Origin of the sequence: uncultured Pseudokineococcus sp. (assembly GCF_947499845.1) — a bacterium.
GTDB lineage: Bacteria > Actinomycetota > Actinomycetes > Actinomycetales > Quadrisphaeraceae > Pseudokineococcus.
The window spans coordinates 1-115,343 of sequence record NZ_CANMPM010000007.1 but is presented as its reverse complement, the minus strand read 5'-3'; the positions used below and the strand labels follow the sequence as shown (position 1 = coordinate 115,343).

Annotated in this window: 97 protein-coding genes and 1 pseudogene (1 of these 98 running past the window's edge); 49 read left to right on the top strand and 49 right to left on the bottom strand. The window is 77.2% G+C overall.

Annotated elements, in window-relative coordinates; all coding sequences use genetic code 11:
* The 3 genes from Q0789_RS08860 to Q0789_RS08850 form a co-directional block, all read left to right on the top strand.
* Positions 1–195 carry the end of a lipopolysaccharide biosynthesis protein gene (locus tag Q0789_RS08860; RefSeq protein ID WP_298804301.1) on the top strand. It extends 1,281 nt beyond the left edge of the window, so the window shows 195 of its 1,476 coding nt (coding positions 1,282–1,476); its start codon lies off the left edge, out of view; the stop codon is at positions 193–195.
* A 70-nt stretch (positions 196–265) separates the two neighbouring features.
* Complete coding sequence (locus tag Q0789_RS08855) at positions 266–1,156, top strand: glycosyltransferase (RefSeq protein ID WP_298804299.1); 891 nt, start codon at positions 266–268, stop codon at positions 1,154–1,156.
* 382 nt (positions 1,157–1,538) lie between these two features.
* Positions 1,539–2,327 carry an ATP-grasp fold amidoligase family protein gene (locus Q0789_RS08850; RefSeq protein WP_298804297.1) on the top strand — a complete coding sequence of 263 codons (789 nt, stop codon included), beginning with the start codon at positions 1,539–1,541 and terminating at the stop codon, positions 2,325–2,327.
* An 18-nt stretch (positions 2,328–2,345) separates the two neighbouring features.
* Here the strand turns inward: Q0789_RS08850 and Q0789_RS08845 are convergent, their stop codons facing one another.
* Positions 2,346–3,662 (bottom strand): solute carrier family 23 protein, encoded by a 1,317-nt coding sequence (locus tag Q0789_RS08845; RefSeq protein WP_298804296.1) that lies wholly within the window; start codon positions 3,660–3,662, stop codon positions 2,346–2,348.
* Between the two features lie 86 nt (positions 3,663–3,748).
* On the bottom strand, positions 3,749–4,744 hold the full coding sequence (locus Q0789_RS08840) for a stage II sporulation protein M (RefSeq protein ID WP_298804294.1): 996 nt from the start codon (positions 4,742–4,744) through the stop codon (positions 3,749–3,751).
* A gap of 119 nt (positions 4,745–4,863) precedes the next feature.
* Here Q0789_RS08840 and Q0789_RS08835 point away from each other — a divergent pair, with 119 nt between their 5' ends.
* Positions 4,864–5,742: an RDD family protein gene (locus Q0789_RS08835; protein ID WP_298804292.1), complete on the top strand. Its 879-nt coding sequence runs from the start codon at positions 4,864–4,866 to the stop codon at positions 5,740–5,742.
* A gap of 232 nt (positions 5,743–5,974) precedes the next feature.
* Here the strand turns inward: Q0789_RS08835 and ahcY are convergent, their stop codons facing one another.
* From ahcY to Q0789_RS08800, 7 genes are all read right to left on the bottom strand, one after another.
* A complete protein-coding gene (gene ahcY / locus Q0789_RS08830; RefSeq protein ID WP_366917688.1) occupies positions 5,975–7,516 on the bottom strand; it encodes an adenosylhomocysteinase in 1,542 nt (513 codons plus the stop codon).
* Between the two features lie 163 nt (positions 7,517–7,679).
* Positions 7,680–8,096, bottom strand: a complete 417-nt coding sequence (locus Q0789_RS08825) for a hypothetical protein (RefSeq protein WP_298804290.1) — start codon at positions 8,094–8,096, stop codon at positions 7,680–7,682.
* A gap of 105 nt (positions 8,097–8,201) precedes the next feature.
* Positions 8,202–9,353, bottom strand: coding sequence for an SIS domain-containing protein (locus tag Q0789_RS08820; RefSeq protein ID WP_298804288.1), 1,152 nt, complete (start codon positions 9,351–9,353; stop codon positions 8,202–8,204).
* Entirely contained in the window at positions 9,346–9,678 is a 333-nt protein-coding gene (locus tag Q0789_RS08815) for a hypothetical protein (protein WP_298804287.1), read from the bottom strand. The genes Q0789_RS08820 and Q0789_RS08815 overlap by 8 nt, the downstream gene beginning before the upstream one ends.
* On the bottom strand, positions 9,675–11,192 hold the full coding sequence (locus tag Q0789_RS08810; RefSeq protein ID WP_298804285.1) for a phosphomannomutase/phosphoglucomutase: 1,518 nt from the start codon (positions 11,190–11,192) through the stop codon (positions 9,675–9,677). The genes Q0789_RS08815 and Q0789_RS08810 overlap by 4 nt, the downstream gene beginning before the upstream one ends.
* A gap of 138 nt (positions 11,193–11,330) precedes the next feature.
* Positions 11,331–11,600 carry a hypothetical protein gene (locus Q0789_RS08805; protein WP_298804283.1) on the bottom strand — a complete coding sequence of 90 codons (270 nt, stop codon included), beginning with the start codon at positions 11,598–11,600 and terminating at the stop codon, positions 11,331–11,333.
* A 175-nt stretch (positions 11,601–11,775) separates the two neighbouring features.
* Positions 11,776–12,216: a DUF3499 domain-containing protein gene (locus Q0789_RS08800; protein ID WP_298804281.1), complete on the bottom strand. Its 441-nt coding sequence runs from the start codon at positions 12,214–12,216 to the stop codon at positions 11,776–11,778.
* 216 nt (positions 12,217–12,432) lie between these two features.
* Between Q0789_RS08800 and Q0789_RS08795 the strand changes: the two genes are divergently transcribed.
* Entirely contained in the window at positions 12,433–12,963 is a 531-nt protein-coding gene (locus tag Q0789_RS08795) for a metallopeptidase family protein (RefSeq protein WP_298804279.1), read from the top strand.
* 82 nt (positions 12,964–13,045) lie between these two features.
* Here the strand turns inward: Q0789_RS08795 and Q0789_RS08790 are convergent, their stop codons facing one another.
* The 3 genes from Q0789_RS08790 to Q0789_RS08780 all read right to left on the bottom strand — a co-directional run bounded on the left by Q0789_RS08790 (position 13,046) and on the right by Q0789_RS08780 (position 18,923).
* Complete coding sequence (locus Q0789_RS08790) at positions 13,046–15,070, bottom strand: DUF5719 family protein (protein ID WP_298804277.1); 2,025 nt, start codon at positions 15,068–15,070, stop codon at positions 13,046–13,048.
* Positions 15,067–18,546: a glycosyltransferase gene (locus Q0789_RS08785; RefSeq protein WP_298804275.1), complete on the bottom strand. Its 3,480-nt coding sequence runs from the start codon at positions 18,544–18,546 to the stop codon at positions 15,067–15,069. Before Q0789_RS08785 ends, Q0789_RS08790 begins: the two co-directional genes overlap by 4 nt.
* Positions 18,547–18,662: 116 nt before the next feature.
* Positions 18,663–18,923: a WhiB family transcriptional regulator gene (locus Q0789_RS08780; RefSeq protein WP_171204245.1), complete on the bottom strand. Its 261-nt coding sequence runs from the start codon at positions 18,921–18,923 to the stop codon at positions 18,663–18,665.
* Between the two features lie 472 nt (positions 18,924–19,395).
* Here Q0789_RS08780 and cofD point away from each other — a divergent pair, with 472 nt between their 5' ends.
* A complete protein-coding gene (gene cofD / locus Q0789_RS08775) occupies positions 19,396–20,505 on the top strand; it encodes a 2-phospho-L-lactate transferase (RefSeq protein ID WP_298804273.1) in 1,110 nt (369 codons plus the stop codon).
* A gap of 125 nt (positions 20,506–20,630) precedes the next feature.
* Positions 20,631–21,785, top strand: coding sequence for a coenzyme F420-0:L-glutamate ligase (gene cofE / locus Q0789_RS08770; RefSeq protein ID WP_366917695.1), 1,155 nt, complete (start codon positions 20,631–20,633; stop codon positions 21,783–21,785).
* 122 nt (positions 21,786–21,907) lie between these two features.
* Here cofE and Q0789_RS08765 read toward each other — a convergent pair whose 3' ends face one another.
* A complete protein-coding gene (locus Q0789_RS08765) occupies positions 21,908–22,981 on the bottom strand; it encodes a DNA-3-methyladenine glycosylase 2 family protein (RefSeq protein WP_298804269.1) in 1,074 nt (357 codons plus the stop codon).
* Between the two features lie 454 nt (positions 22,982–23,435).
* Between Q0789_RS08765 and Q0789_RS08760 the strand changes: the two genes are divergently transcribed.
* Entirely contained in the window at positions 23,436–24,185 is a 750-nt protein-coding gene (locus Q0789_RS08760) for a TIGR03089 family protein (protein ID WP_298804267.1), read from the top strand.
* Positions 24,186–24,241: 56 nt separating this feature from the next.
* Here Q0789_RS08760 and manA read toward each other — a convergent pair whose 3' ends face one another.
* From manA to Q0789_RS08700, 12 genes are all read right to left on the bottom strand, one after another.
* The gene (gene manA, locus Q0789_RS08755; RefSeq protein ID WP_298804265.1) at positions 24,242–25,573 is read right to left on the bottom strand and encodes a mannose-6-phosphate isomerase, class I; all 1,332 of its coding nucleotides are present in this window, start codon (positions 25,571–25,573) and stop codon (positions 24,242–24,244) included.
* Between the two features lie 25 nt (positions 25,574–25,598).
* Positions 25,599–28,364 (bottom strand): YfhO family protein, encoded by a 2,766-nt coding sequence (locus Q0789_RS08750; protein ID WP_298804263.1) that lies wholly within the window; start codon positions 28,362–28,364, stop codon positions 25,599–25,601.
* A gap of 17 nt (positions 28,365–28,381) precedes the next feature.
* On the bottom strand, positions 28,382–28,759 hold the full coding sequence (locus tag Q0789_RS08745) for a GtrA family protein (RefSeq protein ID WP_298804259.1): 378 nt from the start codon (positions 28,757–28,759) through the stop codon (positions 28,382–28,384).
* Between the two features lie 14 nt (positions 28,760–28,773).
* Entirely contained in the window at positions 28,774–29,190 is a 417-nt protein-coding gene (locus tag Q0789_RS08740) for a DUF2304 domain-containing protein (RefSeq protein ID WP_298804257.1), read from the bottom strand.
* Complete coding sequence (locus Q0789_RS08735) at positions 29,187–29,930, bottom strand: glycosyltransferase family 2 protein (protein WP_298804256.1); 744 nt, start codon at positions 29,928–29,930, stop codon at positions 29,187–29,189. Before Q0789_RS08735 ends, Q0789_RS08740 begins: the two co-directional genes overlap by 4 nt.
* Positions 29,931–29,982: 52 nt before the next feature.
* Positions 29,983–30,987, bottom strand: a complete 1,005-nt coding sequence (rfbB, locus tag Q0789_RS08730; protein ID WP_298804254.1) for a dTDP-glucose 4,6-dehydratase — start codon at positions 30,985–30,987, stop codon at positions 29,983–29,985.
* A 119-nt stretch (positions 30,988–31,106) separates the two neighbouring features.
* Positions 31,107–32,168 (bottom strand): right-handed parallel beta-helix repeat-containing protein, encoded by a 1,062-nt coding sequence (locus Q0789_RS08725; protein WP_298804252.1) that lies wholly within the window; start codon positions 32,166–32,168, stop codon positions 31,107–31,109.
* Positions 32,169–32,235: 67 nt separating this feature from the next.
* Positions 32,236–35,373, bottom strand: a complete 3,138-nt coding sequence (locus Q0789_RS08720; protein ID WP_298804251.1) for a glycosyltransferase — start codon at positions 35,371–35,373, stop codon at positions 32,236–32,238.
* A gap of 29 nt (positions 35,374–35,402) precedes the next feature.
* On the bottom strand, positions 35,403–36,791 hold the full coding sequence (locus tag Q0789_RS08715; RefSeq protein ID WP_298804250.1) for a hypothetical protein: 1,389 nt from the start codon (positions 36,789–36,791) through the stop codon (positions 35,403–35,405).
* Positions 36,792–36,936: 145 nt separating this feature from the next.
* Complete coding sequence (locus Q0789_RS08710) at positions 36,937–38,397, bottom strand: hypothetical protein (RefSeq protein WP_298804249.1); 1,461 nt, start codon at positions 38,395–38,397, stop codon at positions 36,937–36,939.
* The gene (locus Q0789_RS08705) at positions 38,394–40,418 is read right to left on the bottom strand and encodes a peptidoglycan recognition protein (RefSeq protein WP_298804247.1); all 2,025 of its coding nucleotides are present in this window, start codon (positions 40,416–40,418) and stop codon (positions 38,394–38,396) included. The genes Q0789_RS08710 and Q0789_RS08705 overlap by 4 nt, the downstream gene beginning before the upstream one ends.
* 688 nt (positions 40,419–41,106) lie before the next feature.
* Positions 41,107–42,525: a SpoIID/LytB domain-containing protein gene (locus Q0789_RS08700; RefSeq protein WP_298804245.1), complete on the bottom strand. Its 1,419-nt coding sequence runs from the start codon at positions 42,523–42,525 to the stop codon at positions 41,107–41,109.
* 142 nt (positions 42,526–42,667) lie between these two features.
* Between Q0789_RS08700 and Q0789_RS08695 the strand changes: the two genes are divergently transcribed.
* Positions 42,668–43,789: a class I SAM-dependent methyltransferase gene (locus tag Q0789_RS08695; RefSeq protein ID WP_298804243.1), complete on the top strand. Its 1,122-nt coding sequence runs from the start codon at positions 42,668–42,670 to the stop codon at positions 43,787–43,789.
* On the opposite strand, the gene Q0789_RS08690 is transcribed toward Q0789_RS08695, so the two are convergent.
* Positions 43,786–46,842, bottom strand: coding sequence for a glycosyltransferase (locus Q0789_RS08690; protein WP_298804241.1), 3,057 nt, complete (start codon positions 46,840–46,842; stop codon positions 43,786–43,788). The genes Q0789_RS08695 and Q0789_RS08690 overlap by 4 nt on opposite strands.
* Positions 46,843–47,156: 314 nt before the next feature.
* On the opposite strand from Q0789_RS08690, the gene Q0789_RS08685 reads away from it, so the two are divergent.
* From Q0789_RS08685 to Q0789_RS08670, 4 genes are read left to right on the top strand one after another with little or no spacing between them, the layout of a single operon-like run.
* Positions 47,157–48,413: a nucleotide sugar dehydrogenase gene (locus Q0789_RS08685; RefSeq protein ID WP_298804239.1), complete on the top strand. Its 1,257-nt coding sequence runs from the start codon at positions 47,157–47,159 to the stop codon at positions 48,411–48,413.
* Complete coding sequence (locus tag Q0789_RS08680) at positions 48,410–49,279, top strand: ABC transporter permease (RefSeq protein WP_298804237.1); 870 nt, start codon at positions 48,410–48,412, stop codon at positions 49,277–49,279. The genes Q0789_RS08685 and Q0789_RS08680 overlap by 4 nt, the downstream gene beginning before the upstream one ends.
* On the top strand, positions 49,272–50,045 hold the full coding sequence (locus tag Q0789_RS08675; RefSeq protein WP_298804235.1) for an ABC transporter ATP-binding protein: 774 nt from the start codon (positions 49,272–49,274) through the stop codon (positions 50,043–50,045). Before Q0789_RS08680 ends, Q0789_RS08675 begins: the two co-directional genes overlap by 8 nt.
* Positions 50,042–51,226 (top strand): glycosyltransferase family 4 protein, encoded by a 1,185-nt coding sequence (locus tag Q0789_RS08670; RefSeq protein ID WP_298804233.1) that lies wholly within the window; start codon positions 50,042–50,044, stop codon positions 51,224–51,226. Before Q0789_RS08675 ends, Q0789_RS08670 begins: the two co-directional genes overlap by 4 nt.
* Here Q0789_RS08670 and Q0789_RS08665 read toward each other — a convergent pair.
* A complete protein-coding gene (locus Q0789_RS08665; RefSeq protein WP_298804231.1) occupies positions 51,180–52,205 on the bottom strand; it encodes a glycosyltransferase family 2 protein in 1,026 nt (341 codons plus the stop codon). The genes Q0789_RS08670 and Q0789_RS08665 overlap by 47 nt on opposite strands.
* Before the next feature lie 28 nt (positions 52,206–52,233).
* Here Q0789_RS08665 and rfbA point away from each other — a divergent pair, with 28 nt between their 5' ends.
* Complete coding sequence (rfbA, locus tag Q0789_RS08660; protein ID WP_298804229.1) at positions 52,234–53,103, top strand: glucose-1-phosphate thymidylyltransferase RfbA; 870 nt, start codon at positions 52,234–52,236, stop codon at positions 53,101–53,103.
* Between the two features lie 41 nt (positions 53,104–53,144).
* Here the strand turns inward: rfbA and Q0789_RS08655 are convergent, their stop codons facing one another.
* Together Q0789_RS08655 and Q0789_RS08650 are read right to left on the bottom strand one after the other, a co-directional pair.
* Complete coding sequence (locus Q0789_RS08655; RefSeq protein WP_298804227.1) at positions 53,145–53,645, bottom strand: hypothetical protein; 501 nt, start codon at positions 53,643–53,645, stop codon at positions 53,145–53,147.
* Positions 53,642–54,784, bottom strand: coding sequence for a hypothetical protein (locus Q0789_RS08650; RefSeq protein ID WP_298804226.1), 1,143 nt, complete (start codon positions 54,782–54,784; stop codon positions 53,642–53,644). The genes Q0789_RS08655 and Q0789_RS08650 overlap by 4 nt, the downstream gene beginning before the upstream one ends.
* Positions 54,785–54,899: 115 nt before the next feature.
* Between Q0789_RS08650 and Q0789_RS16725 the strand changes: the two are divergent.
* The 3 genes and pseudogenes from Q0789_RS16725 to Q0789_RS08640 form a co-directional block, all read left to right on the top strand.
* A pseudogene (locus tag Q0789_RS16725) lies at positions 54,900–55,709 on the top strand (glycoside hydrolase family 3 N-terminal domain-containing protein); the annotation flags it as partial.
* A gap of 37 nt (positions 55,710–55,746) precedes the next feature.
* The gene (locus Q0789_RS08645; protein WP_366917698.1) at positions 55,747–55,986 is read left to right on the top strand and encodes a hypothetical protein; all 240 of its coding nucleotides are present in this window, start codon (positions 55,747–55,749) and stop codon (positions 55,984–55,986) included.
* Positions 55,987–56,381: 395 nt separating this feature from the next.
* Positions 56,382–56,978: a hypothetical protein gene (locus Q0789_RS08640; RefSeq protein WP_298804223.1), complete on the top strand. Its 597-nt coding sequence runs from the start codon at positions 56,382–56,384 to the stop codon at positions 56,976–56,978.
* Positions 56,979–57,027: 49 nt separating this feature from the next.
* On the opposite strand, the gene rfbD is transcribed toward Q0789_RS08640, so the two are convergent.
* Entirely contained in the window at positions 57,028–57,888 is an 861-nt protein-coding gene (rfbD, locus tag Q0789_RS08635; protein ID WP_298804222.1) for a dTDP-4-dehydrorhamnose reductase, read from the bottom strand.
* Positions 57,889–58,425: 537 nt separating this feature from the next.
* Between rfbD and Q0789_RS08630 the strand changes: the two genes are divergently transcribed.
* The 3 genes from Q0789_RS08630 (at position 58,426) to Q0789_RS08620 (ending at position 60,850) form a co-directional block, all read left to right on the top strand.
* Positions 58,426–58,797: a hypothetical protein gene (locus Q0789_RS08630; protein ID WP_298804221.1), complete on the top strand. Its 372-nt coding sequence runs from the start codon at positions 58,426–58,428 to the stop codon at positions 58,795–58,797.
* A 62-nt stretch (positions 58,798–58,859) separates the two neighbouring features.
* On the top strand, positions 58,860–59,480 hold the full coding sequence (rfbC, locus tag Q0789_RS08625; protein WP_298804220.1) for a dTDP-4-dehydrorhamnose 3,5-epimerase family protein: 621 nt from the start codon (positions 58,860–58,862) through the stop codon (positions 59,478–59,480).
* A 113-nt stretch (positions 59,481–59,593) separates the two neighbouring features.
* Complete coding sequence (locus Q0789_RS08620; protein WP_298804219.1) at positions 59,594–60,850, top strand: LCP family protein; 1,257 nt, start codon at positions 59,594–59,596, stop codon at positions 60,848–60,850.
* A gap of 15 nt (positions 60,851–60,865) precedes the next feature.
* Here the strand turns inward: Q0789_RS08620 and Q0789_RS08615 are convergent, their stop codons facing one another.
* Positions 60,866–61,141, bottom strand: coding sequence for a hypothetical protein (locus Q0789_RS08615; RefSeq protein WP_298804218.1), 276 nt, complete (start codon positions 61,139–61,141; stop codon positions 60,866–60,868).
* A 94-nt stretch (positions 61,142–61,235) separates the two neighbouring features.
* On the opposite strand from Q0789_RS08615, the gene Q0789_RS08610 reads away from it, so the two are divergent.
* On the top strand, positions 61,236–61,670 hold the full coding sequence (locus Q0789_RS08610) for a CoA-binding protein (protein ID WP_298804217.1): 435 nt from the start codon (positions 61,236–61,238) through the stop codon (positions 61,668–61,670).
* 21 nt (positions 61,671–61,691) lie between these two features.
* On the opposite strand, the gene purE is transcribed toward Q0789_RS08610, so the two are convergent.
* Both purE and Q0789_RS08600 read right to left on the bottom strand, forming a co-directional pair.
* The gene (gene purE, locus Q0789_RS08605; RefSeq protein ID WP_298804216.1) at positions 61,692–62,240 is read right to left on the bottom strand and encodes a 5-(carboxyamino)imidazole ribonucleotide mutase; all 549 of its coding nucleotides are present in this window, start codon (positions 62,238–62,240) and stop codon (positions 61,692–61,694) included.
* Entirely contained in the window at positions 62,233–63,372 is a 1,140-nt protein-coding gene (locus Q0789_RS08600) for a 5-(carboxyamino)imidazole ribonucleotide synthase (RefSeq protein ID WP_366917694.1), read from the bottom strand. Before Q0789_RS08600 ends, purE begins: the two co-directional genes overlap by 8 nt.
* A 412-nt stretch (positions 63,373–63,784) precedes the next feature.
* Here Q0789_RS08600 and Q0789_RS08595 point away from each other — a divergent pair, with 412 nt between their 5' ends.
* Both Q0789_RS08595 and Q0789_RS08590 read left to right on the top strand, forming a co-directional pair.
* Positions 63,785–64,396, top strand: coding sequence for a GtrA family protein (locus Q0789_RS08595; RefSeq protein ID WP_298804214.1), 612 nt, complete (start codon positions 63,785–63,787; stop codon positions 64,394–64,396).
* Positions 64,397–64,406: 10 nt separating this feature from the next.
* Positions 64,407–65,141: a polyprenol monophosphomannose synthase gene (locus Q0789_RS08590; RefSeq protein WP_298804213.1), complete on the top strand. Its 735-nt coding sequence runs from the start codon at positions 64,407–64,409 to the stop codon at positions 65,139–65,141.
* 7 nt (positions 65,142–65,148) lie between these two features.
* On the opposite strand, the gene Q0789_RS08585 is transcribed toward Q0789_RS08590, so the two are convergent.
* The gene (locus tag Q0789_RS08585; RefSeq protein ID WP_298804212.1) at positions 65,149–66,279 is read right to left on the bottom strand and encodes an adenylate/guanylate cyclase domain-containing protein; all 1,131 of its coding nucleotides are present in this window, start codon (positions 66,277–66,279) and stop codon (positions 65,149–65,151) included.
* Entirely contained in the window at positions 66,276–67,226 is a 951-nt protein-coding gene (locus tag Q0789_RS08580) for a biotin--[acetyl-CoA-carboxylase] ligase (protein WP_298804211.1), read from the bottom strand. Before Q0789_RS08580 ends, Q0789_RS08585 begins: the two co-directional genes overlap by 4 nt.
* 146 nt (positions 67,227–67,372) lie before the next feature.
* Here Q0789_RS08580 and Q0789_RS08575 point away from each other — a divergent pair, with 146 nt between their 5' ends.
* The 9 genes from Q0789_RS08575 (at position 67,373) to Q0789_RS08535 (ending at position 79,690) form a co-directional block, all read left to right on the top strand.
* The gene (locus tag Q0789_RS08575; RefSeq protein ID WP_298804210.1) at positions 67,373–69,001 is read left to right on the top strand and encodes an acyl-CoA carboxylase subunit beta; all 1,629 of its coding nucleotides are present in this window, start codon (positions 67,373–67,375) and stop codon (positions 68,999–69,001) included.
* The gene (locus Q0789_RS08570) at positions 68,998–69,279 is read left to right on the top strand and encodes an acyl-CoA carboxylase epsilon subunit (protein ID WP_298804207.1); all 282 of its coding nucleotides are present in this window, start codon (positions 68,998–69,000) and stop codon (positions 69,277–69,279) included. The genes Q0789_RS08575 and Q0789_RS08570 overlap by 4 nt, the downstream gene beginning before the upstream one ends.
* The gene (locus Q0789_RS08565) at positions 69,276–71,387 is read left to right on the top strand and encodes a TPM domain-containing protein (protein ID WP_298804205.1); all 2,112 of its coding nucleotides are present in this window, start codon (positions 69,276–69,278) and stop codon (positions 71,385–71,387) included. The genes Q0789_RS08570 and Q0789_RS08565 overlap by 4 nt, the downstream gene beginning before the upstream one ends.
* Before the next feature lie 246 nt (positions 71,388–71,633).
* A complete protein-coding gene (locus Q0789_RS08560) occupies positions 71,634–72,350 on the top strand; it encodes a PspA/IM30 family protein (RefSeq protein ID WP_298804203.1) in 717 nt (238 codons plus the stop codon).
* Positions 72,351–72,463: 113 nt separating this feature from the next.
* Positions 72,464–74,164 (top strand): DUF885 domain-containing protein, encoded by a 1,701-nt coding sequence (locus Q0789_RS08555; protein WP_298804201.1) that lies wholly within the window; start codon positions 72,464–72,466, stop codon positions 74,162–74,164.
* A gap of 90 nt (positions 74,165–74,254) precedes the next feature.
* Positions 74,255–75,688 carry a dicarboxylate/amino acid:cation symporter gene (locus tag Q0789_RS08550; RefSeq protein WP_298804199.1) on the top strand — a complete coding sequence of 478 codons (1,434 nt, stop codon included), beginning with the start codon at positions 74,255–74,257 and terminating at the stop codon, positions 75,686–75,688.
* A gap of 156 nt (positions 75,689–75,844) precedes the next feature.
* A complete protein-coding gene (locus Q0789_RS08545; RefSeq protein WP_298804197.1) occupies positions 75,845–76,489 on the top strand; it encodes a nucleoside triphosphate pyrophosphatase in 645 nt (214 codons plus the stop codon).
* Positions 76,490–76,737: 248 nt separating this feature from the next.
* Positions 76,738–78,510 (top strand): biotin carboxylase N-terminal domain-containing protein, encoded by a 1,773-nt coding sequence (locus Q0789_RS08540; protein ID WP_366917693.1) that lies wholly within the window; start codon positions 76,738–76,740, stop codon positions 78,508–78,510.
* Between the two features lie 271 nt (positions 78,511–78,781).
* Positions 78,782–79,690: a hypothetical protein gene (locus Q0789_RS08535; protein ID WP_298804194.1), complete on the top strand. Its 909-nt coding sequence runs from the start codon at positions 78,782–78,784 to the stop codon at positions 79,688–79,690.
* Positions 79,691–79,810: 120 nt separating this feature from the next.
* On the opposite strand, the gene Q0789_RS08530 is transcribed toward Q0789_RS08535, so the two are convergent.
* Positions 79,811–81,502: an NAD(P)H-quinone dehydrogenase gene (locus tag Q0789_RS08530; protein ID WP_298804193.1), complete on the bottom strand. Its 1,692-nt coding sequence runs from the start codon at positions 81,500–81,502 to the stop codon at positions 79,811–79,813.
* Between the two features lie 128 nt (positions 81,503–81,630).
* Here Q0789_RS08530 and Q0789_RS08525 point away from each other — a divergent pair, with 128 nt between their 5' ends.
* The 5 genes from Q0789_RS08525 to Q0789_RS08505 all read left to right on the top strand — a co-directional run bounded on the left by Q0789_RS08525 (position 81,631) and on the right by Q0789_RS08505 (position 86,346).
* The gene (locus tag Q0789_RS08525) at positions 81,631–82,125 is read left to right on the top strand and encodes a gamma-glutamylcyclotransferase family protein (RefSeq protein WP_298804191.1); all 495 of its coding nucleotides are present in this window, start codon (positions 81,631–81,633) and stop codon (positions 82,123–82,125) included.
* Positions 82,126–82,278: 153 nt separating this feature from the next.
* Positions 82,279–83,184, top strand: a complete 906-nt coding sequence (locus tag Q0789_RS08520) for a purine-nucleoside phosphorylase (protein WP_298804187.1) — start codon at positions 82,279–82,281, stop codon at positions 83,182–83,184.
* Between the two features lie 59 nt (positions 83,185–83,243).
* Positions 83,244–84,989: a phospho-sugar mutase gene (locus tag Q0789_RS08515; protein WP_366917692.1), complete on the top strand. Its 1,746-nt coding sequence runs from the start codon at positions 83,244–83,246 to the stop codon at positions 84,987–84,989.
* Positions 84,986–85,675, top strand: a complete 690-nt coding sequence (locus Q0789_RS08510; protein ID WP_298804183.1) for a uridine kinase — start codon at positions 84,986–84,988, stop codon at positions 85,673–85,675. The genes Q0789_RS08515 and Q0789_RS08510 overlap by 4 nt, the downstream gene beginning before the upstream one ends.
* A 77-nt stretch (positions 85,676–85,752) precedes the next feature.
* On the top strand, positions 85,753–86,346 hold the full coding sequence (locus Q0789_RS08505) for a GNAT family protein (protein ID WP_298804180.1): 594 nt from the start codon (positions 85,753–85,755) through the stop codon (positions 86,344–86,346).
* Positions 86,347–86,366: 20 nt separating this feature from the next.
* Here the strand turns inward: Q0789_RS08505 and Q0789_RS08500 are convergent, their stop codons facing one another.
* From Q0789_RS08500 to deoC, 3 genes are read right to left on the bottom strand one after another with little or no spacing between them, the layout of a single operon-like run.
* Complete coding sequence (locus Q0789_RS08500) at positions 86,367–86,813, bottom strand: hypothetical protein (protein WP_298804178.1); 447 nt, start codon at positions 86,811–86,813, stop codon at positions 86,367–86,369.
* 25 nt (positions 86,814–86,838) lie between these two features.
* Positions 86,839–87,942, bottom strand: a complete 1,104-nt coding sequence (locus tag Q0789_RS08495; RefSeq protein ID WP_298804176.1) for an adenosine deaminase — start codon at positions 87,940–87,942, stop codon at positions 86,839–86,841.
* Positions 87,939–88,613 carry a deoxyribose-phosphate aldolase gene (gene deoC, locus Q0789_RS08490; protein ID WP_171204268.1) on the bottom strand — a complete coding sequence of 225 codons (675 nt, stop codon included), beginning with the start codon at positions 88,611–88,613 and terminating at the stop codon, positions 87,939–87,941. The genes Q0789_RS08495 and deoC overlap by 4 nt, the downstream gene beginning before the upstream one ends.
* A gap of 420 nt (positions 88,614–89,033) precedes the next feature.
* On the opposite strand from deoC, the gene Q0789_RS08485 reads away from it, so the two are divergent.
* The 6 genes from Q0789_RS08485 (at position 89,034) to crtI (Q0789_RS08460) (ending at position 94,773) form a co-directional block, all read left to right on the top strand.
* Positions 89,034–89,705, top strand: coding sequence for an SPFH domain-containing protein (locus Q0789_RS08485; RefSeq protein ID WP_298804173.1), 672 nt, complete (start codon positions 89,034–89,036; stop codon positions 89,703–89,705).
* A gap of 65 nt (positions 89,706–89,770) precedes the next feature.
* Entirely contained in the window at positions 89,771–90,493 is a 723-nt protein-coding gene (locus Q0789_RS08480; RefSeq protein ID WP_298804172.1) for a monooxygenase, read from the top strand.
* Between the two features lie 23 nt (positions 90,494–90,516).
* Positions 90,517–91,425 (top strand): carotenoid biosynthesis protein, encoded by a 909-nt coding sequence (locus Q0789_RS08475; RefSeq protein WP_298804169.1) that lies wholly within the window; start codon positions 90,517–90,519, stop codon positions 91,423–91,425.
* Positions 91,422–92,576: a glycosyltransferase family 2 protein gene (locus Q0789_RS08470; RefSeq protein ID WP_298804167.1), complete on the top strand. Its 1,155-nt coding sequence runs from the start codon at positions 91,422–91,424 to the stop codon at positions 92,574–92,576. The genes Q0789_RS08475 and Q0789_RS08470 overlap by 4 nt, the downstream gene beginning before the upstream one ends.
* 59 nt (positions 92,577–92,635) lie before the next feature.
* Positions 92,636–93,226: a hypothetical protein gene (locus Q0789_RS08465; RefSeq protein WP_298804165.1), complete on the top strand. Its 591-nt coding sequence runs from the start codon at positions 92,636–92,638 to the stop codon at positions 93,224–93,226.
* Positions 93,226–94,773 (top strand): NAD(P)/FAD-dependent oxidoreductase, encoded by a 1,548-nt coding sequence (gene crtI, locus Q0789_RS08460; protein ID WP_298804163.1) that lies wholly within the window; start codon positions 93,226–93,228, stop codon positions 94,771–94,773. Before Q0789_RS08465 ends, crtI (Q0789_RS08460) begins: the two co-directional genes overlap by 1 nt.
* 279 nt (positions 94,774–95,052) lie before the next feature.
* On the opposite strand, the gene Q0789_RS08455 is transcribed toward crtI (Q0789_RS08460), so the two are convergent.
* From Q0789_RS08455 to Q0789_RS08440, 4 genes are all read right to left on the bottom strand, one after another.
* Positions 95,053–96,549, bottom strand: a complete 1,497-nt coding sequence (locus Q0789_RS08455; protein WP_366917691.1) for a DEAD/DEAH box helicase — start codon at positions 96,547–96,549, stop codon at positions 95,053–95,055.
* Positions 96,550–97,060: 511 nt separating this feature from the next.
* Positions 97,061–98,191 carry an acyltransferase family protein gene (locus Q0789_RS08450; RefSeq protein WP_298804159.1) on the bottom strand — a complete coding sequence of 377 codons (1,131 nt, stop codon included), beginning with the start codon at positions 98,189–98,191 and terminating at the stop codon, positions 97,061–97,063.
* Positions 98,188–98,943: a CDP-alcohol phosphatidyltransferase family protein gene (locus tag Q0789_RS08445; RefSeq protein WP_298804156.1), complete on the bottom strand. Its 756-nt coding sequence runs from the start codon at positions 98,941–98,943 to the stop codon at positions 98,188–98,190. Before Q0789_RS08445 ends, Q0789_RS08450 begins: the two co-directional genes overlap by 4 nt.
* A 9-nt stretch (positions 98,944–98,952) precedes the next feature.
* The gene (locus Q0789_RS08440) at positions 98,953–99,894 is read right to left on the bottom strand and encodes a methylenetetrahydrofolate reductase (protein ID WP_298804154.1); all 942 of its coding nucleotides are present in this window, start codon (positions 99,892–99,894) and stop codon (positions 98,953–98,955) included.
* 133 nt (positions 99,895–100,027) lie between these two features.
* On the opposite strand from Q0789_RS08440, the gene Q0789_RS08435 reads away from it, so the two are divergent.
* The 3 genes from Q0789_RS08435 (at position 100,028) to Q0789_RS08425 (ending at position 103,837) form a co-directional block, all read left to right on the top strand.
* Complete coding sequence (locus tag Q0789_RS08435; RefSeq protein ID WP_298804153.1) at positions 100,028–101,104, top strand: polyprenyl synthetase family protein; 1,077 nt, start codon at positions 100,028–100,030, stop codon at positions 101,102–101,104.
* A 118-nt stretch (positions 101,105–101,222) separates the two neighbouring features.
* A complete protein-coding gene (crtI, locus tag Q0789_RS08430; RefSeq protein WP_298804152.1) occupies positions 101,223–102,836 on the top strand; it encodes a phytoene desaturase family protein in 1,614 nt (537 codons plus the stop codon).
* A complete protein-coding gene (locus Q0789_RS08425; RefSeq protein ID WP_298804151.1) occupies positions 102,833–103,837 on the top strand; it encodes a phytoene/squalene synthase family protein in 1,005 nt (334 codons plus the stop codon). Before crtI (Q0789_RS08430) ends, Q0789_RS08425 begins: the two co-directional genes overlap by 4 nt.
* Before the next feature lie 198 nt (positions 103,838–104,035).
* Here the strand turns inward: Q0789_RS08425 and Q0789_RS08420 are convergent, their stop codons facing one another.
* Positions 104,036–104,368: a helix-turn-helix domain-containing protein gene (locus Q0789_RS08420; protein WP_171203303.1), complete on the bottom strand. Its 333-nt coding sequence runs from the start codon at positions 104,366–104,368 to the stop codon at positions 104,036–104,038.
* A 458-nt stretch (positions 104,369–104,826) separates the two neighbouring features.
* Between Q0789_RS08420 and Q0789_RS08415 the strand changes: the two genes are divergently transcribed.
* Complete coding sequence (locus tag Q0789_RS08415) at positions 104,827–106,617, top strand: LysM peptidoglycan-binding domain-containing protein (RefSeq protein ID WP_298804146.1); 1,791 nt, start codon at positions 104,827–104,829, stop codon at positions 106,615–106,617.
* 181 nt (positions 106,618–106,798) lie between these two features.
* The gene (pknB, locus tag Q0789_RS08410; RefSeq protein ID WP_298804145.1) at positions 106,799–108,826 is read left to right on the top strand and encodes a Stk1 family PASTA domain-containing Ser/Thr kinase; all 2,028 of its coding nucleotides are present in this window, start codon (positions 106,799–106,801) and stop codon (positions 108,824–108,826) included.
* A 42-nt stretch (positions 108,827–108,868) separates the two neighbouring features.
* Here the strand turns inward: pknB and Q0789_RS08405 are convergent, their stop codons facing one another.
* The 5 genes from Q0789_RS08405 to Q0789_RS08385 all read right to left on the bottom strand — a co-directional run bounded on the left by Q0789_RS08405 (position 108,869) and on the right by Q0789_RS08385 (position 114,008).
* Positions 108,869–109,561, bottom strand: coding sequence for a molybdopterin-dependent oxidoreductase (locus Q0789_RS08405; RefSeq protein ID WP_298804142.1), 693 nt, complete (start codon positions 109,559–109,561; stop codon positions 108,869–108,871).
* Positions 109,558–110,619 (bottom strand): threonine aldolase family protein, encoded by a 1,062-nt coding sequence (locus Q0789_RS08400; RefSeq protein ID WP_366917690.1) that lies wholly within the window; start codon positions 110,617–110,619, stop codon positions 109,558–109,560. The genes Q0789_RS08405 and Q0789_RS08400 overlap by 4 nt, the downstream gene beginning before the upstream one ends.
* A 104-nt stretch (positions 110,620–110,723) precedes the next feature.
* Positions 110,724–112,127 carry a class II 3-deoxy-7-phosphoheptulonate synthase gene (locus Q0789_RS08395; protein ID WP_298804138.1) on the bottom strand — a complete coding sequence of 468 codons (1,404 nt, stop codon included), beginning with the start codon at positions 112,125–112,127 and terminating at the stop codon, positions 110,724–110,726.
* A gap of 277 nt (positions 112,128–112,404) precedes the next feature.
* A complete protein-coding gene (thyX, locus tag Q0789_RS08390; protein ID WP_366917689.1) occupies positions 112,405–113,130 on the bottom strand; it encodes an FAD-dependent thymidylate synthase in 726 nt (241 codons plus the stop codon).
* Positions 113,131–113,237: 107 nt separating this feature from the next.
* Positions 113,238–114,008, bottom strand: a complete 771-nt coding sequence (locus Q0789_RS08385) for an HAD-IA family hydrolase (RefSeq protein WP_298804135.1) — start codon at positions 114,006–114,008, stop codon at positions 113,238–113,240.
* A gap of 66 nt (positions 114,009–114,074) precedes the next feature.
* On the opposite strand from Q0789_RS08385, the gene Q0789_RS08380 reads away from it, so the two are divergent.
* A complete protein-coding gene (locus Q0789_RS08380; protein WP_298804133.1) occupies positions 114,075–115,301 on the top strand; it encodes a heparan-alpha-glucosaminide N-acetyltransferase domain-containing protein in 1,227 nt (408 codons plus the stop codon).
* Positions 115,302–115,343: the final 42 nt, after the last annotated feature.

Genomic DNA, 115,343 nt, shown 5'->3' with positions numbered 1-115,343 from the left:
GTGTCCGCCTTGGCGGGCGTCGTCGCAGCAGCAGTCGTCGTCGCTCTCGGCGACGCGAGCGCCGTCCTCCGGCTATCCGTCCCCGGGGCTGCCGCCGTCGTGGCGGCCACAGGACTCGTCCTCCTCTGGCCCACCTGCCGCCGCCAGGTGACCTTCCTCGCGCGGACTCTGCGCAAGCAACCCACCGACGCCTGACCCGAGCGCGGCGGCCCCCGCGGTCGCCCCGGCCAATGGACCACGCACTACGAAGGAGACGTGCAGGACCGTGAACCCGCCCGAAAGCCACCTCTCGCCCCCGTCGGTCTCCGTCGTGATCCCCTCCCTCAACGGGGCACGGACCCTGCCGGTGCAGCTCGAGGCCCTGGAGCGCCAGCGGACCAGCCGCTCCTTCGAGGTCCTCGTCGCGGACAACGGCTCGACGGACGACACGGCCGCCGTCGTGGCCGCGCACGCCGCGAGGTGGCCGGCCGTCCGCCTCGTCGACGCCAGCGTGAGGACCGGGTCCAACGTGGCGAGGAACGTCGGGTGCCGCGAGGCGCGCGGCCAGTTCATCCTCCTCTGCGACTCCGACGACGAGGTCCACGAGGAGTGGCTCGAGCGCATGGCGAAAGGGCTGGAGGACGCCGACGGGGTCGGAGGGCGGCTGGACCTGCTGGCGCTCAACCCCCGGTACGCGGCGGTCAACCCCGGCGAGCCGCCCATCGCCGGCGTGACGACGCCCCTCGGCTTCCTCCCCCGTCCCATCGGCGCCAACGCGGGCTTCCGGCGGTCGGTCTGGGAGGAGCTCGGTGGGTTCGACGAGGACTACGCGCGGGGAGGCGTCGAGACCGAGTTCTTCTGGCGCCTCCAGCTGGCCGGTCACACGCTCGTGGAGGTGCCGGAGGCGGTGGTCAGCTACCGCCTGCGCGACTCCTTCCGCAAGTCCGTCAAGCAGATGTACATCTGGGGCCGGCAGCACGTGATGCTCTACCGCGACTTCCGCGGGCGCGGGCTCACCTACTCCCCCCGAGAGACCCTCGTGGCGTGGGCGGCCCTCCTCCCGCTCGTCTACAAGGTGGCCCGCTACCGGACGCACCGGACGGCGCTCGGTCAGCAGCTCGGCTACCGCATCGGCCGATGCGTGGGGAGCTGGAAGTACCGGACCTTCTTCGTCTGAGCTGCCTGGCCCGATGGAGCACGGGCGGTCTCGCCAGACGCGGTAGCAGCACCCCTGCTGACGGTCCACCCATCCGGTGAGCGGACAGCCACGAACATCCGACGCCTCCTCCCCGGGCCCGGGTACCTCCCGGACAGGCTCGGGACCGATCGTCGACGACATCCACGCCTACCGCCTCGCCGAGACCTCCGACCACGGCGGTGCCGCGGCGCTGGACAGGGCACCACCGACCCGAGAGATTGCGAGCGAGTCCTTGCGCGGCAAGCACCACGTCGAAGAGCTGCATCGACGGACCTCCCGGAGGCTCTTCACCGGGGGACCGTCGTTCACGAGGCAGCGCGACGAGCTGAAGCAGGTGCGGACGACGAGCCGGGAGCTCGGCGTGCGCGATCCCGTCTTCGACGTCAACGACAAGAAGGACTCGCAGCGCTGGGCGCAGCAGCTCGGTCTGCGCACGGCGGAGGTCCTCGCGGCGGGGAGGACAGCCAGCACCGTCCCGTGGTGCGACCTCCCGGAGCGCTTCGTCGTGAAGCCCGACAAGGGCGTCGCCTCCAAGGGCGTGTTCCTCCTCGAGCGCACTGCGGAGGGCTTCAGAGACCTGCGTCGCGGCACCGCCACGACGGCCGAGGAGGTCACGGAGGAGCTGCTCGGGCTGGCGGCAGCGGGCACCGTCTCCGAGGAGGTGCTGGTCGAGAGCATGGTCCGCGATCCGCAGACCCCTGGTTGGGCGCCGATCGACTGGAAGGTCCTCGCCTTCTACGGTCGGGTCGGGCTCATCACCGCCATCCGGACGCCTCCCGGGGCCCCGCGCGCGTGCCGGTGGTTCGACGCCTCGTGGCAGGACCTCGGCCTCGCCGTCCACGGGCCGACGAAGCGGGACGCGTCCATCCCGACGCCTCGGCACGCGGAGGCGATGCTCCGGGCCGCCTCGCTGGTCTCGGCGTGCGTCCCGACGCCCTTCCTGCGCGTCGATCTCTACGAGGACGAGGCGGGTCCCGTCTTCGGGGAGATCACGCCCCAGCCCGGTGGACCGTTGGCCTTCCGCCGTGGCGTCGACCGGTGGCTGGGGGAGATGCACGTCGAGGCGCAGGGGCGTCTGATGGCCCGAGCTGCGAGCAGCGGGGCGCTGGCGCCGTCGCTCGCCCCGCTCCCCTGGTCCGTCGTCCTCTAGGACGACGGCGCTGTTCGCCTACGGCGCCTCTGCCGCCTCCACCACGTCGGCGCGCTGCTCCTGCGGCCGCGTCCCGCGCAGCCGCTGGACGGCCCGCATCCCGTGGAAGACGCCGATCGCCGCGGCCGTGCCGAGGGCGATGCCGCCGAAGGTGAGGTCGCCGACGACGAGCGTGTAGTCGGCGATGCCGATGACGAGCGCGGTCCCGGCCGTCATGAGGTTCACCGGGTCGCCGAAGTCGACGCGGTGCTGCACCCAGATCCGCGCCCCCAGCACCCCGATGAGGCCGTAGAGCACGGTGGCGGCGCCGCCGAGCACGCCCGGCGGCACGGTCGCGATGAGCGCGCCGACCTTCGGCGACAGGCTCAGGGCCAGCGCGGCGAGGCCGGCGACGAGGTACGCGGCGGTCGAGTAGACGCGCGTCGCGGCCATGACGCCGATGTTCTCGGCGTACGTCGTCGTGCCCGAGCCGCCGCCGAGGCCCGCCAACGCCGTCGCTGCGCCGTCCGCGACGAGGGCGCGGCCGGTGAGGCGCTCGACGTCGGTGCCCGTCATGGCGGCCACCGAGGTGACGTGGCCGACGTTCTCGGCGACGAGGACGAGCACCACCGGCAGGAAGAGCCCGAGCACCGCGACGTCGAAGGCCGGCGCGGTGAAGGGCGGGAGACCGCGCCAGTGGGCCTCCGCGACCGGCGCCAGGTCCACCTCCCCGCGGGCGACCGCGACGGCGTACCCGGCGACGACACCGACGAGCACCCCGAGGCGTCCCAGCAGACCGCGGAACAGCACGGTCGCCAGGAGGATCGCCCCGAGCGTGACGACGGCGGTCACCGGGCTCTGCTCGACGTTGGCGAGCGCGCTGGGAGCCAGGTTGAGGCCGATGAGCGCCACGATCGTCCCGGTGACCGGGGGCGGCATGACTGCGGAGATCCAGCGCGGCCCGGCGACGTGGACGACGACGCCGACGAGCGCGAGCGCGACACCGGTGACGAGGACGCCGCCGAGGGCCACCGCGACGCCGCCCTGCGCCGTCGCGGCCGCGAGCGGGGCGATGAAGGCGAAGCTCGACCCGAGGTAGCTCGGCAGCCGCCCGCCGGTCACGACGAGGAACAGGAGCGTGCCGACGGCGGAGAAGAAGAGCGTCGTCGCCGGCGGCAGGCCCGTGATGAGCGGCACGAGGAAGGTCGCGCCGAACATGGCGACGACGTGCTGGACGCCGATGACGCCGGTCCGCCACCACGCGAGCCGCTCCCCGGGGCCGACCACCTCGCCGGGGCCGACGGTGCGCCCGTCGCCGTGCAGGGTCCAGCCGAGGGTCCTCCGAGGTGCCGTCACGGACCGCCAGCGTAGGGGCGCCGAGACGGGCTGCGGCGCCGCTGAGGCGGTCCCGGGGTGACCGGTCCGGGGCCCCGCTCGGGGCGTCAGCCGCGGACGGGCGCGACGTCGCCGACGTCGCCGGCGCGCAGGTCGCCGGTCTCCCCCAGCGCCGCCGCGCGGCGGCCGAGGACGCCCACGTAGGCGCAGAAGCCCGCGAAGACGAGGAAGCCGACGCCGACGCGCACGGGCGTGGGCCACGGCGCCGGCGTGACGAAACCCTCGACCACCCCGCTGACCGCCAGGACGCCGACGAGGCCCAGGGCGATGGTGAACAGCGCCCGCCCCTCGGCGGCCAGGGCGTCCGCGCGCGTGCGGGCGCCCGGGGAGACCCAGGCCCAGAACAGCGCGAGCCCGGCCGCCGCCGCGACGAAGACGGCCGTGAGCTCGAGGAAGCCGTGCGGGAGGATGAAGGCGAAGAAGACGTCGCCGCGGTCGTAGGCGAAGAGCAGCCCGGCGGCCTGCCCCACGCCCACCGCGTTGGCGGCGACGATGTAGACGACGAAGACGCCCGTGATGCCGAAGGCGACGCACAGCGCGGCGATGCGCGCGTTGTTGGACCACACCTGGCCGGCGAAGGACGCCGCCGTGTTCTGGGAGTAGTAGTCGACGAAGTCGCGCTCGACGTACTGCCGCAGGTCCTGCTCGCCGCCCATGGACGCCAGCACCGCCGGGTCGGTCGCCGTCCAGACCGCCACCGCGGTGGCCATGACGAGGAAGGCGGCCGCGACGCCGACGACGACCCAGCGGATCCGGTAGACCGCCACGGGGAAGGACACGAGCAGGAAGCGGGCGACCTCGCGCCACGCCGGCTCGCGCACCCCGCCGATGCGGCTGCGGGCGCGCGCCACGAGCCGGGAGAGCCGCGAGACGAGCACCGGGTCGGGGCTCGAGGCCTGCAGGACCGACAGGTGCGTGGCGGTGCGCTGGTACAGCCGCAGCAGCTCGTCGGCGTCCTCCCCGCGAAGCCGCCCCTGGCGCAGCAGCCGCTCGAGGCGCTGCCAGGTGGGCTCGTGGACCTCCACGAACGCGTCGACGTCCACCGGGCTCCCTCCGACCGCGGCACCACCGCGGCCCGCTGCTGCCACGCTACCGAGGCCGCCCCCGGCCCCGGCGCCCGGACGGGCGCACACCGCCGGGTCGGCCCTGCCAGCATGGGGGCGTGACAACGACCGGGGACGCCGCACGGGTCCGAGGGGAGGCCGGCGCGAGCTGGGAGGACGAGGCCCTGGCCCACGCGCTCGGGACGGGCGTCGTCACCGGCGACGCCGTGGTGCTCGAGCTGCCGCGCGCCTCGGCGGTCCTGCGCATCGCCTCGGGCCTGCTCGACGCGCTCGTCGTGCTCGTCGTCGGCTTCGTCGTCCTCGTCGTCGCGCTCCCCCGCCTGGGCGGGGCCAACACCTCCTCGGTGGCGACGGTCGTCTCGGTGCTGCTCGTGCTGCTCGTCGTCGGCATCCCCACGGCCGTCGAGACGCTGACGCGCGGACGCTCGCTCGGGCGCCTCGTCATGGGCACCCGGGTCGTGCGCGACGACGGCGGCCCGGTGCGCTTCCGCCACGCGGTCGTCCGGGCGCTCACCGGCGTCGGCGAGCTGTGGCTGCTGACGGGCGCGCCCGCGCTCATCACGGCGCTGGCGAACCGGCGCGGCAAGCGCATCGGCGACCTGCTGGCGGGGACCGTCGTCGTCCGCGAGCGCGCCGCCCGCCAGGAGGTCCGCGAGGTCCTCATGCCGCCCGAGCTGGCGCGCTGGGCGTCCACCGCCGACGTCGGTGCGCTGCCCGCCGGGCTGGCCCTCGCGTGCCGGCAGCTGCTCGCGCGCTCGCACCGCCTCAACCCGACCTCGCGGGAGCAGCTCGGCGCGGAGCTGCGGGCCGACGTCGTCGCGCGGGTGTTCCCGCCCCCGCCGCCGTCGGCGTCCCCCGAGCGCGTGCTCGCCGCCGTGCTGGCCGAGCGCCGCCGCCGCGACCTCGAGCGGCTGCGCGCCCAGGAGGAGCGCCGCCGCCAGGACGCGGACGAGCTGCAGCGCCTGCCCTTCTCCTGACCTCTGAGGGTCCACTCGGCCGGCACGGCACTTCGTCGTCACTTCGCCGTGCCAACGCCCGTCTCGCGGCGAAGTGACGACGAAGTGCGCCTCAGGAGGCCCCGACGGGGCGATGTGACGACGAAGTGCGGGGTCGGGGACGCCCCAGGGCCGAGACGCCGCGGGTCGCGGACGGCGACGGGCGGCCGCCCCCGCGGGGACGACCGCCCGTCGGGCGCTCAGGTGCCGGTGCTCAGTAGCGGTAGGCCTCCGGCTTGAACGGCCCCTCGACGGGCACGCCGAGGTAGGAGGCTTGCGAGGGCGAGAGCTCGGTGAGCCGCACGCCGAGGGCGCCGAGGTGCAGGCGGGCGACCTTCTCGTCGAGGTGCTTCGGCAGCACGTGGACGGCCGTCGCGTACTCGTCGGTGCGCGTGAAGAGCTCGACCTGGGCGATCACCTGGTTGGAGAACGAGCAGCTCATGACGAACGACGGGTGGCCCGTCGCGTTGCCGAGGTTCATGAGCCGGCCCTCGGACAGCACGATGACACTGTGCTCCGGGCGCTCGCCCGAGCCGGGGAAGACCCACTCGTGGACCTGCGGCTTGATCTCCGTCCGCTGCACGCCCTCGACCCGGGCGAGGCCGGCCATGTCGATCTCGTTGTCGAAGTGGCCGATGTTGGCGACGATCGCCTTGTCCTTCATCGCGGCCATGTGGTCGGCGGTGACGACGTCCTTGCAGCCGGTCGTCGTCACGACGATGTCGGCCGTGGGCAGCACGTCCTCAAGCGTCGTGACCTGGTAGCCCTCCATCGCGGCCTGCAGCGCGCAGATGGGGTCGACCTCGGTGACGACGACGCGGGCGCCCTGGCCGCGCAGCGACTCGGCGCAGCCCTTGCCGACGTCGCCGTAGCCCGCCACGACCGCGACCTTGCCGCCGATGAGGACGTCGGTGGCGCGGTTGAGGCCGTCGACGAGGCTGTGGCGGCAGCCGTAGGTGTTGTCGAACTTCGACTTGGTGACCGAGTCGTTGACGTTGATCGCCGGGAAGAGCAGGCGGCCGTCGCGGGCCATCTCGACGAGGCGGTGCACGCCCGTCGTCGTCTCCTCGGTGACGCCCTTGAGGCCCGCGGCGAGCTTCGTGAAGCGCTGGCCGTCGGCGGCGAGGCTGCGGCGCAGCGTCTCGAGGACGACGGCGTGCTCGGCGTTCTCGGCGGCCTCCGGGCCGGCGACCTCGCCCGCGGCCTCGGCCGCGACGCCGTTGTGGACGAGCAGCGTGGCGTCGCCGCCGTCGTCGAGGAGCATGTTGGGGCCGTCGTGGCCCTCGCGGCTCCAGTCGAGCGCGGTGTCGGTGCACCACCAGTACTCGGCGAGGGTCTCGCCCTTCCACGCGAAGACCGGCACGCCGGCGGGCGCCTCGGGCGTCCCGGTGCCGACGACGACGGCGGCCGCCGCCTCGTCCTGCGTGGAGAAGATGTTGCAGCTGGCCCAGCGGACCTCGGCGCCGAGCGCCGTGAGGGTCTCGATGAGCACGGCCGTCTGCACCGTCATGTGCAGCGAGCCGGTGATGCGGGCGCCGCGCAGCGGCTGGGCGGGGCCCATCTCGGCGCGCAGGGCCATGAGGCCGGGCATCTCGTGCTCGGCGAGGCGGATCTGGTGGCGGCCCGCCTCGGCGAGGCCGAGGTCGGCGACGAGGTGCTGGACGCCGCCGACGACGGCCGCGGTGGGCAGGTCCTCGCGGGCCGTCGAGCCGGTGGGGGCGGTGGTGTCGGGTGCGGCGGGCGCGGTGAGCGTCACGGGAGTCCTCCGGGAGGGGCGGTCAGGTCACCGGCGCAGCCCCTCTGGGCCTGCGGTCTCCACCGACGCCGGGCACCGGCGAGCCTACTCCGCCGTTGCCGACGAGACCGGGTCGTCCCTCCCCCGTCGACCCGCCACCCCTCGGGGCGCGCTGGGGGGCCGGTCAGAGGACGCGGGTCAGCACGGTGAGCGCGCCCGCCCAGCACGCGGCGCCGAGGACCAGGGCGCCGCCCCAGCCCGCCATCGCCTGCAGGGCGGTGCCGCGCGTCGCCGCGCCGGCAGGCCCCGCCGACCGGACGTCGTCCGCCGAGGGCCGCACGTCGTCGCACAGGTCGACGACCCAGGCCGTCGGCGCGGGCGCCCCGGCCGTGGCCGGGCGCTCGAAGGCGTGCTCCACCGCGGCGCGCTCGGCGTCGGCGCGCTCGGCGGTGGCGCGCGACGGGGCGGCGGGGTCCACGACGACGGGGTCCACGGCGACATGCTGCCGCGGGACGGGCCGCTCGGCCGCCAGGGTGCTCCCGGCGGGCGCGTCCGCCGCCGCTGCCGTCGCCGCCTCGTGGGTGCTCTCGCTCGTCGCCATGGTCGAGGCCTCGGCAGGCCCTCCCCTCCCCTGGAGGGGTCCGGGTCGACGAGCCGCCACGCTCACCCGGACAGCGGAGGCCCCTGCTCCGGCCGGGTGAGCGGATCACCCGAGGGCGTCCCTCAGCTCCGCGACGTGCGGGGAGGTCGCCGGGTCCAGCCCGGTGGCCAGGGCGAGGTAGGCCGCGGCGAAGTCGGTGCGCGCGACGAGCTGGGCGAAGCGGGCGAGCGGGCCCCCGGCGTCGGCGACGACCTCGCTCGTGCGCACCCCCGAGCGCTCGGCGAGGCGCAGCACCGCCGCGGACGCCCCGGCCGTGCCCTCCCGCAGCAGCACCAGGCGCAGGCGGCTGCGCGAGGGCCCGTCGAGGAAGGGGTCGTCGAAGAGGTCGTCCTCCGCGGCCGCCGCGAAAGGGCCGCCGAAGGTGGCCACCACGTCCCCCGCGTCGTCGGGCAGGCGCCCGTGGACGGCGGGCACCCGCGCGGTGCGGGCGAGCACCGAGGCGGCCCGCCGCGCCGCGACGCCCGCGAGGTCGCCGTCGCCGAGCAGGACGGGCACGTCGGCGGCCAGGTCGAGGGCCAGGGCCTTGGCGGGGTTGACGAAGGTCTCCGAGCCCGGCCGGCAGGCCTCCGCCTCGGCGTCGAGGGCGGTGGCCACCTCGGCGAGGGCCTCCGTCGCCGACGCGTCCCCGAGCGGCGCCAGGACGCCGAGGGAGGACGTCACGCACAGGGCCGGCGTGAGCAGGGACCACAGCGCCGTGCGGGAGGTGGGTGCCGACGTGGCCTCCCGGCCCGGCTCGGGCAGCGGCACGTGGACGCCGCGGCCCATCGCGCAGGCGGCCTCGAGCGGAGAACCGGCCGCGCCGACCGTCAGCAGGCGCGCACCGCGGCGGCCCGCCTCCGCGGCGAGGGCGACGGTCGCCTCCGCGCGCCCGGACAGGGAGACGGCGACGACGAGGTCGAGCGCACCGACCCAGGCCGGCAGCGCGGCGCCCGTGCGGGCGACGACGGGCACGGCGGCCCGCTGGCCGGCCAGCGCCTCGAGGGCGCCGGCCACGACCGTCGCACCGCCGCGCGCCGCCACGACGACCGCACGCGGGCGGTCCTCCCGGCCCCAGCGGGCGGCGGGCGACTCCTCGACGAGCTCGAGCGCGCGGCGCACCTGGGCGCCGGCGCCGGCGAGCGCCCGGAGCACGGAGGCCGGGTCGGCCGCCGCGAGCCGGTCGGCGTCGTCGAGCAGCGCCTCGTCGAGGTCAGCCACCCGCGGACTCCCCCGGCACCCCGGACGGCGCGATCCCGGTCGGCGCGCCCCCGGACGATGCGCCCCCGGACGGCGCGCCCCCGGACGGCGCGCCCCCGGACGACGGCTGGGGGACGCCCTCGTCGACGAGCAGCACGGGCACGCCGTCGACGACGGGGTAGAGCAGCGGCGGCTCGGCGCTCGTGCTGAGCAGGCCCACGAGCCGGCCGTCGGCGTCGCGGCGGTCCTCCAGCGGCCCCCCGGTCGCCGGGCACCGCAGCACCTCGCGCAGCCAGGCCGGCGGCTCCGGAGGCGCGCCCCGCCGGGCCGCTCCCCCGCCGCTCACGCGTCCGCCCGCACGAGCGCGAGGACCTCGTCGCGCACGGCCGCCGTGGTCGCGGCGTCGACGCCCTCGACGTTGAGCCGCAGCAGGGGCTCGGTGTTGCTCGCGCGCAGGTTGAACCACCACGCGCGCCCGCCGGGCCCCCGCGCCGGGGCCTCCTGCTCCTCGTCGCCGGAGCCGACGGGCGCCGTCACCGTCATCCCGTCGAGGTCGTCGACGCCCGCGCCTCGCGCGGCGTAGGCCTGGCGGACGCGCTCGACCGCCGCCAGCACGTCGTCGACCACGCTGTTGATCTCCCCGCTCGCGGCGTAGGGGGCGTAGTCGGCGACGAGCGCGGACAGGGGCCGCTCGTCCTCCCCGCACGCGGCGAGGACGTGCAACGCCGCGAGCATCCCGGTGTCGGCGCCCCAGAACGCGCGGAAGTAGTAGTGCGCCGAGTGCTCGCCCCCGAAGACGGCGCCGGTGCGCGCCATCTCCTCCTTGATGTAGGAGTGCCCCACGCGCGTCCGCACGGGCGTGGCCCCGGCGCCCGCGACGAGCTCGGGCACGACGCGCGAGGTGATGAGGTTGTGGATGACGACGACCTCGGCCTCCGGGTCGTCCTCCCGCTCGCGGGCGATCTCGCGCAGCGCGACGAGGGCCGTGACGGCGCTGGGGCTGACCGCCTCGCCGCGCTCGTCGACGACGAAGCAGCGGTCGGCGTCGCCGTCGAAGGCGAGGCCGAGGTCGGCCCCCTGCTCGACGACCGCACGCTGCAGGTCGACGAGGTTGGCGGGCTCCAGCGGGTTCGCCTCGTGGTTCGGGAAGGTGCCGTCGAGCTCGAAGTAGAGCGGCCGCACGTCGACCGAGAGGGCCGGGAGGCCGGCGGCCTCCCCCAGCACCGCCGGCACCGTCAGCCCGGCCATCCCGTTGCCGGCGTCGACGACGACGGTCAGCGGCCGCGACCCGGACAGGTCGACGAGCGAGCGCAGGTGCTCGCCGTAGCCCCGCAGGACGTCCTGCTCCGTGCGGCTCCCCCGCTCGTCGACGACCTCCGGGCCGCCGGCGTCCAGCGACGCCGCGGCGTGGTCGCGCACCGCGGCCAGGCCCGTGTCGAGGCTGACGGGGCGCGCGCCGGCGCGGCAGAGCTTGACGCCGTTGTACTGCGCCGGGTTGTGGCTCGCCGTGAACATCGCGCCGGGCGCGTCCAGAGCACCGCTCGCGTAGTAGAGGCCGTCGGTCGAGCAGAGCCCGACGAGGACGACGTCGACGCCCCGGTCCTGCGCGCCCGCGGCGAAGGCGTCGACGAGGCCGGGCGAGCTCGGGCGCATGTCGTGACCGACGACGAGCCGGCGGCCGCGGGGCGCGGCCCGGTCGGCGCCGCCGGCGGGGTGCGCCGCCTCGAGCACGAGGACGTCGGCCACCGCGGCGCCCAGCGCGCGCGCCGTGCGCTCGTCCCACTGGTCGGGGACGACGCCGCGGACGTCGTACGCCTTGACGATGTGCGAGAGGTCGGTCGGCGGCGGGGGCGTGGTCACGTCGGCGGAGGCTACCCGTCGGCACCGTCCGGGGGCCGTGCCCGGAGGCGGCTGCCACCCCGACGGGCCTGCCCCGTCACTCGGCATCGCCGGAGGTGGCGCCCAGGGGGGCGAGGACGGTGGGCTCGGTGCAGCCGGTCAGGGACGGCGGGTGCGGTCCACGACGTCGTCGATGGACAGGACGGCGCCGTCGGCCTCCCAGCCGCGGTGCTCGCAGCGCGTGCAGGAGGTGAAGACGGCCGGCGTGCCGTCGGTGAGGGTCATGGCCAGGCGCGTGACCCGCCCCGCCCCGCAGCTGCTGCACGACGCCGTGACGGCGTCGGCCTGGGTGAGGGAGCCCAGCGGCGGCGGGGGCTCGGCGCGGCGCCGCTGGCGGGGGGCGGACGAGGTGGCGCGGCTGCTGGGCACGACTGCTCCTGGAGGACGACCGGGCCGCCGTCGGCGGCGTGACCCCCCTGCCATCGGCCGACCGGGTGAGGACCTTGAGCCCTTCGGGCAGATCCGTCCGGAACGGCTCAGGTGCGGCCGACGCCGGACAGGCGCGGCGCCCGTCCCGCCCCCTCGTCCGGCCCGTCGTCCGGGCTCAGCTCCGGGGGCCTCCGGCGTCGCGGAGCACCCGCAGGTGGCCGCGGCGCGCGGTCTCCTGGGCGGGAGGCTCGACCGGGCCCCGCGCCGCGCCCCCCGGGCCGGCGCCCGAGCCCTGCGCGTCGGAGGCGCGCGGGCGGGCGGCGTCGCGGACGGCGTCGGCGAGCGCGAGGAGGTCGTCGTCGCTGCGGCGCTCGTGCGAGACGTCCGGCGCCAGACGCACGACCTCCCAGCCGCGCGGCGCGGTGAGCCGCTCGGCGTGCGGGGCGCACAGGTCGTAGGTGTGCGGCTCGGGGCTGGCCGACAGCGAGCCGAGGACGGCCGTCGAGTCGGCGTACACGTAGGTGAGCGTCGCGACGGCGGGGCGCGGGCAGGCGCTGCGGCAGCACCGCCGGGCGCCGGGCGGGGGGCCGGGGCGCGCGCCGGCCGAGGAGCTCACGGCCGGGCCCCGCGCGCGGGGCCGCCGCCGGCGTGCGGGGAGGACGTCACGGTCGGCGACGCTACCTCCCCGCGCCGGGCGCCCCGCGCCCCCACGCCGCCCGCCCCTCCGCCCGCCCTCGCGGTCCTCCGTGCCGTCCACGGGGAGCGCGGGAGCCCGGCCCCGAGGGCGGCGGCGACGGGCTGCGAGCACCAGCGGTCGCCGTAGCCTGGGGGCGTGCCGGAGGACCAGGCGCCGCACGCGGCGCACGAGCGAGCCGACGCCGCCCCCACGGCGGGCGCCCCCGGGACCTCCGCCGGGCCGTCCCCCGCCACCGCCACCTCCCCGGGGCGCCGCCCGGCGCGGCGCCGCCGGGACCGGCGCGGGCGCGGGCTGCGCGGCCCCCTGCTGCCGGCGGCCCTGCCGGCGTCCCGCACCCGCAGCGAGCGCTTCGACGACCTCGTCCTCGACGCCGTGGAGGACGTCGAGCAGGTGCTCGACGCGCCGCTGCAGGAGATCGAGTTCGCCGTCGAGGACGTGCCGCCCGCCCCCACCGGCGCGGACGACGACGCCGTGCCGCTCGGCCGCTTCTCCGCCGCCGACCGCGGTCGTCCCGCGCGCGTCGTCGTCTACCGGCGCCCCGTGGAGACGCGCGCGAGCGAGGCCGGCGACCTCGAGGACCTCGTGCACCACGTCGTCGTCGAGCAGATCGCCCACGCCCTCGGCACCGAGCCCGAGCGCCTGGACCCGCACTACCGGGACGACTGAGGACGACGGCCCAGGACGACGGCGGGGCCGGCGGCGCACGCCCCGGCCGCCGCCCGCACCCCGGCCAGCCGGCCAGGAGCAGCTAGGGCCAGCGACCGGGCGCCGCGACGAGCACGGGCGTGCTCCCCGCGGCGGCCGGCACCGCCGACGGCACCGCCACGGCGACGGCCCCCGCGGGCTCGGCGGCGGACAGCACCAGCGCGGCGTGCACGCCGCCCGACGGCTCGCCCTCCGCGCCCTCGGCGGCCGCGGTCGCCCCGGAGGCGTCCACGGCGGTGACGAGCAGCCCGGCCGCCCCCTCGAGCAGGCCCGCGGGCGCCCGGGCCGTCGAGCGCGGCTCGAGGTCGACCTCCACGGCGTCGGCGCGGGCGCCGTCCGGCGCCACCGCCGCCAGGGACAGGGTCGCCGGCTCCTCGGAGGCGTTGGTGAGGAGGACCGCCGAGGTGAGCCCCGCGGCGGTGGTCGGCAGCGCCAGCGCCGCCCCCACGGACAGCGGGTCGGTGGCGGGCGCCACCGCGAGGTCGGCGGGCCCGGCCTCCTCGGCGCCCGACAGGCGCTCGAGGACGACGGACGCCACGACCGGCACGTCCGAGCGGACCGCGACGGCCGCCGAGCCGGCGGGCAGCCCGCCCAGCGGCACGTCGACGACGGTGCCCGCGGGCACGGCCGCCCCGGCCGAGAGGTCCGCGGCCGCCTCGGCGCCCGCGTCGTCCGCCAGGACGTCCCACTCGACGTCGGCGGGCTCGGAGCCCGGGACGGCGAGCCGCAGCACCGCCGTGCTGCGGCCCTCGGTCGCCACGCCCGGCACCACCTGGGCGAGCGCGGGGGCCGCCGCGGGGGCGACGACCTCGACGCCGCGCGGCACGAGCCCCGCGAGCCGGGTGACGACGAGCGAGGGCGCCACCGAGCCCCCCGTGCTCGTCACGTGCACGGCCAGGGCCTCCGCCCCGCCGACGAGGCCCTCCACGAGCAGCTCGGTCCGCTGGCCCGCCGGGACGACGACGCCCTGACCGGCGGCGGGCTGCTCGACGCCCTCCTCGGTGAGCACCTCGACGCCCACCTCGGCGGCCGTCGACCCGGGGTTCACGAGGACCAGCCGCGTGCTCGTGCCCGCGTCGGTGGCCCCGCCCACGAGCCAGGCGTCCGACGTCGGCGCCGGGCAGGTCGCCGCCGCGACGCCCTGCAGGTCGCCGTCGGGCGTCACCGTCGTCGCGAGGGCCGCGAGGGAGGGCGCGGCCTCGCCCGCGACGCCGGTCGCCGAGACGGCGGCCGCACCGCCCGAGCCGGCCGCGGAGACGGTCCCGTCCACCGAGGGCGTCCCGCCCCCCGGGGCCGGGTCGGCCCCCGTGGTCGTCGACGACGCGGCCGCCGTCACGGGCGCCACCGCCAGCGGCCCCTCCAGTCCCGCGGCCACGGCCGTCAGGCGCGCGTCCGGCGGCGTGACGACAGCGGCGAAGTCGCCGTCGGTGCCGGCCGGCGCGGCCGCCGGCACGGGACCCCCGGGGCAGCCGAGCGAGGACGTCGCCACGCCGCTGCCGACGCTGACGACGCCGCCGGCCGGGGCTGCGCGCCGCGCCTCGTCCCCGCGCAGGGCCGTGCCCGCCGCCGCGGCGCCGGCGGCGGCGAGCACCAGCGCGACGGCGACGGCGGCCGCCGCGACCCGGCGGCCGCTCGGACGCGTGCGGGAGCCCGTCCCGGCAGGACGCCCCTCGTCGTCGGTCGGCCCGTCATCCGCCGTCCCGTCGGCAGTGGTGCCGTCCCCGGCCGCCGCAGCACCAGCGGGCGCGGCGGCGGCACCGGCTCCCGGCGCGTCGGCGGCCGCCGGCTCCTCGGCGGTCGTCGCGGGCCCGTCGTCGGCGGCCGGGGGCGGCGGGGTCCACCCGCCGCGCGCCGCGCCGTCGCGCTCCTCGGCCACCGCGTCTCCCTCCCGCCGACCCACCGGCGCCCCGTGCTCCTGCTCCCCGTGCTCCTGCGTCCCGTGCTCCTGCTCGTGCTCGTCGTGCTCAAAGTGCCCTCGCGGCTGCTCCTGCTCCTGCTCCCCGAGGGCGGCGTCGGCCGGAGCCCCACCGCGCCCCGGGCGGCCGCGGAACGGCCAGCGCGGGCTCACGCGCGCCTCCGCCCGGGCAGCGGGACGGCCAGCAGCGCCGCGAGCAGCAGCCCGGCGCCCGCGACCCACGGCCACGGGCCGCTCGGCGACCACCACGGGCCCTCGTGCCGGACCGCGAGGGCCCCGCCCTCCGCGGGCAGGGCGAAGGCCTGCGCCCAGGGCGCGACGGGGTCCGGGCTCTCGACGGGCACGAGCCCGACGCCGTCCACCGCGGCCGTCCAGCCGTCGTCGGCCTGCTCGGCGAGCACGACGACGCGCCCCGCGTCGCCCGCGGGGACGGGCGCCGAGCCGCTGAGCGCCGCGACGTCGACGACCTCCTCGACCCGGCCGTCGCCGTCGAGCACCCGCAGGACGCCGAGGTCGGAGGCCGTGCCCGCTCCCTCGTCGTCGGAGGCGGCGTCCGAGCCGCCGCCGTCGGCGGGGGGTGCGAGGCGCCAGAGCACCGACCCCTCGACGTCGGCGGCGCGCTGGAGGCCGGCGACGGCGTCGACCGCGGAGGCGGTGTCGGTGCCGGCCGCCGTGCTCGCGCCCGAGGGCGGCAGCAGGACGACGAAGCCCGCGCCGAGCGACGCGAGGCGCTCGCGGGCGTCGGCGTCCCCGCCCACGAGGGCGGCGGCCGCCTCGGCGACCGGCAGGGCCGCCACGTCGGCGTCCTGGGCGCTGGGCGCCGCCGGGGCGGCCGCCACGAGCGAGGACAGGTCGGACAGGTCGACGCCGCCGCGGGCGAGGACGGCGGACACCGGGCGCGGCGCGCTGCCGGCGGCGTCCTCGACGTCGCCGGCCTCCTCCGCGACCGCGGCCTCGGGCGAGGCGCCGCCGGCCTCGTCGTCCCCGGCCGCCGCGGGCCGCAGCACGAGCGTGCGCAGCGCCTGCGGCGTCTCGGCGCTGCTCGAGCTGACCTCGGGGAGCACCGGACCGCCGCCCCGGGCCACGAGGCCGGCGGCGGTGGCCGCGTCGGCGCCGGTCGAGCCCTGCGCCAGCGCCCAGGCCCCCGTCGTCGCGGCGCCGAGGACGGCGACGAGGGCGGCGGCGGCGAGCCGGGCGCCCCGGCCGACCCCGCGGTCCGGCGCCACGGTCCGCAGGCCCGTGGCGCCGATCGGCCCGGCGAGCAGCGGCAGCGCCGCGACGAGCAGCCCGAGGAGGGCGAGGCTGGCGCCGGGGCCGGCCCACGCCGCCGCCACGACGGCCCGGCCGCCGGCGCGGACGACGCCCGTGCCGACGAGCGCGGCAGCAGCGGCGAGGACGACGCCGGCGAGCACGAGGGCCCAGCCGCCCGTGGCGCGGGGCCGCAGCACGGCCGCGGCCAGCGCCACGAGGGCCACCGCGGCCGGCACGAGCAGGGGCAGGACGAGGAGCAGCCACCCCGGCCACCCCTCGCGCAGCCCGAGCCCGCGCACCGCCCACGCCGAGGCCTCGAGGGGCTGGCCGAGCGCCAGCTGCCACGTCGGGGCGGGCACCGCGGCCACGGGGGGCAGCGGCCCGCCGAGGAGCGCGCCGAGCGCCTGGTCGGCGGAGCCGTCGACGGCGCGCCGCACGAGCCCCACGGCCCAGGGGCCGACGACCGCGGTGACGGGCACGAGCGCGGCGAGCAGCGGCAGGCGGCGGCGCCGGCTGACGCCCACGACGAGGACGGCGAGGAGGGAGGGCACGAGGAGGACGGGGGCGCCCGCGCCGACGACGACGAGCGCCAGCGCCAGCGCGCCGGTCACGGCCCAGGCGCGGCGCGCCGAGCGCACCCGCCAGCCGGAGGTGAGGCTGCGCGCCAGCCACGGCAGGGCGGCGTGGGCGAGCACGGGGCCGAGCCGGCCGGTGGCGACCCCCGCGAGCAGCGGGGCCCCGGCCGCCCAGGCGAGGGCGGCGGCCAGGCGCGCCAGGCGCCCGCGCACGACGACCCCGGCGCCCCACCAGGCGGAGACCGCCGAGACCGGCAGGGCGAGGACGAGCAGGAGGACGACGAGGACGCCCGGCGAGCCCGCGACGACGAGGCTCGCGGCGCCGAGGAGGCCGACCAGCGGGTCCGGCGGCGTGGCCGACCCCGTGGCCAGCGCGGCCCAGGACGACGTCGCGGCGTCCCACAGCTCGCGCCAGCCCGACGGGGCCGCCGGCAGGGCGGGCGCCTGCACCGACCCGCTGCCGAGGAGCCGGTGCAGGGCCAGGAGCGAGACGACGAGGAGGGCGGCGGCGAGCAGCAGCGCCGGCAGCGGGTCGCGCCGCGGGGGCAGGCCGCCCGGCCCCTGCGGCCCCCGCAGGCGGGCGGCCTCGGCGGCGTCCTCGGCGTCGGCGTCCTCCGCGGCCCGGCGCAGCGACCACCGGTCGCGGTGGTGGCGCAGCACCTCCGTCCGCGAGGCCATGAGGGGGACGAGGGAGGAGCGGCCCCGCACCTGCGCCCGCGAGGCGCGGCGGCGCGCGGCGTGGACCCGGTCGGGCCGCAGCACCACGCCGGCGACGCGCCCCAGCTCGGCGGGCGCGTGCGCCGGGTCCTTGACGAGGACCCGCCACAGGGCGCGGAGCACCCCGGCGACGAGGACCCCGACGAGGGCGAAGGGCAGGCCGAGCGGCGAGGCGGACACCAGGCGCGTGTACGCGGCGGCCCCCGGCGCGCCGCCCACCCGATCGGCGCGCCGCCCGGGACGCTCGACCACGGCGGCGGGGACGACGACGACGCTGTGCCCGGCCATCCGCACGCGGCGGCACAGGTCGAGGTCGGCGCCGTCGACGGGCAGGGCGGGGTCGAAGCCGCCGACCTCGTCGAGGACGTCGCGCCGCACGAGCATCCCGGGGACCCCGACGGCGAGGACGTCCTCGCGGTCGTCGGCCTGGCCCTGGTCGAGCTCGTCCGCGCCGACGCGCGTGAGGGCGGTGCCGCGGCGGCTCGTGGTGAAGCCGACCTGCAGGAGGCGGCCCGGTCGGTCGAGGTCGCGGACCTTGGGGCCGGCGACCGCGACGCCCGGCCGGAGCTCGACGGCCTCCAGGAGGCGCTGCAGCGCGTCCGGGGCCGGGACGACGTCGTCGGTGAGGAACCACAGCCACGGGACGGGCGCGTCCGCGGGGGCGGCCTCGGGCCCGGTGGTCGTGGCCCCCACGGCGGTGCCGGTGGGGCGGCGGCGCCCGTCGGCCCCGCGCGGGCGGCGGCGGCCGGAGGCGGGCGCACCCGGGAGGGCCCGCACGAGCTCGTAGGGCGTGGACCGGCGGCGCAGGTAGGGCTCGAGGCCGTGGTCGCGCAGCACCTGCAGCGAGGCGGAGCCGCACCCGGCCGCCACGGCGACGACGCTGGCCGGCGCCACCGACTGCGCCCGCAGGCGCTCCAGCACGCGCCGCAGCCGGTCCGGCGCCTCGGGCGAGGGGTCGGTGCACAGCAGCAGCGCGGTGACCTGCACCGCACCGGGGGCGACGACGTCGAGGGCGCCCGTCGCGTCGCCGGCGACGCCTCCGGCGGCCGCCCCGGCGGGGGGCTCGGGCTCGGGCTGGTCGTCCACGGCGCTCAACCGTACGGGAGCCGCGGGAGTGCCCCTGCCATCTCGGCGCTCCCCTCGCCGCGGTCCACGGAGCGGCGGTCCCGCCGCTGCGGGTCGCCGCAGGGGCGGGCCGCCGCTCAGACGGCGCGGCGCTTGAGCTTGCGGCGCTCGCGCTCGGAGAGGCCGCCCCAGATGCCGAAGCGCTCGTCGTGGAGGAGGGCGTACTCGAGGCACTCGGCGCGCACGTCGCAGGAGACGCACACGCGCTTGGCCTCGCGCGTCGAGCCGCCCTTCTCGGGGAAGAAGGCCTCGGGGTCGGTCTGGGCGCACAGGGCGCGCTCCTGCCAGCCCAGGACGCCCTCGTCGCCGTCGTCCTCGAGGCCCGCGAGGAGCTCCAGCCCGCGCCGGCCGCCCGGGTCGCCGTCCGTCGCGGGCCGGGAGCGCGGCGCTGCGGGCTCGAGGGCGCCCTCGTCGGGCGCGGCCGCCGGCCAGGGGCCGACGACGACGTCGAGCTCGGCGGCCCGGGCGTCGAGGACGCGGGCCTCGAGGACCTGGGCGTCGGAGACGGGCCGGTCGGAGCCGTCGAGATCGTGGTGGGCGTGCGGTGCGTGCGTCCGGTCGAGCACAGGGACCCCCTCTGGATCGCGTGCGGAGCGCGATGACTCCCTTGCCGCCCGGTTGGACCGTGGCGCGTGACCGAATTACACGCGTGTCGTGCGCGGGCCGTCAAGCCCGTCCGGTGTAGGCGGCGCGACACGCCGAGGGGCCAGCGGCGATGACGCGCCGTGACGCCCCCTCACGGGCCGTGGGCGGATGACGGGCGTGGCGACGCCGACGCGACCCGCCCGTCGGGGCGGCCAGGATGGGGGCATGCGCATCACAGCCCTGTCCGGCGGCGTGGGCGGGGCGCGGTTCCTGCGCGGGCTGCTCGACGCCCTCGCCGAGCGCCGCGCCGCGGGCGCCGGCGGCGACGCCGCGAGCCCCGCCGACGAGGTGGTCGTCATCGGCAACACCGCCGACGACGTCACCCTCCACGGCCTGCGGGTCTGCCCCGACCTCGACAGCGTCATGTACACCCTCGGAGGCGGCGCGGACGACGAGCGCGGCTGGGGCCGCGCCGGGGAGACCTTCGCCGTCGCCCGCGAGCTCGCCGCGCACGGCGACCCTCCCGACTGGTTCTCGCTCGGCGACCGCGACCTCGCGACGCACGTCCTGCGCAGCCGGCTGCTCGCCGAGGGCGCTCCCCTGTCGGCGGTCACGCGGCGGCTGTGCGAGCGGTGGCGGCCGGGCGTGGAGCTCCTGCCCATGACCGACGACCGGGTGGAGACCCACGTCGTCGTCGACGCCGCCGGCCTGCCCGAGGACGGCTCGGTCCGCTCCCCGCTGGCCGAGGGCCTCGCCAGGCCCGGCGAGCGGGCGCTGCACTTCCAGGAGTGGTGGGTGCGCCACCACGCGGCCCCGGCCGCCCGCCGCATCGCCGTCGCCGGGGCGCGGGCGGCGCGGCCGGGCCCCGGCGTGCTCGAGGCGCTGGCCGGCGCCGACGTCGTCCTCCTGCCGCCGAGCAACCCCGTCGTCTCCCTCGGCGCCGTCCTCGCCGTGCCGGGCCTGCGCGAGGCGCTGCGCGCGACCACCGCGCCCGTCGTCGGGGTCTCCCCCGTCGTCGGCGGCGCGCCCGTGCGCGGCATGGCCGACGCCTGCCTGCGCGCCGTCGGCGTCCCGACGACGGCCGCCGCCGTCGCCGGCCTCTACGCCGACGTCCTCGACGGGTGGCTCGTGCACCCCTCCGACGCGCCGGCCGACGGGTCGCAGGGGCAGGACGACCCGCTCGTGCGCGCCGAGCCGCTGCTCATGACGACGCCGGCGGACGCGGCGCGCATCGCCGCGGCCGCCCTCGACGTGGCCGAGACGGCGCGCGACCTCGACCTGAGGTCGAGGTCGAGGGTCGGTGCTCCGGCCGCGCACGCCGGGCTCGCCGCGTGAGCGCCGTCGCCGACGGACCGGGTGCCGAGGGCCCGGGCGCGCCCACCCCCGGCGGTGGGGGCGCGGACAGCGGGCGCGGACGCCCCCGGCGGCACCTCCCCCCGCCCCCGGCCGACGGCTTCGCCGTGCGGGCCGTGGCCCTGCCGGGGGTCCCCGAGGTGCGCCCGGGCCACGACCTCGGCGCCCTGCTCGTCGACGCCGTGGCGCGGGCGGCCCTCGCCCTGCGCGACGACGACGTCCTCGTCGTCGCGAGCAAGGTCGTCGCCAAGGCCGAGGGCCGGTCGGTGCGGGCGCGCGGGCGCGCCGCGGCGGTAGACGCGCAGACGGTGCGCGTCGTCGCCGAGCGCGGCCTGCCGGGCGGGGCGACGACCCGCGTCGTCCAGTCGCGCAGCGGCCCCGTCCTCGCCGCCGCCGGCGTCGACGCCTCCGACGTCGAGCCGGGCACGGTGCTGCTTCTGCCGGCCGACCCCGACGCCTCGGCCCGCACCCTGCGCGCGCGCGTCACCGAGCTGACGGGCGCCTCCCCCGCGGTCGTCGTCTCCGACACGACGGGGCGGCCGTGGCGCGTCGGCGTCACGGACCTCGCGCTCGGCGTCGCCGGCCTCACCGCCCTCGACGACGTGCGGGGGGAGGTCGACCGCTTCGGCCGGCCGATGGAGGTCACCGTGCGGGCGGTGGCCGACGAGGTCGCGGCCCTCGGCGACCTCGTCAAGGGCAAGGCGGCCGGGACGCCCGTGGCGCTCGTCCGCGGCCTCGGGACGCGCAGCGGGTCGGCGCCCTCGACCTCCACCTCAGGTCGAGCGGCGGCTCCGCTGGCCGAGGTCGGCGGTCCCGACGGCGACGGGGCCGCCGCCTGCACGCGGACGGGGCCGAGCGACTGGTTCGCCTACGGGCACGTCGAGGCGGTGCGCGCGGCGCTGGGCTCCCCGCCGGGCGCCGTGGAGCCGCCGCCCGTCGACCCGGCGGCCGACACGGGCCGGGCGCGGCTGCGGCGCGCCCTCGCCGTCGCCACGGGCCCGGGCGCCCCGGACGGCGCCCGCGCCGACCTCGACGGCCCGCCCGCCGGCCCGACCGTCGACATGGGGTCGGCGGCCGGCGTGGTCGTCGCCGTCAGCGGAGCCCCGCTCGCCGTCGGCGCCCTGGCCGAGAGGGTGCGGCTCGCCCTGTGGGCCGAGGGGCTGGACGCGGAGGTGAGGACGACGGACGCGCGCGCCGACGGCGCACCGGCCGCGGCCGCGGCCGTCGTCGTCACCGGGCCCGGCGGGGCGACGCCCGGCTGACGACCCCGGCCCAGCTCGTCCCAGGAGCTCCACCACCGCTGTCGCAGTGGAGCCCGTGGGGCGGGCGCCGGCGCGTCGCCCCACGAGGTCGACCACCGCCGGGTCGGGCCGGCGCCGACGCCTCAGCGGCCGCCGGCGGTGGCGGGCGTGTGCCTGGGCAGCGTCATCCGCGGCCCCCGCCGCGGACGGCGGGCGCCGGACATCTCGAGCAGGCGCTGCACGCGGTAGCGGTGGCCGCGGTAGGGCTCGATGACCTCGGCGCAGGCGTCGTCGTCGAGCACCTCGCCCGTGAGGGCCCAGGTGACGTCCTTGGCCACGTGGTAGTCGGCGAAGGAGAACGCGTCGGCGTCGCCGTGGGCGCGCTGGCGCACCTCGGCGGCCGTCCAGACCCCGACCCCGGGCAGGCTCCGCAGCGCCGCCTCGACCCGCTCCGGCGGCAGCAGCAGCGTCCGCTCGAGCCCCTCGGCCGAGCGCGCGGCCGTCTGCACGACGCGGCTGCGGCGCTGCTCGACACCGGCTCGGAGCCACTCCCAGCTCGGCACCGCGCGCCACGCCGCCGCGGACGGCGGGACGCGCATGCCGGCGGCCGGGCCGCCGGGGGCCGCGGCGGGGCCGGGCGCCGGGTCGCCGAAGCGCTCGAGGAGCCGCCGCCAGCCGCGGTGCGCCTCGACGCCGGTGACGACCTGCTCGATCGCCGCGCCGGCCGTCGCCTCGAGGACGGCGCCGGTCCGCGGCACCCGCCACCCGCGGTGGCGGCGGTGCGCCTCGACGAGGCGGGCGTGCTGCGGCAGCGGGACGAAGCCGGCGTCGTCGTCGCCGTCCCCGAGGAGCGCCGGGACGCCGTCGAGCACGTGCGCGGCGCCGTCGCCCCACGCGCGGGCCCGGACGACGCCCTCGGCGGGGACGGGCAGCAGGTGCAGCAGCGCCGTGCCGGCGGGCGTGCGGGTGGCCCACCAGTGCTCGCCCGCGGCGGCGCCCCGGCGGACGGCCGGGTCGCCGGCACCGCGCCGCAGCGGTGAGAGGACGGCCGTGACGTCGAGCGCCCGCCCCGGCCGCCACATGCGCTCTCGCGGGGTCGCGGCCGCGGTCGACCGCCCGGGAGGGCTGCCGGACGGCGCCCGTCGCGCCGGCGCGACGGCGCCCCGGCCCCCGAGGAGCCCGCGGGCGCCGGGCGGCAGGTGGTCGTGCTCGGTCACGCGGCCAGTGTGCCCCGCTCCCCCGACAGCTCCGCCTCCGCCGCGGCGAGGCCGACTCGAGCTCGCGCCACCACCCCCCACCGCGAAGGTGACGCCTGCTTCACCCCTGAGGGGGCCCAGGACGCGAAGGTGACGCCCCCTTCACCCCGGAGACGGCCCAGGACGCGAAGGTGACGTCCCCTTCACCCCCCAAGGGGCCCAGGCCGCGAAGGTGACGCCTCCTCCACCCCGAAGACGGCCCAGGACGCGAAGGTGACGCCCTCTTTCCCCCGAGAGACCCAGTACGCGAAGTTGACGCCCCCTTCGCGTGTCGGGAGGTCCGGGGACGCGGGGACCGACGCCCGTGCGCGGCCGCGGCTCTTCTGCGGGCGGGGCCGCGGCGACCGTAGGGTCGAGGACCGCGTGGTCCTCCAGGACCACCGCCCCCCGCCGCCCCGCCCGGAGGAGAGCCGCCGTGCCCCAGCCCCCGCAGGACGACCCGTCCCGCGCCGCCGTGCCGCCCGCCGTCGCCCGCGCGCGCGACGTGCCGACGCTCCTCGAGGCGCTCGTCGACGCCGACCCGGGGCGTCCCCGCCTCACCTGGTACGGCGCCGGCGGCGAGCGCGTCGAGCTGTCCGCGCGGGTGCTCGTCAACTGGGTCGCCAAGACCGCCGACCTCCTGGCGAACGAGTGCGACGTCGAGCCCGGCGACGTCGTCTCGCTGGCGCTGCCGCCGTCGTGGCGCACGACCGTCATCGCCCTGGCCGCCTGGTGCGTCGGCGCGGAGCCGTCGTGGGACGGCGACGAGGGCGAGGTGCTCGACGACCTCGAGCCGCAGCCGCCGGCCGTCCTCGTGACGACCGCCGACGGCCCCGTGGGCCCGGCCGGCCGCGTCGTCGTCGTCGACCTCCCCGCCCTCTCCCGCTCCGCGGCGGGCGGCCCTCCCGGGGCGCTGGACTACAACGCCGAGGTCACCGGCCGCGACGACGTCCTCGCCGTCGACGAGCAGGTGCAGGACCGCCGCGTGCTCGAGCTGGCCGACGACCTGGCCCGCATCAGCGAGTTCCGCCCCGGCGAGCGCGTCCTCGGCGCGGCCGAGGACCTCGACCCGGACCTCGTGCTCGGGGCGCTGCGGCGCGACGGGTCCGTCGTCGCCGTCGCGGCCGACGCCGGGCTCGACCTCGACGACCTCGCGGCGCAGGAGCAGGCGACCGCCCGCGCCTGAGCGTCGCGGCCCCTTCTGCGGCAGCCCCGTCCCCGGCGTCCGCCGGGGTCGGGGCGTCAGCGCGGGACGGCCGCCACCCAGGCGACGCCGTCGCCCGCGACCCGCAGCGGTCCGTCGTCGTCGCGCACGAGCGCGGCGCCGCCGCGGCCGAGGCGCAGCGCGCCGCCCGCGCCCACCGCCAGGTCGACCTCGCCCGCGGTGCACAGGACGACGCGCGGGCCGTCGACCGGGCCGGCGACCTCGCCGCCCGCGGGCTCCAGGCGCCACAGCTCCACCTCGTCGGGGCCGGGCCGCCACACGAGCGACCCGTCGCCGGCCACCGGCTCCACCCGCGGCACGGCCACGGGGCGCGCGTCGACGACCCGCTGCAGCTCGGCGACGTCGACGTGCTTGGTCGTGAGCCCGCCGCGCAGCACGTTGTCCGAGGCGGCCATGAGCTCCACGCCCGTGCCGGACAGGTAGGCGTGCACGTTGCCGGCCGGCAGCCAGACCGCCTCGCCCGGCTCGAGGCGCACGCGGTGCAGCAGCAGGGCCACCAGCACGCCCGGGTCGCCGGGGTGGTGGGCGGCCAGCTCGGCGACGGTGCGGCGGTCGGGGTCGACCGCGCCGTCGACGGGCTCGTCCGGCACCTCCTCCATGCGCCCGCGCTCCCCCGCGGCCCCGGCGAGGCCGCCGTCCGGACCGCCGAGCTCGTCGGGCAGGGGCGCCGGACCGCCGGGCACGGGCTCCCCGGCCGCCTCGACGGCGTCCGCCGGGTCGCCCTCAAGCGGCCCGTCCTCCGCGCAGGCCGCGGAGACGTCCTCGACGAGCTGGGCCACCTCCTCGGTGCCGGACAGCAGGTAGGACAGCGCCTCGCGGATCGCGGCGGGGGCGTCGTCGCCGGAGAGCACCTCGACGAGCCGGGCCGCCGCGGGCACGTCCATCCGCCGCAGCGCGGCCGCCGCGACCGCAGGGTCCCGGAACCCGCACAGCGCCTCGAAGGGGGTGAGCGCGACGACCATCTCGGGCTTGTGGTGCGGGTCCTTGTAGCTGCGGTGCGGAGCGTCGGCCGGGACGCCGGCCTCCTCCTCGCGCGCGAAGCCCTCGCGGGCCTGCTCCTCGCTCGGGTGCACCTGCACCGAGAGGGGCGCGCCGGCGGCGAGCACCTTGAGCAGGTACGGCAGCCGGTCGCCGAAGCGCCCGCGCACGCGCGGGCCGAGGACGCCCGCCGGGTCGCGGCCGACGACGGCGTCCATCGGCTCCCCCGCCACGGACGCCGGGGCGCCGGGGTGGGCCCCGAGCCACAGCTCGGCCTGGGGGCGGCCGTCGGCCGCCAGGCCCAGCAGCTCGGGCAGCGCGGTGCGCGACCCCCACTCGTAGTCCCGGACGACGCCCGTCAGCAGCTCCACGCGGGCGAGGCTACGCACGGCACCGTCACGCGCTCGAGCGCGCCCACCTCAGGTGCGCCTCGTCCGCCCTCTCCCTCGTAGTTCCGCCGTTCCGGCGCCGACGTCCCTCGCGCACGAGGAGGAGGAGACCCACCGCACCGGCCACCCCGGAGATGGCGAGCCCTGCCGCGAAGCTCGTCGGGCGGTACTCCAGGCGGACGTCGTGCGTGCCCGCCGGGATGCGCACGGCTAGCTGTGCGCCGTTCAGCGAGAGCACTTCGGCCTCCTCACCGTCCACCGTGGCGCGCCATCCCGGCCAGGCGTTGAGCCGGACCTCGAGGACGTGGGGGACCTCCGACTGCGTCTGGGCGTCGACCGTCCCAGCGTCGACCCTCGCGCTGAGGACATCCACCCCCACGTCGACCTCTCCGCCGGCCGGGCATCTGCCGACCAGCACAGCACCTCGCTCCTCACGTTCTCTCGTCTCGATCGTCGCGACAGCAGCGTCTTGGTCTGGCACGCAGGTCCAGCGGCTCGAGGCCCCGACCAGGGGCAACGCCGACTCACGGACGTACAGCCACGAGTCGTGCGCGTCCACGAGGGGTAGGCGTGAGTCCGAGGCGTAGGTGGCGATGGCGAGCTGCTGCTCGCCGGCAGCCTCCACGTGGACGACGCACTCCGTGTCGACCGCGGAGAGATCGAGACGGACTAGGCGGTCGGACAGGTCGAGGGTGTCGAGGTAGAGGGCGTACGGCTCTGCCGCCGAGCGGAGCCGGCGCACCTGCGACGTCTCACCGGTCGCCGATCGGAGTGAGAGCAGCGAGCTGCTGCACCCCGCACCCTGGCTGCTGACGACCAGCCTGGCGACATCCGCCCCCGTCGGGACGCGTGCGGTGAGCCCCTCGGCCTCACCCAGACCGTCGGCTGTGACGACGCTCAGCGGGGTGTCTTCCAGGTAGGGCCGAGCTCCCGCCTCGAGGGCGACGACGGACACGGCGAGCTCGTCGAGCACGGACGGCGAACGGAACGGCGCCTCGGCGTCGACCTGGATGAAGACCCTCTCGAGCCCTTCTGGCGGCACGACCTCCTCGAGCAGCCGACGGTAGGGACCGAAAGGGAAGGCGTGCCCCCGGACGTCCGGTATGCCGTAGAGGACGTTCGTGTTCGGCATGTAGGCGAGGTCGACTCCCAAGAGGCGTCCCTGGCTCCCGAGCAAGGTCCGAGCAGCTCGGTGGCCGTCAGTGACCGGGTAGTACGCGTCAGCCTCGTTCGCGGCGATGAAACCGTGCCAAGGCACGACGGCCTGCGCGACGATCACGACCAGGACGACACCGAGCGCGGCTCGCGAGGTCAGACGGCGCGCACGCCTGCACGCCCGCTCCCGAGCCAGTGAGCGCGCCACCACGGTCGAGAGGACGGACACGGCCACCAGCAGGAGGACGGCACCGTGGACCCACAGCGCCACCCCGAGCCCCTCGGTCAGGTCCGGGCGTCGATCGACAGCGGCCCGCAAGGAGACCGTCGCCGGCACCACGACGCTGAGCGGCAGGAACGCCGCCACGGCAGCTGCTACCCGCAGTGACCAGGACACCTCGTCCCTGCCACCACCTCGAGCACGCTCCAGGGCCGTGGCGGCAGCGACCGCCATACCGAGCACGACGACGTGGCGACTGGCTGGGATCGTGGAGTCGCCGAGGACCGGGACGGCGTAGTAGGCGGTGAGCAGCGGTCCACCGATCGTCGTCGCCGTGAGCAGGAGGCCGCCGGGCAGCACCGCCGCCCACCAGAGGGGGGCCATCCGGCTTGGTGCACGCCCCGCGACGACCAGGACGAGCCCGGCGGCGGCGAGACCGGTCACGACCGACCCCACGTGGAGGTTGGCCGCCACGGCGTCAGCGTCGCTCAGCCCGTAGTACTCGAAGACGTCGGTACCGGTCACCCTGGAGGCGAACGTGCTGAAGAGGAACTGCGGAGGGAGGTGCGCGTCGGGGCCGAAGGAGCGGAAGGAGAGGAAGTTCCCGTTACGGACGACCTCGAGCAGCGGGAGCATGTGCAGGGCCGCCATCCCCGCCCCGAGGGCACCGGCGAGGGCTGTCACCCCCACGGGGCGCCAGCCGCGCCGGTCTGCCCGTGCTCCTGCCACGGCGTAGAGCGCGACCACGGCGCAGTTCGCGGCCGCCGTCGAGGGGTACCCCTCGAGAAGACTCGTCGCTGTACCGATCGCCAGAAGGGCGCCTCCCGACCGTGCATGCCCTCCGAGGAGACGATCCGCACCGAGGAGGAGCATGGGCAGGAGGTAGACGGCCACGACGCGGTAGTCGTAGACCCAGAGGCTGCCGGCCAGGGCGAAGGCCACCGCCCCTACAGCGGCAGGCAGATGGCTGAGACCCCGACGACGCAGCAGGTAGAAGAGGCACACCTGCGCCACGACGAGCGGCACGAGGACCCTGAGGGAGTCCGCCGCTGCGTCCGGGAGGACGAGGCGAGACCACTGCGTCGGCGACAGCAGGCCGCTGTTGTTGTTCAGCGGGAAGACGCCCCACGGCATGCCACCCGCGGTCGTCGGGTCGTACAGGGGGAAGTCCCCTGCGCGCAGACGGTCGTAGAAGGCGATCGTCTGGGGAGCGATCTGAGCGATGTCCGTCTGCAGGCGGTTCTGCACCTCGGACGGGGAGGACGTGGCCCAAGGGCTGTACCTCCCGAGGACGTCGACGGCCGACAGCCCTCGCCCCAGCAGCACGCGCCAGTGAGCGATGACCGCCACGACCACGGCTACCGGGAAGATGAGCCAGTCCCGGCTGCGCCCCGTCACGCCCGGGTCCTTCCCGATCATCGGAAGACCCATGCGCGGTAGAGGAAGAAGTTCCACACCGCGATGACGGCCACTGCCGTTGTCTTGGCCAGCGCGTCCGCCGTGCCGAGGCTCACCAAGCCGGTCACGATGCCGAGAGTGGCCAGGTAGTTCGCCAGCAGCAGCAGCCCGTACCTGACGGCACCGCGTCGCAGGCGGTGCGTCGAGCTGAAGACGACGCTCCGGTTGAGGCAGAAGTTGACCATGACGCTGGTCCAGTAGCCCACGGTCGCGGCCGGCACGACACCCCAGCCCAGTCCCCGGCCCAGCAGGAGGAAGAGCCCTAGATCGATGATGTAGCTCAGCCCTCCGACGAAGAGGTAGGCGAGCAACGTCCGGACGGACGGGCGCTTCACCACCGGCGCCTCGCTCAAGCCTCGCTACCGGGCGTCAGCCCCTCGCCCCTCTGCACGACCGTCTGGTCCTCCGCACCAGCCTCGGAGCTCTCGTGCCGTCCCGTCTCCACCAGCAACCGGAGCTGCGCGCACTCCTCCGCCAGCGTCCGTGTCCGCTCCTCGAGCCGCCCCAGCTCGCTGCTCTGCTGCACCGAGACGAGGAGCAGAGTCACGCTGGCGACGAAGAAGAGCAGGTTGGCCGGGACCGCGACGCCCAGGGCGTCGCTCACCGCCTCGAGGACCTGCGGGGCCACCCCGACGACGAGGACCAGCAGGCCGATGAGCAGCCAGAGGAGCGCGTACTTCTCCCTCAGCGTTCGCCGGCGCACCATCTCGAAGATGAGCCCCAAGCACACCGCCGCGCCGACGATGTACAGGACGTTGACCGTCATGACGCAGTCTCGAGAGCCGGCTGACGACGGATCAGCGCCATGAAGAGGGCGACGACAGCTCGACCCAGGTACAGGCCTGCCTTCCACGAGCGCTGGCTCGGCGTGCCGGCCCGGCGCTGGCGCATCTCGACGGGCACCTGCCGGATGACCAGCCCAGCACGTGCGCCCATGACCAGAGCCTCGACGGTGTCTCCGAGGTACTCGGCGGGGAAGTTGGCGGCGTAGAAGGCCAACGCCTTCCGGTCGACGGCCTTGAAGCCCGAGGTGGTGTCGGTGAGCCGGTGCCGCGCGATCGTGGAGATGGTCCGGGCCAGGAGGGTCATCGCCAGGCGCCGCGCTCTCGACGTCTCGAAGGTCCCGCGATCCGCGAACCGGGCGCCGACCACGACGTTCGCTTCCGCGAGGCCCGCGACCAGTCGCTCGACGTCCGCAGGGTCGTGCTGCCCGTCGGCGTCGACCTGCACGACGGCTCCGTACCCGCACCGGAGGGCGTAGCGGTAGCCGGCGCGTACGGCGCCCCCGACCCCGAGGTTGAAGGGCAGCACGAGGACTGGCACGCCGCGTCCGCGGGCGACCAGGCGGGTGTCGTCGGTGGACCCGTCGTCGACGACCAGGACGTCGACCCCGGGCGCGCAGGAAGAGATCTCCGCCAGCGTGGCAGGAAGCGCTGCGGCCTCGTTGTACGCAGGGACGACGACGAGGACCCCGCCGTCTGGCCGGAACGGGGTGGGTCTGGGCACTGGTGCAGGGTACGTCTCCGGACAGGTGGGTCGAGCGCGACTCGCCCTCGGCTCAGAGACGCACCTCCCCTGCAGCTCGGTACCGCTCCTCCGTGGTCGCCTTGCGCGGGCGCCACCAGTCCTCGTTGTGGCGGTACCAGTCGACGGTGGCGGCGAGCCCCTCCTCGAAAGAGGTGTACCGCGGCGTCCAGCCCAGCTCGCCCCGCAGCTTGGACGAGTCGATGGCGTAGCGCAGGTCGTGCCCCGCGCGGTCGGTGACGTGGTCGTAGTCGTCCGCCGGGCGCCCGAACGCCTCGAGGACGAGCTCGACGACCCGCTTGTTGCTCAGCTCGCCGTCGGCGCCGATGAGGTAGGTCTCGCCCGACCGGCCGCGCTCGAGGATGTCCCAGACCGCGCGGTTGTGGTCGTCGACGTGGATCCAGTCGCGGACGTTCTCACCGGCCCCGTAGAGCTTGGGTCGCACGCCGTCGACGAGGTTCGTGATCTGCCGCGGGATGAACTTCTCGACGTGCTGGTACGGCCCGTAGTTGTTGGAGCAGTTGGAGATCGTGGCGCGGACGCCGAAGGAGCGCGCCCATGCGCGGACGAGGAGGTCGCTGCCGGCCTTCGTCGAGCTGTACGGGCTCGAGGGGTTGTAGGGCGTCTGCTCCGTGAAGCGCTGGGGGTCGTCGAGCTCCAGGTCGCCGTACACCTCGTCCGTCGAGATGTGGTGGTAGCGGACGTCGTGGGCCCGCACCGCCTCGAGCAGCGCGTAGGTGCCCAGGAGGTTCGTGCGCAGGAAGGGGCTCGGGTCGTGCAGCGAGTTGTCGTTGTGGCTCTCGGCGGCGAAGTGGACGACGGCGTCCGCGTCCGCCACGAGGCGCTGCACGAGCTCGGCGTCGGCGACGTCGCCCTCGACGAAGGACACCCGGTCGGCCACCTCGGCCAGCGAGGCCCGGTCGCCCGCGTAGGTGAGGGCGTCGAGGACCGTGACCTCGACGTCCGAGCGCTCCCGGACCGTCTGGTGGACGAAGTTCGCGCCGATGAAGCCGGCGCCTCCGGTGACGAGCAGTCTCATGGTGCCTCCGGTCGGGCTGGTCAGGGCGGGGTCCGAGAGACTACCCAGCGTCGCCCCGGTCCTCGCGCTGCCCGGTCCGCCGGGCGCTCGGGGACAAGGCGCGTGCTGCGTCCCTCACCTCACCAGTCCAAGTAGGTCCCCCTGCTGGTGGTCCCGTAGTAGCGCGCCTGCCAGGAGGTCGGTGTCACCGAGCAGGTGCTGCGCTTGGCGAGGGCGGGTGCTGGACGGACGGCGGTGTCCTGTCCCACCCGCACCTTGCCGAAGGGGTCTCGGACAGCCATGTCGGCCGAGAAGACGTAGTTGTTCTCGACGACGTTGCCCGTCCCACCGACCATGAGGGCGTAGATGCCGGTCGTGCGCCGGTCCTGGGGGGTGAAGGGCTCGACCGACAGTCCGAGGAGGTTGCCGCGCACGGCGTTGTCCCTGACGTCGTGGCTCATCAGCACCTGACGGCCGCCGTCGAGGATGGTGTTGTTGAGGACGACCACCCCCCACGGGCCAGGCGCCCCCGGCTGCCCGCCGTCGCCGAGCTTGATGCCGGCGCCGTTCGGGTGGCCGAAGATGACGTTGCGAGAGATGGTGCCGCTCGAGCGAGGTCCGCCATGGATCTTGACGTAGATGTTGTGGTCCGTCTTGACGCGCTGGGAGCGGGCCGCGTCGTGGACGCAGTTCTCCGTGAAGAGAAAGCCGCGGGGGTAGCCGTTGCCGCCGGCGATGGCGACGTTGGCGTAGGCGTCCGACCCTCGCGCTCCCCAGAACTCGCTCGCCGACACCCGCCAGCCGACGCCGCCGTCCACCATCAGTCCCGGGGCTCGGGCCGCCGTACCCTCGACGCGCAGCCGATGGAAGGTCCAGTGGTCCGGGCTCGTCAGGAGCAGACCACCCACGAGGGTGGGCGGAGCCGACCAGACCTGGGCCTTGACGGTGACGGGACGGGAAGCGGTCCCCGGCGCGAGACGGGGCCGGATGTAACCGATGCTGTGCCGCCCGGGCGCGACGAGCAGGGTGTCCCCTGCACGGAGCCCCTCCAACGCCGCCTTCATGTTCTCCCCTGGCCGGACGACGACGGTCTTCGACGTCGTCGTCGCCTCAGCCCGTGCTGCGTCCGGAGTCAGCACCGAGCACACCAGGGCCACCGCCAGAGCGACCACCACGGACGACAGGCGCCACGCCACGACCATCAGGACCTCCCAGGTGCACGACGACTCGGTCCTCGTTCTCGTCGGCAGCGCGGCCGGTGACCTGGAGTCACCCTGCGGAGGGCTCCTGCAGCGGCTGGTCACCCCTGAACTTCAGGACGTGCGTGAGCAGCGTCCGCGCGCGCGCCTCGAAGGAGTGCTGCACCCGTACCTGGTCGGCGATGACGGCCCGCTCGTCGGACTGCGGGAAGACCTGGTCGCGCGGCAGGTCGACGAGCGCGCGCAGGTGGTCGGCGTCCCGCACGGCCACGGCGCACCCTTGGAAGAGCTCCTCCAGGCCCGGTACCGGGTCGGTGAGGACGCGGGCGCCCGAGGCGACGGCGTCGAACAGCCGGTTGGAGACGAAGCCGTCCCGCTGCATGTCGTCCCAGTGGTCGTTGAGGACCACGCCCGCGGCGCGGTAGGCCGCCGACAGCCCCTCGTTGGGCAGGTAAGAGCCACGGACCCATGAGGCGGGGACGACCCCGTCCCAGCCCTGGCCGACGACGTCGGTCCGGACGTCGGCGTCCACGGCCCAGCCGACCACGCGGCGGCGGATGTTCCGGGAGTTGCCGACGAACAGCAACTTGTACCCGGTGTCCGCCACGGCCGCGTCCGGGTGGAAGCGCGCCGGGTCGGTGCACTGGAGGAGCGGGTGCACCGGCAGGCCCCAGGCACGCGTGGCCTGCTCCGCCCACGTCTCGCTCGCGGCGAAGACGCCGTCGTAGCCCAGCACCTCCTCGCGCCGGACGTCCTCGGGGTGGCTGATGACCCAGGCGAGGTTCACGGCCCCCGGCTGGGGCGGCAGGGGCATGAGGCCGCGGAGCTGGAGGACCACGTCGTCGAGGTGGGCGCTCGGGCGCACGCGCGTGTCGCGGGTGTCGACGACGACGTGCTGGCCGAGGCGCCTCAGCCCCTGCGCGAGGCTCTCGGCGAAGTGCTCGTCACCCCAGCGCTGGGCTCCGCGGAACGGCGCCGCGGTCTTGATCGCCCAGTGCATGCGGGGGACCTGGTGCCCCTCGACGCGGGCGCGGACCGGCCGGAGTCGGCGCACGAGCGGGACCGCAGGACGCGACGGCGCTCCCTGCTCCCCCACCGGCGGCGGCTGCCAGCCGACGACCTCGAGCCCGCGGCCGGCGTACGTCGGCGCGGGGTCGGGGCGGGACCCGCCGTAGCGGCTGACGAAGTGGCGGAAGTTGTGGTGCGCCTGGGGGTCGTCACGGCTCAGCGATCGGCCGACGTGCACCGCGTGCACCCGGGGGTCCACGAGGACCGTGCCACCCGCTTTCCGCAGGCGCAGCCCGAGGTCGGTGTCGTGCAGGCCGTTCCGGAAACGCGTGTCGAAGCCGCCGACCGCGGCGTGCTGCGCCGCATCGAGGACCAGCAACGAGGCCGCAGGGGCCGGGACTTCGAAGGGCTCCTCCCCGACGTCGTCCGGGTGGTGGCCGGCGAGGAAGGGCACGGGCAGCGAGGTCGAGGTCTCCAGCACGGTCCCCGCGTGCTGCACGAGGCCGTGGCGGGTCACGAGCACCGGCTGCACGGCGGCGGCGCCCCGCTCGCGCAGGGCCGCCGCCAGGCGCCCGACGTCCCCGGGCCTCACCGAGACGTCGTCGTCGGCGAGGACGACGACGTCACCGTGCGTGACCGCGAAGCCGGTGTCGGCGCCGAGGGCGAAGAACTCCTGCACGGGACGGCGCAGCACGCGCAGCGAGGGCAGAGCCAGCTCCGCGCACGCCGTGGCCAGCGAGGCGGACAGTCGCGAGCCGTCGTCGACGACGACGACCTCGTCCGGCGCCCCCTCCCCCGCGCACAGCCCCTGCAGCGCCGTGAGGAGGGCCCGCGGGCTGTCGCGCGTGACGACGACGAGCGACGTCGTCCCCGCCGTACGGGGCGCCGCCGCGACCGCGTCCCAGTCGAGGAGGCGGCGCTTCTTGACGACCTCGCCCCAGCTGTCGCCGTGCGTGACGGTGATCCGGCGGACGTCGGAGTCGTCCGCGTGGTAGTCCACGCCGACGACGGGCACGAACTCCAGCGGGCCGGCGGACGCCAGCTTCCACACGAGGTCGTAGTCGACGGCCCGCTTGAGGTCGGTGTCGAAGCCGCCGACGGCGCGGACGGCGTCGGCCCGGGCCACGAGGACGTTGAGGTCGACGTGGTTGATGACCTCGAGGTGGCTGCGTCCGGCGTCCAGCGCGCGATAGACCGTGCGCTCGCCCGTGTCCATGGCCACGACGCCGTAGCCGACGTCGCGTCCGCTGCGCCGCAGCTCGGCGACCATGCGCGCGAGGAAGCCGGGGCGCCAGGTGTTGTCGGAGTCGAGGAACGCGACGTACTCGCCGCGCGCGACGGCGAGGCCGGCGTTGCGGGCGGCCGAGACCCCCTCGTGCGGACGCTCGACGACGACGACGCGCGGGTCGCGGGCGGCCACGGCGCGCGCCGCGGCCACCGAGCCGTCCCGGGAGCCGTCGTCGACGACGACGACCTCGAGGTCGAGGCCCTCCTGGGCCAGGGCGGAGGTGAGCGCCGTCTCGACGAGGTCCTGGCGCTCCCAGACCGGCACGACGACGGAGACCGACGTGGCGGCCAGGCGCGCGGCCTCCTCGGCCGTCAGGGTGCGGGCGCCCGAGGGCTCCTCGAAGCGCTCGGTCTTGCGCGGCGCGGTGCGCAGCGCCTCCTGCCCGGCCCAGCGCGCGAGGTGCTCGTCGAGCAGCGCCTCGACCGCGCCGCGCGTCGTGACGACGGTCCCAGCGGGGCCGGCGACGTCGACCGGGGCCTCGGGGCCGCGGTCCAGCAGGTCCCCCAGCGGGCCCATCGGGTGGCGGGCGGCACCGGGGTGCCGTGCGACGTGCGCGGCCGGGTCGAAGCAGGGGTGCGGCGAGGACGTCCGGCGCACCGAGGGGCGCCGGACGTAGGTGACGAGCGGGTCCTCGTCGGCCGTCGCCCATCCGCGAGGGTCGATCCACTCGGGCAGGAACCAGCGGTGCGGCGTCCGCCCCGCCCGACGCCCCTTCGTGAGGTAGTGGCGCAGCGCGGCCAGCTCGTCGATGTCGTCGCCGAGGAAGGCCGCCTGGGCGAGGTACCACCGCGCGTCGAAGAGGCCCGACGCCAGGACGCGGGCCTCGTCCCGGGTGGCGGTGGGGTGCCGCGGCGCGAGGGCCGCGGTCGCGCGGACGCGCTGCGACGTGCGACGGGCGGCCCTCCCGGCCACTCGTCGCGCCCCGTCCAGGGCCCCGGCGCTCAGCGGGGCACCCGCTGCGCCACGGCGGCCACGGCCGCGTCGAGCTCGCCTCCGAGCCCGCGTGGGGGCGCGAAGGCGTGCTGCTCGGGCCGGGTCCGCCAGGCCTCCAGGAGGGCGGCGCCGAGCGCGTCGGGGTCGGCCTCGGCGCGCACGAGGCGGTCGTGCCAGTCGCCCCGGAAGCCGCCGAGGCTGTTGGTGACCGTCGGCACGCCGCTGCACGCCAGCTCGAGGGGCATGTGGCTCGGGTGCGGGCTCTGCATGAGGCACAGCGCCAGGTCGGTGCGGCCCACGAGCCCGTAGTAGTCGGCCATCGACAGCTTGCCCGCGCTGCGGGCCACCGTCGTCGGCGTCAGCGCGACGTCCCGGTGGAGGTCACCCGCCGTGACCACGTCCGGACGCAGGCCCTCAGCCTCGGCGAGGACGGCGAAGCGCTGCACGCCTTCGATGCCGATGCGGAAGAGGTTCCGGGGGTGCCGCGGGCGCGCGTAGAAGAAGACGCGCGGGCGCTCGGGGTCGCCCGGCTCCCAGGCCGCCGCCGCGCCCTGCAGGGCGGGGAGGTCGAGGTGCGGGGCGAAGACGACCTGCGGGTCGACCTCGAGACCGACCGCCCACGCGAGGTAGTCGGCGAGGGAGCGCGAGTTGACCATCGGCGTGAAGCCGGCGCGGTAGGTGCTCTCCGCGATGGCGTACTGGTCGCTCCAGCCGCTGAAGGACGGCTCGAAGTCCTGCACGAGGTAGACGACGCGGGAGCGGTCGACGGCGCCGCGGCGGCAGGCGAGGTCGAGGGCGTGGGCGGTCGTCCAGTAGGTCGCCACCCAGACGTCGCCCGTGCCGAACGTCGCCGAGGGCACCTGGGCCCGCTCGACGAGGTCGACGGTCGCCGCCCGAGCGGGGTCGAAGCCGTTGTCGACGAACCAGCGGCGGAGCGTGCGGGTGGAGGTCGCGCCGACGGCCTCGCTCGTCAGCACCACGCGCAGCGGCACCCCGCGCGCCTCGGCGAGGCGCCAGCCCACCGTCATCGCCGTCAGCAGGCCCGCGTAGATGCGGTCGACGTCGAGGCCCGGCAGGACGAGGTTGACGTGCGGCGGCGCGTCCATGAGGGACGTGCGCTCGAACGTCGAGCCGCCGCGGGCGATCTCCCCGAGACGCACCCGCGGGACCGGGACGGCCGGAGTGCCCTCGTCGGCACCGCCGGGCAGCGCCACCCCGGGGGCGCCCGTCGGCGCAGGAGCGGTCGGCGTGACCGACCGGGACCACGACGCCGCGGCGCCGGGCCACCGGCCCTCGCGGGCGTGGAAGGCGATGCCGCTGCGGACGTCCTTGTCGGTCAGGTAACTCCGGACAGCCTCGGAGAGGATCCGCACCTTGCGCGCCGCGGCGAATGCCATTCGTCTCCTCCACGGGACCACTGACGAGGGCCCGACTCGTCGGCCGGCACTGCGCCGACCGAGACGAGTCGGACCCTACAGACAGTCCCCGCCGGTCACGGGCTCGCCCTGCCGTCGCCATCCGACCACCCTGCTCACCCGCAGGTCATCCGCCGAACCTAACGTCGCCCTGGGCCACACCGGCGCGCACGTCGTTCCGCCACACGAAGTGGTCCCCGCTGCGCGCCCCCCAACCATCACGACGATCACCGTCGAAGTCACCCGCGAAGCCCTGCATCGACGCCCTCCCGAAGCCCACCGGCGCCACCGGCACCTGACGCAACCCGGGCAGCGCGAAGCGCAGATCACCCCGCTGGAGCCCAGGGGTGTCCCTGCCGTCACCGTCCCAGTCCCCCACCAGTGGCCGGTCACTGGCACGACCGAAGTCCACCACGACGTCCGCCGGCCCCTGGGACACCGACGACCTCAGCAGCCACCGACCCTTGCGGACGACCCCGAACCCCAGGCTCCTGCCGTCCCACGTCCCCACGACCGGCCGATCACCCGCGAGACCGAAACCGACCGCACGGTCCGCGGCCCCACCCGACGCACTGTTCCGCAAGTACCACATGCCGTTTCGGTAGACCCCGACGGAATCCTTGCCGTCCCGGTCCCAGTCCCCCACCACCGCCACGTCCCCCGCCCGGCCGTACCGGTAACGCACGGCAGCGCCGTCATCACGCCGCAGCGACACGACCCCGTCGACGAACAGACCGACCTCGTCCCGCCCATCACCGTCCCAGTCCCCCACCAGAGACTGAGCCGCCCCAGGCACCGCCACAGGCGTCGGCGTCGGCGTCGGCGTCGGCGTCGGGCACGGCTGCGTGTTCCTGCCGCGGTACGGGGGCGCTGGAACCCCTACCTGTCGGACGCAAGGCCCGTAGTCGGTGCCGGCGACCGTCGTCCCCGTCCAGAAGGACGTGCGCGCCATGGCGCCGTCCCAGCTGAGCGAGATGTGGATGTGGTCGGTGTGGGGACTCGCTCCCGTGTACGACTTCCAGACGCCGTTGTAGGAGCCCCAGATGCGCCTGTCCCAGATGACGTACATCACGCCCAGGCGACGCGCGTTCCCAGCTGCCACCCCCTTGGCGTCCGGGCCGATCAACCAGGTGAGGAAATCGCTCGCCTTCGCAGCGTCCTCCGGGTCGCTGGCGTCCAGCATCCAGTCGTAGGCGCGCCCCTCGTAGTGCTCGCTCCGAGCCCCGCCGCACGGCCGCGTGATGCCGCCGACAGGCCCGCCGTAGGTGGTCCTCAGCAGCTCTCTGAGCCTGACCGTCCCCGGTCGCTCGACCGGGTCGCAACTCACCTGCGGCACGTACGGCGCCAGCGCCTCCGGGGCGGACAGGTACCGGCTGACGGGCTCGGGCGCAGCGGCCGCCAGCGCGCTCGCCGTCCCAGGCCGGCTGGGCCTCACGAGGTCGTCGGCGGACACCACGGAGGCGCCCGTCCCGGGGACCTCGGGCCCAGCTGCCTGCGCCGGGGTGGGGATGGTCGCGACCACAGCGGCCGTCATCAGTCCGACCAGGAGCCTCGTCCGGCTGCCGCGATGACCGGTGGGGGAGATCATCCGCCGAACCTAACGTCGCCCTGGGCCACACCGGCGCGCACGTCGTTCCGCCACACGAAGTGGTCCCCGCTGCGCGCCCCCCAACCATCACGACGATCACCGTCGAAGTCACCCGCGAAGCCCTGCATCGACGCCCTCCCGAAGCCCACCGGCGCCACCGGCACCTGACGCAACCCGGGCAGCGCGAAGCGCAGATCACCCCGCTGGAGCCCAGGGGTGTCCCTGCCGTCACCGTCCCAGTCCCCCACCAGTGGCCGGTCACTGGCACGACCGAAGTCCACCACGACGTCCGCCGGCCCCTGGGACACCGACGACCTCAGCAGCCACCGACCCTTGCGGACGACCCCGAACCCCAGGCTCCTGCCGTCCCACGTCCCCACGACCGGCCGATCACCCGCGAGACCGAAACCGACCGCACGGTCCGCGGCCCCACCCGACGCACTGTTCCGCAAGTACCACATGCCGTTTCGGTAGACCCCGACGGAATCCTTGCCGTCCCGGTCCCAGTCCCCCACCACCGCCACGTCCCCCGCCCGGCCGTACCGGTAACGCACGGCAGCGCCGTCATCACGCCGCAGCGACACGACCCCGTCGACGAACAGACCGACCTCGTCCCGCCCATCACCGTCCCAGTCCCCCACCAGAGACTGAGCCGCCCCAGGCACCGCCACAGGCGTCGGCGTCGGCGTCGGCGTCGGCGTCGGCATCGGCGTCGGCGTCGGCGTCGGCGTCGGCGTCGGAGCTGCTGACGCCTGCAGCTGCGCCGCGCGAGCGCGGATCGTGCCCATCTGCCCGGAGAGCCCGACTCCCGGGCAGGCGGTCAGGCCGACGTCCATGTGCCGCAGGACGGTCGGCATGGTGACGACGCGCCCCCGGCCGTAGCGGGAGGTGCTGCCGCCGGCCGACGTCAAGGTCGTCGTCGCCGTCGGTGAGACGCCGTACTCGCCGAGCTTCCACGCGACGACCGCGGCGATGCTCCTGACGAGAGCGGAGCTAGGAGCGGCCTCCTCGTAGTTCCCCATGGCGGAGACACCCATGGTGTCGGTGTTGAAGCCCGACGCGTGCGCGCCCTGGACGGTCTGGGTGATGCTGCCGCGTCGGCCCTCGTAGACCGTGCCGAACTTGTCGACGACGAAGTTGTACCCGATGTCGGCCCACCCCAGAGACTTCGTGTGGTAGGCGTAGATCCCGCGCAGCTGGCTCATCGACTGACTCGCCGTCGAGTAGTTGTTCGACGAGGCGGTGTGGTGGACGACCATCGCCCGCACGGTCGAGTTCCGACCGGTGGCGCGGGCGAGCGACTCGTCCGCTCCCCACTGGGCGCGCGTGACGATGGCGGGCCGCGGCGCCCCAGCGGCCGCTGTGGTCACCAGGCCCCGCGAGGACGCGGTCGTCGCGGTGACGGCGTCTCCCCGCGCCGCGGCCGCGGTCGCGGCCGCCGTCGGGCCCACCGCTGCGTCGACTCGCGCGACGTCTCCCTCTCCGCCGTCGACGACCCGGACCCGCACGTCCCGCGGGGCCGTGCCGGTCGCCGTGTCGACGCGCACCTGATAGCCCCGCGCCCCGTCGGTGGCGAGCGGGGAGGTGCCGATGACCCCGCCCGCAGCCGCCGCCTCCTCGGAGCCGGCGTCGGGGCCGGCGTCCTCGACAGGCAGCGCCTCCCAGCTCGACCAGGCCCCCTCCTCGAGGACGCGCACCCTGACGGTGACCGCACCGACGGTGGTGTCGGCACTGGACCACGTGACTCCGAGGACGTCGAAGGCGTCGTCAGTGGTCACCTGCTCGGTGAGCACGGCCGGTCTGGCCTCGGAGTCGCCGGCCCGTCGCAGCTGCGCGAGGGCGGCGGCGTCGACGCCCACCTCGGACACGGTCTCGGTGCTGGTGGCGACGGGCGCGCTCTCCACGGCGGCTGCGGCCACTTCCGCCGGCACGGCGTGCGCGGGTGCCGTGACGAGGCCGAGTGGGGTGACGACGACGGCGCACGTGAGCGCCCCACCGAGGCGGATGAGGTGACGTGACACGGGACGGGCTCCTGACGGGCGACTGGAATGCTTCACCCTCGAGTAGTCGTCAGGCGGGTGACGACGCTGAAGCCCGAGTCCGCCACGAACTTCGAACTCCGGTCACGCCGTCTTGAAGGGGGTGGGGCCACCCGAGCCCGCACTCGACGGGTGGCTCGCCATGCTCGCCCGCGGGCTCGTGGTGACGCCGTTCACCTGCCCGTGCAGCAGTCCGGAGCGATGGGGCGCACGTCGGTCCAGGCGGTGACCGGAGGGTCGAGGCGCTCGTCCTACCGACGCCGCCGAGCCCCGTGACCGCCGGGAGCTGTCGCCTGCAGGGGGGGCGACGTCGTGCTCGAGGGGGGCGCCGCCCCCACTCGACCTCCCGAGCGCGTACCCGGCTGGGTTGCCCGTCTCGACCGCGTGATCGCACAGCGCCGCCGTCCACGGCGAGGGGGTCTGCCCAGCGAGCGCGGCAGCGGTCCCACCAGTCACCCACTCGGACGTCTCCGGGACGGCGACGACGGCCGGCTGTCCTGCTGTGCCCGGGGCCGACCAGCCAGCCCTCGCCGGTACCTCGCCCGCCGCCCCGGCCGAGCCGTGGTCGTGCCCCTCCGGTGCGCGCCGGACGTCCTAGCGTTCGGCGGGGGGCGACTCTCCTCGTGGCCAGTCGCCCCTGGACCCGTCGAGCATCGAGGGGCCTCACCGCTCAGCCGTTCGTCGCCCCTGGCAGGCACACCGGTCCCGCGCTCCGGCGGACGGTGAAGCCGCTGGAGCGCACCGACGGCGACACCGCCCGCAGGGCGTCGCGCGCGCGCTGGCCGGTCACGCGGAGCGTCACCGGCGCCCCCGCCCTGGTGCCCACGACGACGACCTCGGTGCGGTCCGCCGAGCCGCGCGGCGCCACCTGCAGGTCCGTCGCCGTCGAGAGCCCGAAAGCCCGGGCGACCTCGGCCCAGGTCAGCCCGACCGACCATGAGGCGTTGGGGTCGCCCGAGGCGAGCTCCCACCTGCTGTCGTCGACCTGGCGCAGGTGCGCGACGGGCGCAGAACCCCACACGTACGTGTTGGTCTCCGACCAGCCTCCGTGCGAGGACGCGTACAGGAGGTCACGCGCGAGCGCGCCGGACGGCGTCGTCATCACCGTGCCGCCCGACCTGGTGGACGTCGCGGCGACCGCGCGGGCGAGACCACCGCCGTAGCGGGCGTCCTCCGCCCGGCGCTCGGCTCCCGTCCACACCTGGTCGGCGGTCGTGGGACGGACGACGTAGGCGTCCTCGGACGCCACGTACTTCCCGAGCAGGAACGTGCGCGCGGCCACGACCTGGGCCTCCTGCGCGGCCTGGGGCCAGGAGACGGGCATCTCGGCGAGGCCGCGGAGGTAGGTGTCGACGGCGGAGCCCCGGTCGCCGTCGACGAGGACGGCGCGGACCTCCAGGCCGCTGCGACGAGGGGCGAAGCGGGTGGCGTCGGCGTCGGAGCGGCGCACGAGCGGCGTCGCCCCGGACGAGGCCCACGTCGAGACGCGGACCTCGCGGCCGCCGTTCTCGGCGCGGACGAGGGCGCCGGCGGTCGGCGCGAACCCGCGCGGCGCCACGGCGCCGGCATCCGTGCCGGCGAGGACCTCGAGCCGGTCCCCCGCGGCCCGGCGCACCGTCCACGTCGCCCCCTGCGGCTGCACGACCTCCTGGGTGCCGCTGCTCCAGCGCACGGGGCCGTCGTCGGCGCGGACCTCGGCGCGCGAGGTCGCCCCGCCACCCGTCAGGAGGTCGACGAGCACGGTCGGGCGCACCGACCGTCGAGCGGGCACGAGGCCCGGGTAGTAGGTGGTGAGGATGGTGGTCGAAGAGCAGCCGAGCAGCGCCGCGCCGCGCGCGCCGTACTGGCTCATGCCCATGCCGTGGCCCCACCCGTGCCCGTCGAGCACCACGTCGGGCGCACCGGCGGGGGCCGCGGCCGCCGGGACCACGGCGCCCCCGGCCGCCGGGCAGACGCCCGCGGCCGACGCCGCGGTGGCGGCGACCACGCCGGACGGCGGTCCGAGGAGACCGCCCAGCCCGGTCGCCGCGACGGCGACGAGGGCGGCGAGGGCGCGGCGGGTGGTGGAGGCGGTCGGTCGCGAGGTCATGGCTGCGGTTCGACGGGTGGGCGGGCGCGCTGGAGCGCGCAGGACGAGCACCACCCGGGCGGCGTCGGCTCGGCGAGCCGCAGGGCGGAGGTCGTTAGCCTCCCCGTCGGAGGCGCCCGCCCCCGCCCACAGGAGGAGCCCCATGCCGCGCAGGTCCGCGCCCCGCGCCCTCGCCGTCGTCCTCGCCCGCGCGTCGGGCGCAGGAGCCGAGTGGCGTCGGCTCCGCGCCGAGGTCGTCGAGGCCAGGCGCGAGGCCAGAGGGGCCCGGGCCGAGGCGCTGAGCGTCCGGCGCCAGCTCGAGGACCTGCTCGCCGAGCTCCGCGTCGCGAGGGCGGAGGACGCGCGGCGGGACGAGGCGCTGCGGGCGCAGCTCGACGCCGCGGCCGCAGCCCGCTCGTCCACCGAGGCGGCGCTCGACCACCTCGCCGGGCTGGTGCGGGACGTCGACGCGCGCGTCGCCTCCCGGGTGGCCACCCACCAGGTGGCGCCCGCCGTCTGGCGGGGGGTCCGGGCCTCCGAGGTGGGCACGTGGTCGCTCCTGGCGCTGCGCGACCTGCTCCCCGGCTCGACCCGCCTGCCCCCTCCCGGCGGAGCGGCGGGGTGGGCGGCCACGCCCGAGACCGTCCTGCTCCTCGTCCGCGAGGTGCTCGGCCGCGACCGCCACCCCGCCGTGGTCGAGCTGGGGAGCGGCACGTCGACGGCGTGGGTCGCCGCCGCGCTCCGCGAGCGCGGCGGCGGCCGCGTCGTCTCGGTCGAGCACGAGGAGCGCTTCGCCGAGGCCACGCGCCGGACGCTGCGGGCGGCGGAGCTCGACGACCTCGGCGAGGTGCTCGTGGGGCCGCTCGCCCCCCTGCCCGGGCCCACCTCCCCCGAGGGCCACACGACCGACTGGTACTCGGACGCGCTCCTCGAGCGCCTGCCGCCGGTCGTCGACCTGCTCTTCGTCGACGGCCCGCCCGGCGGCACGGGGCCCATGGCCCGTCGCCCGGCGCTCCCCCTCCTCGTCGACAGGCTCGCGCCCGGTGCGGCCGTCGTCCTCGACGACACCGACCGCCCCGAGGAGAAGGACGTCCTGGCGCGCTGGCTCGAGGACGTCCCCGGCCTCCGGGTCGAGGTGACGACCGACCGGGCGACCCTCCTCAGGGTCCCCGACGACGTCCCGCACCAATACGACCTCGACGCGCCGGCGGACGACCGCGCGTCCACGGCTGCCGACCGGGCGGCGGCCGAGGACGTCGACGACGCCCGGCGCGGTCCGTGCTAGCGACCCGGGCGCCCGGCCCGGACGGCGAGCGCCGCGTCCAGCAGGACCCGTGCCCGTGCGGCGAAGGAGTGCTCGGCGCCGACGAGGCGGCCGAGACGAGCCCTCTCGTCGTCCGGCGGGAAGCCGGCCGGCCCCTCGTCGACGAGGGCGAGAAGCTCCTGCTGGTCGCGGTAGGTGCGCACGAGCGGGCCGAAGACCTCCTCGAGGCCCTCGACATGGTCGCTGATGACGCGCGCCCCCGAGGCCGCCGCGTCGAAGAGCCGGTTGGACGCGAAGCCGGCCCGCCTCATGTCGTCCCAGTGGTCGTTGAGGACGACCCCGGCGCCCCGGTAGGCCGCTGAGAGTGCGGTGTTGTCGATCCCGGCGCCGCGGAGCACGCCCGGCGGCAGAAAGCGCTCCCAGCCGCCGCCGTAGACGGCGACGTCCCGGCCCGCCTCGACGAGCACCCGGACGACCGGGCGGTACACCGAGCGCGAGCTCCCGACGAAGAGGACCTCGTGCCGCTCGACGTCCTCGTGCTCGGCGGCGGGGTGGAACAGCGCCGGGTCGGTGGCCTGCAGGAGCGTGCCGACGTGGCGCCCGCGCGCCGGGTCGGAGGCCCAGACCGCCGACGCCGCCCAGACCCGGTCGTAGGCGGCCAGCTCGTCCGCGCCGACGAGGTCCGGGTGGCTGATGACCCAGGCCAGCCGAACGGCGCCGTCGGCCGGCGCGAGCGGCACCTTGCCCCGGACGGCGAGGACGACGTCGTCGAGCTGCGCCGTGCTGCGGCCCAGGGAGTGCCGCGTGTCGACCACGACCTCCTGACCGAGGGCGGCGAGGGCGTCGGCGACGGCGCGGCCGAAGTAGCGGTCGCCCCACACGTCTCCCCGCGGTCCGGCGAGCGCGGCGGTGCGCACGGCCCAGCGCAGCCGCGGCGGCGACTCGGCCACGACCGTGGCGGCCGGCCGGTACCGCGGGTCGGCCCTCCGGCGCAGCGCCGCGGTCACGTCCGCCCACCCCGCGGCCGCGGCCCCCCACCGACGAGCGTTCTCAGCGGCGTCGGCGGCGACCTCGGCGGGGTCGGCGACCGGCGCGGAGCCGGCTCGGCGCGACGTGCCGACGGCCGCGCCCACCCGCACGACCGCGCCGGTGAGCAGGACGGGGGGCGCCCCCCGGCGCCCCTCCAGGCGCCGGCAGAGGTCGAGGTCCCACCCGCCGCCGGCGAGGAGGGGGTCGGGGCCGCGCACGGCGACGAGGTCCTCGGTGCGCGCCGCGAGCGCCTCACCCCGGAGGGCGGGCACCGGCACGACGTCCCCGAGGCGACGGGCGTCGTCGGCGGGCAGACCGGCCAGGAGCGGCTCCGGCTCGCCGGGAGTCCCGCCGGTCCCCGCCGCCACCACGAGATCCCGGTGGTCCAGGAGCAGGGCACCGGCTGCGGGCGCGCCGCCGTCGACCGCCGTCCGCAGCGCGCGCAGCGCCCCGGGCGCCGGTTCGGCGTCCTCGGCGAGCAGGACGGTGACGTCGCCCTCGGCCGCGGCCAGGGCGAGGTCGAGCCCCAGCGGGACGCCGACGTCGTCCGGCGCGCGCAGGACGACGACCCTGGGGTCGACCAGGGCGAGCGCACCCAGCAGGCGGGCGACCGACAGCCGGAGCCCCGCGTCGACCAGGACCACCTGGTCGGCGCCCCCGCCCGCGACGTCGGAGAGGACCCCCGTCGCCGCGCGCCAGACCTCCTGCCACCCTCGGCGGGCGACGAGCAGCGCGCTCGTCACGCCCTCCGGCCGCGGCGCGGCGGCCACGGCGTCCCAGTCGACGAGGTGGCGGCGGCGGACGACCTCCTTCCACGAGCGGCGCTGGGTGGTCGTCAGGCGGTCTCCCGACCGGTCGTCGTCGTAGACGACCCCGACCAGCGGCACGTGGACGAGCCGGGAGCGGCGTGCGAGCCGCCACACGAGGTCGTAGTCGACCGTGCGGCGGAGCTCCTCGTCGAACCCGCCCACCTCGGCGAGCAGGTCGGAGCGGACGACGAGGACGTTGAGGTCGACGTGGTTGCGGACCGCGAGGTGCTCGACCTGCGCGTCAAGGTCGCGCACGAGGTCGCCGCCGGGGCGGACGACCCGGGCCGCCGCGTGGACCATGGGGGCCTCCCGGGCGTGCATGACGGCCACGGCCGTGCGCAGGAAGGCCGGCTCCCACGTGTTGTCGGAGTCGAGGAAGGCGGTGCACCACCCCCGCGCGCGGGGCAGGGCGGCGTTGCGGGCCGCCGCGACGCCCCGGGCGGGGCCGTCCAGCAGGTGCACGCGCGGGTCGCCGTCCGCGGCGGCGAGGACGGCGGCGCGCGTCCCGTCCCGCGAGCCGTCGTCGACGACGAGCAGCTCCCAGGAGGTCAGCGTCTGCGCCAGGACGGAGCGCACCGCACGGCCGACGACCGCCTCGCGGTCACGCACGGGCATGACGACCGTGACGAGGGGCCCCTCGTGCTGCGGCAGGGGGGCGTCGGCCCAGGCTCGCGCGGTGGTGGCGTCCTGCCGGGGGTCGCGGGCCGCTGCGGGGGTCAGCCGCGGGTCCCGCCGGAGCCGCTCCTGCTCGTGGTGGCGGCGTACCGCCTCGTCCTGGGCGGCCCGCAGACCACCCCACGTGACAGGCCGGGCACCGGGCGGCAGCCGGAGCCCCAGGGCGGGTGCCGTGGCGGCCGAGGGACCACCCGGACGCCCGTCCTCCGGGGGCAGCGGCAGCGGCGACGAGGGCGTGGCCGCCGCCAGGTAGTCCCGCACGACCTCGGGCACCGGCCGGCGCCCACCGCCGGCTCCGAAGGGGTCGAAGAAGGGGTGCGGCTGGGCGTCGGGCCGCCCTCTCAGGAGGAGGTGGGCGAAGGGGTCCAGGGGTGCGGTGCGCCAGCGCGCCGGCTGGTACCACTCCGCCTCGAAGAGGCGGCAGGGGCTGAGGCCCGCCCGGGAGCCGTGCCGCGCGTAGTGCAGGACCGCTGCCGTGCGCCCCGGCAGCCGCCGCCCCACCTGCGCCTCGTACCAGGACCGGTCGAAGAGCGGCGAGCGCCAGACGACGGGCACGGACACCGCACGCCCTGCTGCCAGCAGCAACCGGCTCGCCCGGGCCCTGCGCCGCAGCGCCGACCGGACGCGCGCCGGCGTCAGCACGGCCGGAGCCCGGCGCTGCCGCCTGGGCGGTGGGGACGGGGGCGCTGCAGGGCCACTGGGTGTGCTCCTCGGGCCGACGAGGGGGGCGGGGGTCGACGGGTCGGCATGCTAGGTGCCGCGACCGGGCGGCCCGGCGTGCACGGCCCCCAGGGCGTCGGGTGGCACACTTCCGGACTGCCCGGGAGGGCGAGCGCCACCACCGCCTGCCGGGCCCCGCCGCCGAGAGGACTGCCGTGACCTTCGACCTGGCCGTCATCGGCCTCGGCTACGTAGGGCTCCCCCTCGTGCGCGAGGCCGCGCGCAGCGGTCTGCGCGTGCTCGGCCTCGACGTCGACGAGGCGGTGGTCCGCGGCCTCGCCGCCGGGCGCTCCCACGTCGACGACGTCTCGGACGCGGACGTCGCCGCCGCACTGGCCGCCGGCCTCGAGCCCACGACGGACGCCGCCCGTCTCGGCGACGCGGACGCCGTCGTCGTCTGCGTCCCCACGCCGCTGTCGGACGAGGGCGGCCCCGACCTCCGGGCGGTGCGCGGCGCGGTCGACGCCGTGGCGGCCGCGCTGCGGCCCGGCCAGCTCGTCGTCCTCGAGTCCACCGTGTCCCCGGGGACGACGGAGGAGCTGGTCCGTCCGGCCCTCGAGGCGAGCGGCCTGGTGGTCGGCGAGGACGTCCACCTGGCCTTCTCCCCCGAGCGCATCGACCCGGGCAACGCCGTCCACGGCTTCCGCAACACGCCGAAGGTCGTCGGGGGCGCGACTCCCGCGTGCTCCCGCCGCGCCGAGGCGCTCTACGCCCGGCTCGTCGACGAGGTGGTGCCGGCGCGCTCCACGCGCGAGGCCGAGATGTCCAAGCTGCTCGAGAACACCTACCGGCACGTCAACATCGCGCTCGTCAACGAGACCGCCAAGTTCTGCCACGACCTCGGCATCGACATCTGGGACGTCGTGCGCTGCGCCTCCACCAAGCCCTTCGGCTTCCAGGCGTTCCGGCCCGGACCCGGCGTCGGCGGGCACTGCATCCCCATCGACCCCACCTACCTCAGCCACACGGTGCGAGCCCGGCTCGGGTACCCGTTCCGCTCCGTCGAGCTGGCCCAGGAGATCAACCAGTCGATGCCCGCCTACGTGGCCCGTCGGGTGCAGGACCTGCTCAACGACCGATCCCTCGCCGTCCGCGGCGCGCGCGTCCTCCTCGTCGGGACGACGTACAAGGCAGGAGTCAGCGACCAGCGCGAGTCCCCCGCCTTCGGCGTCGCGAGGGCTCTGCGCGAGCTGGGGGCGGACCTCGAGCAGCACGACGCCCTGGCACCGCGGTTCGTCGTCGACGGCGTCGAGGTCCGCCGCCGCGACACGCTCGGCGGGCCGGCGGCCGACGTCGCCGTGCTCCTGCAGGCCCACCGCGACCTCGACGTCGCCGCCCTGCGCTCGAGCGCTGCGGTCGTGCTCGACACCCGCGGGCTCCTCGAGCCGGCCGAGGGTGTGGTGCGGCTGTGAGCGCGGGCGAGACGTCGCCGAGCCCGGCGGCGCGGTTCGCGGCCGAGGCGGGCCTCGAGCGGCTGGGCCGCCGCCCCGCGCTCGTCGAGTACGGGCGGGAGCTCTGGCAGCGCAGGCACTTCCTCCTCGAGCTCAGCCGCTCCCGCTTCCGCGGGCAGAACGAGGAGAACCGCCTGGGCCTCGGCTGGGTCCTCGTGCGGCCTCTGCTCAACGCGGTCGTCTACGGCGTCGTCTTCGGGCTCCTGCTCGCCAGCAGCACCCGCCCGGACAACTTCGTGCCCTTCCTCGTCATCGGCATCTTCGTCTTCCAGTACTTCGCCGGGTGCCTCAACGACGGGTCCAAGGCCATCACCAGCAACCTCGGCCTCGTGCGGACGATGCACTTCCCGCGGGCCGTGCTGCCCGTCTCGGTCGTGCTCCAGCAGGTCTACGCGCTGGCGCCCATGATGGGCATGGCCGCCGTCGTGGCGCTGGTCTTCGGAGAGCCGCTGACGTGGCGCTGGCTGCTCGTCGTGCCCGCGCTCGTGCTCATGACGATGTTCTGCCAGGGCGTCGCCTTCGTCGCCGCCCGAGCGACGCTGCACGTGCGCGACGTCGCGCAGCTGCTGCCCTTCGTCACGCGGCTGCTCTTCTACATCAGCGGGCTCTTCTACTCCATCGAGCGCGTGGGGCTGCCCCCGGCCGCCGAGGCCGTCGCCAAGGTCAACCCCGTGCAGGTCTACATCACGCTCGTCCGCACCGGGCTGCTCACGGAGGTGGAGGCCGGGTGGCACCTGTGGGCGCTGGGGATCGGCTGGGCCGTCGTCGCTCTCGTGGGGGGCGCCGTCTTCTTCTGGCGCGCGGAGGAGGCCTACGGCCGTGAGTGAGCCGCAGACCTCCCCCGCCGCCCCGGCCGAGGCGCGGCCCACCGTCGTCGTCGACGACGTCCACGTCGACTACACCGTCTACGCCGCGGGCAAGCGCGCGACGTCCGAGCGCAAGCTGCTGCGGCGCGCCCCCTCGCTCCGCCAGGCGCGGACCGTCCACGCGCTCAAGGGGGTCTCCTTCACGGCCCACGAGGGCGAGAGCATCGGCGTCATCGGCCACAACGGGTCGGGCAAGAGCACGCTGCTGCGCGCCATCGCCGGGCTGACGACGCCCACCCGCGGCACCGTCTACGCGGACGGACGCCCCGCCCTCCTCGGCGTCAACGCAGCGCTCATCAACGAGCTCTCGGGCGAGCGCAACGTCATCCTCGGCGGCCTCGCGCTGGGGATGTCGCCGGAGGAGATCCGCGGCCGCTACCAGGAGATCGTCGAATTCGCCGGCATCGGCGAGGCCGTCGACCTGCCGATGAAGACGTACTCGGCCGGCATGGGCGCCCGGCTGCGCTTCGCCATCGCCGCCTCCGCCACCCACCGCGTGCTGCTCGTCGACGAGGCGCTGGCGGTCGGCGACGCGGCCTTCCGCCGCCGGAGCGAGGAGCGGATCCGCGAGCTCCGCGCCGAGGCCGGCACCGTCTTCCTCGTCAGCCACTCCATGGGGACCATCAAGGAGACGTGCACGCGCGGCATCTGGATCGACCACGGCGAGCTGCGCGCGGACGGCCCGGTGCTCGACGTGGTCGCGGCCTACGAGGCGTCCGTCAGGTGAGCGCCGTGCCTCCGGCGGACGGCTTGCGCGTCCTCGTCGTCACGGTCGTGCACGACCCGGAGGACGCCCGGATCCGGCACCGCCAGCTCCTCTCCCTGCTCGACGCGGGGTGCGCCGTCACCTACGCGGCGCCGTTCACCGCCTACGACCGCACGCCGCCGCCCGGGGTGCGCCCGCTCGACCTGCCGCGGGCGGTCGGCCGCCGCCGGCTGGCCGCCCTGCGCGCCGCGACGGCGCTCCTGCGCCGGGAGGCGCCGCGCCACGACGTCGTGCTCGTCCACGACCCCGAGCTGCTCGCCGCTGTCGCAGGCGCTCGGGCCACTCGCTCGGCCGCCGTGGTCTGGGACGTCCACGAGGACACCGCAGCCGCCCTGTCGATGAAGGCGTGGCTGCCCGGTCCGGCCCGGCGGGCGCTGCCCGCCGCCGTGCGGGCGGCCGAGCGCGCGGCCGAGCGGCACCTGCACCTCACGCTGGCGGAGACCGGGTACGCCGACCGCTTCCGCCGGCCGCACCCGGTCGTGCCCAACAGCGTCCTCGTGCCGCTGGACGACGTGCCCGCCCCCGGGGCGGACCGCGTCGTCTACCTCGGTCGGGTCACCCGCGCTCGCGGCGGCCTGGAGCTCGTGGCCCTCGGCCGCGAGCTCGCCGGCGAGTTGGAGGTGGAAGTCGTCGGGCCGGCCGACGGCGACGTCCGCGACGCACTGCGCGCGGCGCACGAGGCCGGTCACGTCCGCTGGCGGGGGTTCGTGCCGAACGACGAGGCCCTCGCCGGCCTGGCCGGTGCCCTCGCCGGCCTCTCGCTGCTGCACGACGAGCCGAACTACGCGCACTCGCGACCCACGAAGCTCATGGAGTACATGGCGCACGGGCTCCCCGTCGTCACGACGCCCAACCGAGCGGCGGTCGAGCTCGTCGAGGCGGCCGGCGCTGGCCTTGTCGTGCCCTTCGAGGACGTCCCCGCCGCCGCGGCCGCGGTGCGCGCGCTCCGGGACGACGCAGGTCGGCGGCGCGCTCTCGCGACCGCGGGACGTCGGTACGCGCTCGAGGAGCTCGACTGGCGACGCGACGGGCGCCGGCTCGCGGAGCAGCTCCGGGTCTGGGCGGACACCCGTCGCGGAGGGAGCCCGAGCGACGTCAGCCGGTCGGCGCGTCCGGACGGGCGAGCGCACGAGGGCTCGTGAGGAACCCGAGCCCCCACGCCCCGTGCATGAGCCCGTAGACGCCGGCCAGGGCGAGCCGGCCGCGCAGCCCGAGGCCGGCCCCGAAGGCGGCCCCGCCGGCCAGGAGCAGGGCGACGTACCCGCCCGGGAGGAGCAGCGCCGGACGCCACCGCAGCCCGACGAGCGCACCGGCCCCCGCTCCGAGGACGGCGGCGGGCGGGGCGAGGTAGCGCGGCGACACGGTGCTGGCGTCACGCCGCACGATGGCGCGGCGCCACCGGCCGTAGTGGAAGTACTGCCGCGCCAGGGCCTCGGGCGTCGACCGGGGGCGGTAGGCCACCTCGAGCCGCGGGTCGAACCACACGAGGCCGCCCGTGGCGCGCAGCCGGTGGTTGAGCTCCCAGTCCTGGGCGCGCAGGTAGTGCTCGTCGTAGCCGCCGACACGCTCGAGCGCGTCCCGGCGGAAGACGCCCAGGTAGACCGAGTCGGCCGGTCCCGCGGAGCCCCCCGTGTGGAAGGGGGCGCTGCCGACGCCGAGCTTCGTCGTCATGGCGCGGGCGACGACGCGCTCGAAGGGCGTGCTCCCCTCGGCGGCCATCAGGCCTCCGACGTTGTCGGCTCCCGTGGCCACCAGCGCCTCGACAGCCGTGGCCACGTACCCCGGCGGCAGCATCGAGTGGCCGTCGACGCGGACGAGGACGTCGTGCCGCGCGGCCGCCACGGCGGCGTTCAGGCCGGCGGGCGTGGCGCCGCGCGGGTCGGGGTTGTCGACGACGACGACACGGCCCCCGGAGGAGGCCGCGAGCCGGTCGGCGACCTCGCGCGTCCCGTCGGCGCTTCGACCGACGGCCACGACGACCTCCAGCTCGCCGTCGTACTCCTGGCCCAGCGAGCAGCGCACGCTCTCCTCGAGGTGGCGCGCCTCGTCGAGCACCGTCATGACGACGGAGACCGGGGGCGCCGGGGTGCCGGGCGCGGCGGCGGTGTCGTCCTGGCTCATGGCGGGCGCCACGGTAGCGTCCGCGACCATGCGAGGGATCATCCTGGCCGGCGGCACCGGCACGCGCCTGTGGCCCATCACCCGCGCCATCAGCAAGCAGCTGATGCCGGTGTTCGACAAGCCGATGATCTACTACCCGCTGTCCACGCTGATGATGGCGGGGATCCGCGAGGTGCTCGTCATCACGACGCCGGAGGACTCCGACTCCTTCCGCCGCCTCCTCGGAGACGGCTCGGAGCTCGGCATGGAGATCTCCTACGCGGTCCAGCCGAGGCCGGAGGGCCTCGCCCAGGCCTTCCTCATCGGCGCCGACTTCATCGGCGACCAGCCCGTGGCCCTCGTCCTGGGCGACAACATCTTCTACGGCACGGGCCTCGGCACGGCGCTCAAGCGCCTCACGGACGTCCGCGGCGGGCACGTCTTCGCCTACCACGTGAGCAACCCCCGGGCCTACGGCGTCGTCGAGTTCGCCGAGGACGGGCACGTGCTGTCCCTCGAGGAGAAGCCGCAGGAGCCCAAGAGCTCGTTCGCGGTCCCCGGCCTGTACTTCTACGACGCGGACGTCGTGGGCATCGCCGGCGCCATCCGGCCGAGCGCCCGCGGCGAGCTGGAGATCACCGCCGTCAACGACGCCTACCTGCGGCGCGGCGACCTCACCGTCTCCGTGCTGGAGCGGGGGACGGCGTGGCTCGACACCGGGACCGTCGACGACATGATGGCGGCCTCGGAGTTCGTCCAGGTCGTCGAGGCGCGCCAGGGCTACAAGATCGGGTGCATCGAGGAGATCGCCTGGCGCGAGGGCTGGATCGACGACGCGCGGCTGGCCGCGCTGGCGGAGCCCTTGCGCAAGAGCGGGTACGGGGAGTACCTCCTGGGACTGCTGGAGGGCCGCCGCTGAGGTCCGCCCGCCGTCCGGGTCGGCGCCGGCCGGCTGTGCCGTCAGGGCAGCAGCCGCTCCACCGCCCTGGCGGCGCGCCGCACGGCGGCCACCGGCCCCGTCGAGGGCGGGGGCACCGAGCCCAGCAGTCTGTCAACGAGGTCGCCGGGACTCTCGACGTCGCACGGTGACACCTCGACCACGGCCACGGCCGCGTAGGTCCTCACCGCCTCCTCGCGCGCGGCGGCCACCCCCTGGGGGCCGACGAGCTCGACGGCGTACCCCGCCCGCCGGTAGGGCGCCAGGGCCGGGCGCTCGAGCAGCAGCACGGGCGTGAAGGTCTCGCCCGCGCGCCGCGCCGCGGTGACGGCCGCGAGCACGCCGTCGGCGTCCTCCTCGGCGCCCGCGCGCAGGTGCACGACGACGACCGCCACGTCCGCCGGGGCCGCCCCGGCACCCCGGCGGAGGCCGGGCGGCGCCCCGCCGCCGAGCCGGGCGAGGGCGGCGACGACGGGGTCCAGGGCGCGACCGACGTGGGCCCGGACGACCGCGACCGCGCTCACGCCACCCCCTCCGCCGCTGCGGCGCGGACCGCGTCGCGAACGGCCCCCAGCTCCCCGACCGCCGCACCGGCGCCCAGGGCCTCCACGACGGCCATCGCCTCAGCGGCGCCGTTGCCGGGCCAGAGCATCCGGCACCGTCCCTCGGCGCTCGCGCGCGCTCCCGTGTCGGCGAGCAGCCTCGCGGCGCGCTCGAGGGACGCGGGCTCCTGCGGGTGGAGGTCCACGCCCACGCCCTCCTCCTCGGCCCACCGGGCCCGGCGGGGCTGGTCGTCGAGCTGGGCCCGCACCCCCACGAAGGCGCCGGCCCGGGCGAAGGCCACCGTCTCGTGGAAGGTGTTGTAGCCGGCGGCGGTCACGACGAGGTCGAAGGCCCGCAGGTACCGGCTCAGCGGGTAGGCGCTCACCGAGCGCACGCCCTCCCCCGGGTCGGCGTCCGACCGGGCGATGGAGGGCCGGACGAGGCACACCTGGACGTCGGGTACCTGTCGGCGCAGCCCGCTGACGACCCTCCCCAGGTCCGTGTCGACGTCCTGCCAGCCACCCGCACCCAGCGTGACGAGGGCCGTTGGGACGCCCTGCTCGAGGTCGAGCGCCCGCCTCGCCGCTCGGGCGTCGAGGAGGTCCGGCGGGTCCAGGAGGGTGATCGGGCGCACCGGCAGGGCGTCGCCGCGCGACGCGGTGAGCCCGCTGTCCAAGCGCGCGGCCAGCTCCCCCGGCTCGAGCACGAGGTCGAAGCGACGGGACAGGCGCAGCTGAGCCGCCCCGAGCCCCGGCCTCCACATGGGCCGGCGCGACCACACGCGGCGCACGCGCGGGTACCGCTCGCCCATCTCCGCGACGGCCCGGTACGGGTACGTGCCGTCGAAGACGAGCACCGACGGGCGCAGGCGCTCGACCGCCTCGCCGAGGCGGCGGCGCAGCACGGGGTTCCAGCGGCGCGGCCTGATGCCGAGGTCGTCGGCGCTCGGGACGTACTGGTACGGGAGGTCCCCGGCGGCGAGCGGGACCGCGGACGACATCGACAGCACGTGGACGTCCGTCCCGGGGGAGGCGCGCCGCCCCATGGCGACGAGCCGGGTCAGGTGCCCCATCCCCGAGCCGTTGGAGCTGACGAGCAGGACGCGGGACGGCGGTTGCACCGCCGGAGCCTAGGGGCTCCCTGCCGAGGCGCAGCCCACCGCCACCCGGCCCGTCCTGGCCGGGGCCCGCGACCGGCCGTAACGTCGTAGAGAGACCCTTACGCGCAGGCAGGTGATGGCCCTCCCGGTCCTGGCCGCCACGTCCGCGGCCCCCGTCGAGGCGGCGGCGAGCGTGGCCGACCGCCTGGATCTCCCCCACCTCGTCGGTCAGATGCTCGCCGTCGGCGTCCCCTTCCGCGACGTCGGGACCGCGTCCGACCTCATCGCCCGGTACGGCGTTGGCACGATCTTCTGGGCGGGCCGGTGCGACGACGGATCAGCCGCCCTGGCGTCCGACAACGCGAGGGTCCAGCAGCAGACCACGGCGGCCGCGACGGGCGGAGTCGGCTCGTTCATCGCCCTCGACCAGGAGGGGGGCGCGGTGCAGGGCCTGCGGGGGCCCGGCATCTCCGACATCCCCAGCGCGCTGCGGCAAGGGCGCGAGCCGCTCGGGGAGATCGAGCGGCGCGCTGCTGTCTGGAGCCGCCAGCTGCGCCGGAGCGGCTTCACCACCAACCTCGCCCCCGTGACGGACGTCGTACCGTACGACCGGCGGTCGTCCAACCCCCCGATCGGTCGGTACGACCGCCAGTTCGGCTCCACCGGGCAGAGCGTCGCAGCCGCCTCTGCGGCCTGGGTGCGAGGGGCCCGGAGCGCGGGCATGCAGTCGGTGCTCAAGCACTTCCCCGGGCTGGGGCGGACGTCGGCCAACACGGACACCACGTACCTCGCCACGGACGACGTGACCGAGAAGAGCTCGTCGACCCTCTCCCCGTGGTTCGCCCCCGTCCTGGCCGGTGCAGGCACGATCATGGTCTCCAGTGCCATCTACTCGCGCATCGACCCTGGCCGCCAGGCCTTCCGCTCGAGCGTCGTCGTCAGAGACCTCCTACGCCGGGGGGGTCGGCTTCCGCGGCGTCGTCATGTCGGACGATCTCGGCAACGCCGCCGCCGTCAGGTACCTCCCGCCCGCGGACCGCGCGGTGCAGTTCGTCGAAGCAGGAGGGGACCTGCTCCTCACCCTCTCGACGCGCGACCTCCCGGAGATGCGGGACGCCCTCCTGGCAGCCGCGCGACGGAGCAGCACCTTCCAGGGGCTCGTGCGGGCCTCGGCCGGCCGCGTGATGGCGCTGAAGGCGAAGATCGGCCTGGCGGGGGTCTGACCTGCGTCCTGCGCCAGCGCTGGACCGCGCCGGCACGGTAGGGGCCCCTCGCCGTGGGCGCATCCTCCGGATCGAAGGGCTGCCCGACGCCTCGGTCGGGTGTGCAGGGAGGGTGGCCGCCGGTGGGACCGGCGGATGCGGCCGTCGAGACCCGGGTGAGGACCGGACGACGTCACTGCCGCGGGGTTGCTCCGATCGAGTGGCGTCCCGTCGCAACGCTCCCGGACGCGGGCCCCCACGGCCCACGCTCGGCAGCGCGTCCGGGCACCCGGAGGCACCGCTGCGGCGGCCGCAGCGTGACGGCCGGCGCCCTGCCGAGGAGAACCACCGACATGGCCAGAACCCGAGCAGCGAAGACCGTCGTCGCTGCGTTGAGCGCCGCGAGCATCGTCCTGGTGCCTGTCCCCGCCAGCGCCGAGCCGCAGTCGTGCACGACGAAGGCGGACCTGCCGGCACGGGTGAGCATCGACCGCGAGTGGCAGGTCGTCGACGTCCCCCTCGTCGACACCTGCGCACCCGAGTACGCGGCTTTCGACATCTACGGCCCCGACGGCTTCGACGACTTCCTCGAGTACTTCCCCCAGGACGACGAGACGGTCTCGTCGTGGCTGGTCCTGGGCGAGATGCCCCCAGGCGTCTACCGGACCCGCGACGGCGAGACCAGCGAGTCGGTCTACGACAGCACGGTGCTCAAGTACGGCTCCCGAGCGAGACTGACGGCGAAGAGGTCAGGCACCACGGTGCAGCTCACCGCGTGCGCCACCCAGTACAACGGGATGCGGGACGCCTTCGTCGCCTGGGCCGGCCACCGCGTCACGGTGCAGAAGCTCGACGGCGATGGACGGTCCTGGCAGTACCTCGCGACCACGACGACCGGCCGCGGTGGATGCGTCGACGTCCCCACGCGGTCCCCGGGCCGCGCCAGCTTCCGGGTCACCACCTGGGAGACCCCGAAGGTCTTCAGTCGGACCTCGCCGGCGGTCACCGCCTGATCCACCGCGCCCGCCGTCCCGACGTCTGCCCGTCGTCGGGACGGCGGGGCTACGCCTCGCTCAGCGCCAGCACCTCGCCCGCCGCGAGCCGCCAGCGCTCACGCCAGTCGGGGATGGGCTCGATCCCGCTCGCGAGGAGCGCCCGGTGCCCCAGGACGCTCCACGCCGGCCGCTCGGCCGGCGTCGGGAAGTTGTCGGACGTCGTGGGGAGAACCCGCTCGGGGTCCGCGCCGATCGACCGGGCGACCTCCTGCGCGAGGTCCCGCCACGTGCCCCTCCCGGAGGCGGTGCCGTGGTAGACGCCGCTCGGAGCGCCAGCGACGACCAACCGGACCAGGAGATCTCCGACGTCTCGCGTCCAGGTCGGTTGGCCGTGCTGGTCCTCGACGACCGACACCGTCTCCCGCTGCCCGAGCAGTCGCGCGATCGTGCGGGGGAAGCACCTGCCGTCCCCGTACAGCCAGGCGGTGCGGACGATCAAGTGGTCGGGACATGTGGCGGCGACCGCCCACTCGCCGGCCAGTTTGGTGCGCCCGTAGGCGGAGCGCGGCGCGGTCGGTGCAGCCTCGGCGTACGGATCCCGTGCGCGCCCGTCGAAGACGTAGTCGGTGGAGACATGGACGAGGCGAGCGCCTGTCGACGACGCGGCAGCTGCGAGGTTCCGGGCTCCGATCGCGTTGACTGAGAAGGCCGCCGCCTCGGCGCGCTCGGCGTCATCGACGGCTGTCCACGCGCTCGCGTTGATGATGACGTCGTTCCCCTTGAGCAGTTGACGGCTGGCGTCTACGTCTGTGACGTCCAGGTCGGCCCTCGACAGGGCGACGACCTCCTCCCCCATGGTCCGCAAGGAGCGGACGACCTCCCTACCCAGCATCCCCGAGGCACCGACGACGGCCCAACGCGTGGTCATCCGGTCATCTTGTCAGTCCGTCGACGAGGGAGGCGGTGCATAAGCCCTCGATCGCTCCTCGGCCGGACGAGTGAGCCCACCGGACACCGTCAGCGAAGCACTCCGTCTCGGCACAGGTGGTCCGATGACACGGCTGAGATGAACCAGTCCAGCGTGGGGAGCACATCGATGAAGTCCCGTCTCGCAAGCGCAGTGGTGAGCACGACGCTCGCTGGCCTCGTCCTCACAGGTGGCGCGGCCGCAGCGCACGGCCAAGGCGCCCCCGCCGCGGCGAGTGACCGAGCTGCAGCCGCGGCTGCGGCTATGACGATCAACCGCACGGACGCCCCGGAGCGCGTGAGGGTCGGAGCACCCGTGAGCGTGTACGAGGTGGCGACGACGACGAGCGCGGCGGTGGACGGGACCCAAGTCTCCTTGATCGGTCGAGGTGGTCGTGCTGCCGCTCGAGGTTCCAGCACCGGCCCTATCGCTCGCCGGGTCGACATCCAGCGAGCGCGCGTCGTACTGGAGGCCCGAGCCCTCCCGCACTGGGGGCTCATGCAGTGGAAGACGTCCGCCTGGCGCAGCTCGGACGGCTCGTGCGCCTTCGCCGAAACCTCGACGCCAGTGGACGTCCGCGCCCACTCGCTCGCCGGGCTCCGCGGCACCCGGCGCGGTGACATCACACGACTGACTGCCTCCCTGCGCGTCTACCACAGCGTCCGAGGCAGCATGGTGCCGTGGTCGGGCCGACCCGTCGTCGTCCAGCGGTTCGACGGTCGGAGCTGGCAGTGGGTCGCCAGCACGACCAGCGACCGCTCCGGCGACGTCGCCGTTGACGTCCGCCTCCCGCGCGGCACCGCCATGCGGGTGGTGACTGCGGACATGCCCAGCGCCTGGGGGGCGACCAGCCCCACGTACCGCCTCTGACGACACGCGAGGCGTCGTCCCGGCCGCCGTCGGTGGTCGACCTCGCAACCTAGTCTCTCCCCATGCCCGTCGAACCCCTGGACATCGAGGGCGCCTTCGTCGTGCGCCCGACCCAGCACCGCGACGCCCGAGGCGTCTTCATGGAGTGGTTCACCGAGACCGCCTTCGCCGAGCAGAGGGGGCACCCGCTGCGGCTCGCGCAGGCGAACTGCAGCGTCTCGGCCGCCGGCGTCGTCCGGGGGATCCACTTCGCGGACGTCCCCCCGGGACAGGCCAAGTACGTCTTCTGCCCCGCGGGGGCGGTGCTCGACGTCGTCGTCGACATCCGCGTCGGGTCGCCCACCTTCGGGCAGTGGCGCTCGGTGCTCCTCGACGACGTCGACCGCTGCGCCGTCTACCTCGCGGAGGGGCTCGGCCACGCCTTCATGTCGCTGGCCGAGGGCAGCACGGTCGTCTACCTGTGCTCGGAGGGCTACTCCCCCGGTCGCGAGCACGGCGTCGACCCGCGCGACCCCGACCTGGCCGTCGCGTGGCCGACGCAGGACCGCGACGGCCGCCCGCTCGAGCCGCTGCTGTCGGAGAAGGACACCGCGGCGCCGACGCTCGCCGAGGCGCGCGAGCAGGGCCTGCTGCCCACCGTCGAGCAGGTCGCCGAGCACCTGGAGGCCCTGCGCTCCCGGTGACGACCGTAATCGCGTGACGCTCGGTCATCTCCCGCGTCGGGTGGTGGCCGAGCCCGCGACGCGCCGTGCGCGCGCTCAGGGAGCCCCCGGCCGGCGCCCGTATCCTCCCGCGCATGCCCAGCCAGCCCGACCGCCGGCGGGGCCCCGCCGCGGAGACCGAGGAGCCGCGCTGGGGCCCGTCGACGACCTACCGCGCCCGGCCCCGCCTGCGGCGGCCCGACGCCGGTGAGCGGCGCCAGCAGCTGCCCCCGCCCTCCTCGCCCCGCCCGGCCGGCGCCGTGCGTGACCGCGCGCCCGAGCCGCCGCTGCCGCCCGTCGCGGAGGCCGACCGCGCGGGGCGCCACCCCGTCGGCCGGGCCGCGGCTCCGACCGGGACGACGTACGGCCGCCGTCGGCCCTCCTCCCGCGTCCGTCGCCGCCGCGCCGGCGTCCTGCTCGCCGTCCTCGTGGCGGCCGCGCTCGTCGCCTACCCGGTGGCGCTGGGGCTGACGGCCCTGGGAGCCCTGCAGCGCGTCGACGCCCTCGGTGCGTCCGCCGTGGAGGACACGCCCGGGGACACGTACCTGCTCGTGGGGTCCGACAGCCGCGAGGGCACGACGATCGGCGGGGACGCACCGGGCGCCCGGACCGACTCCATCCTGCTGCTGCACGTCCCGGACGGGGGCGGCCCCAGCGTCCTCGTCAGCATCCCCCGCGACTCCTACGTCGAGGTCCCCGGCTACTACGAGACGAAGATCAACGCCGCCTTCTCGCTCGGCGGCGCTCCCCTGCTCGTCGACACCGTCGAGCTGGCCACCGGCCTGCACGTCGACGACTACGTCGAGACGGGCTTCACGGGCTTCGCCGACATCGTCGACGCCGTCGGCGGGGTCGAGATGTGCCCCGAGACCGCGATCGAGGACCCGAAGGCGCGCCTGGACATCGCGGCGGGGTGCCAGGTCATGGACGGCGACACGGCCCTGGGCTACGCCCGCACCCGGTACGAGGACCCCCGCGGCGACCTCGGGCGCGGTGACCGCCAGCGCCAGCTCATGGCGGCTATCGCCGCCGAGGGCACCTCGCCGGGGCTCCTGCTCAACCCCTTCCGCGCCTTCCCCACCGCAGCGGCCGGCGGCTCCGCCCTCACGGTCGACGAGTCCACGGGCCTGGGCGACCTCGTCACCTTCGCCCGCGGCATGCGGGCCGCCTCGTCGGCGGACGGCGTGTCGATGACCGTGCCCGTGGCGGCGACGGACCGGGTCACCAACTCCGGGCAGGTCGTGGACTGGGACGAGGAGCAGGCGGACGCCCTGTGGTCGGCGCTGCGCGCGGACGACACCGAGGCGGTCCGGGCCATCGCGGACGCCCAGGCGGCTGCGCTCGGCGGCTGAGCCGTGCCGGGGCCGTCAGCGCTCCAGCGTCGTCAGCCGCGCGTCGACGGCCCCGAGCGACGCGCGCACCGCCGTCATCTGCTCCTCGACGCCCCCCACGCGCTCCTCCAGCCGCTCGACGCGACGGTCGACGCCGTCGAAGCGGCGGTCCACGCCGTCGAAGCGCCCGGTCATGTCGGCACGCAGGTCCGTCAGCCGGCTCCCGAGCACCCCCACGACGGCGAGCACGGCGGTCAGCGCGACGGCGAAGCCGCCGATCATCGCGGTGACGAGGAGCGACGTGGGCACCATGCGCCGAGGGTAGGGCGCGCTCGGCACCCGAGGACCGTCCGTCCACAGCCCCTCCGGGACGCCGACGACGCCGTCGGCGACGCACCATGGCGGCATGACCTCCACGTCGCACACCAACGACCCCGACGTCGTCCGCCGCCTGCTCACCGAGCCCGGCCGGTGGGCGGTCGTCGGGCTGTCCGACAACACCGACCGGCCGGCGTACGGCGTCGCGCGCTTCCTCCAGGAGCGGCTCGGCGCCGAGGTCGTGCCGGTGCACCCGCGGGCGGTCGACGTCCACGGCGAGCACGGCTTCCCCGACCTCGCCACGGCCGACCGCCACGGCCCGCTCGACGTCGTCGACTGCTTCGTCAACAGCTCGCGCGTCGGCGCGGTCGTCGACGAGGCCATCCGCCTCGGAGCGCACGCGGTGTGGATGCAGCTCGGCGTCGTCGACGAGGACGCCGCGGCTCGCGCCCGCGCGGCCGGGCTCGACGTCGTCATGGACGCCTGCCCGGCGATCGAGGCGCCGCGGCTCGGCCTCGTCTGAGGCGGCCGCGGCCGGACGTCCTCAGGCGCCCGCGACCCGCTCCCGCAGCGCGGCGCCCTTCGCCTCGGCGGCGGCGCGCAGCTCGTCCTGGAAGCGCGCCATCCGCGCGCGCAGGTCGGCCCCGCGCTCGTCGCCGCCCGCCGCCAGGACGCGGACGGCGAGGAGCCCGGCGTTGCGCGCACCGCCGACGGAGACCGTGGCCACGGGCACGCCCGCCGGCATCTGCACGATGGACAGCAGCGAGTCCATGCCGTCGAGGTGGGCCAGCGGCACCGGCACCCCCACGACGGGCAGCGGCGTCAGCGCCGCCAGCATCCCCGGCAGGTGCGCCGCTCCCCCGGCGCCGGCCACGAGGACCCGCAGCCCCCGGTCGGCGGCGGAGCGGCCGTAGTCGACCATCCGCTCGGGCATCCGGTGGGCGGAGACGACGTCCACGGCGTGCGGGACGGCGAACTCGGACAGGGCGGTCGAGACGGCCTCCATGACGCGCCAGTCGGATTCCGAGCCCATGACGACGCCGACGAGCGGGTCTCCGTCGCCGACGACGGCGCCGAGCGGGCCCTCACTCATCGATGTCCCCCGCGACGAAGGCGGCGGCGTGCCGCGCCCGGGCGCGCACGTCCTCGAGGTCGTCGCCCCAGGCGGTGACGTGCCCGAGCTTGCGCCCGGGGCGCGGGCCCTTGCCGTACAGGTGCACCTTGACCTCCGGGTCGCGCGCCATGACGTGCAGGTAGGAGCGGTACATCGCCTCCGGGTCCTCCGCCGCGCGGTCCGCGCGGGAGGAGCCGAGGACGTTGGCCATCACCGTCCAGCGGGCCCGCGCGCGCGGCGAGCCCAGCGGCAGGTCGAGCACCGCCCGCAGGTGCTGCTCGAACTGCGACGTCGCGGCGCCGTCCTGCGTCCAGTGGCCCGAGTTGTGGGGCCGCATGGCGAGCTCGTTGACGAGGACCCGCCCGTCCGCGGTCTCGAAGCACTCGACGGCGAGCACGCCGGTGACGCCGAGCTCGCCGGCGACGCGCAGCGCCGTCCCGACGACCTCCGCGGCGAGGTCCTCGTCGAGACCCGGTGCCGGGGCGGTCACCTCGCTGCAGACGCCGCCGACCTGGACCGTCTCGACGACGGGCCACGCCGACGCCTGCCCGCTGGGGCTGCGGGCGACGAGGACGGCGAGCTCGCGGACGAAGGGGACGGCCTCCTCGACGAGCAGGGGGCCGTCGGCGGCGTCGAACCAGTCCTGCGCGGCCCGGGCGGCGGCCGCGTCGTCGAGGACGCGCACCCCCTTGCCGTCGTAGCCGCCGCGCGGGGTCTTGAGGACGACCGGCCAGCCCCCCTCGCCGTCGTCCCCGCCGTCGCCGAAGGCCACGAGCGCGTCGACGTCGTCGACGGGCGCCCACCGCGGGCACGGGACGCCCAGGTCGGTGAGGCGGCGGCGCATGACCAGCTTGTCCTGGGCGTGCACGAGCGCGGCCGGCCCCGGGCGCACGGCGACCCCGTCGGCCTCGAGGGCGCGCAGGTGCTCGGTCGGCACGTGCTCGTGGTCGAAGGTCAGCGCCGCCGCGCCGTCCGCGACGGCCCGCAGCGCGGCGAGGTCGGTGTGGGCGCCCAGGCGCACGTCGGGGACGGCGAGCGCGGCGCTCTCCGCCGCGGAGGTCGCGAGGACCCGCAGGCCGACGCCGAGCTCGACGGCGGCCGGCTGCATCATCCGCGCCAGCTGCCCGCCGCCGACGACCGCGACGACGGGGAAGCCCGGGCCCGCGCCCGTGCGGGCCCCGGCCGCCGCCGGGGCGGCGTCGGCGGAGGTCGCCGCGGCGCTCACGGGCGGGCCCCGGCGGACCGACGGCCCCGGCGGGCGGGCCCGCGCGGGGACCGGCGGTGCGGACGGCAGCAGGAGGGGCGCACGCGCGGAGGCTACCGACGGCGGACGCGTCCTCCTCACGCCGTCTCCTCACCCGTTCCCTCACCCGTCTCCTCACCCCTCCGGGCCGGCTCACCGCCGCACCGGGCGGTCCGGAGCCTCCGGGAGGCGCAGGTAGGTTCGGGCCACGGCCGCTGCCCGGCCGCGCGCACCGGGGCGTGCGGGGTGTCGAGGGTGCGGGCCGGAGGGGACGAGAGCGGTGGCGTCAGGAGACCGGGCCGCGGCGGGAGGCCGCCGGCGGAGCGCGCTGCGCCGCCGCCCGCGCCACGTGGGCGAGGAGGTGTGGCGCTTCCTCCTCGTCGGCGGCGCCGGCTTCGTCGTCGACGTCGGCGTCTTCACCCTCCTGCGGACCTCGGCCCTCGGGCTGCTCGAGGACCGGCCCCTCACCGCCAAGGTCGTCTCGACCGTCGTCGCGACGGCGGTCACGTGGCTCGGCAACCGGTGGTGGACCTGGGGCCACCGCACCACGGGCTCCACCCGGCGCGAGCTCCTCCTCTTCCTGGCCGTGAACGCCGGCGGCACCGGCATCGCGCTGGCGTGCCTCGCCGTCTCGCACTACGTCCTCGGGCTCACCAGCGTGCTGGCGGACAACGTGTCCGCCAACGGCGTGGGCCTCGTCCTCGGCACGGCCTTCCGCTTCGTCGCCTACCGGGCGCTCGTCTTCCGCGACGTCCCGGGGCACCGGCCGCCGCCCTTCCCGCCGTCGGAGGCCCTGCTCGTGCCGGGGCCGCACCGGCCGGAGCTCCACCGGCCGGGGCTCCACCGCCCGGGGCCCGGGCGCGGCGGGGCCGAGCCGGGCAGCGCCGCGTGAGGGCCGTCGCGTGAGGGCCGTCGTCGTGGTGCCCGTCTACGACGAGGCCGCCACGCTCGGAAGGCTCCTCGACGCCGTCCTCGCCTCCGCGCCGGGCGCGGACGTCCTCGTCGTCGACGACGCGAGCCCCGACGGCAGCGGCGACCTCGTCGCCGCCCGGCCCGAGCCGCGGGTGCACCTGCTGCGCCGCGCGGGCAAGGACGGGCTCGGCGCCGCGTACCGCGCCGGTTTCGCCTGGGCCCGGGAGCGCGGGTACGACGTCGTCGTCGAGATGGACGCGGACCTGTCCCACCCGGCCGACCGCCTGCCGGCCCTCCTCGACGCCGTCGGTCCGGGCGGCGCCGACCTCGCGATCGGCTCGCGGTACGTGCGCGGGGGCGGCACGCGGGGCTGGCCGCGCCGCCGTCAGCTGCTCTCCCGCGGGGGCAACGCCTACATCCGCGCGGCGCTGCGCCTCGGGGTGCGCGACGCCACGGCGGGCTTCCGCGCCTTCCGCGCGGAGCTGCTCGAGCGCGTGGGCGTCGCGGGCATGCGCTCCACGGGCTACTGCTTCCAGGTGGAGACGACGCTCCGCGCGGTGCGCCAGGGGGCACGGGTCGTCGAGGTGCCCATCACCTTCGTCGAGCGCGCCGCCGGCCGCTCCAAGATGGGCCCCGCCATCGTCGGCGAGGCCGTCGTCCGCGTGACCTGGTGGGCCGTCCTCGACCTCGTCCGCCGCCTGCCCCGGCGCGAGGGCCGCGGCTGAGGGCTCCTCAGGGCCCGCCGAGGCCCTCGAGGCGCCAGAGCGCCTCGTCGTCGGACGGCGACGCCGCCCCCTCCGGGTCCGCGCCCGAGCCGGTGCCCGCCCCCGCCGGTGAGCGGCGCAGGAGCCAGGGGCGCACGGGACCCAGCCCGCGCAGCTCGCGCTCCCTCAGCGGCCGCAGGTCCAGCCCCGGCGTGCCGACCAGGGGGTGGGCGGTGGGGCCGTCGAGGAGGACCGTGCCGGGCCGGGCGATCGCCGTGAGCCGGGAGGCGCGGTTGACGGGCGTGCCGAAGAGGTCGCCGAGCCGCGCGACGACCCGCCCGGTGGCGAGCCCGACCCGCACGCGCGGGAGGTCGGGGTCCTCGTCCATGGCCTCCGCGAGGTCGAGGGCGATGCCGGCCGGCGCCGCCCCCGGGGCGCAGGCGAAGAGCACCTCGTCGCCGACCATCGTGATGACCCGGCCGCCGTGGCGCGCCACGACGTCGGCCGCGGTCACCTCGAAGCGGTGGACGAGCCGGCCGAGCTCGGTCTCGGAGACCCGCCGGGCCACGCTCGTGAACGCGACGATGTCGGCGAAGCCGACCGTGCGCTGCACCGTCATGGCCGGGTCGCGGGCGAGCCGGTCGGCGGCCAGCTGGTCGAGCGCGTGCGCGAGGTGGCGGCGCCACGTGTAGTCCAGCAGCGGGCGCAGGTCCTCGACCACCTCCTGCAGCCGGGCGGGCACCTCGTCGGCGCTGCCGGTCTCCTCCAGCAGCAGCTGGACCTGCCAGGACGCCAGCCGGTCCATCGTCCGCCCGATGGCCCGCGCCAGCTCCAGCGCCCGCTCCTCGCCGAGCCGGACGTCCTCGACGAGGCGGGTCACCTGCGCCAGCGCGTCGACGTCGGTCTGCGTGAAGGCCGGCACGGAGGACTCGACGTTCGGCAGGCCCAGCGCCCGCCAGAGCGCCCGCGCGTCCCGCAGCCGCACCCCCGCGGCGGTCGCCACCTCGCGACGCGACAGCGAGGGCTCCCCGCCCAGCAGCGCCCGCTCCGCGGCCAGGGCCGCCCGGGCGAGCGCGTCGGACCCGACCGGCCCGGCCCCCGCGCCGTCGCCGGGACGGGCGTCCGGTCCGGGTCGGGGCGCGGGGGCGGCCCCGCTCACCTGCGCCCGCCGTCGGGCGCAGGGGCGCCGTCGCCCGGGCGCAGGTGCACGACGTCGCCGGCCGTGACGGCGCGCGGCCCGTCCGCCGTGCGGACGACGAGCGCCCCCGAGGCGTCCAGCGACTCGGCCACGCCCTCGAGCGCCGCACCGCCCGGCAGCTCGACCCTCACGCGCTCGCCCAGCGTGGAGCAGACCTCGCGGACGGGGTCGGTGAGGCCGGCGGGCAGCGGGCCGCCCCCGGCCGCCGCGGCGCCCCAGCGCTCCCAGTGGTGGGCGAGGCGGCGCAGGAGCGCCCGCAGCAGCACGTCCCGGTCGGTGGTCGCGGCGCCGGCGAGGCGCAGCGAGGTGGCGCCCGCGGCGGGCAGCTCGTCCGCCCGGGCGTCGACGTTGATCCCGACCCCCACGACGACGACGGGGCCCTCGTCCGGCGCCCCGGCACCGGGCGGCAGCACCTCGGCGAGCACGCCGCAGACCTTCGCGGGCCCCGCGGAGGCGGGTCCGGCGGTGGCTGCGGCCGGAGGGCGCGGCGGAGGGGGCACCAGCACGTCGTTGGGCCACTTGAGCACGGCCTGCAGCCCGGCGCGCCGACGCAGCACCTCGACGACGGCGAGGCCCGTGAGCAGCGGCAGCCACGGCAGGGAGGGGGCGGAGCCGGCGGGCGCGCGCAGGAGGACGGAGGCGGTGAGGGCCGCGCGCGGGGCGGTGGTGAAGGTGCGGCCGCGCCGCCCCCGTCCCTGCACCTGGTGCTCGGCCACGAGCACCGAGAGGTCGGGCCAGGCGCCGGGCTCAGCGCGGGCGCGCTCGGCGAGCGCGGTGCTCGTCGAGTCGAGGGCCGCCTCGACCTCGAGCCGGCCGAGCGGCCCGGCCGGGCGCACGAGGGCGGACCGCAGCGCCGCCCCCCGCAGCGGCGGGCGGGCGAGGTCCGCCCAGGGCCCGGCGCTGCTCACCCCGGCAGCGTAGGCGCACTAGAGTCGCCGACCGTCGCGCTCAGACCTCCCCGCAGGGGCGCCGCCGAGGACCGAGCGCCGAGACCACCGACCGAGCCGCCGGCCGAGGACGCCGCGGCGCCGCCCGTCCCCCGGAGGCCCTCCCCATGCCCGCAGCAGCCGACGAGAGCGGCGCCGCCCCCGGCCGCGACGACGCGCCGCACACCACCGCGGCGAAGATCGCCGACCTCGCCGCCCGCACCGACGAGGCCGTGCACGCGGGCTCGGCGCGGATGGTCGAGCGCCAGCACTCCCGCGGCAAGGGGACGGCGCGCGAGCGCCTCGAGGCGCTGCTCGACGAGGACTCCTTCACCGAGCTCGACGCCCTCGCCCGCCACCGCTCGACGCAGTTCGGGCAGGAGCGCCGCCGGCCGCCGGGCGACGGCGTCGTCACCGGCTACGGCACCGTCGACGGCCGCCCGGTCGCCGTCTTCAGCCAGGACGTCACCGTCTTCGGCGGGTCCCTCGGCGAGGTGTACGGCGAGAAGATCGTCAAGGTGCTCGACCTCGCGCTGAAGACGGGCTGCCCCGTCGTCGGCCTCGTCGAGGGCGGCGGCGCCCGGATCCAGGAGGGCGTCGTGTCCCTCGGGCTCTACGGCGAGATCTTCCGCCGCAACGCGCACCTGTCCGGCGTCGTCCCGCAGGTCTCGGTGATCCTCGGCGCGGCCGCCGGCGGGCACGTCTACTCCCCCGCCCTCACCGACTTCACCGTCATGGTCGACGGCACGTCGCAGATGTTCATCACGGGCCCGGAAGTCATCCGCACCGTCACGGGCGAGGACGTGACGATGGAGGAGCTGGGCGGCGCGCGCACGCACAACGCGCGCAGCGGCAGCGCGCACCACCTCGCCGAGGACGAGGACGCGGCCATCGCCTACGTCAAGGACCTCCTGGCGCACCTGCCGAGCAACAACCTCTCCGAGGCGCCGGTCGTCGCGCCCGAGGACCCCCGCGGCCTCGAGACGACGGACGAGGACCTCGAGCTCGACGAGCTGGTGCCCGACGCGGCGTCCGCGCCCTACGACATGCACCGCGTGGTCGAGCACCTGCTCGACGACGGCGACTTCCTCGAGGTCTCCGAGCTCTTCGCGCCCAACGTCATCTGCGGCTTCGGCCGGGTCGAGGGCCGGTCGGTCGGCGTCGTCGCGAACCAGCCGATGCAGCTGGCCGGGTGCCTCGACATCGACGCGAGCGAGAAGGCCGCCCGCTTCGTGCGCACGTGCGACGCGTTCAACGTGCCCGTGCTCACGCTCGTCGACGTCCCCGGCTTCCTCCCCGGCACCGACCAGGAGTGGAACGGCATCATCCGGCGCGGCGCCAAGCTCATCTACGCCTACGCCGAGGCGACGGTGCCGCTCGTCACCGTCATCACGCGCAAGGCCTACGGCGGCGCCTACGACGTCATGGCCTCCAAGCACCTCGGCGCCGACGTCAACCTGGCGTGGCCGACGGCGCAGATCGCCGTCATGGGCGCGCAGGGGGCGGCCAACATCCTCCACCGGGGTCGCCTGAAGGAGGCCGCGGAGGCCGGCGACGACGTCGAGGCGCTGCGCGCGGACCTCGTCGCCGAGTACGAGGACACGCTCGCCAACCCCTACATCGCGGCGGAGCGCGGCTACGTCGACGCCGTCATCCCACCGTCGCGCACGCGCGCCGAGGTGGTCAAGGCGCTGCGGGCGCTGCGGGGCAAGCGCGAGCAGCTCCCCGCCAAGAAGCACGGGAACATCCCGCTGTGAGCAGGACGCCCGAGGGAGCCGGCGGGGGCGACGGGGCCGTCGAGGGCCAGGGGCCCGGCGCCCCGGTGCTGCGGGTGGTCCGCGGCGCGCCGGACGACGTCGAGCTGGCCGCCCTCGTCGCCGTCGTCGCCGCCCGGCTCGCCGCCGCGCACGCCCCGCCCCCCGAGGGGCCGACCGGGTCGCGCTGGGACGACCCGGCGGACCGGCTCGGCGTCCTGGTGCCCTCCCCCGACGCCTGGCGGACGAGCGCCTGGGCGGGCGGGCGGGCCGGGCGGTGAGCGTCCGGGGGGTCGCGGCGCCCCGGTCCGCCCCGGCGGTCGTGCTGGGGGTGCTGCTGGCCGTGCTCGCGCCCCTCCTCCTCGTCGTCGGGGCACCGCCGGCGTCGGCCGTCGCGCCGCTGCGGCTCGACGAGCAGGTCACCGACCAGGTGGGCGCGCTGGCCGGCGACGAGCAGCAGGTGGAGCAGGCCCTGGCCGACCTGCGCGCCGAGACCGGCGTCCAGCTCTTCGTCGTCTTCGTCGACAGCTTCGACGGCCTGGGCGGCCAGGAGTGGGCCCAGCAGACCGGTGACCTCTCCCAGCTCGGCGACGGCGACGGCGTCCTCGCGGTGGCGAAGGGCGACCGCGCGTACGGCAGCGTCGTCGACGCGGACGTCGACGCCCCCGCCGCGAACGCCGCCGCCGAGAGCCGGCTGGCGCAGGACGACTGGGCGGGTGCCGTCGAGGCCTACGCCGACGCGCTCGCGTCCTCGGCGGGCGGCAGCGACGGTTCGGGGGCGGGGGGCGGCGCCGGGTCCGACGGCGGGTCGGGCGGCGTGCCCGGCCTCGCGGTCCTCGTGGTGCTCCTGCTCGTCGGCGTCGCCGTCGCCGTGGTCGTCGCCCTGGTGCGCGGGCGCCGCGAGCAGCGCTCGGACCGGGCGCGCCGCCGCGCCGCCGCGCCGGCCCCGGCGCCGGTCGAGCCCCTCCCCGACCTCGAGCGGCGGGCGGGCTCGGCGCTCGTCGCCGTCGACGACGCGGTCATGGCGTCGGCGGACGAGGTGGAGTTCGCGCGGGCGGAGTTCGGCGACGAGGCCGTCGTCCCCTTCGAGCGCGCCCTCGCCGGGGCCCGCGAGGACCTGGCCGCCGCCTTCGCCGCCCGGCGCCGCGCCGACGGCGAGGGGGAGGGCGGCGACCGCGTCGAGGTCGACGAGGCGGGCCGGCGCGCGGCGCTGGCCGAGGTGCTCGAGCGCTGCGGCCGGGCGGACGCCGCGCTGGACGAGCAGGCCGGGGCCTTCGACGCGCTGCGCGACCTCGGCCGCCGCGCCGGCGCCGTGCTCGACGCGCGCGCCGACGACGTCGCCGCCCTGCGGCCGCGGGTGGCGCAGGAGCACGAGCGCCTCGCCGCCCTCCACCGCGCGTACGCCGACGCCGCCGTCGCGGCGGTGCGCACCGCCCCGGAGGACGCGGGCGCCTCGATCGACCTCGCCGAGGACGAGGTCGAGGAGGGGCGGGCGGCCGTCGCCGCCGGCGACACGGGTCGCGCCGCCCTCGCCGCCCGCGCCGCCGACCAGGCCACGACGCGCGCCCGCCGGCTGCTCGACGCCGTCGGCGCCCGGGGGCGCGAGCTCGAGGAGGCCGAGCGGCACCTGGCCGACGCCCGCGCGGAGACCGAGCAGGACCTCGCCGAGGCGCAGGCGCTGCTCGACGCCGGGGGTGACGCCCGCGAGCTGTCCCCGCTGCTCGCGCGGGCCCGCGCCGCCGTCGCCGAGGCGGAGGCCGCCCAGCAGCCCGGGCGCCAGGACCCCCTGACGGCGCTGCGCCGCCTCGAGGAGGCGGACGAGGCCCTCGACGCCGCCCTCGCGTCGGTGCGCGAGCGCCGGGCCCGGGCGCAGCGCGCGCGCTCGGGACTCGACCACGCGCTCGTCGCCGCGCGCGCCGAGGTCGCCGCGGCCCGCGACGTCGTCGCGGTGCGCCGCGGCGGCGTCGGCCAGGAGGCCCGCGCCCTGCTGCGCGACGCCGAGCGCGCCCTCGACCGCGCCGAGCGGGCCGCGGACGACGACCCCGTGACCGCGCTCGCCGAGGCGCGCCGCGCCGACGCGCTGGCCGAGCGCGCCCAGCGCAGCGCGCACGACGACCTCGACCGCCGCGGCCCCTTCGACGGGGGCGGGTACGGCGGCCGGCGGGGCTCCTCGGTGGAGGCGGCCGTGCTCGGCGGCATCCTCGGCGCCGTCCTCACCGGCGGCGGGCACCGCGGCGGCGGCGGGCACCGCGGCGGTGGTGGCTTCGGCGGAGGGGGCTTCGGCGGCGGTGGCGGCTTCGGCGGGGGCGGGGGCTTCGGCGGCTCGGGCGGCGGCGGGGGCTTCGGCGGCGGCGGCTTCGGCGGCTCGGGCGGCGGCGGGCGCTTCTGAGGCGTCCGACCCGAGCCACCGTTGACGGACTTCGTCGCCCTTCTGCGCCCGAAGGGCCCTCAGGGGCGGACTACGTAGCCCCTCTCCGTCCGGGAGTGCCCCTGGTGCGGACTTCGTAGCCCCTCTCCGCCCCGGGTGACTGCCCTCGCTCGACGACCGACGCCGGGCGCGGCGTCGTGGCAGGCTCACACCGGCACGGCGCCGCGCGGCGCCGCAGCACCGGTGACGACGAGAGGACGATCGACGATGGCGCAGCAGTCCCTGCTCGGACGGGTCGGGCAGCTGGTCCGGGCCAACCTCAACGCGGCGCTGGACGCCGCGGAGGACCCCGAGGTCATGCTCGACCAGATGGTCCGCGACTACACGGCGAGCATCCGGGAGGCCGAGGACGCCGTCGCGCAGACCATCGGCAACCTCCGCCTGCTCGAGGCGGACGCGGCCGAGGCGCGGCAGACGGCGTCGGAGTGGGGCGGCAAGGCCCTCGCCGCGAGCCGGCGCGCCGACGACCTGCGCGCGTCCGGGTCCGCCGCGGAGGCCGACCGCTTCGACACCCTCGCGAAGGTGGCGCTCCAGCGGCAGATGGCCGCGGAGTCCGAGCTGCGCGGCTTCGAGCCGCAGATCGCGGCGCAGACCGAGGTCGTCGAGAAGCTCAAGAAGGGCCTCGACGGCATGCGCGGCAAGCTCGCCGACCTGCGCACCAAGCGCGACCAGCTGGCGTCCCGCGCCAAGGTCGCCGAGGCCCAGAACCGCATGCACGACGCGGTGAAGGGCATCGACCTCATGGACCCCACGAGCGAGGTCTCGCGCTTCGAGGAGAAGGTGCGCCGCGAGGAGGCCCGCGCTGCCGGGCGGGCCGAGCTGGCGGCGTCGTCGATCGACGCGCAGTTCGAGGAGCTCGACGCCGACTCCGACGCCCTCGAGGTCGAGGCGCGGCTGGCGGCCCTCAAGGCCGGGGGCGCCTGACCCGGTCCCTCCTCTCCCCGCACGTCGTGCTCCTGGTCGACCGCCTCGGCGGCCCGGGTGCCTCCATCAGGGGGTCGCCGTCCGAGGTCCGGGCACCCGCCTAGGGTGCGGCGGTGCCCGACGCCACCGCCCCCCGCCAGCCCTCCGCCGTCGACGAGCTCGCGGACGCCCACGTCGACGCCTACGCCGCGCTCGACCCGGTCGCGGCCACCGGCATGGGCGCGCCCGGGCACGACGACGAGATGACCGACTACTCACCCGCCGGCGACGTCGCGCGCGCCGACCTCGCCCGGCGCACGCTCGCGGCGCTCGAGGCCCTGCCCGCCGACGCGGTGCGCGACGACGTCGACGCCGTCACCGTCGCGGCGATGCGCGAGCGGCTCGGCCTCGAGGTCGAGATGGCGGGCGCGGGCGTCGGCTCGGGCGAGGTCACCGTGCTCGCGACGCCGCTGCAGGACGTCCGCGAGGTCTTCGACCTCATGCCGGTGGCGACGGCGGACGAATGGGCCGTCGTCGCCCGGCGGCTGGCGCTCGTGCCGGACGCGCTCGCCGGCTACGCGACGTCCCTGCGGGCCGCGTGCGACGGCGGCCGGGCGCCCGCGCGGCGCCAGGTGCGCGCCGGCGCCGAGCAGGCCGCCGAGTTCGCCGGGGCCGGCGGCTTCTTCGACGCCCTCGTCGCCGGGGCCCGCCCCGACGGCGCGGCCCCCGGGGACGCGCTGGCCGCCGACCTCGAGCGCGGTGCCGCCGCCGCCCGCGGCGCCTACGCCGACCTCGCGCGGGCGCTCGTCGAGGACGTCCTCCCCCGCGCCCGCGAGGAGGACGCCTGCGGCCGCGAGGAGTACGCGCTGCGCAGCCGCCTCTTCCTCGGCGCCGAGGTCGACCTCGAGGAGACCTACGCGTGGGGCCTCGAGGAGGTCGCGCTCATCGAGGCGGAGATGGCCCGGGTCGCGGAGCGGATCCGCCCCGGAGCCGGCGTCGAGGAGGCCATCGCCGTCCTCGACGCGGACCCCGCCCGCCGGCTGCCCGACGCCGCCGCCTTCACCGCCTGGATGCAGCGCCTCTCCGACTGGGCCGTCGAGGAGCTGGGGCGTGAGCACTTCGACGTCCCCGCGCCGCTGCGGCGCCTCGAGTGCCGCATCGCCCCGTCGGCGTCGGGCGCCATCTACTACACGGGGCCCAGCGAGGACCTCAGCCGGCCGGGGCGCATGTGGTTCTCCGTGCCGCCCGGGCAGACCTCGTTCTCCACCTGGCTGGACACGACGACCGTCTTCCACGAGGGCGTCCCCGGCCACCACCTGCAGGTCGGGCACGCCATGGTGCGCTCCGACGTCCTCAACCGCTGGCGCCGCACGATGGCCTGGAGCAGCGGGTACGGCGAGGGCTGGGCGCTCTACGCCGAGCGCCTCATGGCCGAGCTGGGACACCTCGACGACCCGGGCGACCGCATGGGGATGCTCGTCGGCTCGGTGCTGCGCGCCTCCCGCGTGGTCGTCGACATCGGCCTGCACTGCGGCCTCGCCGCGCCCGCCGAGGTCGGCGGCGGCACCTGGGACGCCGACAAGGTCTGGGCCTACCTCACGGCCCACGCGCGCCAGGACGAGCCGGTGCGCCGCTTCGAGCACCTGCGCTACCTGGGCTGGCCGGGGCAGGCGCCGTCGTACAAGGTCGGCGAGCGCCTGTGGCTGCAGCTGCGCGAGGAGGTGCGCGCCCGGGAGGGCGAGGCCTTCGACCTGCGCGCCTTCCACCGGCGCGCGCTCGACCTCGGCGCCGTGGGGCTGGACGTGCTGCGCGCGGCGATGTCGCCGGCCGCCTGAGCCGGTCGCGGGCCGCTCGCCGGCTATCCCGACCGCGGAGGTCGGGATAGCCGGGAATGACGCCGGACCCAGCGGTGGTTGCGAGCCGCCGTGACTCTCCTCCGCCGCGCCGCGCGCATCCCCTTCGGCGCCCAGATCCTGATCGGCCTCGTGGTCGGCGTCGGGCTCGGCGTCCTCGCCCGCTCGCTCGGGGGCACCTCCGAGGACCCCAACGCCCTGACGACCACCCTCGCCACCATCGGCAGCACCTTCGTCCAGCTCCTGCGGGTCGTCGTCCCGCCGCTCGTCGTGACGGCGATCATCGTCTCGATCGCCAACCTGCGGGAGGTGACGAACGCCGCCCGGCTGGCCGGGCAGACGCTGCTGTGGTTCGCCATCACCTCGCTGATCGCCGTGACCATCGGCATCGGCATCGGCCTGCTGACGAACCCCGGCGCCAACGCCGACATCAGCACGGAGGGCGCCACGGCCTCCAGCACGCAGGGCGGGTGGACCGACTTCCTCGACCAGCTCGTGCCGGCCAACATCTTCAGCCTCGGCGCGCGCACGGACGTCGCGGTCGACCCCTCGGGCACCTCGGCGACGGCGTCGACGAGCCTGTCCTTCGGCGTCCTGTCCCTCGTCGTGCTCGCGCTCGTCATCGGCGCGGCCATCCTCAAGACCGGCGAGAAGGCCGAGCCGTTCCTCGCCGTCGTCCGCTCCGCGCTCGCCGTGACCCAGACCGCGCTCTGGTGGGTCATCCGCCTCACCCCGATCGGCACCGCGGGCCTGCTCGGCAACGCCGTCGCCTCCTACGGCTGGGACCTCGTCGCGCCGCTCGCCGTCTTCACCGCCGACGTCTACGTCGGGTCGCTCATCGTGATGCTCGGCGTGTACCCGCTCCTCGCCCGCCTCCACGGGCTGTCCGCGCGCAAGTACCTCTCGGGCGCCTGGCCCGCCATCACGCTGGCCTTCGTCTCCCGCAGCTCGGTGGGCACGCTGCCGGTGACCCAGCGCGTCGCCGAGCGGAACCTCGGCGTCCCGCGGACCTACGCCTCCTTCGCCGTGCCGCTCGCCGCCACGACGAAGATGGACTCCTGCGCCGCGATCTACCCCGCGCTCGCGGCCATCACGGTCGCCCAGCTGTTCGGGATCGACCTCGGCATCACCGACTACCTGCTCATCGCCTTCGTGTCGGTCGTCGGCTCGGCCGCCACGGCGGGCCTCACCGGCGCCGTGGTCATGCTCACGCTGACCCTCTCGACGCTCGGCCTGCCGCTCGAGGGCGTCGGCCTGCTCCTGGCCATCGACCCGATCCTCGACATGATCCGCACGGCCACCAACGTCGCCGGGCAGGCGCTCGTCCCGGCGATCGTGGCCAAGCGCGAGGGCATCCTCGACGTCGAGGCCTACCACGCCCCCCGCGGCCGCGACCCGCTCGCGCCCCGCGACGACGAGCGCGAGGACGCCGGCGTGCGCACCGGCGAGGCCGACGACGCCCGTCGCGGCGCCGACGACGGCACCCGGGTCGGCGCCCCGGCCTGACCCGCTCCCGCCCCGCTCGCGGGGCACCGCCGCCGCAGGCCCGCTCCCCCGCCGGGAGCGGGCCTGCGGCGTCCCCGACGCGCCGAGCCCTCGCGCCGTCCCTCCGGCGCCGGGGCGGGTGGCGGCGTCCGCGGCCACCGCGTCTACGGTCCTCGCGTGCGCCTCGTCCTCGCCTCCGCCTCCCCCGCCCGGCTCGCGCTCCTGCGCTCGGCGGGCACCGACCCGCTCGTGCTCGTCAGCGGGGTCGACGAGCCCGCCGTCGTCGAGCGCTACGGCGTCACCGACGCCGAGGACGTCTGCCTCGTCCTCGCCCGCGCGAAGGCCGAGGACGTCGCCGGCCGGCTCGACGAGCTCGACGTGGCCGAGGACGAGCCGCTGCTCGTCGTCGGCTGCGACTCGGTGCTCGAGCTGGACGGCGAGGTGCACGGCAAGCCGGTCGACGCCGCCGAGGCCGCGGCGCGCTGGCGGCGCATGCGCGGCCGCTCGGGCGTCCTCCACACCGGCCACTGGCTCGTGGATGCGCGCGAGGACGGCGGCACGGGCGCCACGCTCGGCGCCGTCTCGTCGACGACCGTGCGCTTCGCCGACGTCGACGACGCCGAGGTCGAGGCCTACGTCGCCACCGGCGAGCCGCTGCGCGTGGCCGGCGCCTTCACCCTCGACGGCCTCGGCGGCCCGTACGTCGCCGGGGTCGAGGGCGAGCCGTCCGCCGTCGTCGGCCTCGGCCTCGCCACCCTGCGCGGGATGCTCGGCGAGGTCGGCGTGCGCTGGTCGGACCTGCGTCGCCCCACCGGTGCGTGACGGCCCTTCTCGTCGGACTTCGTAGCCTTCTTCCGCCCTGAAGGCCCTCCTCGGCGGACTTCGTAGCCTTCGTCCCTCGCTCCGGGACCGCAGGCGGGACGACGGCCCGGCGGGACGGCGGGGCCGCGGCACCGGACTAGGCTCCCCGGCGGCGCGGAGCCGGGTCGGTCCCGGCGGGCGCCACGGACGGCACCCGAGCACCAGGAGGCGGACGAGGCATGGCGACGGCGGACGACGGCGGGCGCACGATCACCAAGGTCCTCATCGCGAACCGCGGGGAGATCGCCGTCCGGGTGGCCCGGGCGTGCGCCGACGAGGGGCTGACCTCGGTCGCCGTCTACGCCGACCCCGACCGCGACGCCCTCCACGTCCGCACCGCCGACGAGGCCCACGCCCTGGGCGGCTCGACGCCGGGCGAGTCCTACCTGCGCCAGGACCTGCTCCTCGACGTCGCCCGCCGGTCGGGCGCGGACGCCGTCCACCCCGGCTACGGGTTCCTCTCGGAGAACGCCGACTTCGCCCAGGCCGTCATCGACGCCGGCCTCGTGTGGGTCGGCCCCCCGCCCGCGGCGATCCGCTCCCTCGGCGACAAGGTGGCGGCGCGCAAGATCGCCGAGCAGGTGGGCGCCCCGCTCGTGGCGGGCACGAAGGACCCCGTGTCCGGCGTCGAGGAGGTGCTCGCCTTCGTCGACGAGCACGGCCTGCCGGTCGCCATCAAGGCCGCCCACGGCGGCGGCGGTCGCGGCCTCAAGGTCGTGCGCGAGCGCGGCGAGGTCGAGGCGTCCTACGAGTCCGCCGTGCGCGAGGCCGTGACGGCGTTCGGCCGCGGCGAGTGCTTCGTCGAGCGCTTCCTCGACCGCCCCCGGCACGTGGAGACCCAGTGCCTGGCCGACGCCCACGGCGGCGTCGTCGTCGTCTCCACGCGCGACTGCTCCCTGCAGCGGCGCAACCAGAAGCTCGTCGAGGAGGCTCCGGCGCCCTACCTCACGGCCGAGCAGCAGGCCGAGCTGTACCGCGCGTCCAAGGCGATCCTGCGCACCGCCGGGTACGTCGGAGCGGGGACGTGCGAGTTCCTCGTCGCGCAGGACGGCACCATCTCCTTCCTCGAGGTCAACACGCGCCTGCAGGTCGAGCACCCGGTCTCCGAGGAGGTCACCGGCCTCGACCTCGTCCGCGAGCAGCTCCGCCTCGCCGCCGGTGAGCCGCTCGGATACGACGACCCGCCGGTGCGCGGCCACTCGCTGGAGTTCCGCATCAACGCGGAGGACGCCGGCCGCGGCTTCCTGCCCGCGCCGGGCACCGCGACGCGCTTCAATGCCCCGTCGGGCCCGGGCGTCCGGCTCGACTCCGGCGTCGTGGCGGGCGACGCCGTCGCGGGGGCCTTCGACTCCATGCTCGCCAAGCTCGTCGTCTCCGGCGCGACCCGGCGCCAGGCCCTCGAGCGCGCCCGCCGCGCGCTCGGCGAGTTCGTCGTCGACGGCATGCCGACCGTGCTGCCCTTCCACCGCGCCGTCGTCGTCGACCCGGCCTTCGCGCCGGAGGTCACCGGCGGCGAGGGTCCGTTCACGGTCCACACGCGGTGGATCGAGACGGAGTTCGACAACCGGGTCGAGCCCTACGCCGGCCCCGTCGCCGACGGCCCGGAGCCGGTCGAGCGCGAGGGCGTCGTCGTGGAGGTCGGCGGTCGCCGCCTCGAGGTGGTGCTCCCCGCCGGGCTCGGCGTCGCGTCGGGCGCCCCGGCCGCGGCTCCCGGCCGGGCCAAGGCCCGCCGCGGCCGCGCCCAGAAGGCGGCCGCGAGCGGTGAGTCCCTCACCTCCCCCATGCAGGCCACGGTCGTCAGCGTCGCGGTCGCCGAGGGCGACGCCGTCGAGGCCGGCGACACCGTCGTCGTGCTCGAGGCGATGAAGATGGAGCAGCCGCTGGTGGCCCACCGCGCCGGCGTCGTCAAGGGCCTGCAGGCCGAGGTGGGGCAGTCCATCGCCTCCGGCGCCGTGGTCTGCGAGGTCGTCGACCCCTCCTGAGGCCGCACCCAGGGGAGGGACTTCGTAGCCTTTCTCCCCTTCCGGGTGTTCGTGAGGCGGACTTCGTAGCCTTCTTCCGCCAGAGCCGTCTTCTTCGGCGGGCTTCGTGGCCTTCCTCCGTCCGGTCGCGAACCGGCTCGCGACGGCGTCGCCTCTCAGAACCCCGTCGGGAGGCACGTCGCCTGCGCGCTGCCTGTGGACGAGCTCCGTCGTCCACAGGCGGTCGGGCCACGACGGGACTCGACGTCCGTCCGCGCCAGCATCCGTGCTCGTGAGACTGCGACTCGCCCCGGCTCCTAAGGTCTTCCGCGGCTGCGACGCCCTGCGCTGGGGCGACCTCACGCGAGCCGAGCTCCTCGGCCCGCGGTTCCAGCGCGTGCTGCGGGGCACGTACGCGCCCGCAGCCGCGGACGCCGACCACGCCCTCTTCTGCGCGGCGGCGGGTCTCCTCGTCCCGGGCGGCGCCCTGCTCACCGGCGCCTCCGCGGCGAGCGTCCTGGGCCTTCGGTGGCTGGGGCCCCGTGACGACGTCGAGATGGTCATCCCGGAGGGCACGCAGGTCCCGCGGCGCGCCGGCGTCACGGTCCGCCGGTCGACCGAGCCCCTGCTGGGCGGATCCCCGTGGGCGACGACGACGCTGGCGGCTCCCACGCGCATCGCCTTCGACGCGGCGGCCAGGGCCCCGCTGCCCCTGGCCGTGGGTCGCCTGGACGCGCTCGTGCGTGCCGGCCTGTGCTCTGCCGAGGCCCTCCTCGAGACCGTCGAGCGCAGCAGCGCCGGGGACGTCGTCGGGGTGCGTCGAGCCGTCGGTCTCGTCGACCCGCGCTCCGAGTCCCTACCGGAGTCCGCGCTGCGCGTGCACCTGCAGCTCTCGGGCCTGCCGGTGGTCCCCCAGCACCGCGTCATGCTGGACGGTCGCGAGGTCGCCCGCGTCGACCTGGCGCTCGTCGAGGAGCAGGTCGCCGTGGAGTACGACGGGCAGTGGCACGCCCTCCGCGAGCAGCTCACGGCGGACCGCCAGCGCCTGAACCGCCTCGCCGCGGCCCGGTGGGCCGTCGTGCACGTCACGGCCGACGACCTCCGGCACCCCCGTCGCGTCGTCGCCCTGGTCCGGGCGGCCGCCGCCGAGCAGCGCGCGCGAGGTCGCTCGGTGAGCAGGCCGCGCACCTCCGCCGGTTGACGGAAGAAGGCTACGAAGTCCGCCCAGGAGGCTCCTCGGGACGGAAGAAGGCTACGAAGTCCGCCGAGGAGGGGCCCCGGGACGGGAGGAGGCGACGCCGCCCGCGACGGCGACGTTGGGTCAGTCGACCTCGGGCGCCGTGTGCAGGCGCCGGGCGGCCTCGGCGAGGGAGCCGGACAGCGAGGGGTAGACGCTGAAGGCGTGGGCCACCTGGTCGACCGTGAGGCGGTGCTCGACGGCGAGCGTCAGCGGGAAGACGAGCTCGCTGGCGCGGGGGCTGACGACGACGCCGCCGATCACGGTGCCCGACCCGGTGCGGCAGAACAGCTTCACGAAGCCGTCGTGGATGCCCTGCATCTTGGCGCGGGCGTTGCCGGCCAGCGGGAGCTTGACCACCTGCCCCTGCGCCTCGCCGGACTCGATCTGCGCCTGGGTCCAGCCGACGGTCGCGATCTCCGGGGCGGTGAAGACGTTGGCCGCCACCGTCCGCAGCTTGAGCGGTGACACGGCGTCGCCGAGGGCGTGCCACATGGCGATGCGCCCCTGCATCGCCGCCACGGACGCGAGCGGCAGGACGCCCGTGCAGTCGCCGGCGGCGTAGACCCCGCGGATCGACGTGCGCGAGACGCGGTCGACGACGACGTGGCCGGACGTCGACGTGCGGATGCCGGCCTCCTCCAGCCCCAGCCCGGCGGTGTTGGGGATCGACCCGACGGCCATGAGGCAGTGCGACCCGCGGACCTCGCGCCCGTCGGCGAGCGTCACCAGCACGCCGTCGCCGTCGCGGACCACCGACTGCGCCCGAGAGCGGGCCATGACGGTCATGCCGCGGCGGCGGAAGACGTCGTCGATGACCTGCGCGGCGTCGGCGTCCTCACCCGGGAGCACGCGGTCGCGGCTCGAGACCAGGACGACGTCGGAGCCCAGCGCCTCGTAGGCGTTGGCGAACTCGGCGCCGGTGACGCCGGACCCGACGACGACGAGGCGCTCGGGCAGCTCGGTGAGGTCGTAGAGCTGCTTCCACGTGAGGATCCGCTCGCCGTCCGGCATCGAGTCGGGCAGCTCGCGCGGGTGGGAGCCGGTCGCGAGCAGCAGGACGTCGGCCCGCAGGTCCCGCGTGCCGCCGTCGGCGAGCTCGACGCGCACCCGGTCGGGGGCGAGGACGGTGCCGCGCCCGACGAGGACGTCGACGCCCTCGCGCTCGAGGCGCTTGCGGATGTCCTCGGACTGCGCCTTCGCGAGCCCGCGCACGCGGGTGTTGACCTTGTCGAGGTCCACCGTGACGGCGCTCTCGGCGTCGGTGTCGCCACGACCGGCTCCCGGGAAGCGCAGGCCGAGCTCGACGGACTCCGTGACGGTGGCCATGACCTCCGCGGTGGCGATGAGCGTCTTCGAGGGCACGACGTCGGTGAGCACCGTCGAGCCGCCCAGGCCGTCGCGCTCGACGACCGTGACGGAGGCTCCCAGCTGCGCCGCGACGAGCGCCGCCTCGTAGCCGCCGGGGCCGCCACCGAGGACCACGACGCGCGTGCTGGCGACGTCGGTGACCGCGGAGCGCACGGGCAGGGGCGGCTCGGCGGCGCGGCGGTCGGCGTCCTGGTCGCCGAAGCGGGCGGCCGCCCGGGGGGCGCCCCCGTCGGCAGCGCTGCCCTCGGGCGCGCGCTCGGCCGGCGCACCCATGCCCTCGGCACCACCGGCGCCCTCCTCCGCGGCGGGGACGTCGGACGGCGCGGCGCCGTCGCTGACGGCGCTCGGGCCACCGGCGCTCGGGTCGGGGGCCGGGGTCTTCGCGTCGCGCTCGGAGGGAGACATCGGCGCCATTCTGCCTCTCGGCGCCGCCCCAGCGGCAGGGCCCGCCCCGGGCGTCCCCGCGCCCCGACGGCCGTGACGGGCCCAGCGACCGGGCCGGGGCCGACCGACGGCTGGATACAGTCCCCGGCATGCCCCAGTACGCGGCCTACGGCAGCAACCTGCACCCCGCGCGCATGGCCGAGCGCGCTCCCCACTCCCCCCTCGCGGGCACGGGCTGGCTCCACGGCTGGCGCCTGACCTTCGGCGGCGAGGACCGGGGCTTCGAGGGCGCGCTCGCGACCGTCGTCCAGGACAGCGCGGCCGACGCCGCCGTGTACGTGGGCCTCTACGACCTCACGGACGCCGACGCGAAGGCCCTCGACGAGCTCGAGGGCGCGGGCCTGGGCCTGTACCGCAAAGTCCGCGTGCGCGTGGACACGCTGTCGGGCCAGGTCCTCGCCTGGGTCTACGTGCTCGACGCCTACGAGGGCGGGCTGCCCGCGGCGCGCTACCTCGGCATGGTCGCCGACGCCGCCGAGGCCGCGGGCGCCCCCGCCGAGTACGTGACGGGGCTGCGCGCCCGGCCGTGCCGCGCGTCCGAGGCCGGCGGCCCCCCGCCGTCCGGGCTCGTCGGCGGCGCCTGACCTGCTGCCTGGAACGGCGGAAGGCTACGAAGACCGCACCAGAGGCGCCCAGGGACGACGAAAGGCTACGAAGTCCGCGCTAGAGGCGCCCGGAGACGAGAGGCCACGAGTCCGCCGGAGGGCGCGGGGCGACGGCGCCGGTAGCGTGCGGGCATGGCCAGCACCGCACCCGCCGGGGGCCCCGGCGAGCCGACCACGCCGGCGGTCGCCGGTCCGCACGCGCCCGCCGGGACGGCGCCGCCGGGGGGCGCGGACGACGTCCTCGCCGACCCCGTCCGCGCCGCCGAGTCCGCCGCCCGGGTGCTCGCCGAGCGCACCGGCGCCGAGCGCCACGACCTCGCGCTCGTCCTCGGGTCGGGCTGGGGCACCGCCGTCGAGGCGATGGAGGTCCTGGCGGAGGTGCCGGCCGACGAGGTCCCCGGCTTCACGGCGCCCGCGGTGGCGGGCCACGTGCCCGTCTTCCGCTCCGTCCGGATCGGCTCGAGCGACCGCCGGGCCCTCGTCCTCGGCAGCCGCACCCACCTCTACGAGGGCCGCGGCGTGCGCGCCGTCGCCCACGGCGTGCGGACGGCGGCCGCGGCGGGCTGCCGCGGCGTCGTCCTCACCAACGGCTGCGGCGGCCTCGACCCGGCCTACTCCCCCGGCCAGCCGGTCCTCATCAGCGACCACCTCAACCTCACCGGCCGCTCGCCCCTCGAGGGCGCGACCTTCGTCGACCTGACGGACCTCTACAGCCGCCGCTGGCGCGACGTCGCCCGCGAGGTCGACACCTCCCTGGCCGAGGGCGTCTACGCGCAGTTCCCCGGCCCGCACTACGAGACCCCTGCCGAGGTCCGCATGGCCGGCGTCCTCGGCGCGAGCCTCGTCGGCATGTCGACGGCCCTCGAGGCCATCGCCGCCCGCGCCGCCGGCCTCGAGGTCCTCGGCCTGTCGCTCGTGACGAACCTCGCGGCCGGCGTGGGCGACCAGCCGCTGAGCCACGAGGAGGTCGTCGAGGCCGGGCGCGAGGCGGGCCCGCGCATCGGCGCGCTGCTCGCGCAGGTGGTGGAGCGGCTGTGAGCGCCGGCTCGCCCCCCGCCGGGGACGGCGCCCCCACGGACGCCGACCGCGAGCGCGCCCTGGCCGACGCGCTCACGGCCCGCCGGGACGAGGCCCGGGCGTGGGCCGACGCCGACCCGGACCCGGCGACGACCGCGGCGCTGCGCGACCTGCTCGAGCGCGCGGACGCCGGCGAGGAGGGGGCGCTCGCCGAGCTGGACGACGCCTTCGCCGGGCCCCTGGCCTTCGGCACCGCGGGGCTGCGCGGCCGCCTCGGGCCCGGCCCGAACCGGATGAACCGCGTCGTCGTGCGCCGCGCCGCCGCCGGGCTGTCGCGCTACCTGCTCGACCGCGAGGGCGGCCCGGAGTCGCCGCCGCACGTCGTCGTGGGCTACGACGCCCGGCACGGCTCGCGGCAGTTCGCGCTCGACACCGTGGCCGTCGTCGTCGGGGCCGGTCTGCGCGCGTCGCTGCTGCCGCGCCCGCTGCCGACGCCCGTGCTGGCCTTCGCCGTCCGCCACCTCGGCGCGGACGCCGGCGTCATGGTCACGGCGAGCCACAACCCGCCGCAGGACAACGGGTACAAGGTCTACCTCGGCGGTCCCGGCGAGGAGGGCGCGCAGATCGTGCCGCCCGCCGACGCCGAGATCGCCGCGCGCATCGCGGCCGTCGGCGACGTCACCGACCCCGCCCAGGTGCCGATGGCCGACGCCGGCTGGGAGGCGCTGGGCGACGACCTCGTCGACGCCTACGTCGAGGGCGCCGCCGCGGTGGCCGGCCGCACCGGCCCTCGCGACCTGCGCGTCGTCCTGACCCCGCTCCACGGGGTCGGCGGTCCCCTCGTCGAGAGGGCCCTGCGGGCAGCGGGTCTCACCGACCTGCACACCGTGCCCGAGCAGGCCGAGCCCGACCCGGACTTCCCCACGACGGCCTTCCCGAACCCCGAGGAGGAGGGCGCGCTCGACCTCGCGCTGGCGCTGGCCCGCGAGGTGGGCGCCGACCTCGTCGTCGCCAACGACCCCGACGCCGACCGCTGCGCCGTCGCGGCGCCCCTGCGGCCCGGCGTCGACGACGACCCCGGCGACGCCGGCTGGCGCCAGCTGACGGGCGACGAGGTCGGCGCCCTCCTGGGCCACCACCTCGCCGAGCGGGGCCTTCCCCCGGGCTCGGTGCTCGCCCGGTCCGTCGTCTCCTCCGACCTGCTGGCCCGGGTGGCCGAGGCGCACGGGCTCGAGAGCGCCGTCGCGCTCACCGGCTTCAAGTGGATCAGCCGCGTGCCCGGGCTGGCCTACGGCTACGAGGAGGCGCTGGGCTACTGCGCCGACCCGGCGGCCGTGCGTGACAAGGACGGCATCAGCGCCGCCGTCCTCGTCACCGAGCTCGCCGCCGCCGAGAGGGCCCGCGGGCAGGGCCTGCTCGACGTCCTCGACGACCTCGCGCGGGCCCACGGGCTGCACGCGACGGCGCCGCTGACGCTGCGGGTCTCCGACCTCACCCTCATCTCCGACGCCATGGCGCGCCTGCGCGCCGAGCCGCCCGCCGCGCTGGCGAGCAGCGACGTCGTCGAGGTGGTTGACCTGTCCGCGGGCGACGGCGGGCTGCCCCCGACCGACGGCCTCGTCCTCCGCACGGCGGACGGAGCGCGCGTCGTCGTCCGGCCGTCCGGCACGGAGCCCAAGCTCAAGTGCTACTGCGAGGTCGTCGTGCCGGTCGAGGGCGGCGAGAAGGCCGACGGCGACGCCGTCGCGGCGGCCCGCCGCGAGGCCGGACGGCGCCTGGACGCCGTCCGGGCCGGCCTGCGCGACACCATCGCCCTCCCGGCGTGAGCAGCCCCGAGGAGGCGGAGGGTCGGCACGCGCGCTCGGACGGGCGGGAGGCGGCGGGGCTCGGCCAGGAGGCCCTCTTCGCGGAGCCCCGCGGGGCGCGGCGGGCGCCCGCGTGCCGTGTCGTGCTCCTCACGGGGCCGAGCGGCTCGGGCAAGACGTCGATGGTCCGCCGCCTCGGGCTGCCCGTGCTGGCCCTGGACGACTTCTACCGCGACGGCGACGAGCCGGGGCTGCCGCACCGCTTCGGCATCGTCGACTGGGACGACCCGGGCAGCTGGGACGCGGGCCGGGCGCTCGACGCCCTCGAGCGCCTGTGCCGCGAGGGCGAGGCCGACGTGCCGGTCTACGACATCCCGACGAGCCGGCGGACCGGCACCGTCCACCTGTCCGTCGGCACGGCGCCCGTGGTGCTGGCCGAGGGGATCTTCGCGGCCGACCTCGTCGCCGCCTGCCGCGAGTGCTCCCTGCTCGCGGACGCCATCTGCCTGCAGCGCCCGGCCGCGGTGACCTTCACCTTCCGGCTGCTGCGCGACCTCGCCGAGGCGCGCAAGCCCCCGCACGTCCTCGTGCGGCGCGGGCTCGGCCTGGCGCGGGCGGAGCCGGCGCTCCGGCAGCGGTGGACGTCGCTCGGCTGCCGGCCGCTCGCGCCCGCCGACGCCGAGGCGGCCGTGCGCGCGCTGCTGTGAGCGGCGGCCGGGGCGCCCCTGACGGCAGCGGGTCGAGGGCCGGCGGGTCGACGTCGGCCGGGTCGACGTCGGGCCGGGTGCTCACCGAGCGCCTCCTGCTGGCTCCCCCGACCGCGGCCGACGTCCCCGCGCTGGCGTCGGCGGTCTACGCCGACCCGCGCACGTGGGCTCTCGACCCGTCGCTGCGGCGGCCGCCGGAGGAGCTGCCCGGCTTCGTCGCCCGGCTCGCGGAGCGCTGGGCGCGCGACGGCGCGGGCTGCTGGGTCGTGCGCCTGCGTCCCCCACCCGAGGACCGGCGCGACGACGACCACGGCGGGACCGCCGGCGGAGGGCGCGACGGCGAGGTCATCGGCCTCGGCGGGTGCGACCTCCCCGGCGAGGGACGCGCCTGGAACCTCTTCTTCCGGCTGGCCCCGGCCCACCAGGGCCGGGGCTACGCCCAGGAGGTCGGTCGCGCCGGCCTGGCGGCCGCGCGGCGGGTCCGGCCGGACCTGCCCGTCACCGCCTTCGCCGCGGAGGCGAACACCCCGTCGCGCCGGACGATCGCGCGGCTGGGCCTCGCCGAGGCCTGGCGCGGGCCGGACCGGCGCAGCCCCGACCCCGGCGCCGTCGTCGTCCTGTCCGCGGACCGCCCGCTGCCGCCTGACCTGCTGCGCACGCTGACGTCCTGAGAGGAGGCCGGGCGAGGCGCTCAGGACACGAGGACGAGCGCCAGCACGAGCTGCGCCGTCGCCGCCGCGACCCGGACGTCGTCCCACCGCACGAGGCGCCGGTGGGCGGCCGGGTCCCACGCCCGCCCCAGCCGGCGGTGCTCCGGCGCGGCGCCGAGGGCCGTCACCGCGAGGACGACGGCCGTGCACGCGGCCGCGCCCAGCGCGGTGAGCGCCTGGGGGGAGCCCGCCGTCGCGACGACGAGCCACGCGGACGACGCGACGAGCGCGAGGAACAGCGGCCCGACGAGCCGGGACACCCGCCGGCTGTGCGAGGCCTCTAGCGCCGGGAAGGCCTCCGCACCCCCGTCCGCCGTCGCGGCCGTCGCGAGCTGGGGGTAGACGACGACGCGCACCGTCCACTGGAAGCCGGTGTACGCCGCGGCGGCGGCGAGGTGCACCGCCGTCGCGGCGAGGGTCCCGTCCACGGGTCGCGCCCCGGGCCGCGACCGGTCAGCCGCGCGCCGCGGCGAAGCCCGGGCGCACGACCTCCTCGACGAGGACCTCCCGCACGGGGTGCGGCAGGAAGGCCGCCCGCGCCGCGGCGACGGTGGCCGCCTCCAGGTCGTCGAGGGTCCAGCCCGCCTCGCGCACGAGGAGCTCCATCTCCCGCGACACCGACGTCGCCGACTGCAGCCGGTTGTCGGTGTTGACGGTGACGACGACACCGAGGTCGCGCAGCGCGGTGATGCCGTGCTCCGCGATGGACGCCCCCGCCCCCGTCTGGAGGTTCGAGCTCGGGCAGAGCTCGAGGGCGATGCGGCGGTCGCGGACCCATGCGGCCAGGGGGCCGAGGTGCGCGTCCGGCGTCCCGGCGCGCTCGACGTCCTCGAGCAGGCGCACGCCGTGGCCGATCCGCTGCGCCGAGCAGGCGTGCACCGCACCGTGGATCGAGGCCAGGCCCGCGGCCTCCCCGGCGTGGACCGTGACGGGGACGCCGGCGTCGTGCAGGAGCTGGAAGGCCTCGCGGTGGCGCTCCGGCGGGAAGCCGTCCTCGGCGCCCGCGATGTCGAAGCCGACGACCGACCCGCCGGCGGCGGACCCGAGGTGGCGCAGCGTGAGCTCGGCGATCTCGACGCCCCGGTCGGCGTGGCGCATGGCCGTCAGGAGCGTGCCGGTGCGGATGGGCGTGCCGCGCTCGGCCGCCTCGCGCTCGCCCTCGGCGAAGCCCTCCTGCACCGCGACGACGACCTCGTCGAGGGTCAGCCCGCCGGCGAGGTGCTGCTCGGGCGCGTACCGCTGCTCGGCGTAGACGACGCCGTCGGCGGCGAGGTCGAGCGCGCTCTCGCGGGCGACGCGGCGCAGCGCGTCCGCCGTCTGCATGACCGCCGTCGTGTGGTCGAAGGTCTCGAGGTAGCGCACCAGAGTCCCCGAGCTCGCCGCCTCCTCGAACCAGCGGCCGAGGGCGTCGGCCGTGCTCGCGGGCAGCTCGTGGCCCACCTCCTCCGCGAGGTCGAGGAGGGTCTGCGGGCGCAGGCCGCCGTCGAGGTGGTCGTGCAGCAGCACCTTCGGCAGCGACGGGATCGCCCGCAGCACCGCCTGGTCGACGCCGCTCACGCCTCGGTCCCCTCGAGCACCGCGGCGGAGGAGGAGAGCCCCAGACGCGTGGCGCCGGCGGCGACCATGGCCGCCGCCTGCTCCGCCGTGCGGATGCCGCCGCTCGCCTTGACGCCCAGGCGCCCGCCGACGGTCTCCGCCATGAGCCGGACGGCGTGCTCGGTGGCCCCGCCGCTGGGGTGGAAGCCGGTGGACGTCTTGACGAAGTCGGCGCCCGCCGCCTCGGCCGCGCGGCAGGCGGCCACGACGGCGTCGTCCTCGAGCGCCGCCGACTCGATGATGACCTTGAGGACGCCCGGCGCGGGCACCGCGGCGCGGACGGCCGCGACGTCGTCACGCACGGCGTCCCACAGCCCGGCCCGGGCGGCGCCGACGTCGATGACCATGTCCACCTCGTCGGCGCCGTCGGCGACGGCGCGCGCCGCCTCGGCGGCCTTGACCTCGCTGGCGTGCTTGCCCGAGGGGAAGCCGCAGACCGTGGCGACGACGAGGTCGCCCGTGTCCTCCAGCGGGAGCGTCGACGGCGACACGCACACCGCGAGGACGCCGAGCGAGCGAGCCTCGGCGACGAGCGCGGCGACGTCCGCCGGCGTCGCCTCGGGCTTGAGGAGGGTGTGGTCGACCATCGCGGCGACCTGCGCGCGCGTCGGGCGGCTCGTGTCGGCTGTCATGCCCGCATCCTGGCAGCCGTCGACGGCGTCCGCGTCGCGGCGCCCGGTCGCCGCGGAGCCGTCTCCCGCGAGGCCGCGGACCCGCCGCTGGGCCGACCGGGCGGCTCCCTCCTCGACGCGCGCGGAGGAGCGGGAAAGAGGGTGCGCGCGAGCACGACGGCCACCTACCGTCACCGGCGTCCGGGCAGCAGCCGGGCGGCGTCGCCGTCGCGGGTCCTGCACGTCGGTCCGGACCGCCACCAGGCGATGCGCTCAGGACGCACGGGTTCGACTCCCACGGTGCGACCGGCGCGGCACCCGGCGCCGGCGCGGCCTGCGACGTCCCCGAGCGGGGCGCCCCCCGCGACGGCGCGCCGCGCCGGTCCCACCTCGCGCGCCCGCGACCGGGCGCGTGACGCCGACGAGAGGGAGGACGAGAGCGTGAGGGTCGTCGTGCACGCCTGGGAGCAGGTGCTGCGCTACCGCGACGGCGCCCTGGTCGAGGTGCTCGGGCCGGGCGCCCACCGGCGGTCGCGGTGGCGCACCCGCTACGAGCGCGTGGACACCCGTCCGCGGTCGGTCGTGCTCTCCGCGCAAGAGGTGGCGACCGCCGAGGGGCTGTCCGTGCGGTGCTCGCTCGTGGCCGACGTCGCGGTCGTCGACCCCCGGCGCTGGGTCGAGGAGGTCCAGGACGCCGACGACGCCGTGCACGTCGCTCTCCAGCTGGGCCTGCGGGAGGCCGTGACCCGACGGGGCTACGAGGACCTGCTGGCCGCGCGCGGCGGCCTCGGCGAGGAGGTGAGGGACCTCGTCGCCGCTCCCCTGGCCGAGGTGGGCGCCGCCTGCCGCCGGGCGGCCCTGCGCGACCTCGCCGCGCCGGCCGAGGTGCGCCAGGCCGCCGCGGAGGTCGTCACCGCCCGGGCCCTCGGCCTCGCCTCGCTCGAGCGGGCGCGCTCGGAGGTCGCGGCCACGCGGGCGCTGGCCAACGCGGCGCGACTCGTCGCCGGTTCTCCCGGGCTCCTCGAGCTGAGGACCCTCCAGGCCGTCGAGGCGAGCGGTGGGACCGTCGTCCTGCAGGGCGCCGGCGCGCGCGGGGAGGCGCCCGCGCGCTGAGGCCCGGAGGCGCCCGCGGGAGCGGTGCCCGGAGCCCGGGCACCGCCCCCGCCTACCCTCGTCGCATGGGTCGGTCAGCGGGAGGGGCAGGAGACGACGGCGCGCCCGCGCTCGTCACCCTCCACGTGTGGGGGGTCCGGGCGGCGGCCGTCCCCGCAGCCCTCGGGCGGATGGCGCTCGACCGCGCGCTGCTGCGCGGCAGCGGCGCGCGCTGGACGAAGCTCCTCGGCACCGGCTCGGGGCGCACCTTCACCGCGCGCGACGCCGACCCGCGGCACTGGGCCCTGCTGGCGGCGTGGGACTCCCCCGGCGACGCCGCCTGGTTCGAGCGCTCCGCGACCGCTCGCGGGTGGGGGCGCCTGGCCGACGAGCGCCTGCGGGTGGCCATGGAGCCCGTCGCGAGCCGGGGCCGCTGGGGCGGCGTCGCGCCGTTCGGCGACCCGCGGCGGCGCCCGCCGTCGGGTGCGCCCGTCGTCAGCCTCACCCGGGCCCGCGTCCACCTGCGCTCGTGGGCCACCTTCACCCGCGCGGTGCCGCCCGTCTCGGGCGACCTCGCGCGGGTCGACGGCCTGCGCGCCGCCCTCGGCGTCGGCGAGGCGCCGGTCGGGCTCCAGGGCACCGTGAGCCTGTGGCGCGACAGCGACGCCCTCACCGCCTTCGCGCACGGACGGGCGCCGCACCGCGCCGTCGTCGAGCGCACGCCCCGGGAGGGCTGGTACGCCGAGGAGCTCTTCGCCCGCTTCGCCGTCACCTCCCTCGAGGGGACCCTGCACGGGCGCGAGCCCTGAGCGACCCGCCTACCCTTGCGCCGGTGGTGACGACGGAGCCCTCCCCGCCCCCGCGGGCCGCGACCGCCCGGCGGCGCTCGCCCCTCGCGGTCGCCTCGCTGCTCCTCGCGGTCCTCGCCGTGCTGGCGCAGGTGGCCCACCCGCTGCTGTCCGGCGACGCGCTGCACACGACGACGGTGGCGGCGGTCGCCCTCTTCGCCGCGGCCGTCCTCGCCGACGCGGCGCGCCGCTTCGGCCCGGCGACGGCCGGCGGCGTGCTGCTCGTCGCCGGGGGCATCGGCCTGCTCGCCGAGGCGGTCGGGACGGCGACCGGGTTCCCCTTCGGCGCGTACTCCTACGCCGGCTCGCTCGGCCCGCAGGTGCTCGACGTGCCCGTCGTCGTGCCGCTGGCCTGGACGATGATGGCCTACCCGATGCTGCTGGCCGGGCGCACGCTCGCCCCGCCCGGGAGCTGGACGGCCGTCCCCGTCGCCGCGGTGGGCCTCGCCTCCTGGGACCTCTTCCTCGACCCGATGATGGTCGCGCAGGGCCACTGGACCTGGGCGGACCCGACGCCCGCGCTGCCGGGCGTCCCGGGCATCCCGCTCACCAACTACGCCGGCTGGCTCCTCGTCGCGCTCGTCATCTCCGCCGTCCTGCAGCGCGTCGTGCCCGACCCGCGGCGCCCCCCGCGGAAGGGCCGCCCCGCCGGCGCCCGCGGCCCCGCGGCGAGGCCGGCGCCCGCCCCGGGCACCGACCGGGCGCGCGGCAGCGCCGAGCTCGCCGTCCCCGGCCTCCTCCTCGGCTGGACGTGGCTCGGCTCGACCGTCGACGCCCTCGTCTTCTCCGGGCGCCCGTGGGTGGCGCTGTGGGGCTTCGTCGGCATGGGCGCCGTCGTCGCGCCGACCCTGGCCCACTGGCTCTGGGCCGCCGCGTCCATGCGTCGCCGGTGAGGTCCGGCGCCGGCTCCTCCCGCCGCGCGGCGCCGGCGGCCGTCGGCGCGGCCCGGGCGCTCGTGCGCGCGACGTCGGCGCTGTCGGTCGGCCTGCTGGTCCACACCTGCGCCAACGCCCTGCTGCTCCGCCGGCCCGACCTCGACCCCCCGACGGCGGCCGGGCGGGTGAGCGTGCTGCTGCCCGTGCGCGACGAGGCGCACCAGGTCGCCGACTGCCTCGCGGCCGTCCTCGCCCAGGAGCGCGTGGACCTCGAGGTGCTCGTCCTCGACGACGCCAGCTCCGACGGCACGGCGGAGGCCGCCCGGGCGCGCGCGGGCGACGACCCGCGCGTGCGGGTCCTCACCGGGTCGTCGACGCCGCCGGGGTGGCTGGGCAAGCCGTGGGCGTGCGCGCAGCTCGCCGGGCAGGCCGCCGGGGACGTCCTCGTCTTCGTCGACGCCGACGTCCGCCTCGCCCCGCGCGCCGTCGCGGCCTCGGTCGACCAGCTGCGCCGCACGGGGCTCGACCTCGTCTCCCCCTACCCCCGGCAGCGCGCGGTCACCCCGGGCGAGCGGCTCGTGCAGCCGCTGCTCCAGTGGTCCTGGCTCGCGACGCTCCCGCTGCGGCTCGCCGAGCGCTCGCCGCGCCCCTCGCTCTCGGCCGCGAACGGCCAGCTCCTCGTCGTCGACGCCGCCCGGTACCGGGCGGTCGGCGGCCACGGGGCCGTCCGCGGCGCGGTGCTCGACGACGTCGCCCTCGTCCGCGCCGTCAAGGCCGCCGGCGGGCGCGGCGGCGTCACGGACGGGACCGCGCTCGCGACCTGCCGCATGTACGACGGCTGGTCGGGCGTCCGCGACGGGTACGCCAAGTCGCTGTGGAGCGCGGCGGGCTCACCGGGCCGCTCGCTGGCGCTCGCCGGGGGGCTCGCGGTCCTCGGGCTCGGGCCGCTCGTCGGCGCCCTCGCCGGCTCCCGCGCCGGGGCGCTGGGCCTCGCGGCGGGCGTCGCCTCCCGCGTCGTGGCCGCGCGGCGGACGGGCGGGCGGGCCTGGCCCGACGCCCTCGCCCACCCGGCGTCGCTCGTCGTCCTCGCCGGGCTCGTCGTCCGCTCCGTGCGGGGGCACCGGCGCGGCGACCTGCGGTGGAAGGGGCGCCGGCTGCCCGCGTCGTGACGCCGCCCCCGCGCACGGCCCGACGGGGGTCCCCGGCGCCGCTCGACTACCGTGGCGGGATGCCCACCGGTCGCCCCGCCCGCCCGCGCGCGGGCCGCCTCCGGGCGCTCGCCCCGGCGGTGCTGCTCGTCACCCTCGTCGGCGCGGCCGGCTGCACCGACGGGCGCGAGCCCTCCGCCGACCCCGCGCCCTCCTCCGCGTCGGCGCCGAGCGCGAGCCCCAGCCCCAGCACGGCCCCGACCGAGGCGGGCGCGACGCCGTCGGCGTCCCCCTCGGAGAGCGCCTCGCCGTCGGCCTCCCCCACGCCGGCGCCGTCGGAGGTCGCCGTCGGCGAGGTCGTCGAGGGCTTCCCCCTCGACGTCGTGCCGCTCCTGCCCGACGCCGAGGTGGCCCTGTCCAACGTCGTCCGCGACGAGGGCGGCCGTTCGGTCGCGCTGGCGGGGCGCACCTCCCGCAGCCCGCAGGAGGTCGTCGACTTCTACACGCAGGCGCTGACGGCGCAGGGCTTCACGGCGACGACGCCCCCGGCCGTCGACGGCGCCGTCGTGACGACCTACACGCGCGGGCCCGCCGCCGCCGACCTCCTCACGCTGTCGGTTACCTCCTCCGCGGGGCTGCAGGACTTCTCGATCGGCGGTCGGCTGGCCTGATGGCCCGCGTCGTCGTCGTCGGCGCGGGGGCCGGCGGGCTCGCCGTCGCCATGCGCCTGGCCCGCCGCCGCCACGACGTCCTCGTCCTCGAGGCGGCCGACGAGGTCGGCGGCAAGCTCGGCTGGGTCGAGCACGAGGGCTTCGGCTTCGACACCGGCCCCTCGCTCATCACGCTGCCCGCCGTCTACCGGGACCTCTTCCTCAAGACGGGGAAGAAGCTCGAGGCGTGCCTCGACCTCGTGCCGCTCGAGACGGCGGCGCGCTACCGCTTCGCCGACGGCACCGTGCTCGACCTGCCGGCCGGCTCGCGGGGCGCGCTGCGCCGAGCCCTCGACGACGCCCTCGGCGCCGGCGCCGGCGACCAGTGGATCCGGCTGCTGGAGCGCGGGTCCCGCATCTGGGACCTCTCCCGCGGACCCTTCCTCACCTCGCCGCTGCGGGGTCTGCGCACGCTGCTGCCGCTGGCCCGCCGCCGCCGCGACCTCGCGACGATCGCGCCGACGACGTCGCTGCGCCGCCTCGGCGAGCAGCTCCTCGAGCACCCGCACCTGCGGACGATGCTCGACCGCTACGCCACCTACTCCGGCTCCGACCCGCGCCGCGCGCCCGCGGCCCTCGCCTCGACGGCCTTCGTCGAGCAGGCCTTCGGCTCCTGGTACGTGCGCGGCGGCCTGCGCCGCCTGGCCCTCGCGATGGCCGGGCGCGTCGAGGCCCTCGACGGCGAGGTGCGCTGCGGCGCCGCGGTGGAGGAGGTCCTCGTCGACGGCGGGCGCGCCGCGGGCGTCCGGCTCGTCGGCGGCGAGGAGGTGGCGGCCGACGTCGTCGTCATGGCCGGCGACGCCGCCGCCCTGTACGGCGTCGGCACCGGCGGGCGCGCCCTCCTGCCGCCGGGCCGGGTGCGCCGTCGCGGGGCCCGCCGGCTGCGGCTGGCGGAGCCGTCCGCGAGCGGCTTCGTGCTGCTGCTGGCCCTGTCGGGCCGGACGCCCGACCTCCAGCACCACACGGTGCTCTTCCCCGCCGACTACGACGCCGAGTTCGACGCCCTCTCCGGCACGGGGCGCCACCGCGGCGCGCCCGTCCCGGTGGAGGACCCGACCGTCTACGTCAGCGCGCCCGACGACCCCGCGACGCGCCCCGACGAGGACTCCGAGGCCTGGTTCGTGCTCGTCAACGCCCCCCGCCACCGCCCCGGCGCCCCGCGCGAGGGCGTCGACTGGGACGCCGTGGGCGACGACGGCGTGCCGCTCGCCGAGCGCTACGCCGACCACGTGCTCGACGTCATGGCCCAGCGCGGCCTCGACGTCCGCGACCGGGTCCTCTGGCGCGGCGTCCGCACCCCCGCCGACCTCGAGCGCCTGACCGGCAGCGTGGGCGGGTCCATCTACGGCAGCTCGAGCAACGGCGCCCGGGCCGCCTTCCTGCGCCCCGCCAACGCGACGGCGCTCCCGGGCCTGTACTGCGTCGGCGGCTCCAGCCACCCCGGCGGCGGGCTGCCGCTCGTGGGCCTGTCCGCGGAGGTCGTCGCCGGGCTCGTCGGCGACGCCTGACGCGGCTCCCGCCCCGCGGGCGGAGGAAACCTTCACCGTCCGAGGCCCCTCCCCGGCGAAGGCGACGCCCCCTTCACCCCGTGAGGCCCCTCCCCGGCGAAGGTGACGCCTCCTTCACCCCGTGAGGCCCCTCCCCGGCGAAGGTGACGCCCCCTTCACCCCTCGGGGCCTCCCCCGGGTGGAGGTGACGCCCCCTCCGCACCTCGGGGCCCCGGGGACGACGACGCCCGGCCGCGAAGAGGCCGCGGCCGGGCGTCGTGGAGCGTGAGGGAGGAGGCGTCAGCGACCGCCGCGGCGTCCGCCGCCCGCGCGGGAGACGTCGACGACGGAGCGGCGCTGGGCCGGCGGCCGGGACGCGGAGCCCGAGCCGGAGGACGAGCCGCCGCCGTAGCCGGGCGAGGACGACGACCAGCTCGAGGGCGCCCCTCCGGAGCCGGAGCCGCCGCGACCACGGCCGCCACCCGCGCCGCCGCCGGAGCGCCCGCGGCCGCCCGCGGGGCCCGAGGCCTGGCGGGCGCCACTGCTCCGCCCCTGGCCCTGGGCCTGCCCCTGGGAGCCACCGCCGCCGGCGCCACCACGGCCGCGGCGACGCCCGCCCCCGGCGGCCGGCTGCTGCGGAGGTGCGGGCGGGGCGGGCTCGACGTGCGGGGCCACCGGCCCGGTGAGGTCGGCGACCACCGGCGAGGAGGCGTCGACGTCGTGCTTGGCCGGTGCGATGCCCGCGAGGCGCACGAGGGTGCGCACGTCGCCGTTCTGCTCGGGCAGCACGAGCGTGACGACGTCGCCGCCCGAGCCGGCGCGCGCCGTGCGCCCGGAGCGGTGCAGGTACGCCTTGTGCTCGGTGGGCGGGTCCACGTGGACGACGAGCTCGACGTCGTCGACGTGGATGCCGCGCGCCGCGATGTCGGTGGCGACGAGGACCTTGATGTCGCCCGTGGAGAAGGCGGCGAGGTTCTCCTGCCGCTTGTTCTGCGACAGGTTGCCCTGGAGGTCGACCGCCGGGATGCCCTGCGCCGTCAGCTGCTTCGCGAGCTTCTTCGCTTGGTGCTTGGTGCGCAGGAACATCATCCGGCGCCCGGTGCCGGAGGCGAGCGTGCGGACGACCTCGGCCTTGGTCTCGGCGTCGCGCACGGCCAGCCAGTGGTGGGTCATCTCGACGACCGGCGAGGTGGCCGGGTCGATGGCGAAGGTGAGGTGGTCGGCGAGGTAGCGGCGCACGAGCACGTCGACGCCGTTGTCCAGCGTCGCGGAGAAGAGCATCCGCTGGCCGCCCGCGGGGGTCCGGTCCAGCAGGCGCTTCACGCCGGGCAGGAAGCCGAGGTCCGCCATGTGGTCGGCCTCGTCGAGGACGGTGACCTCGACCTCGTCGAGGCGCAGGAAGCCCTGGCCGATGAGGTCCTCCAGTCGCCCCGGGCAGGCGACGACGACGTCGACGCCCGCCTGGAGCGCGGTGACCTGACGGCCCTGCGGCACCCCGCCGAAGATGGTCGTGACCTTGAGCCCGACGGCGGTCGCCAGCGGCTCGAGCGTCGCGGTGATCTGCGTGGCGAGCTCGCGCGTCGGCGCCAGCACCAGACCGCGGGGGCGACCGGCGGGGCGGCGGCCGCCCGCGCGGGTCCCGCCCTCGCCGGCGAGCCGCGCCGCCAGCGGCAGCGCGAAGGCGAGCGTCTTGCCGGAGCCCGTGCGCCCGCGGCCGAGGACGTCGCGACCGGCCAGCGTGTGGGGCAGCGTCACGGCCTGGATGGGGAAGGGCTTCGCGAAGCCGCGGTCGGCCAGCGAGGCCGCGAGCGGCGCCGGGACGCCGAGCTCGGCGAAGGTCTGCTCGACGAGCGCGTCCTCGGAGACGAGGACGGCGCCGGCGAGCTCGTCGGCGGGGGCCGCGGGCGCCGGGGCCGGCCGGCCGCCGCCGCGGGGGGCGCCGCCGCGGCCGCCGCCGGGACGACCGCCGCGGGGCGGGCGGGGTCCGCCGCTGCGGGCGGGGCGGCCGGAGGTGGCGCTGCGGGACGCGCCCGAGGGCGCGGACGAGGTGGGACGGGGCGTGCGGGAGTCGGGCACAGGTGCCTCTCGGGCCGGTGTTCTCAGGGCGCCGAGGAGGTCCTCCCGCGCGTGGTCGGCGGGCCCGGAGGGCCGCGGCCGGGAGCTGCGGGGGCGGCTCGGCGGGGCGCCGGAGGCGCCGCGGTCCTCCCAGTGTGCCGCATCGGCGGCGGTGACGCCGTCGCCGCCGCCCGCGAACGGGGACGCGCCGCCGTGACGACCGACCTCGACCCGCACGGCCCCGCGCCTCCGGTCAGCCCTCCCGGGACCCACCCGGCGAGCCGGCGTCCGGCGCGGCGCGGCGCGGGGGCCGGCGGGCGGGCTCGCCGAGGGCCGCCCGCACGTACGGGACCTGCAGGAGGACCCACGTCAGCGCGGTCGCCGCGAGGAGGTGGGCCGGCAGGAGGAGCAGCACCGTGCCCAGCACCTCGGCGAGGGAGTCGGGCGGCCCCGTGAGGGCGCGCAGGCCGTAGACGAGCGCGCCGTGCACGAGGAAGACGCCGAAGGCGTACGGCGCCGAGCGCGCGAGCGCCGTCCCGACGCGCCGCGGCGCCCGGTCCAGGCCGCGGTGCAGGAGGAGGTAGGCGCACGTCGAGGCGACGACGACCGTCGGGGAGAGGAAGTCGTAGGCGTAGCGGCCGAGGGAGCCGTAGCCGGTGGCGCCCGCTGCGAGGGCCGTGAGCGCCAGCGAGGTCCAGAGGCCCACCCGCGCCAGCAGCAGCGCCCTCCCCCGCACGAGCACGTCGCGCAGGCACCAGCCGAGGACGTAGTAGCCCGCGAAGGGGAGGAAGCGCGTGGCCGCGTTGGCCTCGCCCACCCCGCCGGCGAAGGCCAGCACCTGGTCGAGGACGCCCAGCCCGAGGAGCACGACGGCGAGGCCGAGGGACATCCGCCAGGTGGCGTGCCGCGTGACGACCTTGAGGAAGGGCGTGGCGAGCACGAGCCCGGCCAGGACGTAGAGGAAGTACAGCTGGAGGAACGGCGCCCCGGCGGCCACGTCGGCGGCCGCGTCGGCCGGGGTGAGGTCCGCGCCGAGCACGTACGCGCGGAAGAGGAGGTAGAGCACCGTCCACACGACGAGCGGGATCCCGATGCGGGCCGCCCGTCGCCGGAAGTACTCGCGCGGCCGCGCCGTGCGGCCCGGGTCGAGCGCGAGAGCCCCGGAGATCATGACGAAGACCGGCACGCACCAGCGCGTCCCGGCGTCGAGCGCGTTGGCCACCCACCACCCGGCGCTGCCCACCGGCACGCCGCGGCCCTCGACGACCGGCGCCAGCAGGTGGATGAGGACGACGGCGACGATCGCGAGCACGCGGGCGCCGTCCATCCACCGGGTGGCCGTGGGACGCGGCGCCCGCTCCGGGACGCGGTCGACGACGCTCACGCCCCTCGCCCCCCGCGCTCGCCTTCCCCTCGTCCGACGCCTTCCCCTCGTCCGACGCCGTCCCCTCGCCCGTCGAGCTCGCGCAGCTGGCGCCGGAGCACGGGCAGCAGCTGGACGAGGGCCACGACGGCGACGACCAGCGCCGCCCAGGCGCCCACGGCGGCCCACGTGGCGGCGTCCTGCGGACGCAGCCCGGCCACGAGCGCGGTCGCCGCGACGACGAGGACGCGCGTCGGCCGCTCCCCCACGGTGACGACGCCGACGTCGCGCACCCCGGCGCCGCCGCCGCGGGCCCGCGCGTACTCGGCGAGCGCGGCGAGCGCCCCGGCCGCGACGACGACCGGCCCGGGCGCGCCGAGAAGCCACAGGGCGGCCAGGGCCAGGGCGTCGGCGACGCGGTCGGCGAGGGCGTCCGCCACCGCGCCCCACGCGCTCGTGCGCCCGCGCAGGACGGCGACGCCGCCGTCGAGGCTGTCGACGACGCCGCTCACGGCGACGAGCAGCGGCACGAGCAGCGCCCAGCGGCCACCCGCCGCGGCGGCGGGCAGGGCCGCGACGGGCAGGAGGAGACCCACGGCGGTGAGGGCCGTCGGCGCGACGCCCGCGCGCGCCAGCGGCGCCGACAGCACGTGCACGAGCGAGAGCCACCAGCGCACGACCCCGGTCGGCGCCGGGGCGCCGTGGAGGGCGGCCCAGCGCCGCAGGTGCTCCTGGCGGTCGGGGACGGCGCCCCCCGCGTCACCCGCGCCCACCCCGGGACCTCAGGAGGCGACGGCGGCGGGCGCGCCGGCGTGCTCCGGGTCGCGCAGGCCCAGGGCGCGGACGATCTCGAGCGAGGCGGAGGAGCGGTTCAGCGTGTAGAGGTGCAGGCCCGGGGCGCCAGCGTCGAGGAGCTCGGCGCCGAGCTCGGCGGTGAGCGCGACCCCCGTGCGGCGCACCTCCGCGGCGCCGCCCCGGCGCTCGGCCTCCTCCAGCCGCTCGACGACGCGAGCGGGCACGGGCGCGCCCGCGAGCTTGGTGAAGGTGGCCACCTGGCGCAGCGAGGTGATGGCCATGAGCCCGGGCAGGACGGGGATCTCGCAGCCGTGGCCGGCGGCGCGGTCGACGAGCTCGCTCCACAGCCGCGCCTCGTAGAAGAGCTGGGTGACGGCGAAGGACGCGCCGGCGCGCGCCTTGAGGGCGAGGACGCGGGCGTCCTGGTCGGCGTCGGCCGACTCCGGGTGCGGGGTGGGGAACGCGGCGACGCCGACGGTGAAGTCGCCGAGGGAGCGCACGAGCTCGACGAGCTCGAGCGCGTTGCGCAGCCCGCCGGGGTGCCGCTCGAACGCCGTCCCCGGGCCGCCCGGCGGGTCGCCGCGCAGGGCCAGCACGGAGGACACGCCGGCGTCGGCGTACTCCCCGACGACCCGGCGCAGCTCGGAGCGCGAGGCCGAGACGCAGGTGAGGTGCGCCACCGGCTGCATCGTCGTCTCGCGGGCGACCTCGCGCGTCGCCCGCACCGTGCGCTCGCGCGTGGAGCCGCCGGCGCCGTAGGTCACGGAGACGAAGGTCGGGTCGAGGGCCTCCACGCGCCGCAGCGACTCCCAGAGCACGGCCTCGCCGGGGTCGTCGCGCGGGGGGAAGAACTCGAAGGACAGGGACGGCCGGCCCTCGGCGCGCAGGTCCGCGAGCACGTCGCGCAGCGGGGCGCCGCGGGTCACCATGCCCCGAGGCTAGCCAGCGCGGGCGCCGCCCGACCCGGCGCCCACGGTGCGGGACGCGGCACCTAGGCTCCGCTGCGACGGCGGGCCGCCCGGGCCCGGCCGGGTCGGGCCGGTGCGCAGCAGGAGGTCGCAGGTGGACGTGCACGGGGCGAGGGCGCAGGCGGTCCGCAGCGCCGTGCAGGCCGAGCTGGACGCCGTGCTGGCCCGCCAGCGCGCCGTCCTCGCCGAGGTGGCGCCGGAGACCGAGCCGCTCGTCGACGCCGTCGCCGACCTCGTGGCCGGCGGCAAGCGCCTGCGCCCCGCCTTCTGCACAGCGGGCTACCGGGCGGCTGGCGGCCAGGACGGCGCCGTCGAGGCGCGCGTGGGCGCGGCCCTCGAGCTCTTCCAGGCCGCCGCGCTGATCCACGACGACGTCATGGACGGCTCGGACACGCGCCGGGGCATGCCCGCGCTGCACCGCCGCTTCGGCGACCTGCACGCCACGAGCGGCTGGAGCGGCTCCTGCGAGCGCTTCGGGGAGGCGGCCGCCATCCTCGCCGGCGACCTGTGCCTGTCCTGGAGCGACGAGGCCCTCGCCGGCTGCGGGGCGGAGACCGAGCGCCTGGCCTCCGCCCGCCTCGTCTTCGACCGCATGCGCACCCAGCTCATGGCCGGCCAGTACCTCGACGTCCTCGAGCAGGCCTCGGGCGGCGCGCCCGAGGGCGCCGACGAGCGGGCGATGCGCGTGCTGCGCTGGAAGAGCGCCAAGTACACGGTCGAGCACCCGCTGCTCATCGGCGCGGCCCTCGCGGGCGCAGACCCGGCGCAGCGGGAGGCCCTGTCCGCCTACGGGCTGCCGCTGGGCGAGGCCTTCCAGCTGCGCGACGACGTCCTCGGCGTCTTCGGCGACCCGGCCGTCACCGGCAAGCCGGCCGGGGACGACCTGCGGGAGGGCAAGCGCACCATGCTCGTCGCCCTGGCCGCGCAGGGCGCGGGCGCCGAGGACGCCGACCTGCTCACCTCCCTCCTCGGCGCGCCCGACCTCGACGACGCCGGGGTGGCCGCGCTGCAGGACCTCATCCGCCGCACGGGCTCGCTCGCGGCCGTCGAGGACCTCATCGACGACCTCGTGGCCCGCTCCCGCGCGGCGCTGGCGACGGCGCCCGTCACCGAGGAGGCGCGCGAGGACCTCGAGCGCCTCGTGGGCATCGCCACCGCCCGCACCGCCTGACCCCGCCCCGCCCCACCCCGCCCCGCCCGGCACCCGCCCCACGACACCTGGACCGCGCGACCCCCGGCCCGAGCCCCCGGCCCCCCGAGCACGACGAGCACCGACGCGAGGACACCTCATGAGCCCGCTCCTGACCGGCTCCGGCCGCACCGGCGACCTGACCACCCGCTCGCGCCGCTGGGCCCGCTGGGCCGCGCAGGCCGCGGCCCCCGGGCGCCTGCGCACGACGTCCGGCCCGAGCGACCACGTGGTCGTCGTCGGCGCCGGCCTCGCGGGCCTGTCCGCGGCGATGCGCCTCGCCGGCGCGGGGCGCCGCGTCACGCTGCTCGAGCGCGAGGCCGTCCCCGGCGGCCGCGCGGGGCGCCTGGAGCTGGCCGGGCCGACGGGCACCTACCGGTTCGACCCCGGCCCGACCGTCCTGACGATGCCCGACCTCATCGCCGACTGCTTCGACGCCCTCGGCGAGGACATGGCGGACTGGCTGACCCTCGAGCCCGTCTCGCCGCTCTACCGGGCGCAGTTCGCCGACGGCTCCTCCATGGACGTCCACTCCGACCCCGGGGCCATGGCCGCCGAGGTCGAGCGCGTCATCGGCCACGAGGAGGCGCGCGGCTACCTGCGGTACGTCGACTACGTCTCGAAGCTCTACCGCGCGGAGATGCGCGACTTCATCGACACGAACATCGACACGCCCCTGGACCTGGTCACCCCCGACCTGGCCCGGCTCGCCGCCCTCGGCGGCTTCGGCAAGCTGGCCCCGCGCGTCGAGAAGTACCTGCGCGACCCCCGCACCCAGCGCGCCTTCTCCTTCCAGGCGCTCTACGCCGGCCTGTCGCCCTACGACGCCCTCGCGCTCTACGCGGTCATCGCCTACATGGACTCGGTCGCGGGCGTCTTCTTCCCGAAGGGCGGCGTGGCGGCGGTGCCGGAGGCCATGGCCGCGGCGCTGGAGGCCCACGGCGTCGACGTCCGCTACAGCACCCCGGTCGCCTCCGTCGAGCACAGCGGCGGGCGCGCGAGCGCCGTCATCACGGAGGACGGCGAGCGCATAGCGTGCGACGCCGTCGTCCTCAACCCCGACCTGCCGGTGGCCTACCGCGACCTGCTCGGCGTCGAGAGCCGGGCCTCGCGGCGGATGACGTACTCGCCGTCGTGCTACCTCATGCTCGCGGGCTCGACGGCGCACTACCCGGGCGCGGCGCACCACACGATCTCCTTCGGCCACGCGTGGGAGGAGGTCTTCGCGGAGCTGACCGGCGGACGCCTCATGAGCGACCCCAGCGTGCTCATCTCGACGCCGTCGCTCTCGGACCCCACGGCGGCGCCCGAGGGGCGGCACACCTACTACGTGCTCTTCCCGACGCCGAACCTGCAGAGCGCGCCCGACCTCGACTGGGAGCGCATCGGCCCCCACTACCGCGAGCACGTGCTCCGCACGATGGAGGCGCGCGGCTTCCCCGGCTTCGCCGACGGCATCGAGGTCGAGCACGTGACGACGCCGCTGGACTGGCAGCGCCGCGGCATGGAGGCGGGCGCGCCCTTCGCGGCGTCGCACGCCTTCAGCCAGACCGGGCCGTTCCGCCCGGGCAACCTCTGGGGCGAGAACGTCGTCCTCACCGGCTCGGGCACGCAGCCCGGCGTCGGCGTGCCGATGGTGCTCGTCTCGGGGCGCCTGGCGGCCGAGCGCATCACCGGCAAGGTGCCCGGCTACCGCTCGCGGGCCTACCGGTGAGCGCCCCGACCGCGGCCGCGGTGCGCACCCCAGCGCCCGGGCGCTACCGCCTCGGCGAGCGCTCGCTCGACGCGGCCGGCATCGCCGACCCCGGCCTGCGCGCCGACTTCCAGGAGTGCCGGCGCCTGCACGCCGAGCACGGGCGCACCTACTACCTGGCGACGGCGCTGCTGCCGCCCGCCAAGCGGCCCTGGGTGTGGGCGCTGTACGGCTTCGCCCGCTACGCCGACGAGTTCGTCGACAGCCTGACCTCGCCCGACCCGGCGGCGCTCGTGCGCTTCGAGGAGGAGTTCTGGCGCGGCCTCGACGGCGCCCGCGCGGGCGGCACGGCCCCCGACGCCGTCAGCCGCGCCATGGCGCTGACGATGGAGCGCTGGGCGATCCCCCGCGAGCACGTGCGCGCCTTCCTCGAGTCCATGCGCATGGACATCACCGAGACGGGCTACCCGACCTGGGCCGACCTCGTGCACTACATGCACGGCTCCGCCGCCGTCATCGGCCTGCAGATGCTGCCCGTCCTCGAGCCCCTGCCCGGGCTCGAGGAGCCGGCGGCCCGCTGCGCGCGGACCCTCGGCGAGGCCTTCCAGATGTCGAACTTCATCCGCGACGTGGGCGAGGACCTCGAGCGCGGGCGCGTCTACCTGCCGCAGGAGGACCTCGACGCCTGCGGCGTCGACCGCGACGAGCTGTGGCACTGCCGCCGGTCGGCGTCGCTCACGCCCGGCGTGCGCACGCTGCTCGAGCTCGAGGTGGCCCGCACGCGCGAGCTCTACGCCCGCGCGCGCCCCGGCATCGGGATGCTCCACCCGACGAGCCGCGACGCCATCGCCTGCGCCGACGAGCTCTACGGCGGCATCCTCGGCGCCGTCGAGGACGCCGACCTCCGCGTGCTCCACCAGCGGGTCTCCGTGCCCGCCCCGCGGCGCCTGCGCGTGGCCCTGCCCGCGCTGGCGCGGGCCCGCCGCTCGCGCCGCGACGAGCGCGCCTGGCGCCGTCCCTGACGTCGCCCCTCTGGGGCGACGTGTGGCCATGTCGCCCCTCAGCCGCCGCCGGTAGGGCGACGTGTGGCCATGTCGCCCCTCAGCCGCCGCCGGTAGGGCGACGTGCGGCCATGTCCCCCTGAGCGCCGTCTCCGGTCTGGAGGGCGACATGGCCACACATCGCCCGTCCGACACGGGGGGACGTCGCTCCCGGGCGGGTCAGAAGGCCAGCGCCTGCGCCCGGCGGCGCACCTCCGTGGTGCGGTGCTCGGCCCTCAGCGCCTCGACCGGGGTCCCCGGCAGCGACGGGTCGGGCGTGAAGAGCCACCGCAGCGCCTCGGCGTCGGAGTAGCCGGCGTCCGCCAGCAGCACGGCCGTGCCCCGCAGGCGCCGCAGCGGCTCGGGGTCGGCGAGCGCCCGCGGCACGCAGTCGGCGCGGGGCTTTCCGCGGCGGACGGCGACGAGGTCGCGGTCGGCGACGAGCCGGCGCACCTGGGAGACCGACAGGTCGAGGTGCTCGGCGACCTCGGCGAGCGTCCACCACTCCCCCACGAGCCCCTCGAGGTCGGCGAGGGCGGAGCCCTCCGCCGTCGTCGGGCGCGCCGTGCCGGAACCCCCGTCGGAGGCGTCGTCGGCGGAGGGTGCGGTGGTGGGGCGGTCGTCTGGGGCGCCGGGTGCCGTGCTCACCCGCCCGAGCCTGCCACGCCGTGCCGCCCGGCACTCCGCGGCGCCCCGGGATCTCGCACCGGCCCCGCGACGTCCGGCGTCGAGCCGTCAACCAGCCCCTCGAGGGCGCCTGCTCCGAGGTCGCCGGGGCCCCGTCACCCTCCGGGAGGAGTTCCACCGGTGTAACTCTCCGTGATCCGCGACTCCTCGGGTACGTTCCGTCACAGCAGCATCACGAGTCACACGAGTCCCGTTCGTCACAGGTGTCACACGGCCTCGCCGGGACGCCCGCCGACCCGGGCACGTCCCCGACGACCCACCGCCGACCGACCGCGAAGGACGCCATGTCGACGCCCCCCGCGCTGGCCCACGCCGGCACCGACGCCCCCCTCCCCACGAGCAGCCTCCCGACGGGTACCGGCCCGTCGACCAGCGGGCGTCCGACGACCGGGCGGGCCGCCCCGGGCCGCCCGCGGCGTCGTCGCCACCTCTCCCTCGCCCTCGCGGCCGCGCTCGGCGCGAGCGGCCTGCTGCCCGCGGCGGCGCAGGCGGCCGGGCCGCAGGGCACCCCCGAGACGGCGGACGACGCGGCCGCGGAGCAGCGCGGCGCGCGCACGTCGTCCCCGACCGCGCCCCGCCGGGCCCCGGCCGCGCCGCAGGGCGAGGTCCAGCTGGCAGCCCCGGTCGCGGTGGTCGCCGCGGCGACGGCGCGGACGCACGTGGTGCGCCCGGGCGACACCGTGAGCGCCATCGCCCGCAGCAGCGGCCTCACGCAGGCGGAGGTCGTCGCCGCCAACGGCCTCGACGCGCGCGCGACGATCCGCGTCGGCCAGGTCCTGCGCCTGGACCGCGCGGTCGCCGCCGCCGCGTCGCCGGGCGGGACCTACGTCGTCCGCTCCGGCGACACCGTCAGCGGCATCGCCGCCCGCACCGGCACCCCCCAGCGCGACATCATCGCCGCCAACGGCCTCGACGCCCGCGCCTCCATCCGCGAGGGCCAGGTCCTGCGCCTCGGCGGCGCCCCCGCGGCCCCCGCCGCGGCGAAGGCCGCGCCCGCCCCCGCGCGCGCCGGCGGCGCCAACTACACCGTGCGCCGCGGCGACACCGTCAGCGGCATCGCCGCCCGCACCGGCACCCCCCAGCGCGACATCATCGCCGCCAACGGCCTCGACGCCCGCGCCTCCATCCGCGAGGGCCAGGTCCTGCGCCTCGGCGGCGGTGCGGCCGCCCCGGCCCCGGCGAAGGCCGCGCCCGCTCCGGCGAAGGCCGGCGGCGCCACCTACACCGTGCGCCGCGGCGACACCGTCAGCGGCATCGCCGCCCGCACCGGCACCAGCCAGCGCGACATCATCGCCGCCAACGGCCTCGACGCCCGCGCCTCCATCCGCGAGGGCCAGGTCCTGCGCCTGGGCGGCGCGGCGGCGGCCACCCCGCCGAAGGCCGCGCCGACGCCCGCGGCGCCGGGCCAGCCCGGCAGCTACGTCGTCCGGTCCGGCGACAGCCTCAGCACCATCGCCCGCCGCCACGGCACCACCGTCGCCGCGCTGCGCCAGGTCAACCCGGGCGTCGGGGCCGACGGCCTCATCCGCGTCGGCCAGCGCCTGTCGGTGCCGGGCGCGGGCAGCGCGAGCGCGCCGAGCACGAGCACGCCCGTGCCGTCGACGTTCCTCGGCCGCTCCTACCCCGGCTCGACGACGCAGGCGGCGACGGCCAACCGCGACGCCCTCCTGGCCCGCTCCGTGCCCGGCCGGGACGAGATGCGCCGCATGGTGCGGGACACGGCGCTGCGGTGGGGCGTGGACCCGGCGCTCGCCCAGGCCGTGGCCTTCCAGGAGTCGGGCTTCAACATGCGGGCCGTCTCCCCCGCCAACGCCGTCGGGGTCATGCAGGTCATCCCGTCCTCCGGTCGCTGGGCGGCCGACCTCTCGGGCCAGGACATCGACCTGCTCGACCCCCAGGACAACGTCACGGCCGGCGTCGTCATCCTCCGCTCCCTCGTCCGCAGCGCCCCCGACCAGGCGAGCGCCATCGGCGGGTACTACCAGGGCCTCGCCTCGGTGCGCAGCCGCGGCATGTACGCCGACACCCGGCGCTACGTCGCCAGCGTCCAGACGCTCATGCGCCAGTACCGCTGACCCGCCGGCGCACGGGGCCGGCCGCGGTCCCGTGCGCCGGGCCGGCCGGCGCCGGGACGGTCCCGCCCCGGACCGGCCCGCCCCGGACCGGCCCGGCCCGGCCCTGCCCGGTGCGGCCCGGTGCGCGCGCCGCCCGGCGGGGCGCACCGGGCCACCGGACGCCCCTCCCTAGGATCGGCGCATGGCGGCAGCAGGGGCGGAGGGCGTCCCGGACCCCCTCGTCGGCGCCTCCGTCGACGGCCGGTACGCCGTCGTCCGCCGCATCGCCCGCGGCGGGATGGCGACGGTCTACCTCGCCACGGACACCCGCCTCGACCGCGACGTCGCGCTCAAGGTCATGCACCCGCACCTGGCGCAGGACCCCGACTTCGTGGCCCGCTTCCACCGGGAGGCGGTCTCCGCGGCCCGCGTCTCCTCGCCCAGCGTCGTCGCCGTCCACGACCAGGGCCGCGACGACCGGCTGGCCCACGGCGCCGTCTACCTCGTGCTCGAGCACGTGCCCGGCACCACGCTCCGCGACCTGCTGGCCGCCGAGGGGCTGCTCAGCGCGGGAGCCGCCCTCGCCGTCCTCGAGCCCGTCCTCGAGGCGCTCGCCGCCGCCCACCGCGCCGGGGTGGTCCACCGCGACGTCAAGCCCGAGAACGTCCTGCTCACCGACGACGGGCGCGTCAAGGTGGCCGACTTCGGGCTCGCCCGCGCCGCGAGCACCCAGACGACGGGGGCCACGACCGGCGTCCTCATGGGGACCGTGGCCTACCTGGCGCCGGAGCTCGTCCTCCACGGCACCGCCGACGCGCGCGCCGACGTCTACGCCGCGGGCATCACCCTCTTCGAGATGCTCACGGGGGCGCAGCCCTTCACCGGCGAGGTGGCGGTCCAGGTCGCCCACCAGCACGTCACGCGCGACGTGCCCGCGCCCAGCGAGCTCGTCGCCACCGTGCCCCCCGAGCTCGACGACCTCGTCCTGTGGATGACCGCCCGCGACCCGGCCGACCGCCCCTCCGACGCCCGCGAGCTCGTCCACGAGGTGCGGGCGCTGCGCCGGGACCTGCCCGACGCCGTGCAGGACGCCCCGCCGCGGCGCACGGGCCGCGCCCCCGAGCGCGGCGCGGGCCTCGGCGCCCTGGCCCCGGGTGCGGGCACGACGACGGCCCTGCCCGTTCACCACGACGTCGCCGCGCCCGTGCCGCTGGGGCCGCCGGCGGTCGACGTCACGGGTGCCGGTGCGGGGGCCGGCGCACCGCCGTGGGCCACCGCGGTGCTCCCCCGCGGGAGCGGCGGCGCGGTGGGGACCGGCGACGGGGAGGCGGACGGTCGGGGGCGCCGCCGGCGCGGGCGGGTCCTCGCCGCGGTGCTGGCCGTCCTCGTGGCCGCGGCCCTGGCCGTCGGCGCGTGGTGGGCACTGCTCGGCCCGGGCGCCGCCGTGCCGACCCCCGCCACCGTCGGCCTGGACGCCGACGCCGCCCAGCAGGCGCTGTCCGACGTCGGGCTGCGCGCCACGGTCTCCGAGCGCTTCGACGACGCCGTCGCGGCGGGGAGGGTCATCGGCAGCAGCCCGGCGGCCGGCGAGGACGCGCGGCCCGACGAGGTCGTCCGCCTCTTCGTCTCCCGCGGTGCGGAGTTCTCGGCCGTCCCGGACCTGGCGGGCGACACCGTCGAGAGCGCGCGCGCCGAGCTCGAGGGGCTCGGGCTCGTCCTGCGGGAGGGACAGCCCCTCTACGACGAGGAGGTGGCCGAGGGCGCCGTCCTCAGCCAGCAGCCGGCCGCCGGCCAGGAGCTGCGCCGCGGGGAGGTGGTCGAGGTCGTGCGCTCGCTCGGGCGCCAGCCGCTCGACGTGCCGCGGGTCGTCGGCCGCTCCCGCGAGGACGCCGTCTCCGCCGTCAGCGACGCCGGCCTGGAGCCCGTCGTCTCCGAGGAGAACAGCGACGACGTGCCGGCGGGGCAGGTGCTGCGCCAGGACCCGGAGGACGGGACCCTCTTCGCCGGAGACGACGTCGCGCTCGTCGTGTCCCTCGGGCCCGAGCTCGTCGACGTCCCCGACGTCGTCGGGCAGCAGCTCGACCCGGCCCGCGAGCAGCTCGAGGCCGCCGGCTTCGTCGTGGAGGAGGAGCGCGTCCTCGGCGGCTTCTTCGGCACGGTCCGCGACCAGAGCGTCGAGGGCGGCACGCGCGCCCGACCGGGCACGACGATCACCCTCACCGTCGTCTGAGCGCTCCTCCCCGCGCGGGCCGGGCTCCGACGGCGGGGCGGGTCAGCCGCGGCCGGGCGCCTCGTCCTCCTGGTAGGCGTAGCGCTCCTGGCGCCAGCAGTCCCCGACGGCGTGGTACCCGCGCTCCTCCCAGAAGCCCCGCTTGACCTCGGTGAGGTACTCCCAGCCGCGGAACCACTTGGGGCCCTTCCACGAGTACAGGTGCGGCAGCACGAGGCGGACCGGGAACCCGTGCTCGGGCGTCAGCGGCTGCCCGCCCCGGTGGGTGGCCAGCAGGGTCCGGGGCGAGGTGAGGTCCTCGATGCGCACCGTGGCCGAGTAGCCGTACTCGGCGTAGACGAGCGCGGCGACGACGTCGTCCGCCGGCGGGTGGCGCTCGACGAGCTCGCGGGCCGGGACGCCCTCCCACTCGTTGTCGAGCACGCTCCACCGCGCCGCACAGTGCAGGTCCGAGCGCACGCGCGCCCGGGGCAGCCCGCCGAACTCCTCGTAGTCGAGCTGGTGGCGCTCCCCGTCCCGCGTGGCGCCCTCGACGACGAGGCTCCACCGCTCGGGGCGGAAGCGGGGCACCCGCCCGTAGTGCATGACCGGCAGGTCGGGCAGGGCCTGCTGCCCCGGGGGCAGCACCCGCGGCGCCACGTAGGCCGCGAGCGGTGCGCCGGCCGCACCGGCGAGGGGGTCCGGCTGCTCCTCCGGCCGACCCTCCTCCGACGGCTCCCCCGTGCCCCGGATCACGGCTGCCGGTGCTCCCGCGGCTCACCGGGCGCCCCCGACGCCTCACCGCCGTCGGGCAGGGCGGCCAGCAGCTCGTGCAGCACCCCGGCCGCCCGGCGCGCGCCGTCGTCGTCGACGTCGAGGTGGGTGACCAGCCGCAGCACCCGCGGGCCCAGCGCGGAGGTGCGCACGCCCCGCCCCGCCGCGGCGGCGGCCACCGCGGGCGCGCCCGGGACGTCGAGGACCACGATGTTGCTGCGCACCGCCGCCGGGTCCACGCACCCCGGCCGCGCGGCGGCGCACGCCGCGGCGAGCTCGCGGGCGCGCCGGTGGTCCTCCGCCAGCCGGTCGACGTGGTGGTCGAGGGCGTGCAGCCCCGCGGCCGCGAGCACCCCCGTCTGGCGCATGCCGCCGCCGAGCCGCTTGCGCAGCACCCGTGCCCGCTCGACGCGCTCGGCGCTGCCGACGAGCACCGAGCCGACGGGCGCCCCCAGCCCCTTGGACAGGCAGACGGAGACCGTGTCGGCGCAGGCGCCGTGGGCGGCGAGCCCGGCGAGGCCCGTGCCCTCCGCCACGACGGCGTTCCACAGCCGCGCGCCGTCGAGGTGCACCGCCACACCGGCCGCCCGCGTGCGCTCGCGCAGGTCCTGGAGCACCGGCAGCGGCGTGACCGTGCCGCCGCCGAAGTTGTGCGTGTTCTCGACGGCGACCGCCGCCGTCGAGACGAGGTAGGGACCGGCGTCCGGCGTCATGAGCGCCTCGACGACGTCCGGGTCGACGAGGCCCACCGGGGCGCCGGGCCGCGACGCCGAGGGCCACGTGCGGGTCGTGACGCCGCCGAGCGCCCCGTGCGCGCCCATCTCGGCGCGCACGACGTGCGCGAGGCTGTCGCACAGCAGCTCCTGGCCCGGCTCCACGAGCAGCCGCACGCCGAGGACGTTGGCCATCGACCCGCTCGGCGTCAGCAGCCCGGCCTCGTGACCGAGGAGCTCGGCCACCCGCTGCTCCAGCGCGGTGGTCGTCGGGTCCTCCCCGTAGACGTCGTCCCCGACGGGCGCCTCCGCCATCGCCCGCCGCATGGCGGCCGTCGGCCGCGTGACCGTGTCGGAGCGGAGGTCGACGGCCGCCCCGGCGCCGGGCGCCGTCCCGGACGCCGACGGAGCGGGCGCGGTGACCGCCACGCTCATCGGCCCCGCAGCATGTCGGCGGCCAGGAACGCCAGCTCGAGCGACTGCTGGTGGTTCAGCCGCGGGTCGCACAGCGTCTCGTAGCGCGTCGCGAGCGCGGCGTCGTCGATGTCCTCCACGCCGCCGAGCACCTCCGTGACGTCGTCGCCCGTGAGCTCGATGTGCAGGCCGCCGGGCACGGTGCCCGCCTCCCGGTGCGCCTCGAAGAAGCCGCGCACCTCGTCGACGACCTCGTCGAAGCGGCGGGTCTTCACGCCCGAGGCCGTGGTGAAGGTGTTGCCGTGCATGGGGTCGCAGATCCACAGCGGCGTCCGCCCGGCGTCCGCCACCGCCCGCAGGAGCGGCGGCAGCGCCTCGCGGATGCGCCCCGCGCCCATGCGCGTGACGAAGGTGAGGCGACCGGGCTCGTGCTCCGGGTCGAGCGTGTCGGCCAGGGCGAGGGCGTCCTCCGGCGTCGTCGTCGGGCCCAGCTTCACGCCGATGGGGTTGCGCACCCGCGACAGCAGGTCGACGTGGGCGCCGTCCACCTGGCGCGTGCGCTCCCCGATCCACAGGAAGTGCGCCGACACGTCGTAGGGCAGCTGCGTCCGGGAGTCGATCCGCGTGAGCGCCCGCTCGTAGTCGAGGAGCAGCGCCTCGTGGCTGGAGAACATCTCCGTCGAGCGGAGCGCGTCGAAGTCGGCGCCGCACGCCGCCATGAAGGCCATGGCGCGGTCGATCTCGCCGGCCAGGTCGGCGTACGCCGACGTGGCGCTGTTGCCGACGAAGCCCCGGTTCCACTCGTGCACCTGCCGCAGGTCGGCGAAGCCGCCCGAGGTGAAGGCTCGGATGAGGTTCAGCGTGCTCGCGGCCGTGTGGTAGGCCTTGACGAGCCGCTGCGGGTCGGGCGTGCGCGCCTCCTCGGTGAACGCGAAGCCGTTGACCGCGTCCCCCCGGTAGGCCGGCAGCGTGACGCCGTCGCGCGTCTCGCTGTCGCTGCTGCGCGGCTTGGCGAACTGCCCCGCCATCCGGCCCATCTTCACGACCGGCAGGCTCGCGCCGTAGGTGAGCACGACGGCCATCTGCAGGACCGTCTTGACCCGGCGCCGGATGGCGTCGGCCGTCGCGTCCGCGAAGGTCTCGGCGCAGTCGCCGCCCTGGAGCAGGAACGCCCGCCCCTGCGCCGCCTCCGCCAGCCGGCCGCGCAGGCGGTCGACCTCGCCCGCGAAGACGAGCGGCGGCAGCGCGGACAGCTCGGCCACCGCGCTCTCCAGGGCTCCCGCGTCCGGCCACGCCGGCTGCTGGACCCGCGGCAGGTCGCGGTGGGCGTCGAGGCCCCCCGCCGAGCGCGGGGCCGGGCCGGGGACGTCGTCCCCGGCGCCGCCGGGGACCTCGAGGCGGGTGGCGGGTGCGGTGCTCACGGCCGTCAGGGTAGGCGCCCCGTCCGACAGCCCGTCCGCGGCGTCCGGTGCGCGGTCAGGGGGCCGCACCGGTGGTCCCGTTCCTCGTGGTCGGGCGCGGCCGCGCCGGCTGGAGGGGCGGCACTGCCTCCGCGCCCCCGGCGACCCTCCGGGCGCTGGGGACGCTCGGCTGACGTGCCGCCCCTCCACCCGGCCCGACCGCCGGCGTGGGCGTCGCCTCGTCGCCCGGTCCCCTCGTCCGGTCGCCGTCGGTCGGTCTCGTGCCGGGTGCCGCTGCTCAGGGGGCGACGCGACCGTTGCGCTCGAAGGCGGCGTGGGTGAGGGGCATGAGGTCCTTCCACACCTCCTCCATCGCCTCGGCGCACATCTCGATCTCGCGCTGGGGGAAGGAGGGGAAGGTCGAGCCCTCGCGCTGCGTGCGCAGGCTGAGGAAGTTCATGAGGGCGCGCGCGTTCATCGTCACGTACATCGACGAGTACGTGGTGACCGGCAGGACGACGCGGGCGACCTCGCGGGCGACGCCGGCGTCGAGCATGGCCCGGTAGGCCTCGTAGGCACGGGTGCTCGCGGCGCGGACCTCGGCGTCGACGAGCGCGTGCTGGTCGGGCGTCCCCGCGGTGAAGCGGTAGGCGCCCGGCTTGCCCTCCTGCACGAGCCGGCGCTCCGGGCCCGGCACGTAGAAGACGGGCCGCAGCTCGCGGTAGCGGCCGCTCTCCTCGTTGTAGGACGCGATGCGGTGCCGCATGAACTCGCGGAAGACGAAGATCGGCGCCTGCACGTAGAAGGTCATCGACGTGTGCTCGAAGGGGCTGCCGTGCCGGTCCCGCATGAGGTAGTTGACGAGCCCCGCGGAGCGCTGCTGCGCCTGCTCGTCCGCGCCGACGTCGTCGCGGCTCGCCTCGCCCTTCGTCGAGACCCGCGCGGCGAAGAGGACGTCGGCGTCGCTCGCGCCGGAGCGCACGAGCTCGACGACGACGTCGCTGCGGAAGACGGGCTCGGGCACCGCGTCGCCGCCCGCGCCGCTCCCGCCGCCCGCGGGGGCCGACGGGGTCGCGGGCGGGGCGCCCTGCACCTGCTCCTGGCGGGCGACCTCCTGCTCGGGCCGCTCGCTCACCGCTCCTCCCCCGCGGCGAGGACGCGGACGCCGTCGTCGTCCACGACGAGGCGCACGTGCCCGAGGTCGGGGACGACGACGTCGGCGTCGAGGGCGTCGGCGGGCGTCGTCGTCGTCACGGCGAGCGTGGCGCACCCCGCCGCGCGGGCGGCGGCGAGACCCGCGGGGGCGTCCTCGACGACGAGACACCGGGCCGGGTCGACGCCGAGGCGCTCAGCGGCGAGGAGGAACGGCTCGGGGTCGGGCTTGCCGCGCTCGACGTCGTCGGCCGTCACGACCACCTCGGGCACGGCGAGCGCCGCCTCGGCGATGCGGGCCAGCGCCAGGGGGCGCGTGCACGACGTGGCGACGGCGGCGCGCCCGGCGGGCAGGAGGCCCAGCGCCTCCGCGGCGCCGGGCAGCGGGAGGATCCCGGCGGTGTCCTCCACCTCGAGCCGGTCGATGAGGGCGACGCCCTCGGCGACGCGCTCGGGCGCCACGAGCGCGGCGACGATGGCGCGGGCCGGGACGCCGTGCCAGCCGAGCAGGCGCTCGGGGTCCACGCCCATCTCGGCCGCCCAGCGCGTCCAGCAGCGCTCCACCGACGGCGTGGAGTCGATGAGCGTGCCGTCCATGTCGAAGAGGACGGCCGCGAAGGGGGCGCGTCCCGGGTGCAGCACCCCGCCGGGCGCCGCCGCGCCCCGGGTGCCCGCCGACGGCGCCCCGGGGCCGGGCTCGACGCCGGGAGGGCTGGTCGGGACGGGGCTGCTCGGGGTGGCGCTGGGCATGGACGGCACCCTACGGGCGGGCGGGCCGGCCCCCCGCGCGCCGCGGCCCGTGCGAGCATCGCGCCCGTGACCGCGCCGTCCGCCCCGCCGTCGCGCGGCGCGCGGCTGCGCGGGCCCTCCCGCCTCGTGGGCGTCGACGCCGCCCGCGGCCTCGCCCTGCTCGGCATGGTGGCCACCCACGTCCTGTCCCTCGAGACCTACGACGCCGACGGCTTCTCCACGGGGCCGAGCGCGACGGCGCTCGTCGCGGCGGGGCGCGCGTCCGCGCTCTTCGCCGTGCTGGCGGGCGTGTCCCTGGCGCTGGCGAACGGCGGCCTGCGGGCGCCCGCGGGCGCCGACCTGGCGCGGGCGCGCCGGGGGGTCGCGGCGCGGGCCGGCGTCGTGGCGCTCGTCGGGCTCCTCGTCGGGTCCTTCGGCGCGCCCGTCGCCGTCATCCTCGTCAACTACGCCCTGCTCTTCCTCGCCGTGCTGCCCGTCCTCGGCTGGGGGCCGCGCCGCCTCGTCCCGCTGGGCGCCGCCTGGCTGCTCGTCGTCCCCGTCCTCCTGCACCCGCTGCGGGACGCGCTCGTCGGCAGCGGCGCGCTCCCCCTCTCGCCGGGCAGCAGCCCGTCGTTCGTCTCCCTGGCCGAGCCGGGCCTGCTGCTGGGGCACCTGCTCCTCACCGGGTACTACCCCGTCCTGTCGTGGGCGGGCTTCGTGCTCCTCGGCCTGGGCGTCGGGCGCCTGGACCTGCGCCGGTCGGCCACCGCGGGCGCCGTCGCCCTCGCCGGGCTGGCGGCCGCGCTGGGCGCGTGGGCGGTCTCCGCCGCCCTGCGACCGCTCGCCATGCCCTCGCTCGACGTCCCCCTCGGCTTCCCCCTCTCCGGGGAGGACCTGGCGACGTCACTCGAGACGGGCCTCTACGGGACGACGCCGACGACGTCGTGGTGGTGGCTCGCCGTCGACGCCCCGCACTCGGGCACGCCGCCGGACATGGTCGGGGTCGCCGGGAGCGCGCTCGCCGTGCTCGGCGTCGCCCTGCTCGTCGCCCGTGTCGCCCGGCCCGTCGTGTGGCCGTTCGCCGCGATGGGCTCGATGACGCTCACGCTCTACTCGCTGCACGTCTTCTCGCTCGCCGTCATCGCCCTCTACGAGTACGGCGGCGGCGCGGCGCCGCCCGAGGGCCCGCTCTACGCCGCCCAGGTCGTCGGGCTGCTCCTCGTCGGCGGGCTGTGGCAGCTCACCGGGCTGCGCGGGCCCCTCGAGGGCCTCGTCGCCTCGGCGTCGCGCGCGGCGCGGGGGCCGGCCCGCTGAGAGTGGTGCGCTGAGGTCGCGGTGCACCGCGACCTCAGCGCA

Excerpts from the sequence above, each read along its gene's own strand:
- Q0789_RS08825 (WP_298804290.1), bottom strand. The coding sequence starts at position 8,096 with ATGGCGACGAGCGAGAGCACCCACGAGGCGGCGACGGCAGCGGCGGCG.
- cofD (WP_298804273.1), top strand. The coding sequence starts at position 19,396 with ATGCGCATCACAGCCCTGTCCGGCGGCGTGGGCGGGGCGCGGTTCCTG.
- Q0789_RS08740 (WP_298804257.1), bottom strand. The coding sequence starts at position 29,190 with ATGACGGTCAACGTCCTGTACATCGTCGGCGCGGCGGTGTGCTTGGGG.
- rfbB (WP_298804254.1), bottom strand. The coding sequence starts at position 30,987 with ATGAGACTGCTCGTCACCGGAGGCGCCGGCTTCATCGGCGCGAACTTC.
- Q0789_RS08725 (WP_298804252.1), bottom strand. The coding sequence starts at position 32,168 with ATGGTCGTGGCGTGGCGCCTGTCGTCCGTGGTGGTCGCTCTGGCGGTG.
- Q0789_RS08715 (WP_298804250.1), bottom strand. The coding sequence starts at position 36,791 with ATGGCATTCGCCGCGGCGCGCAAGGTGCGGATCCTCTCCGAGGCTGTC.
- Q0789_RS08710 (WP_298804249.1), bottom strand. The coding sequence starts at position 38,397 with ATGATCTCCCCCACCGGTCATCGCGGCAGCCGGACGAGGCTCCTGGTC.
- Q0789_RS08700 (WP_298804245.1), bottom strand. The coding sequence starts at position 42,525 with ATGACCTCGCGACCGACCGCCTCCACCACCCGCCGCGCCCTCGCCGCC.
- Q0789_RS08695 (WP_298804243.1), top strand. The coding sequence starts at position 42,668 with ATGCCGCGCAGGTCCGCGCCCCGCGCCCTCGCCGTCGTCCTCGCCCGC.
- Q0789_RS08665 (WP_298804231.1), bottom strand. The coding sequence starts at position 52,205 with ATGAGCCAGGACGACACCGCCGCCGCGCCCGGCACCCCGGCGCCCCCG.
- rfbA (WP_298804229.1), top strand. The coding sequence starts at position 52,234 with ATGCGAGGGATCATCCTGGCCGGCGGCACCGGCACGCGCCTGTGGCCC.
- Q0789_RS08645 (WP_366917698.1), top strand. The coding sequence starts at position 55,747 with ATGTCGGACGATCTCGGCAACGCCGCCGCCGTCAGGTACCTCCCGCCC.
- rfbD (WP_298804222.1), bottom strand. The coding sequence starts at position 57,888 with ATGACCACGCGTTGGGCCGTCGTCGGTGCCTCGGGGATGCTGGGTAGG.
- Q0789_RS08630 (WP_298804221.1), top strand. The coding sequence starts at position 58,426 with ATGCAGTGGAAGACGTCCGCCTGGCGCAGCTCGGACGGCTCGTGCGCC.
- rfbC (WP_298804220.1), top strand. The coding sequence starts at position 58,860 with ATGCCCGTCGAACCCCTGGACATCGAGGGCGCCTTCGTCGTGCGCCCG.
- Q0789_RS08620 (WP_298804219.1), top strand. The coding sequence starts at position 59,594 with ATGCCCAGCCAGCCCGACCGCCGGCGGGGCCCCGCCGCGGAGACCGAG.
- Q0789_RS08615 (WP_298804218.1), bottom strand. The coding sequence starts at position 61,141 with ATGGTGCCCACGTCGCTCCTCGTCACCGCGATGATCGGCGGCTTCGCC.
- Q0789_RS08610 (WP_298804217.1), top strand. The coding sequence starts at position 61,236 with ATGACCTCCACGTCGCACACCAACGACCCCGACGTCGTCCGCCGCCTG.
- purE (WP_298804216.1), bottom strand. The coding sequence starts at position 62,240 with ATGAGTGAGGGCCCGCTCGGCGCCGTCGTCGGCGACGGAGACCCGCTC.
- Q0789_RS08600 (WP_366917694.1), bottom strand. The coding sequence starts at position 63,372 with ATGATGCAGCCGGCCGCCGTCGAGCTCGGCGTCGGCCTGCGGGTCCTC.
- Q0789_RS08575 (WP_298804210.1), top strand. The coding sequence starts at position 67,373 with ATGCCCGCAGCAGCCGACGAGAGCGGCGCCGCCCCCGGCCGCGACGAC.
- Q0789_RS08560 (WP_298804203.1), top strand. The coding sequence starts at position 71,634 with ATGGCGCAGCAGTCCCTGCTCGGACGGGTCGGGCAGCTGGTCCGGGCC.
- Q0789_RS08530 (WP_298804193.1), bottom strand. The coding sequence starts at position 81,502 with ATGTCTCCCTCCGAGCGCGACGCGAAGACCCCGGCCCCCGACCCGAGC.
- Q0789_RS08525 (WP_298804191.1), top strand. The coding sequence starts at position 81,631 with ATGCCCCAGTACGCGGCCTACGGCAGCAACCTGCACCCCGCGCGCATG.
- Q0789_RS08520 (WP_298804187.1), top strand. The coding sequence starts at position 82,279 with ATGGCCAGCACCGCACCCGCCGGGGGCCCCGGCGAGCCGACCACGCCG.
- deoC (WP_171204268.1), bottom strand. The coding sequence starts at position 88,613 with ATGACAGCCGACACGAGCCGCCCGACGCGCGCGCAGGTCGCCGCGATG.
- Q0789_RS08480 (WP_298804172.1), top strand. The coding sequence starts at position 89,771 with ATGGGTCGGTCAGCGGGAGGGGCAGGAGACGACGGCGCGCCCGCGCTC.
- Q0789_RS08465 (WP_298804165.1), top strand. The coding sequence starts at position 92,636 with ATGCCCACCGGTCGCCCCGCCCGCCCGCGCGCGGGCCGCCTCCGGGCG.
- crtI (WP_298804163.1), top strand. The coding sequence starts at position 93,226 with ATGGCCCGCGTCGTCGTCGTCGGCGCGGGGGCCGGCGGGCTCGCCGTC.
- Q0789_RS08440 (WP_298804154.1), bottom strand. The coding sequence starts at position 99,894 with ATGGTGACCCGCGGCGCCCCGCTGCGCGACGTGCTCGCGGACCTGCGC.
- crtI (WP_298804152.1), top strand. The coding sequence starts at position 101,223 with ATGAGCCCGCTCCTGACCGGCTCCGGCCGCACCGGCGACCTGACCACC.
- Q0789_RS08415 (WP_298804146.1), top strand. The coding sequence starts at position 104,827 with ATGTCGACGCCCCCCGCGCTGGCCCACGCCGGCACCGACGCCCCCCTC.
- pknB (WP_298804145.1), top strand. The coding sequence starts at position 106,799 with ATGGCGGCAGCAGGGGCGGAGGGCGTCCCGGACCCCCTCGTCGGCGCC.
- Q0789_RS08400 (WP_366917690.1), bottom strand. The coding sequence starts at position 110,619 with ATGCGGCGGGCGATGGCGGAGGCGCCCGTCGGGGACGACGTCTACGGG.
- Q0789_RS08385 (WP_298804135.1), bottom strand. The coding sequence starts at position 114,008 with ATGCCCAGCGCCACCCCGAGCAGCCCCGTCCCGACCAGCCCTCCCGGC.